The sequence below is a fragment of the Bradyrhizobium sp. G127 genome (genome assembly GCF_021502575.1).
Classification (GTDB): Bacteria; Pseudomonadota; Alphaproteobacteria; order Rhizobiales; family Xanthobacteraceae; genus Afipia.
Genome location: NZ_JAKFGN010000001.1, coordinates 2,276,132 through 2,388,890 on the forward strand (window position 1 = coordinate 2,276,132; position 112,759 = coordinate 2,388,890).

117 protein-coding genes, 1 other RNA gene and 1 pseudogene (1 of these 119 only partly in view) are annotated in these 112,759 nt (G+C 61.1%); 72 read left to right on the top strand and 47 right to left on the bottom strand.

The window, feature by feature from the left end:
- Window positions 1-36: 36 nt before the first annotated feature.
- The 19 genes from LVY71_RS10690 to LVY71_RS10780 all read left to right on the top strand — a co-directional run bounded on the left by LVY71_RS10690 (window position 37) and on the right by LVY71_RS10780 (window position 22,471).
- The gene (locus LVY71_RS10690) at window positions 37-1,812 is read left to right on the top strand and encodes a DUF3363 domain-containing protein (protein WP_235099765.1); all 1,776 of its coding nucleotides are present in this window, start codon (window positions 37-39) and stop codon (window positions 1,810-1,812) included.
- A gap of 496 nt (window positions 1,813-2,308) precedes the next feature.
- The gene (locus tag LVY71_RS10695; RefSeq protein WP_235099766.1) at window positions 2,309-4,285 is read left to right on the top strand and encodes a conjugal transfer protein TraG; all 1,977 of its coding nucleotides are present in this window, start codon (window positions 2,309-2,311) and stop codon (window positions 4,283-4,285) included.
- A 10-nt stretch (window positions 4,286-4,295) separates the two neighbouring features.
- Entirely contained in the window at window positions 4,296-4,709 is a 414-nt protein-coding gene (locus LVY71_RS10700; protein ID WP_006021161.1) for a hypothetical protein, read from the top strand.
- A 1,340-nt stretch (window positions 4,710-6,049) separates the two neighbouring features.
- On the top strand, window positions 6,050-6,778 hold the full coding sequence (flgF, locus tag LVY71_RS10705) for a flagellar basal-body rod protein FlgF (RefSeq protein WP_024920113.1): 729 nt from the start codon (window positions 6,050-6,052) through the stop codon (window positions 6,776-6,778).
- Between the two features lie 196 nt (window positions 6,779-6,974).
- Window positions 6,975-7,379 (top strand): MarR family winged helix-turn-helix transcriptional regulator, encoded by a 405-nt coding sequence (locus LVY71_RS10710; RefSeq protein WP_051472501.1) that lies wholly within the window; start codon window positions 6,975-6,977, stop codon window positions 7,377-7,379.
- Window positions 7,380-8,023: 644 nt separating this feature from the next.
- Window positions 8,024-9,298 carry a divalent metal ion exporter subunit IhpA gene (gene ihpA, locus LVY71_RS10715; protein ID WP_024920111.1) on the top strand — a complete coding sequence of 425 codons (1,275 nt, stop codon included), beginning with the start codon at window positions 8,024-8,026 and terminating at the stop codon, window positions 9,296-9,298.
- Complete coding sequence (gene ihpB, locus LVY71_RS10720; protein WP_024920110.1) at window positions 9,295-10,248, top strand: divalent metal ion exporter adaptor subunit IhpB; 954 nt, start codon at window positions 9,295-9,297, stop codon at window positions 10,246-10,248. Before ihpA ends, ihpB begins: the two co-directional genes overlap by 4 nt.
- 105 nt (window positions 10,249-10,353) lie before the next feature.
- Window positions 10,354-13,545, top strand: coding sequence for an efflux RND transporter permease subunit (locus LVY71_RS10725; protein ID WP_235099767.1), 3,192 nt, complete (start codon window positions 10,354-10,356; stop codon window positions 13,543-13,545).
- 14 nt (window positions 13,546-13,559) lie between these two features.
- Window positions 13,560-13,934 carry a hypothetical protein gene (locus tag LVY71_RS10730; protein WP_024920108.1) on the top strand — a complete coding sequence of 125 codons (375 nt, stop codon included), beginning with the start codon at window positions 13,560-13,562 and terminating at the stop codon, window positions 13,932-13,934.
- Window positions 13,935-13,962: 28 nt separating this feature from the next.
- Window positions 13,963-14,421, top strand: a complete 459-nt coding sequence (locus LVY71_RS10735; RefSeq protein WP_235099768.1) for a hypothetical protein — start codon at window positions 13,963-13,965, stop codon at window positions 14,419-14,421.
- 123 nt (window positions 14,422-14,544) lie between these two features.
- A complete protein-coding gene (locus LVY71_RS10740) occupies window positions 14,545-16,716 on the top strand; it encodes a heavy metal translocating P-type ATPase (RefSeq protein WP_235099769.1) in 2,172 nt (723 codons plus the stop codon).
- Between the two features lie 43 nt (window positions 16,717-16,759).
- Window positions 16,760-17,074, top strand: a complete 315-nt coding sequence (locus tag LVY71_RS10745; protein WP_024920105.1) for a ferritin family protein — start codon at window positions 16,760-16,762, stop codon at window positions 17,072-17,074.
- Window positions 17,075-17,093: 19 nt separating this feature from the next.
- Window positions 17,094-17,378, top strand: coding sequence for a PilZ domain-containing protein (locus LVY71_RS10750; protein ID WP_024920104.1), 285 nt, complete (start codon window positions 17,094-17,096; stop codon window positions 17,376-17,378).
- On the top strand, window positions 17,375-17,866 hold the full coding sequence (locus LVY71_RS10755; RefSeq protein WP_024920103.1) for a hypothetical protein: 492 nt from the start codon (window positions 17,375-17,377) through the stop codon (window positions 17,864-17,866). Before LVY71_RS10750 ends, LVY71_RS10755 begins: the two co-directional genes overlap by 4 nt.
- A complete protein-coding gene (locus LVY71_RS10760; RefSeq protein WP_024920102.1) occupies window positions 17,867-18,724 on the top strand; it encodes a hypothetical protein in 858 nt (285 codons plus the stop codon).
- A gap of 2 nt (window positions 18,725-18,726) precedes the next feature.
- Window positions 18,727-19,626, top strand: a complete 900-nt coding sequence (locus tag LVY71_RS10765; RefSeq protein WP_024920101.1) for a cation diffusion facilitator family transporter — start codon at window positions 18,727-18,729, stop codon at window positions 19,624-19,626.
- Window positions 19,627-19,915: 289 nt separating this feature from the next.
- A complete protein-coding gene (locus LVY71_RS10770; RefSeq protein ID WP_024920100.1) occupies window positions 19,916-20,644 on the top strand; it encodes an autoinducer binding domain-containing protein in 729 nt (242 codons plus the stop codon).
- 176 nt (window positions 20,645-20,820) lie between these two features.
- On the top strand, window positions 20,821-21,459 hold the full coding sequence (locus tag LVY71_RS10775) for an acyl-homoserine-lactone synthase (protein ID WP_024920099.1): 639 nt from the start codon (window positions 20,821-20,823) through the stop codon (window positions 21,457-21,459).
- Between the two features lie 13 nt (window positions 21,460-21,472).
- The gene (locus tag LVY71_RS10780; RefSeq protein WP_235099770.1) at window positions 21,473-22,471 is read left to right on the top strand and encodes a LysR family transcriptional regulator; all 999 of its coding nucleotides are present in this window, start codon (window positions 21,473-21,475) and stop codon (window positions 22,469-22,471) included.
- Here LVY71_RS10780 and LVY71_RS10785 read toward each other — a convergent pair.
- From LVY71_RS10785 to LVY71_RS10855, 15 genes are all read right to left on the bottom strand, one after another.
- Window positions 22,468-22,698 (bottom strand): DUF2274 domain-containing protein, encoded by a 231-nt coding sequence (locus LVY71_RS10785; protein ID WP_024920097.1) that lies wholly within the window; start codon window positions 22,696-22,698, stop codon window positions 22,468-22,470. The genes LVY71_RS10780 and LVY71_RS10785 overlap by 4 nt on opposite strands.
- Before the next feature lie 11 nt (window positions 22,699-22,709).
- The gene (locus tag LVY71_RS10790; protein WP_024920096.1) at window positions 22,710-23,903 is read right to left on the bottom strand and encodes a TraB/TrbI/VirB10 family type IV secretion system protein; all 1,194 of its coding nucleotides are present in this window, start codon (window positions 23,901-23,903) and stop codon (window positions 22,710-22,712) included.
- Window positions 23,897-24,883: a P-type conjugative transfer protein TrbG gene (gene trbG, locus LVY71_RS10795; RefSeq protein ID WP_235099771.1), complete on the bottom strand. Its 987-nt coding sequence runs from the start codon at window positions 24,881-24,883 to the stop codon at window positions 23,897-23,899. The genes LVY71_RS10790 and trbG overlap by 7 nt, the downstream gene beginning before the upstream one ends.
- Window positions 24,883-25,569 carry a conjugal transfer protein TrbF gene (gene trbF / locus LVY71_RS10800; RefSeq protein ID WP_235099772.1) on the bottom strand — a complete coding sequence of 229 codons (687 nt, stop codon included), beginning with the start codon at window positions 25,567-25,569 and terminating at the stop codon, window positions 24,883-24,885. The genes trbG and trbF overlap by 1 nt, the downstream gene beginning before the upstream one ends.
- Complete coding sequence (gene trbL / locus LVY71_RS10805; protein ID WP_024920093.1) at window positions 25,566-26,693, bottom strand: P-type conjugative transfer protein TrbL; 1,128 nt, start codon at window positions 26,691-26,693, stop codon at window positions 25,566-25,568. Before trbL ends, trbF begins: the two co-directional genes overlap by 4 nt.
- 3 nt (window positions 26,694-26,696) lie before the next feature.
- Entirely contained in the window at window positions 26,697-26,933 is a 237-nt protein-coding gene (gene trbK-alt, locus LVY71_RS10810; protein ID WP_235099773.1) for a putative entry exclusion protein TrbK-alt, read from the bottom strand.
- An 8-nt stretch (window positions 26,934-26,941) separates the two neighbouring features.
- Window positions 26,942-27,670 (bottom strand): P-type conjugative transfer protein TrbJ, encoded by a 729-nt coding sequence (gene trbJ, locus LVY71_RS10815; protein ID WP_235099774.1) that lies wholly within the window; start codon window positions 27,668-27,670, stop codon window positions 26,942-26,944.
- The gene (trbE, locus tag LVY71_RS10820; RefSeq protein WP_235099775.1) at window positions 27,667-30,102 is read right to left on the bottom strand and encodes a conjugal transfer protein TrbE; all 2,436 of its coding nucleotides are present in this window, start codon (window positions 30,100-30,102) and stop codon (window positions 27,667-27,669) included. The genes trbJ and trbE overlap by 4 nt, the downstream gene beginning before the upstream one ends.
- 4 nt (window positions 30,103-30,106) lie before the next feature.
- Window positions 30,107-30,379: a VirB3 family type IV secretion system protein gene (locus LVY71_RS10825; protein ID WP_024920089.1), complete on the bottom strand. Its 273-nt coding sequence runs from the start codon at window positions 30,377-30,379 to the stop codon at window positions 30,107-30,109.
- The gene (locus tag LVY71_RS10830) at window positions 30,379-30,702 is read right to left on the bottom strand and encodes a TrbC/VirB2 family type IV secretion system protein (RefSeq protein WP_024920088.1); all 324 of its coding nucleotides are present in this window, start codon (window positions 30,700-30,702) and stop codon (window positions 30,379-30,381) included. The genes LVY71_RS10825 and LVY71_RS10830 overlap by 1 nt, the downstream gene beginning before the upstream one ends.
- On the bottom strand, window positions 30,699-31,688 hold the full coding sequence (gene trbB, locus LVY71_RS10835; RefSeq protein WP_024920087.1) for a P-type conjugative transfer ATPase TrbB: 990 nt from the start codon (window positions 31,686-31,688) through the stop codon (window positions 30,699-30,701). Before trbB ends, LVY71_RS10830 begins: the two co-directional genes overlap by 4 nt.
- Window positions 31,689-31,874: 186 nt before the next feature.
- Window positions 31,875-32,180 (bottom strand): hypothetical protein, encoded by a 306-nt coding sequence (locus LVY71_RS10840; RefSeq protein ID WP_235099776.1) that lies wholly within the window; start codon window positions 32,178-32,180, stop codon window positions 31,875-31,877.
- A 532-nt stretch (window positions 32,181-32,712) separates the two neighbouring features.
- Window positions 32,713-32,973: a TniQ family protein gene (locus tag LVY71_RS10845; RefSeq protein WP_152544149.1), complete on the bottom strand. Its 261-nt coding sequence runs from the start codon at window positions 32,971-32,973 to the stop codon at window positions 32,713-32,715.
- Window positions 32,970-33,272, bottom strand: coding sequence for a hypothetical protein (locus LVY71_RS10850; RefSeq protein WP_152544148.1), 303 nt, complete (start codon window positions 33,270-33,272; stop codon window positions 32,970-32,972). The genes LVY71_RS10845 and LVY71_RS10850 overlap by 4 nt, the downstream gene beginning before the upstream one ends.
- 112 nt (window positions 33,273-33,384) lie before the next feature.
- Window positions 33,385-33,792, bottom strand: coding sequence for a MerR family transcriptional regulator (locus LVY71_RS10855; protein WP_024920083.1), 408 nt, complete (start codon window positions 33,790-33,792; stop codon window positions 33,385-33,387).
- Between the two features lie 68 nt (window positions 33,793-33,860).
- Between LVY71_RS10855 and LVY71_RS10860 the strand changes: the two genes are divergently transcribed.
- From LVY71_RS10860 to LVY71_RS10950, 18 genes are all read left to right on the top strand, one after another.
- On the top strand, window positions 33,861-36,386 hold the full coding sequence (locus LVY71_RS10860) for a heavy metal translocating P-type ATPase (RefSeq protein WP_081758740.1): 2,526 nt from the start codon (window positions 33,861-33,863) through the stop codon (window positions 36,384-36,386).
- A 125-nt stretch (window positions 36,387-36,511) separates the two neighbouring features.
- Window positions 36,512-37,261, top strand: coding sequence for a cytochrome c biogenesis CcdA family protein (locus LVY71_RS10865; protein ID WP_024920081.1), 750 nt, complete (start codon window positions 36,512-36,514; stop codon window positions 37,259-37,261).
- Window positions 37,262-37,286: 25 nt separating this feature from the next.
- A complete protein-coding gene (gene lspA, locus LVY71_RS10870) occupies window positions 37,287-37,772 on the top strand; it encodes a signal peptidase II (protein ID WP_162832199.1) in 486 nt (161 codons plus the stop codon).
- Window positions 37,773-37,817: 45 nt separating this feature from the next.
- The gene (locus LVY71_RS10875) at window positions 37,818-38,804 is read left to right on the top strand and encodes a L,D-transpeptidase family protein (protein WP_235099777.1); all 987 of its coding nucleotides are present in this window, start codon (window positions 37,818-37,820) and stop codon (window positions 38,802-38,804) included.
- A 172-nt stretch (window positions 38,805-38,976) separates the two neighbouring features.
- Window positions 38,977-39,960 carry an arsenic resistance protein gene (locus tag LVY71_RS10880; protein WP_235099778.1) on the top strand — a complete coding sequence of 328 codons (984 nt, stop codon included), beginning with the start codon at window positions 38,977-38,979 and terminating at the stop codon, window positions 39,958-39,960.
- A 211-nt stretch (window positions 39,961-40,171) separates the two neighbouring features.
- Window positions 40,172-40,666 carry a class I SAM-dependent methyltransferase gene (locus tag LVY71_RS10885; RefSeq protein ID WP_235099779.1) on the top strand — a complete coding sequence of 165 codons (495 nt, stop codon included), beginning with the start codon at window positions 40,172-40,174 and terminating at the stop codon, window positions 40,664-40,666.
- Window positions 40,667-40,809: 143 nt separating this feature from the next.
- On the top strand, window positions 40,810-41,052 hold the full coding sequence (locus LVY71_RS22960) for a DUF411 domain-containing protein (RefSeq protein WP_235100086.1): 243 nt from the start codon (window positions 40,810-40,812) through the stop codon (window positions 41,050-41,052).
- Between the two features lie 73 nt (window positions 41,053-41,125).
- Window positions 41,126-41,527, top strand: coding sequence for a hypothetical protein (locus tag LVY71_RS10900; RefSeq protein WP_343299491.1), 402 nt, complete (start codon window positions 41,126-41,128; stop codon window positions 41,525-41,527).
- A 96-nt stretch (window positions 41,528-41,623) separates the two neighbouring features.
- The gene (locus tag LVY71_RS10905) at window positions 41,624-42,028 is read left to right on the top strand and encodes a FixH family protein (protein ID WP_024920075.1); all 405 of its coding nucleotides are present in this window, start codon (window positions 41,624-41,626) and stop codon (window positions 42,026-42,028) included.
- Window positions 42,028-43,443, top strand: coding sequence for an efflux RND transporter periplasmic adaptor subunit (locus tag LVY71_RS10910; protein ID WP_235099780.1), 1,416 nt, complete (start codon window positions 42,028-42,030; stop codon window positions 43,441-43,443). The genes LVY71_RS10905 and LVY71_RS10910 overlap by 1 nt, the downstream gene beginning before the upstream one ends.
- Window positions 43,440-46,637: an efflux RND transporter permease subunit gene (locus LVY71_RS10915; protein ID WP_235099781.1), complete on the top strand. Its 3,198-nt coding sequence runs from the start codon at window positions 43,440-43,442 to the stop codon at window positions 46,635-46,637. Before LVY71_RS10910 ends, LVY71_RS10915 begins: the two co-directional genes overlap by 4 nt.
- An 8-nt stretch (window positions 46,638-46,645) precedes the next feature.
- Entirely contained in the window at window positions 46,646-47,422 is a 777-nt protein-coding gene (locus tag LVY71_RS10920) for a c-type cytochrome (protein WP_235099782.1), read from the top strand.
- Between the two features lie 120 nt (window positions 47,423-47,542).
- Window positions 47,543-48,100: a sigma-70 family RNA polymerase sigma factor gene (locus LVY71_RS10925; RefSeq protein WP_024920071.1), complete on the top strand. Its 558-nt coding sequence runs from the start codon at window positions 47,543-47,545 to the stop codon at window positions 48,098-48,100.
- Window positions 48,097-48,738 carry an NrsF family protein gene (locus LVY71_RS10930; RefSeq protein ID WP_235099783.1) on the top strand — a complete coding sequence of 214 codons (642 nt, stop codon included), beginning with the start codon at window positions 48,097-48,099 and terminating at the stop codon, window positions 48,736-48,738. The genes LVY71_RS10925 and LVY71_RS10930 overlap by 4 nt, the downstream gene beginning before the upstream one ends.
- 781 nt (window positions 48,739-49,519) lie before the next feature.
- Entirely contained in the window at window positions 49,520-49,870 is a 351-nt protein-coding gene (locus tag LVY71_RS10935) for a hypothetical protein (protein ID WP_235099784.1), read from the top strand.
- Between the two features lie 129 nt (window positions 49,871-49,999).
- The gene (locus LVY71_RS10940) at window positions 50,000-50,575 is read left to right on the top strand and encodes a TetR/AcrR family transcriptional regulator (RefSeq protein ID WP_235099785.1); all 576 of its coding nucleotides are present in this window, start codon (window positions 50,000-50,002) and stop codon (window positions 50,573-50,575) included.
- Window positions 50,576-50,579: 4 nt separating this feature from the next.
- A complete protein-coding gene (locus LVY71_RS10945; RefSeq protein ID WP_235099786.1) occupies window positions 50,580-51,548 on the top strand; it encodes an NAD-dependent epimerase/dehydratase family protein in 969 nt (322 codons plus the stop codon).
- 41 nt (window positions 51,549-51,589) lie between these two features.
- Window positions 51,590-51,757 carry a hypothetical protein gene (locus LVY71_RS10950; RefSeq protein ID WP_235099787.1) on the top strand — a complete coding sequence of 56 codons (168 nt, stop codon included), beginning with the start codon at window positions 51,590-51,592 and terminating at the stop codon, window positions 51,755-51,757.
- Window positions 51,758-51,766: 9 nt separating this feature from the next.
- On the opposite strand, the gene LVY71_RS10955 is transcribed toward LVY71_RS10950, so the two are convergent.
- The 4 genes and pseudogenes from LVY71_RS10955 to LVY71_RS10970 form a co-directional block, all read right to left on the bottom strand.
- A complete protein-coding gene (locus LVY71_RS10955) occupies window positions 51,767-52,582 on the bottom strand; it encodes an NAD-dependent epimerase/dehydratase family protein (RefSeq protein WP_235099788.1) in 816 nt (271 codons plus the stop codon).
- On the bottom strand, window positions 52,579-52,959 hold the full coding sequence (locus LVY71_RS10960; protein WP_349629882.1) for a MarR family winged helix-turn-helix transcriptional regulator: 381 nt from the start codon (window positions 52,957-52,959) through the stop codon (window positions 52,579-52,581). Before LVY71_RS10960 ends, LVY71_RS10955 begins: the two co-directional genes overlap by 4 nt.
- 214 nt (window positions 52,960-53,173) lie before the next feature.
- Window positions 53,174-53,602: pseudogene (locus tag LVY71_RS10965) on the bottom strand (DUF2493 domain-containing protein); the annotation flags it as partial.
- 58 nt (window positions 53,603-53,660) lie between these two features.
- The gene (locus LVY71_RS10970) at window positions 53,661-54,632 is read right to left on the bottom strand and encodes an AraC family transcriptional regulator (protein WP_235099789.1); all 972 of its coding nucleotides are present in this window, start codon (window positions 54,630-54,632) and stop codon (window positions 53,661-53,663) included.
- Between the two features lie 89 nt (window positions 54,633-54,721).
- On the opposite strand from LVY71_RS10970, the gene LVY71_RS10975 reads away from it, so the two are divergent.
- Window positions 54,722-55,543 (top strand): SDR family oxidoreductase, encoded by an 822-nt coding sequence (locus LVY71_RS10975; protein ID WP_235099790.1) that lies wholly within the window; start codon window positions 54,722-54,724, stop codon window positions 55,541-55,543.
- Window positions 55,544-55,637: 94 nt separating this feature from the next.
- On the opposite strand, the gene LVY71_RS10980 is transcribed toward LVY71_RS10975, so the two are convergent.
- Window positions 55,638-57,254 carry a GMC family oxidoreductase gene (locus LVY71_RS10980; protein WP_235099791.1) on the bottom strand — a complete coding sequence of 539 codons (1,617 nt, stop codon included), beginning with the start codon at window positions 57,252-57,254 and terminating at the stop codon, window positions 55,638-55,640.
- Between the two features lie 417 nt (window positions 57,255-57,671).
- On the opposite strand from LVY71_RS10980, the gene LVY71_RS10985 reads away from it, so the two are divergent.
- A complete protein-coding gene (locus tag LVY71_RS10985; protein ID WP_235099792.1) occupies window positions 57,672-58,808 on the top strand; it encodes a GAF domain-containing protein in 1,137 nt (378 codons plus the stop codon).
- A 34-nt stretch (window positions 58,809-58,842) separates the two neighbouring features.
- Here LVY71_RS10985 and LVY71_RS10990 read toward each other — a convergent pair whose 3' ends face one another.
- The 3 genes from LVY71_RS10990 to LVY71_RS11000 all read right to left on the bottom strand — a co-directional run bounded on the left by LVY71_RS10990 (window position 58,843) and on the right by LVY71_RS11000 (window position 60,264).
- Window positions 58,843-59,394: a disulfide bond formation protein B gene (locus tag LVY71_RS10990; RefSeq protein ID WP_235099793.1), complete on the bottom strand. Its 552-nt coding sequence runs from the start codon at window positions 59,392-59,394 to the stop codon at window positions 58,843-58,845.
- 8 nt (window positions 59,395-59,402) lie between these two features.
- On the bottom strand, window positions 59,403-59,561 hold the full coding sequence (locus LVY71_RS10995; protein WP_235099794.1) for a DUF5993 family protein: 159 nt from the start codon (window positions 59,559-59,561) through the stop codon (window positions 59,403-59,405).
- Between the two features lie 82 nt (window positions 59,562-59,643).
- A complete protein-coding gene (locus LVY71_RS11000; RefSeq protein WP_235099795.1) occupies window positions 59,644-60,264 on the bottom strand; it encodes a PAS domain-containing protein in 621 nt (206 codons plus the stop codon).
- A gap of 153 nt (window positions 60,265-60,417) precedes the next feature.
- Between LVY71_RS11000 and LVY71_RS11005 the strand changes: the two genes are divergently transcribed.
- Window positions 60,418-60,777: an ArsC family reductase gene (locus LVY71_RS11005; protein WP_235099796.1), complete on the top strand. Its 360-nt coding sequence runs from the start codon at window positions 60,418-60,420 to the stop codon at window positions 60,775-60,777.
- Here the strand turns inward: LVY71_RS11005 and LVY71_RS11010 are convergent.
- Window positions 60,774-61,358 (bottom strand): TetR/AcrR family transcriptional regulator, encoded by a 585-nt coding sequence (locus LVY71_RS11010; RefSeq protein ID WP_235099797.1) that lies wholly within the window; start codon window positions 61,356-61,358, stop codon window positions 60,774-60,776. The two genes, LVY71_RS11005 and LVY71_RS11010, sit on opposite strands and share 4 nt — an antisense overlap.
- An 85-nt stretch (window positions 61,359-61,443) precedes the next feature.
- Between LVY71_RS11010 and LVY71_RS11015 the strand changes: the two genes are divergently transcribed.
- Both LVY71_RS11015 and LVY71_RS11020 read left to right on the top strand, forming a co-directional pair.
- Window positions 61,444-62,247: a crotonase/enoyl-CoA hydratase family protein gene (locus tag LVY71_RS11015; RefSeq protein ID WP_235099798.1), complete on the top strand. Its 804-nt coding sequence runs from the start codon at window positions 61,444-61,446 to the stop codon at window positions 62,245-62,247.
- Between the two features lie 104 nt (window positions 62,248-62,351).
- Window positions 62,352-63,686 carry a dicarboxylate/amino acid:cation symporter gene (locus LVY71_RS11020; RefSeq protein ID WP_235099799.1) on the top strand — a complete coding sequence of 445 codons (1,335 nt, stop codon included), beginning with the start codon at window positions 62,352-62,354 and terminating at the stop codon, window positions 63,684-63,686.
- A gap of 94 nt (window positions 63,687-63,780) precedes the next feature.
- Here LVY71_RS11020 and LVY71_RS11025 read toward each other — a convergent pair whose 3' ends face one another.
- The gene (locus LVY71_RS11025; protein ID WP_235099800.1) at window positions 63,781-64,383 is read right to left on the bottom strand and encodes a PAS domain-containing protein; all 603 of its coding nucleotides are present in this window, start codon (window positions 64,381-64,383) and stop codon (window positions 63,781-63,783) included.
- 327 nt (window positions 64,384-64,710) lie between these two features.
- Between LVY71_RS11025 and LVY71_RS11030 the strand changes: the two genes are divergently transcribed.
- The 8 genes from LVY71_RS11030 to LVY71_RS11065 all read left to right on the top strand — a co-directional run bounded on the left by LVY71_RS11030 (window position 64,711) and on the right by LVY71_RS11065 (window position 72,530).
- Window positions 64,711-65,466: an ABC transporter ATP-binding protein gene (locus LVY71_RS11030; RefSeq protein WP_235099801.1), complete on the top strand. Its 756-nt coding sequence runs from the start codon at window positions 64,711-64,713 to the stop codon at window positions 65,464-65,466.
- Window positions 65,459-66,175, top strand: coding sequence for an ABC transporter ATP-binding protein (locus tag LVY71_RS11035; protein ID WP_235099802.1), 717 nt, complete (start codon window positions 65,459-65,461; stop codon window positions 66,173-66,175). The genes LVY71_RS11030 and LVY71_RS11035 overlap by 8 nt, the downstream gene beginning before the upstream one ends.
- A gap of 60 nt (window positions 66,176-66,235) precedes the next feature.
- Window positions 66,236-67,453 carry an ABC transporter substrate-binding protein gene (locus LVY71_RS11040; RefSeq protein WP_235099803.1) on the top strand — a complete coding sequence of 406 codons (1,218 nt, stop codon included), beginning with the start codon at window positions 66,236-66,238 and terminating at the stop codon, window positions 67,451-67,453.
- Between the two features lie 136 nt (window positions 67,454-67,589).
- On the top strand, window positions 67,590-68,810 hold the full coding sequence (locus tag LVY71_RS11045; protein ID WP_235099804.1) for an ABC transporter substrate-binding protein: 1,221 nt from the start codon (window positions 67,590-67,592) through the stop codon (window positions 68,808-68,810).
- A 79-nt stretch (window positions 68,811-68,889) separates the two neighbouring features.
- The gene (locus LVY71_RS11050; RefSeq protein ID WP_235099805.1) at window positions 68,890-69,753 is read left to right on the top strand and encodes a branched-chain amino acid ABC transporter permease; all 864 of its coding nucleotides are present in this window, start codon (window positions 68,890-68,892) and stop codon (window positions 69,751-69,753) included.
- A gap of 1 nt (window position 69,754) precedes the next feature.
- The gene (locus LVY71_RS11055; RefSeq protein ID WP_235099806.1) at window positions 69,755-70,723 is read left to right on the top strand and encodes a branched-chain amino acid ABC transporter permease; all 969 of its coding nucleotides are present in this window, start codon (window positions 69,755-69,757) and stop codon (window positions 70,721-70,723) included.
- A gap of 136 nt (window positions 70,724-70,859) precedes the next feature.
- On the top strand, window positions 70,860-71,504 hold the full coding sequence (locus LVY71_RS11060; RefSeq protein WP_235099807.1) for a DUF47 domain-containing protein: 645 nt from the start codon (window positions 70,860-70,862) through the stop codon (window positions 71,502-71,504).
- 15 nt (window positions 71,505-71,519) lie between these two features.
- The gene (locus LVY71_RS11065; RefSeq protein ID WP_235099808.1) at window positions 71,520-72,530 is read left to right on the top strand and encodes an inorganic phosphate transporter; all 1,011 of its coding nucleotides are present in this window, start codon (window positions 71,520-71,522) and stop codon (window positions 72,528-72,530) included.
- A gap of 9 nt (window positions 72,531-72,539) precedes the next feature.
- Here the strand turns inward: LVY71_RS11065 and sugE are convergent, their stop codons facing one another.
- Window positions 72,540-72,854, bottom strand: coding sequence for a quaternary ammonium compound efflux SMR transporter SugE (gene sugE / locus LVY71_RS11070; protein WP_235099809.1), 315 nt, complete (start codon window positions 72,852-72,854; stop codon window positions 72,540-72,542).
- Window positions 72,855-73,014: 160 nt separating this feature from the next.
- On the opposite strand from sugE, the gene LVY71_RS11075 reads away from it, so the two are divergent.
- Together LVY71_RS11075 and LVY71_RS11080 are read left to right on the top strand one after the other, a co-directional pair.
- Window positions 73,015-74,634: a peptide chain release factor 3 gene (locus LVY71_RS11075; RefSeq protein ID WP_235099810.1), complete on the top strand. Its 1,620-nt coding sequence runs from the start codon at window positions 73,015-73,017 to the stop codon at window positions 74,632-74,634.
- Between the two features lie 1,103 nt (window positions 74,635-75,737).
- Complete coding sequence (locus LVY71_RS11080; RefSeq protein ID WP_235099811.1) at window positions 75,738-76,013, top strand: hypothetical protein; 276 nt, start codon at window positions 75,738-75,740, stop codon at window positions 76,011-76,013.
- A 24-nt stretch (window positions 76,014-76,037) separates the two neighbouring features.
- On the opposite strand, the gene LVY71_RS11085 is transcribed toward LVY71_RS11080, so the two are convergent.
- Window positions 76,038-76,493 (bottom strand): SRPBCC family protein, encoded by a 456-nt coding sequence (locus LVY71_RS11085; protein WP_235099812.1) that lies wholly within the window; start codon window positions 76,491-76,493, stop codon window positions 76,038-76,040.
- A 172-nt stretch (window positions 76,494-76,665) separates the two neighbouring features.
- Window positions 76,666-77,640, bottom strand: a complete 975-nt coding sequence (locus LVY71_RS11090) for a Bug family tripartite tricarboxylate transporter substrate binding protein (protein ID WP_235099813.1) — start codon at window positions 77,638-77,640, stop codon at window positions 76,666-76,668.
- 176 nt (window positions 77,641-77,816) lie between these two features.
- Between LVY71_RS11090 and LVY71_RS11095 the strand changes: the two genes are divergently transcribed.
- The 3 genes from LVY71_RS11095 (at window position 77,817) to LVY71_RS11105 (ending at window position 79,748) form a co-directional block, all read left to right on the top strand.
- Window positions 77,817-78,401: an NnrU family protein gene (locus LVY71_RS11095; protein WP_235099814.1), complete on the top strand. Its 585-nt coding sequence runs from the start codon at window positions 77,817-77,819 to the stop codon at window positions 78,399-78,401.
- A gap of 3 nt (window positions 78,402-78,404) precedes the next feature.
- Entirely contained in the window at window positions 78,405-79,253 is an 849-nt protein-coding gene (gene panB, locus LVY71_RS11100; protein WP_235099815.1) for a 3-methyl-2-oxobutanoate hydroxymethyltransferase, read from the top strand.
- Window positions 79,254-79,376: 123 nt separating this feature from the next.
- Window positions 79,377-79,748, top strand: a complete 372-nt coding sequence (locus LVY71_RS11105; RefSeq protein ID WP_235099816.1) for a helix-turn-helix transcriptional regulator — start codon at window positions 79,377-79,379, stop codon at window positions 79,746-79,748.
- A gap of 43 nt (window positions 79,749-79,791) precedes the next feature.
- Here LVY71_RS11105 and LVY71_RS11110 read toward each other — a convergent pair whose 3' ends face one another.
- Window positions 79,792-79,998 carry a hypothetical protein gene (locus LVY71_RS11110; protein WP_235099817.1) on the bottom strand — a complete coding sequence of 69 codons (207 nt, stop codon included), beginning with the start codon at window positions 79,996-79,998 and terminating at the stop codon, window positions 79,792-79,794.
- A 229-nt stretch (window positions 79,999-80,227) separates the two neighbouring features.
- Between LVY71_RS11110 and LVY71_RS11115 the strand changes: the two genes are divergently transcribed.
- The 3 genes from LVY71_RS11115 (at window position 80,228) to der (ending at window position 83,016) form a co-directional block, all read left to right on the top strand.
- Window positions 80,228-80,881 carry a tetratricopeptide repeat protein gene (locus LVY71_RS11115; RefSeq protein WP_235099818.1) on the top strand — a complete coding sequence of 218 codons (654 nt, stop codon included), beginning with the start codon at window positions 80,228-80,230 and terminating at the stop codon, window positions 80,879-80,881.
- Window positions 80,882-80,974: 93 nt separating this feature from the next.
- The gene (locus LVY71_RS11120; RefSeq protein ID WP_235099819.1) at window positions 80,975-81,517 is read left to right on the top strand and encodes a hypothetical protein; all 543 of its coding nucleotides are present in this window, start codon (window positions 80,975-80,977) and stop codon (window positions 81,515-81,517) included.
- A 101-nt stretch (window positions 81,518-81,618) separates the two neighbouring features.
- Window positions 81,619-83,016: a ribosome biogenesis GTPase Der gene (gene der / locus LVY71_RS11125; protein WP_235099820.1), complete on the top strand. Its 1,398-nt coding sequence runs from the start codon at window positions 81,619-81,621 to the stop codon at window positions 83,014-83,016.
- Window positions 83,017-83,248: 232 nt separating this feature from the next.
- Here der and LVY71_RS11130 read toward each other — a convergent pair whose 3' ends face one another.
- Together LVY71_RS11130 and LVY71_RS11135 are read right to left on the bottom strand one after the other, a co-directional pair.
- Complete coding sequence (locus LVY71_RS11130; protein WP_235099821.1) at window positions 83,249-83,662, bottom strand: DUF2147 domain-containing protein; 414 nt, start codon at window positions 83,660-83,662, stop codon at window positions 83,249-83,251.
- A 114-nt stretch (window positions 83,663-83,776) separates the two neighbouring features.
- Complete coding sequence (locus LVY71_RS11135) at window positions 83,777-84,517, bottom strand: SDR family NAD(P)-dependent oxidoreductase (protein WP_235099822.1); 741 nt, start codon at window positions 84,515-84,517, stop codon at window positions 83,777-83,779.
- A gap of 203 nt (window positions 84,518-84,720) precedes the next feature.
- On the opposite strand from LVY71_RS11135, the gene LVY71_RS11140 reads away from it, so the two are divergent.
- Both LVY71_RS11140 and LVY71_RS11145 read left to right on the top strand, forming a co-directional pair.
- Window positions 84,721-85,197, top strand: a complete 477-nt coding sequence (locus LVY71_RS11140; RefSeq protein WP_235099823.1) for a GNAT family N-acetyltransferase — start codon at window positions 84,721-84,723, stop codon at window positions 85,195-85,197.
- 13 nt (window positions 85,198-85,210) lie between these two features.
- Window positions 85,211-85,825, top strand: a complete 615-nt coding sequence (locus tag LVY71_RS11145; RefSeq protein ID WP_235099824.1) for a class I SAM-dependent methyltransferase — start codon at window positions 85,211-85,213, stop codon at window positions 85,823-85,825.
- 37 nt (window positions 85,826-85,862) lie between these two features.
- Here the strand turns inward: LVY71_RS11145 and purF are convergent, their stop codons facing one another.
- From purF to LVY71_RS11180, 7 genes are all read right to left on the bottom strand, one after another.
- Window positions 85,863-87,380 carry an amidophosphoribosyltransferase gene (gene purF, locus LVY71_RS11150; RefSeq protein ID WP_249788416.1) on the bottom strand — a complete coding sequence of 506 codons (1,518 nt, stop codon included), beginning with the start codon at window positions 87,378-87,380 and terminating at the stop codon, window positions 85,863-85,865.
- A 44-nt stretch (window positions 87,381-87,424) separates the two neighbouring features.
- Window positions 87,425-88,069 (bottom strand): CvpA family protein, encoded by a 645-nt coding sequence (locus LVY71_RS11155; RefSeq protein WP_235099826.1) that lies wholly within the window; start codon window positions 88,067-88,069, stop codon window positions 87,425-87,427.
- 268 nt (window positions 88,070-88,337) lie between these two features.
- Window positions 88,338-89,780, bottom strand: a complete 1,443-nt coding sequence (gene radA, locus LVY71_RS11160; RefSeq protein WP_235099827.1) for a DNA repair protein RadA — start codon at window positions 89,778-89,780, stop codon at window positions 88,338-88,340.
- A 128-nt stretch (window positions 89,781-89,908) separates the two neighbouring features.
- Window positions 89,909-90,667, bottom strand: a complete 759-nt coding sequence (cnbZ, locus tag LVY71_RS11165; protein ID WP_235099828.1) for a 2-amino-5-chloromuconate deaminase CnbZ — start codon at window positions 90,665-90,667, stop codon at window positions 89,909-89,911.
- 18 nt (window positions 90,668-90,685) lie between these two features.
- Window positions 90,686-91,855 carry an alanine racemase gene (gene alr / locus LVY71_RS11170; protein ID WP_235099829.1) on the bottom strand — a complete coding sequence of 390 codons (1,170 nt, stop codon included), beginning with the start codon at window positions 91,853-91,855 and terminating at the stop codon, window positions 90,686-90,688.
- A gap of 95 nt (window positions 91,856-91,950) precedes the next feature.
- Window positions 91,951-93,450 (bottom strand): replicative DNA helicase, encoded by a 1,500-nt coding sequence (locus LVY71_RS11175; protein ID WP_235099830.1) that lies wholly within the window; start codon window positions 93,448-93,450, stop codon window positions 91,951-91,953.
- 151 nt (window positions 93,451-93,601) lie between these two features.
- Complete coding sequence (locus LVY71_RS11180; protein WP_235099831.1) at window positions 93,602-94,861, bottom strand: cyclopropane fatty acid synthase; 1,260 nt, start codon at window positions 94,859-94,861, stop codon at window positions 93,602-93,604.
- A gap of 290 nt (window positions 94,862-95,151) precedes the next feature.
- Between LVY71_RS11180 and LVY71_RS11185 the strand changes: the two genes are divergently transcribed.
- From LVY71_RS11185 to LVY71_RS11195, 3 genes are all read left to right on the top strand, one after another.
- Entirely contained in the window at window positions 95,152-96,027 is an 876-nt protein-coding gene (locus LVY71_RS11185; protein ID WP_235099832.1) for a hypothetical protein, read from the top strand.
- 96 nt (window positions 96,028-96,123) lie between these two features.
- Window positions 96,124-96,708: a TetR/AcrR family transcriptional regulator gene (locus LVY71_RS11190; protein ID WP_235100089.1), complete on the top strand. Its 585-nt coding sequence runs from the start codon at window positions 96,124-96,126 to the stop codon at window positions 96,706-96,708.
- Complete coding sequence (locus tag LVY71_RS11195) at window positions 96,708-97,172, top strand: PaaI family thioesterase (RefSeq protein ID WP_235099833.1); 465 nt, start codon at window positions 96,708-96,710, stop codon at window positions 97,170-97,172. Before LVY71_RS11190 ends, LVY71_RS11195 begins: the two co-directional genes overlap by 1 nt.
- 127 nt (window positions 97,173-97,299) lie before the next feature.
- Here the strand turns inward: LVY71_RS11195 and rplI are convergent, their stop codons facing one another.
- The 5 genes from rplI to LVY71_RS11220 form a co-directional block, all read right to left on the bottom strand.
- On the bottom strand, window positions 97,300-97,899 hold the full coding sequence (gene rplI / locus LVY71_RS11200) for a 50S ribosomal protein L9 (protein ID WP_235099834.1): 600 nt from the start codon (window positions 97,897-97,899) through the stop codon (window positions 97,300-97,302).
- Between the two features lie 54 nt (window positions 97,900-97,953).
- Window positions 97,954-98,916, bottom strand: a complete 963-nt coding sequence (locus LVY71_RS11205; protein ID WP_235099835.1) for a DUF2232 domain-containing protein — start codon at window positions 98,914-98,916, stop codon at window positions 97,954-97,956.
- 137 nt (window positions 98,917-99,053) lie between these two features.
- Window positions 99,054-99,293: a 30S ribosomal protein S18 gene (rpsR, locus tag LVY71_RS11210; RefSeq protein WP_235099836.1), complete on the bottom strand. Its 240-nt coding sequence runs from the start codon at window positions 99,291-99,293 to the stop codon at window positions 99,054-99,056.
- A gap of 5 nt (window positions 99,294-99,298) precedes the next feature.
- The gene (rpsF, locus tag LVY71_RS11215; protein WP_235099837.1) at window positions 99,299-99,775 is read right to left on the bottom strand and encodes a 30S ribosomal protein S6; all 477 of its coding nucleotides are present in this window, start codon (window positions 99,773-99,775) and stop codon (window positions 99,299-99,301) included.
- Window positions 99,776-100,069: 294 nt separating this feature from the next.
- A complete protein-coding gene (locus LVY71_RS11220; protein ID WP_235099838.1) occupies window positions 100,070-100,264 on the bottom strand; it encodes a hypothetical protein in 195 nt (64 codons plus the stop codon).
- A 358-nt stretch (window positions 100,265-100,622) separates the two neighbouring features.
- On the opposite strand from LVY71_RS11220, the gene fabD reads away from it, so the two are divergent.
- Together fabD and ssrA are read left to right on the top strand one after the other, a co-directional pair.
- Complete coding sequence (gene fabD, locus LVY71_RS11225) at window positions 100,623-101,576, top strand: ACP S-malonyltransferase (RefSeq protein WP_235099839.1); 954 nt, start codon at window positions 100,623-100,625, stop codon at window positions 101,574-101,576.
- 48 nt (window positions 101,577-101,624) lie between these two features.
- Window positions 101,625-101,949, top strand: a transfer-messenger RNA (tmRNA) gene (ssrA, locus tag LVY71_RS11230).
- A gap of 129 nt (window positions 101,950-102,078) precedes the next feature.
- Here ssrA and LVY71_RS11235 read toward each other — a convergent pair.
- Window positions 102,079-102,930, bottom strand: coding sequence for a hypothetical protein (locus tag LVY71_RS11235; protein ID WP_235099840.1), 852 nt, complete (start codon window positions 102,928-102,930; stop codon window positions 102,079-102,081).
- A 204-nt stretch (window positions 102,931-103,134) separates the two neighbouring features.
- On the opposite strand from LVY71_RS11235, the gene LVY71_RS11240 reads away from it, so the two are divergent.
- Entirely contained in the window at window positions 103,135-103,647 is a 513-nt protein-coding gene (locus LVY71_RS11240; RefSeq protein WP_235099841.1) for a YciE/YciF ferroxidase family protein, read from the top strand.
- A gap of 12 nt (window positions 103,648-103,659) precedes the next feature.
- On the top strand, window positions 103,660-103,875 hold the full coding sequence (locus tag LVY71_RS11245) for a hypothetical protein (protein WP_235099842.1): 216 nt from the start codon (window positions 103,660-103,662) through the stop codon (window positions 103,873-103,875).
- A gap of 59 nt (window positions 103,876-103,934) precedes the next feature.
- On the opposite strand, the gene eutC is transcribed toward LVY71_RS11245, so the two are convergent.
- Genes eutC through eat form a run of 3 tightly spaced genes read right to left on the bottom strand, consistent with a single transcriptional unit; the run spans window position 103,935 to window position 107,570 of the window.
- On the bottom strand, window positions 103,935-104,738 hold the full coding sequence (gene eutC, locus LVY71_RS11250; protein ID WP_235099843.1) for an ethanolamine ammonia-lyase subunit EutC: 804 nt from the start codon (window positions 104,736-104,738) through the stop codon (window positions 103,935-103,937).
- The gene (locus tag LVY71_RS11255; protein ID WP_235099844.1) at window positions 104,735-106,129 is read right to left on the bottom strand and encodes an ethanolamine ammonia-lyase subunit EutB; all 1,395 of its coding nucleotides are present in this window, start codon (window positions 106,127-106,129) and stop codon (window positions 104,735-104,737) included. The genes eutC and LVY71_RS11255 overlap by 4 nt, the downstream gene beginning before the upstream one ends.
- A gap of 28 nt (window positions 106,130-106,157) precedes the next feature.
- Entirely contained in the window at window positions 106,158-107,570 is a 1,413-nt protein-coding gene (eat, locus tag LVY71_RS11260) for an ethanolamine permease (RefSeq protein ID WP_235099845.1), read from the bottom strand.
- A 177-nt stretch (window positions 107,571-107,747) separates the two neighbouring features.
- Between eat and fabG the strand changes: the two genes are divergently transcribed.
- The 5 genes from fabG to LVY71_RS11285 all read left to right on the top strand — a co-directional run.
- On the top strand, window positions 107,748-108,485 hold the full coding sequence (fabG, locus tag LVY71_RS11265; protein ID WP_235099846.1) for a 3-oxoacyl-[acyl-carrier-protein] reductase: 738 nt from the start codon (window positions 107,748-107,750) through the stop codon (window positions 108,483-108,485).
- 301 nt (window positions 108,486-108,786) lie between these two features.
- A complete protein-coding gene (locus LVY71_RS11270; protein ID WP_006020277.1) occupies window positions 108,787-109,026 on the top strand; it encodes an acyl carrier protein in 240 nt (79 codons plus the stop codon).
- 124 nt (window positions 109,027-109,150) lie between these two features.
- Window positions 109,151-110,416, top strand: coding sequence for a beta-ketoacyl-ACP synthase II (gene fabF / locus LVY71_RS11275; RefSeq protein ID WP_235099847.1), 1,266 nt, complete (start codon window positions 109,151-109,153; stop codon window positions 110,414-110,416).
- Between the two features lie 190 nt (window positions 110,417-110,606).
- Entirely contained in the window at window positions 110,607-111,953 is a 1,347-nt protein-coding gene (gene mltG, locus LVY71_RS11280) for an endolytic transglycosylase MltG (RefSeq protein ID WP_235099848.1), read from the top strand.
- A gap of 83 nt (window positions 111,954-112,036) precedes the next feature.
- Window positions 112,037-112,759: the 5' portion of a YicC/YloC family endoribonuclease gene (locus LVY71_RS11285; protein ID WP_235099849.1), read on the top strand. It continues 165 nt past the right edge of the window; the window shows 723 of its 888 coding nt (coding positions 1-723); its start codon is at window positions 112,037-112,039; the stop codon falls past the right edge of the window.

Here is a 112,759-nt window from a genome sequence, read left to right on the forward strand (position 1 = left end):
GCCGAGGGGAAGGGGCTTGGCACGCGCCTGCGGCGCGTGATCGTGAAGGCGCGCATCGTCAAGCTCAACGTTGGGAGCAAACGTGCGGACGCGCATCTGCGCTATCTCCAGCGCGACGGCACCACACGTGATGGTGCGCGCGGAACGCTTTACGGGCCGGGCACCGACACCGCGGATGGCCGGGAGTTCCTCGACTGTGGCCGCGACGACCGCCACCAGTTCCGCTTCATCGTTGCGCCCGAGGATAGTGACCGTCTGCAGGATCTGCGCGGCTTCACCCGCGACGTGCTGCGCCAGATGGAGGAAGACCTCGGCACCAAGCTCGACTGGGTCGCGATCGACCATTTCAACACCGGCCATCCGCACAGCCATGTGGTGATCCGCGGCAAGGACGACCTCGGCAAGGACTTGATCATTGCCCAAGACTACATCACCGATGGCCTGCGCATCCGCGCCCAGGAGCGGGTCACCCTCTCGCTTGGCCCGGAGACCGATCTTGAATTGCGTGGAAAGCTAGAGGCCGAGATGACGGCTGAACGCTTCACCCGGCTTGACCGTATCCTGGTCGAGGAGGTGCCGTCACGCCGGCTCGATCTGCGGCCGGACGCAGGCCAGCTCCGCGCCGATCTCGACCAGACGTTGTTCATCGGCCGGCTGGGGAATCTGGAGCGGTACGGGCTGGCGACCGAGAGCGAGCCAGGAGTGTGGTCGTTCTCCGAGAGACTGGAGCCGACGCTGCGCGAACTGGGTGAGCGTGGCGACATCATCAAGGCGATCAATCGCTCGCTTGCGGAGCGTGGCGAGCAGCGCGCGCTCGGCAGCTATGTTCTGCATAGCGCGACCACGCCGGAGCCCATCGTCGGCCAGGTCATCGGCAAGCGGCTCGACGATGAACTCGGCGAGCGCATCGGTCTTGTCATCGACGGCGTCGATGGCCGTGTCCATCATATGGCGCTGGCCGAGGCCTCCAGCAGCGAGGCTCCAGCCATGGGGAGCATCGTCCAGATAAGCGGGACATCCGCCGGCCCGCGCGCCTCCGATCGCAACATCGCGGAGGTGGCCGGCGGCAGCGGCGTGTATCTGCCGAGCGTCCATCGCGCGCTCGCCGAGAGCGGCGCGGTTCGCATCGCCGGTGGTGACTCCGATAGCTATGTTCGCAGTCATGTCCGGCGGCTGGAAGCACTGCGCCGCGCCGGTATCGTCGAACGCATCGACGCCGACCATTGGCGTATCCCTCAAGACTTCGTGTCTCGTGCTGCCGATTATGATGCGCGACGTGGGGCGCAGACCTCGGTGCGCATCCTTGCCACCCTCGATCTGGAACAGCAGATCGCCAGCGCAGGTGCGACCTGGCTCGACCGCGAACTGGCCTCACGCCAGCGCACACCCCTGACCGAAACGGGATTCGGCCAGCAAGTCCGGCAAGCGATGGAGCAACGGAAGGGCGCGTTGGTCGAACAGGGTCATGCCTGGCGCGCGCCGGACGGCGGCATCCGCGCGCCGCGCGATCTCGTCGCCCGTCTCGAACAACAGGAGATATCTCGCGTCGGACCGCAAATGGCGGCCGCCCGTGGCCGCACCTTCCAACAGGCCGGCGTTGACGAACGTGTGAGCGGAACGTTGGTCGGCGCCACCAATCTTGCCAGCGGGCGCTTTGCCATGATCGAAAACGGTGATGGCGGCCTTGGTTTCAGCCTAGTGCCGTGGCAGTCCGTTTTGGATCAACGCATCGGCCAGCACATCACCGGCATCGTTCGTGATGGCGGCAGCATTGACTGGAGCTTTGGACGGAAGCGATCCCTCGGACTGTGATTGCCGAATATGGCGTCGCATCGAAGGAAAGCCGCATGGCGCCATTCAGGCGGCCTCGTGACCCGGCCTTTAGGATGCCGACACCGCCACGCGGTCCGCCGTTCCTAGCGTCGGAGTAGGGTCGTATTGAATTCGGTTATTGTTGGCCGTCCTGAAAGCGGCCCAATTCCTTTAGGTTACCGAACGGCGACTGTGCGAGAAAGGGCATCGATGCGATCGCTGTTTTCCTTGGCCGCTCTTATGAACCGAGCTTACGGTTGTTGAAAGCGGTAGAGAAAATAGCAGATCCTGCTGACGCCAGGAAATCATTGCAACTGCTGAACTGGCCTCTCTGAAAGCGGCTTGCGTTTCCCAGCCATCCTCAATCTCAAAGTAGCCGACCGTCAGTCTTTGCACGCTGTGTTCGCCGATATTGCGATCAGCGACCAAAGCGGCTTGTTTCGAACCAGGTAGATCGCTTCTCTGACGGCAATAGCCTGCCATTAGGGGTGACGTCGTGCCCGCAACCAAGATTCTTTGGGGTCAGATACTCGTTGTCGGCATAATCGTACTCACAACGACATGGAGTGCGACGCAGTGGACCGCTTGGCGTCTCGCCTATCAGATGCAGCTCGGCGCGCCCTGGACCCATATCGGCAGCTTGCCGCTGTACCCGCCGCCGGCGTTCTTTTGGTGGTGGTTCTCTTATGATGCCTACGCACCCGGTACCTTCGTCGAAGGTGCGTTGATCGCTGCTTCGGGAGGCTTCGTCTCAGTCGCGGTCGCCATTGCCATGTCGGTGTGGCGTGCCCGTGAGGCGCAGGAAGCGAAGACCTATGGTTCGGCCCGCTGGGCCACAACCAAAGAGATAGGCACCGCGGGCCTGTTGAGTCCCGATGGCGTTGTGCTCGGCAAGATCGATCGTCAATATCTGCGTCACGACGGACCGGAGCACGTGCTGTGTTTCGCGCCGACACGTAGCGGGAAGGGTGTCGGTCTGGTTGTCCCGACTTTGTTGACATGGTCTGGCAGTTGCATTGTCCACGATATCAAGGGGGAGAATTGGCAATTAACCGCCGGATGGCGCGCCAGCTTTGGCCGCGTGCTGTTGTTCGATCCCACCAATCCGGCTTCGTCTGCCTACAATCCGCTGCTCGAGGTGCGCCGCGGCGATAGCGAGGTACGCGATGTGCAGAACATCGCCGACATCCTGGTGGATCCAGAAGGGGCGCTTGAGCGGCGCAACCATTGGGAAAAGACCAGCCACGCTCTGCTGGTCGGAGCCATTCTCCATGTTCTGTATGCGGAGGCGGATAAGACGCTCGCCGGCGTCGCCAACTTTCTGTCGGACCCCAAGCGAACCATCGAAGCGACGCTTCGTGCCATGATGACGACGTTGCATCTGGCCGATCGTTCGCATCCCGTGGTCGCATCGGCGGCGCGAGAGCTCCTTAATAAGAGTGAGAATGAACGATCCGGTGTGCTCTCGACCGCGATGTCATTCCTCGGCCTCTATCGCGACCCGGTGGTTGCAAAGGTGACGGCGCGATGCGACTGGCGCATTGGAGACCTCGTCGAGGGAGCGACGCCGGCGACACTCTATCTGGTGGTCCCACCATCGGATATTTCGCGAACCAAGCCGCTCATTCGTCTTGTTCTCAACCAGATCGGCCGGCGTCTCACAGAAGATCTCCAAGCTAAGGCAAAACGCCGGCGACTGTTGCTCATGCTCGATGAATTTCCGGCGCTCGGACGGCTGGATTTCTTCGAGTCGGCATTGGCCTTCATGGCAGGCTACGGCCTCAAGAGCTTTCTGATTGCGCAATCACTCAACCAGATTGAGAAGGCCTACGGCCAGAATAATTCAATTCTCGACAATTGCCATGTTCGTGTCGCGTTCGCAACCAATGATGAGCGGACCGCCAAACGGGTCTCGGATGCACTGGGTGTCGCGACTGAACTCCGCGCCATGAAAAATTATGCCGGTCATCGCCTGTCGCCATGGCTCGGCCACCTGATGGTGTCGCGTCAGGAGACAGCGCGTCCGCTTCTGACCGCCGGTGAGGTGATGCAATTGCCGCCCTCCGACGAAGTCGTGCTGGTTTCAGGGACGTCGCCGATCCGTGCGAAGAAGGTCCGCTATTTCGAGGATCGCCGTCTCACCGATCGTGTTCGGCCGCCCCCTTGTGTGGGGGCAAGCACGCGAGCACAAGAGAATGGGGATGACTGGATGGCGCTGCCAATTCCCCCATCTGTACCACAGGAGGAGAGGTTGCAACGCGCCAACGATAATGCCAACGGCGGAATCCGTCGTGAGCCCGCGTTATCAAAACACGAAGCGATTGTGCCGGAAGGGATGGACCCAACGCCAACGGTTGCCATTGTCGACGATCAATCGAGCGAGGCTGGCATTCGGTCTGCCACCATCCGTCACAGGATGCGCAGCGTTGCACGGCAGGTCGCTATGGACCCGGACGATGGGATCACGCTGTGAGGCGATGGCGATGAAAGTCCGAACGAGTATGCATTTGTCGCCGGAAGCCTTGCGACTATTGATCGATCATTCGGATCGCAAGGGTATCTCCCGGTCGTCCATCGCCGATGCGGCGATCACGAGTTTCCTGTCCCCGGACGGCGCCGATCGGGCCGAAGCTGCGTTGTCGCGCCGGCTTGACCGTCTGTCGCGGCAGGTGCAGCGCCTGGAGCGTGACACTGCGATTGGAACCGAGACGCTGGGACTCTTCATCCGTCTCTGGTTGACGGCGACGCCGTCCTTGCCCGCCGATGTGAATGGCGGCGCAGACGCGAAGGGACGCGAGCGGTTCCAGACGTTCGTCGAGGCACTGGCGGAGCGTCTCAACAAGGGACAGACGCTGCTGCGGGAGATACCCGATGACGTCAAGTTCGATCGAAGTTAGTGGAGGACACTGAAGAGGAAAAGCCAGTCTAGCCAGCCTGTCTCAAATTTGACATGGCCGGTGGGGCAGAGTTCTCCGCCGACCATTCGGCGGAGCGTTGCCTTGGACGACGACATCCAGACTTCATCAGTTTCCCGCCGAGAAATCGCCACGCCGGAGGCTTTGACCTTATACCGATCCAAGTACTAGTCTTGGTAGGGGTATGTCATGAGCGGCTTGCGGGATCGCGTCAGGGCGCGAAAAAGGAGCTAAGCCGCGCCGACAGTTCGGTGGAAGGAGCCAGGTTCTGCTCATGCACCCAATCCGGGGACAGAGTGCGCAACACGTCGTCCCGTACCTGTGTGCGTTCTTCCGGCTCTAAGCTAACATTCCAATCGGACCACTCCATGGGGGCCAGTCAAACACGGTTGGGAATGCTTTCAAGATATATCGACAGCAGTCGAACTGTATCGACGTTCGGCAGAGGAGGGAGATTTCGCGGGCAGTATCGTTATGGCCAGTTGCTGATCGACCGCGGTTTACTCGATGAGGCCGTTCCATTGCTTGCGGTAGACAACACGCCAATTCAAATGTGCAGTGATATCGCGGTCGCGTTGCTGGAGCACCCCGAACCCCGGCTTCGGGAGTTAGACGCCCGCGCACAAGCGGACCTTCGGTACAAAATGACCGTTCCATAGGCATATCGCGCAAGATGTCGGCACAGGATATGGAGAACGCAGGCATTCCACGTAGTGCAACCCACACAATGTGAATGGCGATTTGTCGCAGTACGACACAATGAGCATGCGGTACACATTTTGTGTCCGGAGAATCAAATTGGCGATCAACTATCGACCAGCGTCCAGCTTGAATATAGGAAGTTTGCGCTCTTTCGGGGCGGTTTTTCTGTTGGTTGTTTATCTGGTCGGCGGCGCCTTACATGGGGCGTGCGGAATGGCGTTTCTCGGAGCAGACCCCGGCGTTTCGTGCCAGACATCGGATAAATCGCATAACTCCGAATCCGCAGTGCTAAGTCATCACTGCCACAGTTGTTTTGCCGGCGTCATACCAGTTCCCTGCGCAAGTGCGATTGGCGAGACCATGGGATACGGGCTGAAGTGGACAGCCATTTCAATCGACGGGCTTTCGCCGACCCTCAATACTCCACCCCCAAAGTCGCTCGCCTGAACGTGTTTCGCCGAACGCTGATGCGTTCCTGAAATCGTTTCGAGCTGACTGTCACTTTCCGATAACGATCGCGCTGGCGTCGGTTGAGCAATCAACTTCGCGCCACCGCGAGAGCGTACCGCTTGCGGCTGCGTGGAAAGGCGCAGGGAGCTCTCTCGTCCGAGAGGCAACCCATGAGCGACAAGTCCATTATCGGTCTTTCGCGGTTGGTAACATTGCGTCAGCAGGTCGATACGGTGGCCCGCAACATCGCTAACCAGTCCACCACAGGCTACAAGAGCGAAGGTCTGCGCTTCCGGGAGTATCTGACGGAAGCGAAGGAAGAAGACGTCCGATCGTCACCGTTGCGGTCGCTCGTCGCCGCCACGGTGTTCACGGATTTCTCAGCTGGGCCGCTTCAGGCGACCGGCAATTCCACCGACGTTGCGATGATCGGAGACGGGTTCTTCGTCGTCGCGGTGCCTGGTGGTGAGAGATATACGCGGAATGGTGCCTTCACGCTCGACGCGAAAGGCCAACTGGTCACGCTCAGCGGTCAACCGGTGATGACTTCGACCGGCTCAATCAGGGTCTCGCAGCAGGACGGGCCGGTCACGATCGGTCCCGACGGTTCAATCTCTACCGGCAAGGGATCCATCGGGCGTTTACGCATTGTCCGGTTTGCGGACCAGCGGCAGCTCTCCGCGGAGAGTGGCGGACTGTTTTCTGCTGCAGCTTCGCCGACGGACGTCGCGGCAACCGAAGTGCGGCTCGCCTCTGGAGTACTTGAGGGATCCAACGTCAGGACCGTGCATGAGATGAGCAAGCTGGTGGCGGCAACGCGCGCTTACGATCAGGTCGCTAACGCCATCCTCCGCGAGAGTGACCCAAACGAACTCAAGCGGCTGGCTGGTGAGGAATGAAATGATAGATAGAACAGACAAACCTGCCGACCACGCGAGGACGGAAGCATCCCCGCGTTCAGACCGAGGGCATTCCGTGAAGAGAGCGGGGCGCGCACTCAACGTTCCGTCGAGATCTCGTCGCAAGGATACATCTGAAGGTGACGACGTCACTCATCGCTTGGTTTGGCATATATCGGCGATTAGCGTTTATACAATGCGGATCGCGGAGCTTCTAGGAAAACGGATTGGTGTCAGCGGTCCGCAGTGGATGATCTTGATGGCGATCGAAGAACTGAGTGATGGGAGCGGATTGTCCGTCAAAGCCGTGGCGGCACTTCTTCACGTCGACTCATCTTTTGTTTCGGTTCAGTCGAAGATGCTGGAACAACGCGATCTCATTCAACGGAGTCGTTGTATGGAGGATCGAAGAATTATGCTTCTTTCGCTGACGGATAAAGCGATCAGACGTCTGAAGCCTCTCATTCCGACCCGCGCGCGGCTTCAAGAATCCATTCGCGGCGACCTCGATGGTCCCGCACTTCTGCAACTGTCAAACATACTTTCAGCGCTACGAGACCGGATGCGCAAGGAAACGGCGTTAGTTGCTACTGGTGAATGATAATGCAGCTTGGGATTGAGTGTAGTCAGCGCCAAATCAATTCAACCTCGGCAGGAAGTTGGGAACTTTCTGCCGAAAAACACTCGTGGAAAACGCGAGGCGAGGGCGGGATCGCCACCTGTTCGTTCGTGGCAAACATGCGGCAAGAGTGTAATATTGTTGCGGGTCGACATGCATTCGTCATGCATGCTATGTAAACCCATACAGGAACTGGATTTCTGATTTGTCACCTCGTCTGATCATCAACCGGACTTCCTACCTGCGTACCCCGCGCAGGATTGCGGTCGTGTTGCTGATGCTGACGTACGTGTTTGGCTGCTTGCAGCACGGTCTGACGGACGTCAGCCCATTCAGTTCGCCGGCGAACGCGGTAGTGGCTTCATCGGTGGATACAAACGACGGTCACTCTGATGAGGGGACCGCGGCGGGGCACCACTGTCATGGGTGCTTCCCGGTATCGATATCCGCGCCACCCGAGATGTCGGCCACGGTTGAGCCTCGGATCTCCTCCTTGGCATATCCGCAGGTCTGCCGTCGGGATCGCGTCCCGGAACTTGATACTCCGCCCCCCAAATTCCTGACCTGAATGCATTCGCCAGGCGCGTGAGCGCCTTTTCTCGGCCGCTCTTCAGGTTCCTATTTTCATGTCGATCAGAAGTGTCGCCACGCGAATTGCGTGTGCGTCGGCACTGCTTGTCAGCCCTTGGCTCACAGGTGTGTCGTACTCCCAGACATTGTCGCTCCAGACGGCGCTACAACGCGCTCTGGCTGCAAATCCCCGCCTGACGGCGGCCGAACGCGATGTGGGCATTGCATCCGGCCAACGGATACAGGCCGGTGCGTTGATCAATCCGGAAGTGTCCTATGAACAGGACAACTCCCTTGGCTCCGGTGCATACCGCGGCACTCGCTCTGCCGAAAGCACGTTGCAGATCAGTCAATTGTTTGAACTGTTCGGCAAGCGGGAGGCACGCATGGCCGTTGGTCAGGCGGGTGTTGATACAGCCGAAATTCAGCGCAAGGCCATTCGCCTGGAGGTGCTTTCGGAAACGGCCGTTGCCTACCTCAGCGTGCTTGGAGCGCAGCGCAGGATTCAGATTCTCGACGAGCAGGTCGCTCAGATCGACAGGATAACTCCTCTCCTGCAGCGCCGGGTTGAGGCTGGTGCATCCTCGCAGGCAGAAACGGGTCGAGCAGAGGTCGCATCCTCTTTGGTCAAGGCCGATCGCGAACGTGTGAGATCACTCCTTGCAAGCGCACGACGCGAACTGGCTGTGTTGATGGGTGATACAGCTCCGAAGTTCTCGGCCGTCTCTGGGCGGCTTGATGCGACGGGACGCCCACCATCGTTCGGCGCCGTCGTCGCGGCGATCGACGCCAATCCCCAACTGGTGCGATGGACCGCGGTTTATGCGCAGCGTAATGCCGAGCTCCTGCAGGCGCGGCTGCGACCATACCCGGACCTGCGTGTGGGCGCAGGATGGCGGCATTACAACGAGACTGCAGACAACGCTGTACGGTTGAGCATCTCGGCTGCAATTCCTGTGTTCGATCAGAACCAGGGTAACATTCTCTCGGCTCAGGAGAGCCTGGCGAAGACTCGCGCCGAGCGCGAGGCGAACCGCAACGCGCTAATCGTGATCGCAGGACGAGCTTACGACTCTCTTCAGGGCGCATTACGCGAACTCGCCATTCTGCGTGAAACGGCGATTCCGAAGTCGCGTCAGGCATCAGATGCGATCCTCGAAGGTTATGGGCAGGGGCGTTTTTCCCTTCTTGAAGTCCTCGATGCGCAGGCTTCCGTCGCGCAAGCGCGCCTGCGTGAGCAGGAAGCGCAACAGAATTTCCACATCGCCGTCGCCACCATCGAAGGTTTGGTCGGCAATCCATTTGCACTGGCGCGGGAGAGCGCAAGATGAAGATTTCCAGAACCATGCTCATTATTGGCGCGCTAATCGCTGTCGGAGCTGGCGTTTATGCTTTCGCTCCGTCCAAATCTGCGGCGCCGGCCACGAAAGAAGCGGCCGCTGGAAAAGAGGAAGGACACGGCGCTGAAGGTGTCGAAATGAGCGACGCGAAGGTCGCTGCCGCAGGCATCGAAGTCGTTGCAGCTTCCAAAGGTACATTGCGCGACGCTCTTCAGTTGAATGGCATCCTGCAACCCAATCAAGAAGCCCTCGTGCAAGTCACGCCCCGCTTTCCGGGCGTGGTACGTGAAATTAAGAAGCGGATCGGAGACCAGGTCGAGAAAGGCGAACTGCTCGCCAAGATCGAAAGCAACCAGAGCCTGACCGTCTACGAAATGCGGGCGCCGATCGCCGGCACGGTGATTGACCGGCAGATTTCGCTCGGCGAGTACGCGTCGGAGCAGAAACCTGCCTTCACGGTTGCCGACATCTCGACCGTCTGGGTGGATCTGTCGGTCTATCGACGTGATCTTCCAAGGGTAAAGCTCGGCGACACGGTCCTTATTGACATCGGAGACGGCGGAAAGCCGATCGAAGCCAAGCTTTCCTACATCTCGCCCATCGGCAGTAGCGACACGCAGAGCGCGCTCGCACGGGCGGTCGTATCGAACGACGACCTTCGGCTGAGAGCCGGCCTGTTCGTTTCCGCCCAGTTGATCTTGACCGCCAAGGAGGTCCCCGTCGTCGTGAAGTCCGAAGCGTTACAGACCGTTGAGAATCGCAATGTCGTCTTCGTGAGAAACGGAAACAAGTTCGAAGTGCGGGACGTGGAACTGGGCTCCCGAGATCCAGAGCAGGTCGAAGTCGTCTTCGGTCTTCTGGAAGGCGACAAGTACGCCGCGAAGAACAGCTTCGTTGTCAAAGCCGAGCTGGCGAAAGGCTCCGCATCTCATGAGCATTGATAATCCCACGCGCTCATCCATGCGCCGTGACGACCATCATACACGCTACGCGTCAGCTTCGTGGTTCGGCGTCACGTTCCCCAATCTGCACTTTGGAGACGTCCGATGATCGACGCCATCCTTTTGTTCTCGGTACGCCAGCGATGGCTGGTGATGATCGGCGTGCTGCTGATGGCCGGGCTTGGCGTGTGGAATTTTATGCGTCTGCCAATCGATGCCGTTCCGGACATCACGAACGTCCAGGTCCAGATTAACACGAACGCGCCGGGATACTCACCGCTCGAAGTCGAGCAGCGGATCACCTTTCCGATCGAGACCGCCATGGGCGGACTTCCGAACTTGGTGAACACGCGGTCGTTATCACGCTACGGACTCAGTCAGGTCACGGTCGTCTTCAAGGACGGAACTGACATCTATTTCGCGAGGCAACTCGTCAACGAGCGGGTTCAGCGGGTGAAGGATGTCCTTCCGACCGGCATCGAGACCGCTATGGGCCCCGTGTCGACCGGCCTTGGGGAAATCTATCTGTTCACGGTGGAAGCCAAGGCCGGAGCGAAGAAAACGGACGGACAAGCTTACAGTCCGACCGATCTGCGCACGATTCAGGACTGGATCATCAAGCCGCAACTTCGGAATGTCTCGGGCGTCATCGAGGTCAACACGATTGGCGGCTTCGAGAAGCAATTCCACGTGCTTCCGAATCCCGCGCAGTTGATGGCTTACAAGCTTAGTTTTCGCGAAGTCATGGCCGCGCTCGCGGCCAACAACGCCAACGTCGGCGCGGGGTATATCGAGCGCAACGGCGAACAGTATCTCGTCCGCACGCCGGGTCAGGTCGCGAACATCGATGAGATCAAGCAAATTGTTATCGGATCCCGCAATGGAGTGCCGGTTCGCATCTCCGATGTCGCCGACGTGAGGGAGGGCAAAGATCTACGGACTGGTGCGGCCACGCTCGACGGAAATGAGATCGTATTGGGTACCGCGATGCTCCTGATCGGCGAGAACAGTCGATCCGTTGCGCAGCGCGTTGCCGCCAAGCTCGATCAAATCGGTAACTCCCTTCCGGACGGTGTCGTGGCCCGCGCGATCTATGACCGGACACATCTGGTCGATGCAACGATCGCAACCGTCGAAAAGAACCTCGTCGAAGGCGCGTTGCTGGTCATCGTGATCCTGTTCCTTATTCTCGGAAACTTTAAGGCCGCGATCGCAACTGCCTTCGTAATCCCACTTTCGATGTTGTTCACGATCACTGGGATGTTCCAGAACAAGGTCAGCGCCAATCTTATGAGTCTTGGCGCTATCGATTTCGGCATCATCATCGACGGGGCCGTGATCATCGTGGAGAACTGCTTGCGGCTGCTGGCTCATGAACAGCAACGGAAAGGGCGTATCCTCACACGGGAAGAGCGTTTCGACACGATCCTTGCCGGATCTCGCGAAGTCATCCGGCCGAGCCTCTTTGGCACGTTGATCATCGCGGTGGTCTATCTGCCGGTCCTGACCCTAACGGGCGTCGAAGGCAAGATGTTTACGCCGATGGCGCTGACAGTGCTTCTCGCGCTCCTCGGAGCCAGCATTTTGTCGATGACGTTCGTTCCTGCCGCCGTCGCGCTGATGGTGACCGGGCGAGTATCGGAGAAAGAGAACTGGTTCATGCGCGGTGCGCGACACGTTTACGTGCCGCTTCTTGAGAAATCGATCACGTATCGCAAATCTGTCGCCGTCTTTGCCGCGGTTCTGGTTGTTGTAAGCGGCTTTGCCGCGTCGCGGATGGGCGGCGAATTCATTCCGAGTTTGGACGAGGGAGATATCGCGGTCCAGGCCTTGCGTGTTCCGGGGACCAGCCTGACGCAATCATTGGAGATGCAGAAACTGCTCGAGAAGCGGCTTTTGAAGATCCCGGAGGTCAAAGAGACCTTCGCCCGAACCGGCACCGCGGAGGTCGCGACCGACCCGATGCCGCCATCGATCTCCGACGGCTACGTTATGCTGAAGCCGCGGGACCAGTGGCCGGATCCAAAGAAGCCCAAATCCGAAGTCGTCAAGGAGGTCGAGAAAGCCGCCGAGGAGATCGCGGGAAGCAGCTACGAAATCTCGCAGCCCATTCAGCTTCGCTTCAACGAATTGATTTCGGGGGTGCGAAGCGACGTCGGCGTCAAGATATTCGGGGACGATCTGGACGTGCTGGCGCAGGTCGCTGGGCAGGTTCAGTCCGTTCTCCAGACTGTGCAGGGCGCTGCCGACGTAAAGACCGAGCAGGTCTCGGGTCTTCCGGTTCTGACCGTCAAGCTCGATCGTCAGGCGCTTGCCCGATACGGAATCAGCGTCGCCGACGTCCAGAATCTTGTCGAGATCGCGGTCGGAGGCAAAACCGCAGGTCTCGTCTTTGAGGGCGATCGTCGCTTCGATCTGGTTGTGCGTCTTCCAGAAAATCTCCGGTCGAATGTGGAGGCGATCAAGGCGCTTCCGATTCCGTTGCCGCCGCTCGAGAACCAAGCGAAGGCGATGCCGGCGCTATGGGGTAACTCGCCGCTAGCCCAGATACGATATGCCCCGCTCTCTGAGCTTGCTGTAATCGACCTTGCACCGGGCCCCAACCAAATTAGCCGTGAGGATGGAAAGCGCCGCATCGTCGTCTCAGCAAACGTGCGTGGACGGGACCTCGGATCGTTCGTCGCCGATGCGCAGCGCCAGATCGCGGAAAAGGTCAAACTTCCCGCAGGCTACTGGATCGGCTGGGGCGGACAGTTCGAACAACTCGTCTCTGCGACCCAGCGGCTAACGATTGTCGTTCCCATCGCGCTGATGCTGATCTTCATACTGCTGTTCGTCAGCCTCGGGTCTGCACCGGATGCATTGCTCGTTTTCAGTGGCGTCCCTCTCGCGCTGACCGGAGGGATATTCGCACTGATCTTACGCGACATTCCGCTCTCGATCAGTGCGGGCATCGGTTTCATCGCGCTGTCGGGTGTCGCTGTGCTCAATGGTCTGGTGATCATCACGTTCATCGAGCGGTTGCGCCATGAAGGCAAGAAGATCGTCGAGGCGGTCGAGGAGGGCGCGCTTACGCGGTTGAGGCCAGTGTTGATGACCGCATTGGTCGCTTCGTTGGGATTCGTCCCGATGGCAATCGCGACCGGGGCCGGCGCAGAGGTTCAGCGACCGCTGGCGACCGTTGTTATCGGCGGCATCATTTCTTCGACTCTTCTTACCCTTCTGGTTCTTCCCGCACTCTACGTCCTGTTTAGGCGCGAAACCCCGGTGTCTGACGACGCCATAACTCAACACTGAAAAGGAGACACCTCATGAGAGCTATTCTGATTCTGACTGCGATGTTGTTGTCGGCGGTTCCCGCGGCGGCTCAACATGCTCACGGCTCGAAAGGCCCAAACGGGGGGATGATGGAGGATGTAGCGGGCGTGCATGCCGAGCTCATCACTTCCGGAAACACCATCACGTTCAACATCGTCGATGAGGCCAGCAAGCCGGTTACCACGAACGGTTTTACGGGTTCGGCCCTCGTTGCAAGCGGTGCCGAGAAGGAAACGATCACTCTATCGCCCGCGGGAGATAGCGCATTGAAGGGAGAAGCCAAGAAGGCGATCCCCGCCAATGCGTCCGTGACGCTGATGTTGAAGACGAAAGCGGGAAAATCGGGCCAGGCAAAGTTTGCGAAATAGACCAGTGCGAGCAGCAACGGACAATTCCATGACGATAAAGTCGAGCTTGCGGCATACCGGCTTTACTGATGCGTCAGAATCCGCGAGGCGTTTATCTCGCCGGCGCGTCCGTCATCTGTCAATCCAGATGACCGTTGGGATGCTGCTTCTGGCGGTCGCTGGTTCGTGGTCCGGAGCCGAGGCGCAGTCGACCAAAGGCAAGGTCGTCGGCCTGGGCGCAGCCACGTGCCAGCGGTTCAAAGATGACGTGAAGTCCAACGCCATACTCCGTCGCGATTACATGGCTTGGGCGCAAGGCTTTATGAGTGGAATGCTGGCGAGCCAGCCGGGCGGGGCTGACCAACAGATCAATCTCAACCCGGTCACGTACGACCTCGTCAGTCAGTTGCATTTTCTCGAGGATCACTGCTCTCAGAATTCGGCGCTCCGCTTTTCCGACGCCGTCGCGGCGCTCTTCCAACGGCTACTCAAGGAAAGCAAGACATGACTGGCCAAAACACCGGAATTCCGGCCAGACCTTGGACGACGACCCTTCGATCACATTCTTCGGGGGCCGATGTAGCGGCACCAAGCTCATGAATCTTCCGATTTTCGGTAACAGGAGTCGCCGATGACCCAAGAAACGCTGGTGACAACGCGGATGCGGGTCGAGGGAATGGACTGCGCTTCCTGTGCGATCAAGATCGAGAACGCGCTGAAGCGCGTTGCCGGTGTTACGGAAGTCAATGTTTCCGCGTCCAGAGGAACTGTCATTGTAAAACATGACCTTCCGGACACGGAAACATTGCGCGTTCGGATAGTGGCTCTGGGCTACAAGGTTATTGGCACCGAGCACGTGTTTGCAAAGGTGGACCCAACTGTAGGGCAATCAACGGACGTGCATCAGGACGGTCACTCCCACGATCATGGTCCAATCGATGGGTCTTGGTGGCGGACGAGCAAAGGACTTCTCACGATTGCGTCCGGATCGGCTTTAGCCGCGGCATTCCTGCTGGGGAAAGCATTTCCGGCAACGGAACGTTGGGCGTTTCTGATAGCCATGCTGGTCGGGCTGATCCCGATCGGAAGACGAGCTATCTCTGCGGCGTTCACGGGCACGCCATTTTCAATCGAGATGTTGATGACGATCGCGGCCATCGGCGCGGTCTTTATAGGCGCAACGGAGGAGGCGGCCGCAGTCGTCTTCCTGTTCCTGATCGGAGAACTGTTGGAGGGCGTTGCTGCGAGTCGTGCGCGCGCCAGCATCCAAAATCTGACTGAACTCATTCCAAAGACCGCGAGGCTCGAAGAGAACGGCCAAGTTCGCGAAGTTCAGGCCGATACGCTTACGGTAGGCGCGATGATCCAGGTCCGCCCCGGCGATCGCATCCCGGCGGACGGCATCATCGTATCCGGAGAGAGTTCGATCGACGAAGCGCCGGTCTCCGGGGAAAGCATGCCTATCCGAAAGGGGCCACAGCAAAGTCTGTTCGCCGGGACGATCAACGGTGATGGGCTACTCAGTGTTCGGGTCACCGCTGCAGCCGCTGACAACACGATCGCACGGGTTGTTCGGCTGGTCGAGGAAGCTCAGGAATCGAAAGCACCGACTGAGCGATTCATCGATCGTTTCTCCCGCTACTACACGCCGGGCGTAGTCGTCGTTGCAACGTTAATCGCGACCGTCCCGCCGTTGCTCATGGGCGGTTTATGGAATGAGTGGATATACAAAGGACTGGCTATCCTCCTGATCGGCTGTCCCTGTGCTCTGGTGATTTCGACACCGGCTGCCATTGCCGCCAGCCTGTCTGCCGGTGCGCGGCGTGGGCTTCTGCTGAAGGGTGGCGCCGTGCTGGAGCAGATCGGCAAGATCACGATGGCCTGTTTTGACAAGACGGGCACGCTCACGGCCGGAAAACCGCAAGTCACCGATATCGTTTCGTTCGGTACCACAGAAGCCGATGTGCTGCGGGTCGCCGCGGCACTCGAGTCAGGATCCAGTCACCCGTTGGCGACGGCTATCCTGGCGAAAGCCTCGGAGCAGAAGTTATCGTTACCGCCGGCTTCGGATTCACAGGCCATCGGCGGAAAGGGCGTCCGTGCGACGGTCGATGGCAAACAGATCTTTCTGGGTTCGCCTCAGGCAGCCGACGATATCACGGCACTGAGCGACGAGCAAAACAGTCGCATTGTGGCGCTAAACGATGAAGGCAAGACGGTATCAGTCGTGCTGATCGACAAGATGCCTGCAGGCGCGATCGCGATGCGCGACGAACCGCGTCCGGACGCGGCGAGAGGCCTGAAGCTTCTGGCGGATATCGGCATTCGGACCTTGATGTTGACCGGCGACAATCGACGCACGGCGGCGGCGATCGGCAAACAACTTGGAATCGAGGTGCAGGCTGAACTGCTTCCCCAAGACAAGCAACGAATCGTCGGCGAGCTTCAGAAGGAGGGCTTCTCTGTTGCCAAGGTTGGCGACGGTATCAACGATGCACCGGCGCTCGCTGCTGCGGACGTCGGGATTGCGATGGGTGGCGGTACCGATGTCGCGCTGGAAACCGCCGACGCAGCGGTGCTTCACGGCCGCGTCGCGGACGTGGCCGCTATGGTTGATCTGTCGAAGCGGACGATGCTGAATATCAAGCAGAACATCACAGTTGCGCTCGGTCTCAAGGCCGTTTTCCTCGTGACCACGGTCGTCGGTGTGACGGGGTTGTGGCCGGCCATTCTCGCGGACACCGGTGCGACCGTCGTGGTGACATTGAATGCATTGCGCCTGCTGAAGCCACCCGCGATCTGACACGACGTCGAGGCAACATTTGTTTGAACAGAAGGATATCAACATGGGTTTCGACCAGTATCACGAACCGCCGGAAGAACTCTCGCAGGAAATTCGCACCTTCGCGCGGATGATCACTTCTCTGATCGAGGAGGCGGAGGCCATCAGCTGGTACGAACAGAGAATGTCTGTCGAAAAAGACAAAAGCGCCAAGGCGATCATGGCGAACGCGCAGAAGGAAGAATTCAAGCACTTCGGCATGAATCTGGAGTTTCTCTTACGCAAGAAGGTAGCCTGGCGGACCGAACTGCAGGGCATCCTTTTCACGAAGGGCGATATCGTGAAGCGCGGGGAGGCTGCCGAGAAGAAAGTCGATTGATCTGACATGGAGAAAAGTCATGGAGGAGAAAAGGTCGGGCCCGCGGACAAGGGTGCTGAAAGCCGGCACGATTGCTTTCGGCGGCGCCGTCATCGACTGCACCGTCCGAAACATGAGTACTTCCGGAGCGTTGCTCGAGGTCGCGAGTCCTCTCGGCATTCCACTTCGTTTCGTTCTCGTCATCCCTTCGGATCACATTTCTCGATCGTGCCGGCGGATCTGGGTGTCCGAACGGCGCATCGGGGTTCTCTTCGATCGCACGGACGAAGGCACGCCAGTGCAGACAAAAGGAAACGTCTCTTGAAAAGACGGTCGGCAATCCCGGTCGCGGCGTTTTTGCTGATGTCCCTGCAGGCCAGCGGGCAGTCGTCGGCGCGCAGCGGCATGGCCACGGAAAGACCGTGGGCATCCGAGCACATCGAGGGACTCCCAGTCGACATTAGACGGCGAATAGTTGCGCTTGAGCGCGTGTGCGGCAATGCGGCGGCCGCCGCCCATTACTTCGCGGTTTCAATCGAGGCAGGAGGCCGGCGCTTTGTGTCGCTGCATTTCGAGGAATTCGCCTGCGGGAACCGGGCAGCCGTCTGCAACGGTAACGGCTGTCTCCATGAAATCTACGCGGAGTCGCGTGGCCGCTATCGGATCGTGTTTAGCAGGAAGGCTTTGGATGTGAGGATGACGAACGCCGGAGGAATTGCCGGCTTAGAGGTCTCGCAGTTGGATACTAGTGAAACATATCGGTGGAACGGTCGTGGCTTCACGCCGGTTCGAACCGAAAGAAATGGACCATAGATGGCGTCTTCAATTATCCAGCACCTCCATCTCGGAGGCGCGAGCCTTAGCTATCGTAAGAAATTTCGGCTGTTCTTTACGGTTGTGGCCGTCGTCCTGGTGCTCGGATGCGTCAAGATCGGGGTGCACTATTTCGGATTGGAATTTCTCGAGCTGAACGCGCTGCTGACCAGTGGGATCGGCGGCGCCATCTTCATCATCGGTTTCCTTCTCTCCAGCATCCTCGCCGATTACAAGGAAGCTGAGCGCATACCCGCCGACATTCGCACCTCGATCGAGGCGATCGACGGCGATCTCGAATCGTTTGCTGTGGTTAACAAGGATTTCGATCTGCGCGGATGTCGGCAGATCCTGTTGGCGACGATTGACAAATTGCGAGCGGGTCTAAGCCATGCGCGCAATCACAAGGACATACCACCTGTCTTGGAAGAGGTTGCAAAGCTGACGCCGATTTTCGGGCGCCTCGAAGGGATGGGCATGGCGGCAAATTTCGTCGTCCGCCTGCGGACGACGCAGGATGTATTGCGCAGGTCGATGTTGCGCATCTATCAGATACAGCGGGTCGAGTTCGTACCGTCCGTTCACGTGCTGGTACAGACGCTGGTGTTCTCCATCGTGATCATGATGCTCTTCCTAAAGACGGAGGGGGACCCGGCATCCGCAATGATGTTCGGCTTCATCTCCTACATGTTTATCTACGCGTTGTACCTCGTCCGTCTTCTGGAGCAGCCCTTCGCAAGGGGGCATGGATCTCTGGACGACGTCAGTTTCTTTCTGTTCGACGAACTCGAAGAAAGGCTGCGAAAGTCGCTCGGCGGGGGCGCCGCCACGCAGCATAACAAACACGCGGAGGTCTAGCGATGCACGGCGGAGGTTCGACGGGAACTGCAGCGGCAAAACACGCAAATCGACTGCGTTGGGCACTGGCGCTGACCGGCACCTACATGATTGCAGAGGTGGTCGGTGCCTTGGTTACCGGCAGCTTGGCGCTGCTCGCGGACGCGGCGCACATGTTGACCGATGTCGGCGGCCTTGCGCTGGCGTTGCTCGCGATCCGTTTCGCGGCGCGTGAGGCCACTCCACAATTGACCTACGGTTATTTGCGAACGGAGGTGTTGTCAGCGCTTACCAACGCCGTAGTTTTGTTATTGCTGACAGTCTACATCTTGTACGAGGCGTATCAGCGCTTTCTAGCGCCGCCAGAAATTCTGAGCGGCCCGATGCTCATTGTCGCGGCGATCGGCCTCGTTGTGAACTTGATCAGTATGCGGTTGCTGGCCGGCGGGTCAGCCGAAAGCTTGAACGTCAAGGGCGCCTATCTGGAGGTGCTGGGCGACATGCTGGGATCCGTCGGCGTTATTGTCGCGGCCCTGATCATCATGTGGACGGGCTGGCGATTGGCTGATCCGATTATGGGTGCCGGCATTGGCCTGTTCATCGTGCCAAGGACATGGACCCTCCTAAAACAAGTGACGCATATCCTGATGGAGGGCACGCCGCCGAATATCGATTTGGCATTGCTGGAACGGAAGCTCATGGACATCCCCGGTGTGACCGCTGTTCAAGATCTGCACGTCTGGACTGTGACGTCCGGGTTTGACGCAATGAGCTGCCATCTCGTCGTCGCTGACATCTCGAAGGCCAGAGACGCACTGCAGAACGCCCGCCGCGTGATGAAGGATAATTTCGGTATCGACCACGTCACAATCCAAGTCGAGGACGATGTCTTGAGGGCGGAGGAGGCCGTGCTGCATGTTTGATGTCGAATACCGGCTCGCCACGCCTGGCGCTGTACCGCTTGCAGAAGTTCTATCCCTACGCCGCAGAACTTTTGGACACCTTGCATTATCCTCGTTACGCCAAATGAATGGCCTCAATGTTAGTCCAACCGCAGCTGAGTCACGTTCGTCCGATATTCGTGTCGGCGTAATCAACACGCCGGCGGTTCAGCAGCAGTACGGTCGCAATTTCGGCGTGTCGGTCATTCCATATCGCCCGGCGCTTCCGGTATTCACCTCCCCATTGGGTCCACGCCGATAGACGGTCCCGATGAAATCCGTCGAGCACATCTTTCAGGAATTCATCGACGCCATTCATACGGCGGAAAATGAAGGTGATTTCGAACGCATAGCGATACGCGTGGCACAGCGGCTCGGATTTCGGTGGTTTGCATATTTGCGGATAACCGATAATGAGCCGATCCTTATCTCTTCTTACCCGAAATCCTGGACCAACCGGTATTTTGCGTCGCGCTACCAGCAGCTGGACCCGGTCGTGCGCCGCGCCGCGCTCGAACATGACCTGTTCACCTGGAGCGGAGAGGCCGCAAAACCCCTGGGCACGCGGGCGCAGCGTGACTTTTTCGACGAAGCGACCACGTTTGGGATCCGGTCCGGCCTCACTGTCCCGATCCGCGGTGGCTTCGGACGTGTCGCGGCGTTCACGCTCGCCAGCGACGATCTTTCGAGAATGCCAGACTCGCTCATTGGTGAATCTAAGGAGATATTCCAGCTTCTGGGTCTCTATTTTCATAGTCATCTCACCGCGAAGCTGCAGCTCCGAGTACCCGTAATGACTCCGACCGTGACATTGACCCAGCGAGAGCGGCAATGCCTGATGTGGGCCTCGCGCGGCAAAACCGCCGCCGACATCGCCGTCCTCGCTGAAATCACGCCGCGCACCGCGAGCTTCCACCTGGACAATGCGCGCCGCAAACTCGGCGCGGTGTCCATCGCCCAATGCGTCGCCGAGGCCTTGCGCCAGGGTCTGTTGATCTAATTCCTGATTTCCGTCCGTTCCGCCGCGTTGTGTCCTAGCGATGGGCCACTTGCGCGCGTCCATGCAATGCATCACCAGCTCGAATTGAATGCGCAACATCACCCTGTTGAATCTTACAGGCGACGTACGTCGCGAAGATTTGCTTTTGTTACTGCTCCGCCAACCCGGAGGTCACAATGTATGCTATCGCGCTCACCAATCGGATGTTCGGTCAGCACCTTGATCTGCTCAACGCCATGTACCGGCTACGCCGTCGCGTCTTCAAAGAACGCCTGGATTGGACCGTTTCAGTCTCGGGGGACGTCGAATTGGATGTCTACGACATATTGAGTCCAACCTACCTGTTGGTCATGACGGGTGCCGGAAAGGTGGCAGGCAGCGTCCGGCTGCTTCCGACTACCGGGGCGAACATGTTGGCCGATACGTTCGCTATTCTGCTTGGCGGCGAACAGCCGCCATGCAGCGAACGAATTCTCGAGAGCTCGCGTTTCTGCGTCGACACCGAACTCGTGTTCGCGCTCAACGAGAACGGGTTGAACCGAGTAACTTTCATGCTGTTCGCGGCGATGATCGAGGCCGGGCAGGCTGCAGGCGCCGAGAAGATCGTCACGGTCACCGACACCCGTATGGAGCGCGTCCTGCGCCGCGCCGGGTGGCCACTTGCGCGCATCGCGGAGCCGCAACGGCTCGGGGAGACCATGGCGCTAGCAGGATACCTCGACGGATCGGATAAATCGCTGGCCGTAATGTATCGCCAGGCCGGCATCGCGGGCCCTGTCCTCGTCGAGCCAATGGCTGTGCGCGCGGTGGCATAGTTATCCCGACCTGTTGGACGCGACCGTTGTTCGGGCGAATGACGCCCGACAAATCCATCCACCTTCGTTAGGGCGTGTGGCCATGATCAGAAGCATCAAGATGGTGACTCTGCTGCAGACCTTGATCGCGGCCGAGCAGGGCAGCTTTCACAAAGCTGGCACGCTGCTCGGCATTCCCGCATCCACGGTCAGCCGCCGCGTCAGGAGTCTAGAGGCCCAGCTCGGCGTCAAGTTGTTCGACCGCCATCGCCATGGCATTCGTCCGACCGCCGCCAGCAACGCGTTTTTCAAACCGATCCGTCGCATCCTAGACGAACTCAACACGGTGCTGATCAATGCCAAAACCATCGCGCGCGGCAAGACTGGCGCGTTGAACATCGGCCTCTACGTTTCGCCGTCCTCAGGCCATCTGCGCATGGCGATCCGCGAGTACAAGCAGGCCTTCCCAAGTGTCGACGTGCAATATGTGGAAGGCGAACGCAGCCAGTTGATGGAGCGGCTCAACGCGGGTTCGATTGATGTCGCCATCGTCGCCGGTCATTTCCGCAGCGGCATGCACGACGTCGTCCCGCTATGGTCCGAGAAGATCCTGGTCGCGATGGTAGCAACCCATCCGCTCGCGGAGAAGGCCACGTTGACGTGGGACGATCTGCGCAAGGAACATATTCTGCTCGGCCGCGATCCCGGTCCCGAACTCAGGGACCATTTGTTGTCCAGGCTCAACGCATCCGGCGATCTGCCGGCCATTCGTCATTCCCATATCGGTCGAGATTTCGTGCTGAGCCTCCTCGATATCGAATCCGACATCACCCTGCTCTACGAGGCTGACACCGGAGCGCGGCACCCGGGCGTGATCTATCGTGAGATGGCCGATCACGATGGGCCGAGCCTGGTACCTTACTTCGCGTGTTGGATCACCAGCAACGACAATCCGGCGCTTCAGCACTTTCTGGATCTGCTCCGTCAGCACAAGGGTCCGCAGCATCAACCGCGCCGCGCGCGCGCCGGCTAATCCTGCTGCACGGGCTTCGCTCTGCGCGCCTTCAGGAACACGCGGTCGGTTGCCATGAAGCGCGCCAGCATCGGGGCGACGAGCTTGATCGGATCGGTCTGCTGGCCTGTCTCGCGCGTGAGAACTTCCGCATAGGCAAGGAGATCGCGGTGCACGGAGCCCGGCAATTCGGTCGTGATCTTCACAGGTTTGTCGTCGGGAAGGAGACCGAGCTTGAGCCTTGCCATGGAGTCATCCATCACGTCTTGTAAGGCGCGAGCACGAGATCGCGGTTGACAATCACGCGTACCGGGAAGCCCGGCCTGATCGTTAGCGTCGGCTGCACGTTGAGTTGGCGACGCACCAGGGTCTGGCCGCTCTGGTTGATGGTGTCCTGGCTGCCGCGGCGCAACGCGCGAACCAATGAGTTGTCACCGCTGAGCACGAGTTCGCTGCCGATCCCAAGCAGCGTCGAGATCGCCGCCGCTCGCAGAAGATTGCCCCAGTGATAGTCGACGCCATCCTCGAGGCCGGCATAGCCCTGGCTGTCGGCGCCGGACTGGCGCTCCAGCACAATCGACTTGCCGTTCGGCATGATGATCCGGCTCCACACTAGCAGCACACGCGATTGGCCGAACGAAATCTGGCTATCGTATTGCCCGATCAGGCGTGCGCCCTGCGGGACCAGCAGGAATTTCCCGGTCGGGCTGTCGTACACATTCTCGGTGACCTGCGCGGTGATTTCACCGGGCAGGTCGGAACGGATGCCGGTGATCAGCGCCGCCGGAATCACAGCGCCGGCTTGAACAATGTAGCGCGACGCTGGCTTCTCGATCCGGTCCGGACTGACGGTACGCTTGTCGGCGGCAGCATTGACGAAGGCGAGCTTGCGGTCCTGCATGTTCTGCAACGAGTCCGGATCGAGTGGCGGCTTGCCGTCGGCCACTGTCGCATTGGCCGTGGACGTTGCGGGAGACGCGGCGCTGCTTGACGCGGTCTGCCGCACGGAGGTCGAGGCGAAGACGCGGCTGACGCGGGCCGCTTCGTTCTCCTGCACGATCCGCTGTTCGCCGGCATCGAGCCCCGCGGTCGAAGCGCCTTGCGCGGCGAGGATCGGCCGCCCGAGATCGCCGGGAAGGGGCGGGCCGAGTTGCGGTACCGTGCGCGGCGGCGGCACCGTTTCGCGAGGCAGCCCGGCATAATCCTTCGGCAACGTCTGAAGTCCGTCCGCCGTAGTCTTGTGGTCGGTGCTGTAAAGCTCGGTGCCGTTGTCCTGGCGCACCGAGCGCGATTGCAGCGCCCAGATCATCGCGCCGAGCACGGCGATGCCGACGATACCGCCGAGCCCGGCCAGCACCTTGCGCGACAGCCTGGTCACGCGCGGGCGCTCAGGCCGCAGCCGCAATTGCGCCGTGAGCGCGTCGTCGGGATGGGGACGGGGATCGCTCACCATAGTTTCCATCCGTCGGTGCGCACGATCCGGACCTTCTGCTGATTGTCGCCGCCGAGACGAAGTTCGGCCGCGGCGAACAGTCGATCGACGATGTAGTAGTTCTGGCGGGCGCGGTAGTTGACGAGTTCGGCACCGCCGTCGCTGCCGATCACGAACAGCGGCGGCATCTCGCCTTGCGTAATTCCGTGCGAGAACTCGATGTAGACCTTCGACCCGTCATCGAACACCTGGGTTGGTCGCCACGGCGGCGTGTCGCCTTCAATGCTGTAACGGAAACGTAATTTGCCGAGATCGAGGCCGCTGTCGATCGGTGCCGCCGCATCGGCAGCCACATTCTGCCGGCGCAGCGCGATCAACTGGTCTTGCGGATATTGCCACGACACCGAGGCCATGTAGGTCTTCTCGGTGGAGCGCAGCTCCATCAGGTAAGTCCGCCGGTCGGTGTTGATGATGAGATTGGTGGTCAGATCCGCCCGCGTCGGTTTGGCCAGGATGTGGATGCGTTTGGTCGGACCCGCACCGCTTTCGGTGTCGCCGATCACCCAGCGCACCGTATCGCCGGCGGCGACCGGGCCGGAGCCGACCAGTTGTTCGCCCTCTTGTAACGCGATGTCTGTCACTTGGCCCGGCGCCGTATAGACTTGATAGAGCGCGCCATCGACAAAGGGATAGACCTGCACGGCGTTGAGATAGCCATGCCGCGTCGGCTGCACGCGCGCGGCGTCATTGGCCTTGGCGACCCGTTCCTTGGGATCCTTCGGTTCAGGTTTGGTGGTGGTTTTGCCGGGCAGTGGCTTGAGCTGGCCGGGAAGGGGAAGGATCTTGGGGAGTTCAACCACCTCGACGGGCTTCGGCGGTTCGGCCTGCAGCACCACCGGTTCCAGATCGTCGTAACCAATCTGTGGCGGCTTCCAGTTGTTGGCGCACCCGGCCACCGGGATGGCGCATAGTATAATGTGCAGCAGGGATCTGGATTGCATCAGCCGAGCTCCTTCGACCAGTTGAGGGCGTGAATGAAGACCCCGAGCGGATTACGGCGCAGCTTCTCTGCATCGCGCGGGGTCTCGATGACGATGGTGAGAATGGCGGTCCAGCGTTCGATCGCAGCGAGGCTGCCGTTCTCGTAGCGGCGCTCGACCCACGCGATCCGGAACGAATCCCGCGAGGCGCGGATCACGCTGGAGACATCGACCGCGATCTGGATCTTGCCGACTTTGGTGAAGGGATCGTTGGTGCGGGCATAATCATTGAGCGCGATCGCGCCGCGGTCGGTGACGAAGTCGTAGGCTGTCAGCCAATTCTGCCGAACGATGATCGGATCGACCGGGATCGACCGCACCTGCTCGATGAATCTCGCCAGATGCCAGGCGACCTGGCCGTCGGTCGGTTTATAGTCGGCGATCGCTGGCGCCACGGCTTGGGCCTGGCCGAGCTGGTCGACCTGCACCACCCACGGCACCACGGTGCCGCGCATGGCGTGCCAGACGAGTCCTCCGGCTAATCCCGCGGCGAGCGCCAGATTGCCGAATGCGATCAGCCGCCAGTTGCGCGCCTGCACCCGCGCCGAGCCGATGCGCTCGTCCCAAACTTGAGCGGCTTTTTGATACGGCGTCTCGGGCGCTGGCGTCTTGCCGTAGCGGACGCTGGGTCTGCGGAATGGATTCATGCGCGGTCATCCTGATTGAGAGGAACGGAATTCGAGCCGCCGTGATCGCCGGAGCGGACCGCGTGGGCGGCAGTGGATGCGCCGCTTTTCATGCTCTGGACCCGGTGCAGGCGTTGCGCCCAGGTGGGGGTGCCGGCGCTCGGTGAGGACGATGATGATGACGAAGACGACGGCGACATCCCGGCGAGCGAACCAACGCCGCGTGCGCCGGCACCCATCGCGCTGCCGGCGATGCTGGCGCCGGCGCGGGCTCCCATAGCTCCCGCTACACCCAGTCCGCCAGCCGCGAGCGCCGTGCCGACCGCGGCTCCGGCGCCGAGTTGCGGCGCGCCTGACACGAGGCCCGCCGCGACCGAAGGCGCGAAGATGCCGAGCCCGAACAGCGACAACGCTGCCAGCATGATCGCGAGCGCGTCCTCGATGGTCGGCTGATCGCCGCCGAAGCCTTGCGTGAATTCGCTGAAGAGCGAGGTGCCGATACCGACGATGACGGCGAGCACCAGGATCTTCACGCCGGAGGCGACGACATTGCCGAGTACTTTTTCGGCAAGGAACGACGTCTTGTTGAACAGCGCGAACGGAATCAGCACGAAGCCGGCGAGCGTCGTCAGCTTGAACTCGATCAGCGTGATGAAGAGCTGCACCGCCAGGATGAAGAAGGCGGCGACGACGATGACCCAGGCGACCAGCAGCACGAAGATCTGCACGAAGTTCGTGAAGAACGAGACGTAGCCCATCAGTCCGCTGGCCGCCTCGAGCAATGGCTTGCCGGCATCGACACCGACCTGGGCGAGTTTGCCGGGCCGCAGGAAGTCGGCCGACGACAGCGCCGAACCGGCAGCCTTGAGCCCCAACTGGGAGAAGCTCTCGAACACCACCCGGCACAGGCTGTTGAAGTTGCCGATGATGAAGGCGAAGAAGCCGATATAGAGTGTCTTCTTGATCAACCGCGCGATGACGTCGTCATCCGCGGACATCGCCCAGAACAGGCCGGCCAGCGTAATGTCGATCCCGATCAGCGTTGTGCTGAGGAACTGGACATCGCCGCCGACCAAGCCGAAGCCGGAATCGATGTAGCGGGTGAACACGTCGAGGAAGCGATCGATGACACCGGTGTTGTTCATGGCTCACTTCCCTACGGGTGGCGGCAGGATGCGCTGGCGCGCTTCCGCCCAGGCGCTTTGGCAATCGGCATCGTCGGCAGCAGCTTTTGGCCCCAGCGCGCTGCAGCGCAGCAGGCGGGCATCGAGCGGATCGCTCGCCGGCGGCGGAGCCTCGTCGCGGGCTTGCCGCAATGGGATCGTGCAGCCGGTCGCGGCGAGCGCGAGTAACGAGAGGACTGCGGTGCGAACGAGGGTGATCATGCGTGGCCTCAATGGAACATCTGGACGGATTGCGGCTGATAGCCTCGGCCGCTCGTCAAGAATCTGCGCACCTGCTCGCGGGCCTGGTCTTCACCGGCGGTCTGCCGCGCCTGCTCGATCGACTGCGCGCGGCCTTGCGCGGCGACGAGCGCGGTCAGATCGGCCATCTGCCGGGCCTGCACCGCGAGCAATTGATTGCCGGCTTGGCTGACCTGCAGCACGCCGACCGCCGATTGGCTGGCGCCGATCAAGGTGTCGGTATGTGATTGCGTGGCGAGGAGGTTGTTGACGGCGGTCGCGCCGACGCTCATCGAATGCTGGAACGCCGAGACTGAGGTCTGCCAGCGATCACGCGCGCCATTGATCAACTGATGATCGCTCTGCGACGCACTGAAGCCCTGGTACTTCTGGAACGTCTGCTCGATCGCCTGGACGTCATAGGCGATCTTGTCGACCTGCTTGAGCAGGTTCTGGGTTTGCGTGAAGGTGCGGTCGATGTCGTTGAGCAGTGACGTGGGTAGGCTGGTGAGATGCCGGGCCTGATTGAGCAGCATCTGAGTCTGGTTCTGCAACGCCGTGAGCTGGTTATCGATCTGCTTCAGCGTATTCGCCGCCGTCATCAGGTTCTGGCTGTAGTTCGACGGATCGAACACAGCGATCTGCGCCGGGCAGGGAACGGCCGCGAGGAGGGAGGCCGAGATTGTAATGACGACTGCAAGCGAGCGGATACGAGTCATGGCGATGGCTCCGTGATGAAGGTGGGAAGAAGGTCGGCCGCCCAGTCATTGCCCTTGCGGCGCAGCCACGCGGCGGCGAACCCGTCGCGGCCGTGCTCGGCAACGAGTTCGGCGATGGTGACCTGGTCGGTCTTGGACGACGCGGCGGTGAAGGCGAGCGCGGCATCGCCGAGGCCGAGCTCGAACAGGCGGTTGCCGCGGCGGGACTGGCAGTAGTAATCGCGCTTCGGTGTCGCCCGGCTGATGATCTCGATCTGGCGGTCGTTCAGCCCGAACCGGTGATAGACCGTCATGATCTGCGGTTCGATCGCCCGCTCGTTCGGCAGGAACAGCCGGGTGGGACAGCTCTCGACGATGGCGGCCGCAATCGCGCTGCCCTCGATGTCGGCGAGGGATTGCGTGGCGAACACCACCGAGGCGTTCTTCTTGCGCAAGGTCTTGAGCCATTCGCGCAATTGCTGCGCGAAGCCGATGTCGTCGAGCGCGAGCCAACCCTCGTCGATAATCAGGAGCGTCGGTGAGCCGTCGAGCCGGCCTTCAATGCGATGGAACAGATAGGAGAGCGCGGCGGAGGCCGCGGCGCTGCCGATCAGGCCCTCGGTCTCGAACGCTTGCACCGGCGCATCGCCGAGGCGTTCGGCCTCGGCATCGAGCAAGCGGCCGAATGGCCCGCCTAGACAATAAGGCCGTAGAGCCTGCTTCAGGGCGGTCGATTGAAGAAGAACAGAGAGTCCTGTCAACGTCCGCTCGCCGGCTGGCGCGGAGGCCAGCGACGTTAGCGCGGTCCACAGATGCTCCTTGGCTTCCGGCGTGACGGTGATGCCTTCGCGGGCGAGGATCGACGCGATCCATTCCGCCGCCCAGCCGCGCTCGGCCGCATCGTCGATCGCAGCCAGCGGCTGCAACGTAACGGAGGTCGCGCTGTCGTCGGACAAAGCGCCGCCGAGATCGTGCCAGTCGCCGCCCATGGCGATCGCCGCGGCGCGTATGCTACCACCGAAATCGAACGCGAAAATCTGGCTGTGCTCGTAGCGGCGAAACTGCAGCGCCATCAGCGCCAGCAGCACGGACTTGCCGGCGCCGGTCGGACCGACGATCAGGGTGTGGCCGACATCGCCGACATGGACAGAGAACCGGAACGGGGTCGCGCCTTCGGTCTTGGCGAAGAACAGCGGGGGGGCACCGAGGTGCTCGTCCCGTTCCGGCCCCGCCCATACCGCGGAGAGCGGAATCATATGGGCGAGATTGAGGGTGGAGACCGGCGGCTGTCGGACATTGGCGTAGACATGGCCGGGCAGGGAGCCGAGCCAGGCCTCTATCGCATTCACCGTCTCGACGATGCAGTTGAAGTCGCGGCCCTGAATGACCTTCTCGACCAGCCGCAGCTTCTCGTCGGCGGTGCGCGGATCGGCATCCCACACCGTGATGGTCGCGGTGACATAGGCCTGGCCGATCATGTCGCTGCCGAGCTCTTGCAAAGCGGCGTCGGCATCGGCGGCCTTGTTGGCCGCGTCGGTATCCAGCAGCGTCGAGGCCTCGTTGGTCATCACCTCCTTCAGGATGGCCGCGACACTCTTCCGCTTGGCGAACCATTGCCGGCGGATCTTGGTGAGCAGCTTGGTGGCATCGGTCTTGTCGAGCATGATCGCCCGCGTCGACCAACGATACGGAAACGCGAGTTGGTTCAACTCATCCAGAACGCCGGGGAAGGTCGCGGTCGGAAATCCGATCACGCTGAGCGTTCGCAGATGTTGCGATCCCAATCGCGGCTCAAGTCCGCCCGCCATCGGCTCATCGACCAGCAACGCGTCGAGCTGCATCGGGATCTCGGGCACCCGCACGCGATGGCGTTTGGTCGAGATACAGGCGTGCAGGTAAGTCAGCGTCTCGCTATCATCGAGCCACGCGGCGTCGGGGACAAAACCTTCGATCAGTTGCAGCACGCGCCCGGTGCGATCGATGAATCCGCGCAGCACCTCGTGGCCATCGACACCGCCGCGCTCGCGCCCTTCATAGAGCCAGGCTTCGGCGCGCGCGGCGTCTTCCGCCGGCGGCAGCCAGCACAGCGTCAAATAATAAGCGCTCTCGAAATGCGCCTCCTGCTCTTCGAACTGCGCGCGGCGCTCGGCATCGACCAACGCCGACACCGGATCGGGAAAGCGGCTGTCCGGATAGCGGTTGGCGGCGTTGCGCTGCGCCTCGACGAAGATCGCCCAGCCCGAGCCCAATCGTCGCAACGCGTTGTTGAGACGCGCCGTGGTGCCGACGAGTTCTGAAGGTGTCGCGGAATCCAGATCTGGTCCGCGAAACCGGGCGGTGCGCTGGAAGCTGCCGTCCTTGTTGAGGACGACGCCGGGCGCGATCAGTGCAGCCCAGGGTAGGAAGTCCGCGAGGAGAGCAGGACGCTTGCGATATTCGGCGAGGTTCATCATCGCGTTACCCTCCGAAATGCGCGGGATAGCGCAGGTGACGCCGCACGACATCGACGAATTGCGCGTCGCGCTTCGCGGCCCACACCGCGGCCGCGTGTCCGATCGCCCACAGCAGGAGACCTGGAATCCACAGCCGCAGGCCGAGGCCGATCGCTGCCGCGAGCGTGCCGTTGGCGATGGCGACCGTGCGCGGCGCGCCGCCGAGCAGGATCGGGTCGCTCAAGGACCGATGCACGGGCGCGTAAAAGCCGGGAACGGGTTCGACGGGCTCAGTCATCAGATCACCGCACCGCCGCCGAACGAGAAGAACGACAGGAAGAAACTCGACGCCGCGAACGCGATCGACAACCCGAACACGATCTGGATCAGCCGCCGGAAACCGCCCGAGGTGTCGCCGAAGGCGAGCGTGAGTCCGGTCGTCACGATGATGATGACCGCGATGATCTTGGAGACCGGCCCCTCGACCGATTGCAGGATCTGATTGAGCGGTTGCTCCCACGGCATGTTGGCGCCGGCCGCGTGTGCGGGAAGCGTGGTCAAGGCGAACAAGATCGCCGTGATGGGCAGACGGCTTGGCGGACGAACGCGATGAACGATCATGATGAGATACTTTCGGGGATGGTTTCGGGGTTGCTGGAGACGAGGACGTAGTCGCCACCCGGCGCGAGCTCGCGGACCGCGGCCAACTCGGCGACGCGGCGTTGGGAGCCGCGGCCTTCGAGGACGACGATGAGATTGATCGTCTCCGCGATCAGCGCGCGCGGCACGGTGACGACTGCTTCCTGGATGAGCTGTTCGAGGCGGCGCAACGCACCGATGGCCGAACCGGCGTGGATGGTGCCGATACCGCCGGGATGGCCGGTGCCCCAGGCTTTGAGAAGCTCCAGCGCCTCGGCGCCGCGCACTTCGCCAACGGGGATTCGGTCTGGCCGCAGCCGCAATGACGAGCGCACCAGGTCGGACAGCGAGGCGACGCCGTCCTTGGTGCGTAGCGCCACCAAGTTCGGCGCCGCGCATTGCAGTTCGCGCGTATCCTCGATCAGCACCACGCGGTCGGAGGTCTTGGCGACCTCGGCCAGCAGCGCGTTGACCAGTGTGGTCTTGCCGGTTGAGGTGCCGCCGGCCACCAACACGTTTCGGCGCTTTTGAACGGCGAGGCGCAGCAGATCGGCTTGTCGCGATTGCATGATGCCAGCGGCGACATAATCGTCGAGCGTGAACACCGCGACCGCCGGCTTGCGGATTGCGAATGTGGGGGCGGCGACGACAGGCGGGATCAAACCTTCGAAGCGCTCACCGGTTTCCGGCAGTTCGGCGGAGACCCGTGGCGAACCCGGATGCACTTCGGTGCCGACGTGATGCGCGACCAGGCGTACGATGCGCTCGCCATCGGCCGGCGACAGCCGTTCGCCGGTGTCTTCCAGTCCACCCTTGAGCCGATCGATCCAAAGCCGGCCGTCGGGGTTGAGCATCACCTCGACGACGGATGAATCCTGCAGGAAGGTGGCGATGGCCGGGCCGAGCGCCGTGCGCAACATGCGTGCACCGCGAGACGCGGTTTCATCGAAGCGTGCGGTCCCAGCCATCGCGTCCCCCAAGCCGTTCGGTCGCGTATGCACCGAACGTCGGGGACAAGTAGAAAAGGCATGAACGCCCACTCCGCAACAAGCCAATGCTGGTGGGCGAAGGATGGCGTAGACAAACTTGCGATCGGCGGAATCGACACGTCGCTGATTGGCCGGCGGTAAGATGAACTGGCCGCTGTGAAGGTGCTAGGCGGCGCGTGTGCCAGCCGAAGAACGGACCGACATCAACGGCACGACGCGGGGCGAAGCGGCCGGTACGAGGGAGGGGGAGGATATGGTTTTCGCGGAGACGCCCCGACCTTGTTCGTCGCATTCCCGGGCATAGGCCAACACCGTCTCCGCGTCACGTCCGAGCAACATGCTGGCGATGCGTCGCGCCCGCGCGGCGCGGGCCTGCCAAAGCGACGGATCGGACGACTGAGTTTCGGCCATGGCGCGACTCATCAATGGCTGCGACATCAAAATGATGGCGAGAGAAAATTCGAAGTACAATCCTTGTCATTCTCGCGATTTTGAGTCCTTGGGCCGATTCGGGTTTGACGCTGACGCGACGGGGAGTATGTCCGGCGTCTAATCGAACTGTTTGGTCATACGGCCCGAGCAGATAACGGGATACATCTGCTCTTCCTGCGCCACTGGCAAAGCAGCGCTTCGCAGAACCGCTGCGGCGCGGTAAGTAAAAAAGATACTCCTATTGCGATCACCAAAATGCTTCCCGCTACACCCGAAGAGAAACAGGACATCATCGACTACCTGCGTTCGCAGGCTCCCGACCTCACGGTCGAGTTTCTGCAGAAGGTCTATGTCGAGAACGTCTTGAGCCATCAACACGCGGGAAGCGCTGCTAGCGTCCACAGGCGCTGCGCAAATTGTGTTGCCTAGGTCGGGAAACGCCACGGAAAAGCCCAAGCAAGCGGATTTCAAGGCACGGGTCGAGCATGTGTGTTCGGTCAGCCTCGCAGGCCAGACGCACGAGCAACGGCGTCACCTCTTCAAGACATCGCTCGATGAAGCATGGCGTTTTTCAAATTGGCTGACCCATATGGCGAAAAATCCTATCGTGCCGGACGAAGGCCTGTTCCTGGAGGGACGTCTGATAGGCACCGCTCAGGTCGGCGATCTTGGCGATCGCGCGCCTGTCGCCCCAAATGATCTGCACGAAAGCGAGGCCCCAGTCGCCGCAGAATTCATCCGCGGTCAGGCCGTTCTCGGCAGCTAGGCGTGAGGTGAAGCTGGTCGGCGTCTCGCTTGGGCCAAGCGGGATGGTGAGCGGCAGCCGGGTCAAAATTTCGCCCGCTTTCGGGTGCGCTTCTTTTTCTTGTGCCTCAGGGCGAGAATTCGCTGAAGGGAGACACGAAAACCCCGATAGCGGCGGGCGCGATAATCACATTGACCATCAAAACCGCCGAGGGAAAATCGGGACAGGTAAAATTCAAAAAGTAGGAAAATCAATTGCGGGGCGAACTCCCTGACGGATTGGATGCCATTCAACGAACAAGATCGTGCGATCACATCGGTTATGCGATCCAAACCCGTTGCCCGCCACGCCGGCCGGGCGTTGGCTCGGTCTGCGGCCCCTGTCATTTCTTTTGCTTTGTTCGCAGCCGATGCAGGGCGGGAGCTGCGAGCAGTCAGAAGCCGCCTGCAGTGCAAGTCGGTCCGAGCGCAGCCTTGGTAGGTGCCGTGTCTTCTTCTCTTACAGGGCCGGAGCCAACGCATCGATGATGCGGCAATCAGCAATCGTTCCACAACTGCATTGGTTGATCACGCTATCCAACTCGGCCCGGAGGGCCTTTAGGTCCGATATCTTGCGGTCTACTTGTCTAAGATGTTCTCGAGCGATTGCGTCTACAGATTCACAAGATCGCTGCTTTTCGTCGGAAAGGTCGAGCAAGTTGCGCACTTGGTCCAATGTGAAGCCCAGTTCTCTTGCGCGGCGTATAAAGCTTAGTCTGGCCAGATGCTCCGGAGCGTAAGACCGGTAATTGCCTGTGGTGCGACTGGGTGCCGGAAGAAGGCCAATGTTCTCATAGTACCGTATCGTCTCGACCTTGGTGGTGGTTGCCTTGGAGAGGTCGCCGATTTTTAGGACTTGCACGGACATGCGCCATTGACCCTCTAGTTGCTACAGGGTCTATATGAGTAGTCACGTCGAAAAAGTCGAGGTGACAAGTGACAGTTTTTTCCGTGCCGAGCCGGGTGACCCAGCCGCTTTCCTTCCGCGTCGTAGGCCTCGATTGTCAAAACGAGATCCGTCAACTGAAGAGCGCGGTTGGTCCGCTTGTGGGTGGTGAAGACAACCTCTCCTTCGACACCAAGGCCGGTCGGATGGACGTTGCGCCAGGTGTTTCCCCAGGGATTAATGCCATTTTAGTTGCGGTCGCCACCACAGGTATGGTCGCGGAATTGTTAAGCGACCAAAAGACACCATTGAGCGTATCGGCGACGGACACCGTTTGTGTGGGCTGCGCTGGCGACGTTGCTTTCACCGCTCCCGTACCTGCCGCAGTCCCAGACGGAGTGGTGTTCAAGATCCATGGTATGGATTGCGGGGACGAAGTCGCGGCTCTCAAGCGCGAAGTCGGATCGTTGGTCGGCGAGGACAGGCTTGTATTCGATCTCATCAACGGCCGGATGTCCGTGAGCGGCAATCCCGATGCAGCCATGTTGGCAAGCATCGAGAAGGCTGTTGCGCGGACTGGCATGCGTGCGGAACAGTGGACCGAAGGCCCGAAGACTGAAGGTGCTCTTGCCGAAGACCGAAGGCGACGCACCCAATCACTCCTGACGGCAGCCAGCGGAATCCTGACTGCACTTGGCTTTGCCATTCATGCTTCGTCCGCGGGAAGCGTGCTTGCCGCGCTCAGTGAAACTCCTGGGGTGTTCGCACCTGCGCCAATCGCCGCCATCCTGGCGTATGCGCTGGCTGTCGTCTGTGCGATCAGATATGTCGCGCCGAAGGCTCTACTTTCCGCGCGACGTCTGCGGCCTGACATGAATTTGCTGATGGTCATTGCCGTCGCGGGTGCTGTTGCGATTCACCAATGGTTCGAGGCGGCCACCGTCTCATTCTTTTTCGCGCTTGCCCTGGCGCTGGAGGCGTGGAGCCTTGGGCGCGCGCGTCGGGCCGTAGCAGCGCTGATGGAACTGGCTCCAGCCGTTGCGCGCGTGAAGTTTGGAGGCGGAACGGAGAAGGAAATTCCTGTCGCGGCGGTGTCAATCGGTGCTCACATCGTTGTACGGCCTGGCGATAAAATTCCGCTCGACGGAATCGTCCTGACCGGTGCAAGCGAAGTGAACCAAGCTCCCATCACCGGCGAAAGCGTCCCCGTCTCGATATCGGAAGGTTCTGTGGTCTACGCCGGAACGATCAATGGCGAAGGTGCGCTGGAAATCGAAACCACAAAGGGCGCGCAAGACACCACGCTCGCCCGCATCATCAAAATGGTGGGCTCCGCGCAAAGCCGCCGCGCGCCTTCCGAGCAATGGGTCGAACGCTTTGCCCGAATCTATACGCCGAGCGTCATGGGGCTTGCTGTGGCGGTGCTCGTCATTCCGCCGCTTATATTCGGCGGAGCATGGGACGTATGGTTTTATCGCGCCCTGGTTCTTCTAGTCATCGCGTGCCCTTGCGCACTCGTCATCTCCACTCCGGTGAGCATCGTGGCGGCTCTGGCTGGCGCCGCGAAACAAGGCGTGCTGGTGAAAGGCGGCGTGCATCTCGAGACACCGTCGAAGCTCAAGGCAATCGCCATGGACAAAACCGGCACGCTGACGCAAGGACGCCCCAAGGTCGTCGAACTCGTCACCTTCAACAATCACAGCGAGGGCGAACTGCTGAAGTTGGCTACTGCCCTTGAAGCTCGCAGTGAGCATCCTTTGGCGAACGCGATACTTGAAAAGGCGGCCGAAGCCGGAATAGCGGCAGCCCCTGCCAGTGGGGTCCAGGCAGTGCGCGGCAAAGGAGTTGTCGGTCGCATCGGCGAGCAACATGCTTGGTTGGGATCTTGTCGCTTTATCGAAGAACACGATGGGCTTTCGAATTCGACCGAGGCGCTTCAAGCAGCCGATGCTCTTGCAAGTGCTGGACGTACTGTTATCGGCGTTGGCGATGACCGCGAGATCTGGGGCCTGATTGCCGTCGCCGATGCGGTGAGACCGGAGGCCAAGCGTATTGTGGCCGACCTACACGCGGCAGGTATCGAGCGCGTCGTGATGCTGACTGGCGATAATAGGGCCACTGCTGAAATGATCGCGCGGGAAACTGGCGTCGATGAGGTGCACGCGGAGCTCTTGCCCGAACAGAAGGTCGAATCTGTTGAAAGGTTGGTCGCGCGGTACGGTCATGTCGGGATGATTGGAGATGGCGTAAATGATGCTCCCGCGATGGCACGCGCGAACGTTGGCATCGCCATGGGAGCAATCGGCTCTGATGCTGCCATCGAGACTGCGGATATCGCTCTCATGCAGGACGATTTATCGCGCCTGCCTTGGCTCATTCGTCATTCCAAGGCGACTCTGGCCATCGTCCGGCAGAACATCGGCTTCTCGCTTGCTGTCAAATTGCTTTTTACAGGTCTGACGATCGTCGGATGGGCATCGCTATGGGGAGCCATCGCAGCCGATGTCGGGGCTTCGCTGCTCGTCGTGCTGAACGGGCTCCGACTATTAAATCGCGACCAGTCAGCTCAGACGTAAATCCATCGACGACTGGCCGTGGTTCGACTGCCTCTGACGCCAGAGGCGAAACTGGGCGCACTCACTGAAATAAGCTGGCGGATGAAAGTTCTTGGGTTGATGAGCTATTTCTTGGGCATACACCGATGACGCTTGACCTTTCCGTCGTCGGCATTGTCACGGCGTTCGCGGCCGGAGCGGTCTCGTTCCTATCGCCGTGTGTCCTTCCCCTGGTGCCGGCATACATCTCATATGTTGCAGGTCAAAGCCTCCCACCGGCGGACGGCGATCAATCGGTCCCGGCTCGGATGCAGCTTCGCGTACTGTTTTTGAGTGTATGCTTTGTCCTCGGATTTACGACGATCTTTGTGGCACTTGGTGCCGGCGCCAACGCCTTGAGCTTGGTGCTCGCAGTTTACCGATACGAAATCAATATACTTAGCGGTCTACTGGTAATCCTGTTTGGTATCTTTACGACAGGCCTCTGGCGTCCTGCTTGGATCGAGCGCGACACGCGCGTGCAAATCGCACGGCCGGGCACAGGACCGGTCTCTGCCTATCTCCTCGGTACTGCATTTGCGTTTGGATGGACGCCCTGCATTGGTCCGGTCCTTGGCGCAATCCTTGCAGTCGCGGCTTCGTCTTCCTCCGGCGCGAGCGGTGTGGCGCTGCTTGCCATTTACTCTCTCGGCCTTGGGTTGCCGTTCGTTCTGGCGGCGCTTTTTTCCAGCAGATTTGTCGGACGCTTGGGAAAATTTGGACGCGCCGGTCGCATTTTGCAGTTGATTGCCGGATTCGTGATGATCGCTATGGGGGTTGCAATGATTACCGGTCATCTCACTGACGTTGCGATCTGGTTCTTCGAAACGTTTCCGATGCTGGGTCAAATCGGCTGAGCAGGCGCGCAGGTGGAGTGTGATAATGCGAGCAACACTGGCGGTGGCTGCAACATGGTACATCATAGACCAAGCCAGCAAATGGTGGATACTCAATCATCTCATGAATCCGCCGGCGACGATCAGCCTTACGCCGTTTTTTAACATAGTGCTGGGCTGGAATACCGGAGTTAGCTTTGGGCTGTTTGGAGGCCTTGGTGTTCCGGCGTGGATTTTCGTGGCATTCGCGATCGCGATGTCCGCAGCCCTTTTGGTCTGGTTGGGTCGCGCTAACGTCCCATTCGTGCGCGTTGCCATCGGCTTGATCGTCGGTGGAGCGCTCGGGAATGCCACGGACCGCCTACGGCGCGGTGCCGTACCTGATTTTTTGGATTTTCATCTCGGGAATTGGCACTGGCCGGCCTTCAACATGGCCGACGTCGGGGTCGTCTGCGGAACATCTCTGCTGATGTTGCATTTCGTCACACAACCGGGCAGCGCCAACACGGCAAGCACACAAGAAGAACGCTGATGTTTGTAAGCACGGCTTGCACTCTATAACGCTTCGGAGTTCGAATTGTCGAAGATCATCGCCACACTTATGGTTTCAGTCATTCTCCTGGGATGTTCGACGCCTCAATTTGACGCTGCTAAGCATCTGCGGCCGATACCCACAGTCTTATTGTCAGACATGCAGGCCAAGGGAATGACCTCGTCAGCCCCGATCTTGGTGCGCATCTTCAAACAGGAAAATGAACTTGAAGTGTGGAAACGCGAGAGCAGCGGCCGTTACGCTTTGCTGAAGACGTACGGCATTTGTCGATGGTCCGGCCAGTTAGGTCCGAAAAATCGGGAAGGAGACCGTCAGGCCCCTGAGGGATTCTATCTCGTTACGCCTAAGCAAATGAACCCTCGCTCGGAGCTCTTTCTTTCATTCGATCTGGGATTTCCGAACGAGGTCGATCGGGCGCACGGTCGATCTGGACGTCATTTGATGGTGCATGGTGAATGCACTTCGAGCGGATGCTACGCGATGACGAATGACGGGATGGCTGAAATATATGCGCTTGCGCGGGAGGCGTTCGCCGGCGGCCAAAAGGCCATCCAAGTTCAAGCATTACCGTTTCGCATGACAGCTGAGAATCTGGCCAAATACCGTGCCGATCCAAATTTTGCGTTTTGGAAGAATCTGAAGGAAGGTTCGGATCATTTCGAGGTTGTGCGTCACGAGCCTAGAGTTGACGCGTGCGGCGGGAACTACGTTTTCAATGCGAGCGCGCCTCGGGGCCCGCTTCGCGCCTCTCGGCCCTGCCCGGAATTGGTGTATGAACCAGAAACAGCGGCACTTGTTGAGGAAAAGCAACGCAACGACACCCAACAGGTAGCTCAGCTCGTGCGCGCCGGCACTGGTGCATTCAAACGCGTTTACCTCGATGGAGACATGCACAAAAGTTATCGGCGCTTATTGGACGCGGCACCCTCATCATATGCGAGCTTCAACGTCGCCGAGGTCAGTCGGCTGGAGGCGTTAAAGGGAGAGCCGCTAGAAATGCCAATCCAATAACTGCATTGCTTTGCAAGCGCTGAGATGGATTAGGGAGGTCGAGCACGGTCACCTGCCGGCAGGACGTTAAGCAGCTTGAAAATTCAAGCCGTTGAAGGGTGGCTGAAAGTCGGCCGCTGACCATAGGAAGCTCCGATTCCGCTCATAATCGGGCCAAGACGAGAGAGAGAGAATGGACAGTCAGAGTATCAGGGCTATTCTGGAGAACCGGCAAATCGGTATTTATTTTGGTACCGTCGTGGTGGCAGGCATAAGCGCCTTGCTTCTCCCTGGCACGACTACTCTTGAGGCCGGTGTCAATCCTGCGCTTGCACTGATGCTGTTCGTGACCTTTCTACAGGTACCGCTTGCAGACCTCAGGCAACATTTCGCTCGGCTCGATTTCCTCGCAGCTCTGCTCATCGCGAACTTCATCGCCGTTCCGCTTCTCGTGGCGGCGCTTGTTCAACTCCTCCCTGCTGGCTCTATGGAGAGACTTGGTGTGCTCTTGGTGCTGCTCACTCCTTGCATCGATTACGTCGTGACGTTTTCACATCTGGGCCGAGCCGATGCCCGTTTGTTGCTGGCGACGACACCAGCCCTGCTTATTTTGCAAATGCTGCTGCTACCGATTTATCTTGGTCTGTTGCTTGGGGAAGATGCCGCCGGTCTCGTGCAGTTCGGGCCTTTCGTCCATGCATTCGTGTGGTTGATTGCTGTTCCTCTCGTTCTTGCTGCCGTCGTGCAGTTATGGGCTGCGAGCAGCAACGCCATTACTCGGATGTCAACGGTGTTGGGGATGCTGGCGGTGCCGGCGACAGCGCTTGTCCTGCTCGTGGTCACCGCCGCCGTGGTGCCGCGGCTTGGGTCGGCAATGAATGCTGTGTTGCACGTGCTTCCAATTTATGTAGCGTTCGCGGTTTCCGCGCCCTTGATCGGTTGGAGCATTGGGCGACTGTTCCGTCTCGATGCGCCGGCCGGCCGATCAGTTACCTTCAGTGCTGGGACGCGGAATTCGCTCGTGGTGCTGCCGCTTGCATTTGCAATACCCGGCGCAGTCCCGGTATTGCCTGCCGTCATTGTAGCGCAGACGCTTGTCGAGCTGGTCAGCGAACTACTCTATGTTCGCTTCATCGGGAAACTCGGTCCGGCCCCGTCATTGTCCGACGCGGCCTAACCTGAACAGATGCGAACGGACCCTGGCCAACACAGACACTCGCGTACGCGGTCATACTGACATGCCTATAACTCGCCCTTCATCACACATGAGTTCGGTGCGCGTTCGATTGCTCACGTTCGTATGTAAATGGGGCTACCGGTTAACTATTCGGGCGCGAACCTGGTGTGAGCCGCTGATACAGGAATCCGCGCTACGTTCAGGCGAGCGAGTGCTGGAGGTGAGCGCGGAGGGTTGCAGCTTGTGCGAGGTGCTTGCACGGCAGTATCCCGCCGTACATTTTTCTGCCGTACAGCCTGCGGGATCAAACAAGAGCGTTCGCGGCCCCTTAAGCAATCTCGAGCTTTTGCACGGGGATCAGTACTGCATCGATTGCCGTGCTGCATCATTCGACAAGGTGATCTTATCGCTCGCGCTGCATCCTTTACGGCAGAGTGATAAGGTTGCCCTCCTCAAGGAGATGAGGCGAGTATTGCGGCACGGCGGTACACTGCACATTGCCGACTTCGACCAGCCGCTGCACCGGCGAGAGATCCACGCACTTCGCGGCACCGGCTACTTGTTCGGCTCTGAGACCGCGAAGCCCCATCTCGACGGCAGTTGGTTGAATTTAATCAAGCAGACAGGGTTTGATGGTGTACGTCGCGTGAATACCGTTTCCGAGATAGTCGGCCGCATCGCCATAATCCGCGCACGCCGCAGCTGAACGGGGCGGAGGGGTCGGTGATCGTGGTCATTAGACCCAATTGCGGTTGCTGTTCAGGCTGGGTGCGCCATCTCAAGGATGCTAACTTCGCGGTTAAGGTCGAGGAAACGACAAGCCTTCACGGCGTCCGGAGTCGTCTCGGCGTGCCGTCTGACTTGGCCGCTTGTCATACCGCTGAAGTGGGCGGATATGTCCTCGAGGGACATGTCCCTGCAGCCGCTGTACGACAACTGTTAGAGAAGCGGCCCATGCCGTCGGGTTGGCGGTCCCCGGTAGGATCACCCGGGATGGAAGGCGGCGTGCCAGATAAATATGAGGTCGTTCTTTTCGGCGCTTCCGGCCGTCAAATGGTTATGCGTTTCATCGGTGGGGATATCGCCGGTTAAGGCGGTTCTCATAACCATGTCGTAGGTAACGATCGCGCGATCGTTACCCTCATTGTGGTGGCGAATTTGTAATGTGATCCGTCTTCCCAAGTCCACGATCCTATGTGATGTTAAGGTCATGGATTTTTGCCGATTCATCAGCCGTTTGCTGGCGGTCTTTGCGATCGTTGGGCTCGTTGCATCGCCGCTGGCCACGCCAGCGGCGGCAAAACTGCTGCCGGCGGGCGAGATGAACGATATGTCGATGATGTCCGCCGACATGCCTTGCTGTCCGGATACGCAGAAGAGCAACGATTGCCGGGATTGTCCGCTTCGCGCGATGTGCACACTGACCGTTGCTCAGGCTGAACCTCCTATGGCGACCGAAATTTTGGCACCTCCGCCAACTCGCCGCCCGTTCTCAGCTTTCAACGATATGATCGCCGATAGCCTCGACGGTTCTCCCCCCGACCATCCTCCTCGAATCCTGATCTAATCGGCGCTTTGGCGCCGGTTCGCTGCCGTTCGGCCTTCAGGCTGAGCGGGTAAAATGCATGCCGCTTGCGGTAGACCAGGACATTGAGGATTGAAAATGAAGACGTTCAACTACACGCGCGCCGTTCGGGCCGCGCTCATCGGTATTGCGATGACCGGATCGGTCACCGCCGCACGCGCCGACATCAAAGACTATGAGTTCCAGCTCGTCGATCAGACCGTCAAGGCTGGCCCGGACAAAATCGTTACGGTTCGGCTCGTCAACAAGACCACCGGCAAGCCGGTGCCTGATGCGGTGATCTTCGCAACGCGTCTCGACATGGCGCCCGATGGCATGCAGGAAATGGCGACCAAGATCGTGCCCGCTCCGGGCGCGGAGCCGGGCAGTTACAAGTTCAAGGCGACGTTTGGGATGGCGGGCCGATGGCAGCTTTCTCTCGGTGCAAAGGTCCAGGGCGAAACCGGCACTGTCGAAAGCAAACTCGTCATTACGGCGCAGTGATGAGACCGGTCAGCCTGGCTATTGCCGCCACCGCCGCGTTGATCGCGGCGGTGGGTGGCGGATTCATCGCGGGTCGCAGTCAACATCAGCCAGCCGAAGGGGCAGACCGGGCGGTTCTGGCACCCGCAGCGGCGCAAATGAATAGCGCAACGATCTACTACAAGGATCCTGACGGCAGACCGTTTTACTCACTAACGCCAAAGAAGGCGCCAAACGGAGGTGACTACACGGTCGTACCTGCGAGCGCCGATGTCAGTTTCGACGAAACGCCAGTGACCGAGAGCGCATCCGCGACAACCACAGAACGCAAGATCAGATACTACCGCAATCCGATGGGACTGCCGGATACGTCGCCGACGCCGAAAAAAGATTCGATGGGGATGGATTACATTCCGGTCTATGAGGGCGAGGACAGTGACGACGGATCGGTGAAGCTTTCGCCAGGGAAGATCCAGCGTACCGGCGTCAGCTCCGAACCCGCCACATCGCGCGTCATTCGAACCCTCATTCGCGCGCCAGGCACGATCCAACTCGACGAGCGCCGCATCTCCGTCATTTCGATGCGGGCCGAAAGTTGGGTCCAGAAAGTTGCAAACGTCACCACCGGCAGCAAGGTCAGCAAAGGCCAGCCGCTGATGGAAATCTACAGTCCATCCGTGGCCTCGGCGGCCGCCGAATACATCGCCACCATCACATCGAAAGGGACGAGCGGGGTGGCCGTGTATGGTCGCGGCTCGCGACAACGGCTGATGAACCTCGACGTTCCCGACGCGGCAATTGCCGCCATGGAGAAGAGCGGCACCGTTCCGATCACCATCGACTGGTCGGCTCCGCGCGACGGCATTGTGCTCGAACGTAACGCCATTGAAGGCATGCGCGCGCAGCCCGGGGATGTGTTGTTCCGGGTTGCGGATACGTCCGTGGTTTGGGCGATGATCGACGTCGCGGAACGCAGTCTCGGCACGATTTCGGTTGGACAGCCGGTAACCGTAAGGGCGCGCAGCTTTCCTGGCCGCGAATTCGCCGGGAAGATCAGTGTCATCTATCCGCAAGTGAATCGGGAAACACGAACCGCCCGGGTGCGGATCGAATTGTCCAATCCGGATGGCGCTCTGCTTCCCGACATGTATGTCGATGCGAATATCGATATTGGCAGCTCGCAGCCTGTGCTTACCGTACCTGAAAGTGCCGTTCTCGATACTGGCAATCGTCAGGCGGTATTCGTCGAGAAAGGACAAGGGCGCTTCGAGCCGCGCGAGGTGAAACTCGGCCATCGCGGCGACGGCTATGTCGAAATCCGACAGGGCCTCACGGAGGGTGATCCTGTCGTCGTCTCGGCCAACTTCCTGATCGATGCGGAAAGCAATCTGAAGGCCGCCCTTAAAGGGTTTTCGGACGCGGGAGGCCAGCAATGATCGCCCGCGTTATCAGTTGGTCGGCTCGCAACCTGCTGTTGGTCCTGTTCGGCACCGGCTTCGCCGCCGCCGCCGGCATCTACGCACTGGTCCATCTGCCGCTCGATGCGATTCCGGATCTCTCCGACACCCAGGTGATTGTCTACACCGAATATCCGGGCCAGGCGCCGCAAGTGATCGAAGACCAAGTCACTTATCCGCTGACGACCGCGATGCTGACCGTGCCCCGATCCAAAGTCGTGCGCGGCTTCTCGTTCTTCGGGGTGTCATTCGTCTACGTCATTTTCGAAGATGGCACCGACATTTATTGGGCCCGCTCGCGGGTACTTGAATTCCTCAACGGCGCGGCCTCGCGGTTGCCCGCCGGTGTAAGCCCGACGATCGGTCCCGACGCCACGGGCGTGGGATGGGTCTATCAATACGCGGTGGTGTCGAAGGAGCTCAACCTCGCCGATACGCGGACCATCCAGGACTGGAATCTGAAATTCGCGCTCGCGAAGGCCGAAGGTGTCGCTGAAGTCGCGAGTGTCGGTGGCTTCGTCAAGCAGTACAACGTCATCCTCGATCCGCAACGCATGCGCGATCTCGGCATCACCATGCAGAAGATGCGCGACGCGATCCGCGCCAGTAACGCGGATGTCGGCGGCCGCACCGTCGAACTCTCCGAGTTCGAATACGTCATTCGTGGCAAAGGCTATCTGAAGGGAATCAACGACCTCGGCAACATCGTGCTGAAGACAAACAACGGCACGCCGGTTCTGCTGCGGGACGTGGCTCGCGTCGAACTTGGACCGGATGAACGGCGCGGGATTGCGGAACTTAACGGCGAGGGCGAAGTCGCCAGCGGCATTGTGCTGCAACGGTTCGGCGTCAATGCGCTTGATGTGATCGAGAATGTGAAGAAGCGCTTCAAGGAGATCGCGAGCAGCCTGCCGAAATCGGTCGAGATCGTTCCGGTCTATGACCGCTCCAACCTGATCAATGCGGCCATCGCCACGCTCAAGCATACGTTGCTGGAGGAAAGCATCGTCGTTGCGTTCGTCTGCATCGTGTTCTTGCTGCATGTCCGCAGTGCGCTGGTCGCCATCCTGATGCTGCCGGTCGGCGTGCTGATGGCGTTCGGTGCGATGAAGCTGCTTGGAATAGGGTCAAACATCATGAGCCTCGGTGGTATCGCGATTGCGATCGGTGCCATGGTCGACGCGGCGATCGTCATGATCGAGAATGCGCACAAGCACCTGGAGCGAGCTGAACCCGGGCGGTCAAGAGTCGACATACTGATAAACGCGGCGTCCGAGGTCGGGCCGGCGCTGTTCTTTAGCCTGCTCATCATCACCGTGTCGTTCATGCCGATCTTCACGCTGGAATCGCAGGAAGGCCGGATGTTCAGCCCGTTGGCATTCACCAAGACGTTTGCGATGGCCGCTGCTGCGTTGCTGTCGGTGACATTGGTTCCGGCGCTGATGATCATTTTCGTGCGCGGCAAGATCGTTCCGGAGCACAAGAATCCGATCAACCGCTTCCTGATCTGGATCTATCGGCCGGTGATCAAGGCCGTGATGCGTGCCAAGGCACTGGTGATCCTCATCGCGCTGGCAATTGTTGTGGTGACGGTGTGGCCGGCGCGTCAGCTCGGCACCGAGTTCATGCCTAACCTCAACGAAGGCACGCTGCTCTACATGCCCACCACGCTGCCGGGAATTTCGGTGACCAAAGCGGGCGAACTGTTGCAGATGCAGGACAGGATCATCCGGTCGTTTCCGGAGGTGGCGTCGGTCTACGGCAAGGCCGGCCGTGCAGCAACCGCGACCGATCCGGCCCCGTCCGAGATGTTCGAGACTATCGTCAATCTGAAACCCAAGGAGCAATGGCGGCCGGGCGTGACGATTGATGGCCTGATCGCAGAGATGGACAAGTCCCTGCAGTTCCCCGGCGTCTCGAACGCCTGGACCATGCCGATCAAGGCACGCATCGACATGTTGTCGACCGGTATCCGGACGCCGATCGGCGTCAAGGTGATCGGGACCGATCTGGTCGTGATCGACAAACTGGCGAAACAGATCGAGCAGGTTTTAAAAGCTGTGCCCGGAACGTCGTCGGCCTATGCCGAGCGGGGCATCGGCGGATATTATCTCGACGTGACACCGGACCGTGAGGCGTTGGCGCGCTATGGCATCATGGTCCAGGATGTTCAGGACGTAATTGCGACCGCACTCGGCGGCCAGACGGTAACCACAACAGTAGAAGGCCGTCAGCGCTACAGCGTCAACATGCGCTACCCCCGGGACTTGCGCGAGAATCCACAGGCCATCGCCAACGACGTTCTGGTTCCGATGCCGGCCGGAGGTGCAGTGCCGCTTGGGGAGGTCGCCAAGATCGAACCGGCGCGAGGGCCGACATCGATCCGCACCGAGAACGGACAGTTGGCCACCTATATCTACGTCGACATCCGCGACCGCGATCTTGGCGGCTATGTTGCCGACGCGCAGCAGGCGGTGCAGGCCAGCATTCAGTTCCCGGCGGGATATTATGTGGTCTGGAGCGGCCAGTACGAGTATCTCGAACGCGCGACAGCTCGCCTGAAGATCGTGGTGCCGGTGACGCTACTGATCATCTTTTTGCTACTGTACCTCAACTTCCGTTCCATCACCGAGACCATGATCGTGATGCTGTCGCTGCCGTTCGCGCTGGTCGGCGGCATCTGGCTGATGTGGGCGCTGGGCTTCAACCTGTCGGTAGCCGTCGCGGTCGGTTTCATCGCGCTGGCCGGGGTCGCCGCAGAGACTGGCGTGGTGATGCTGATCTACCTCAATCAGGCCCTTGCCGAGATCAAGGCGCAGCGTGACGCCGAAAAGCGAACACTGACCCGTCACGACCTCTACGACGCCATCATGGAGGGCGCCGTGGAGCGGGTGCGACCGAAGATGATGACGGTGGTCGCTATCATGGCGGGGCTGCTGCCGATCATGTGGAGCACTGGCACTGGCTCTGAGATCATGCAGCGCATCGCCGTGCCGATGATCGGCGGCATGATCTCGTCAACGTTGCTGACGCTGATCGTGATCCCCGCGATCTATGGGTTGATCAAGGGCTTCCGTTTGCCGGCGAATAATCGCGGAAACGGTCATCCGCCGTCGTGGGCCATCGAGCCGATCAAGGAAGACTCGCGACTTGTTTCGGAACCCGCCGAGTGAGCTGAATCATGATGGTCTTATCGGCAGCGGCGTTCATCAAGTATCTCCGCTCTGGCAATAAGGAAGGGTCAGCCATGGACAGGTCCATCATGACGGTGCTTGCGACAATCGTATTCTTGCCGCCTGCATTTGCACAGCAGGGCGATGCAGCTCGAGGCCAGCGCGATTTCCAGGTCTGCGCGCCATGCCACTCGCTGGAATCTGATCGAAACATGACGGGACCAAGTCTCGCCGATCTGTGGAACCGAAAAGCTGGTACGCTGCCGAGCTTCAGCCGGTACTCACAGGCCCTGAAGTCGTCGGGAATTACCTGGGACGACACCACGCTCAACGAGTGGCTTCGGGATCCGCAACACCTCATTCCTGGCAACACGATGCCGTTCCCCGGCGTAAAGGACGCGGGACGGCGCGGCGATCTTTTGGCGTTTCTCAAGGAGGCGACCCAGCCCGGTCACGCTCCGCCATCGGTCGTGCAACGCGGCAATCAAATGGGCGGGATGATGGGCATGATGGGTGGCGGCGCGGTGCCAAATCTCAAAAAGCTTGAGCCTGATGAACGGGTCCAGACGATCACGCATTGCCGGGATACCTACCGGGTGACGACCGCAGACGGGAAAACGCGGGATTTCTGGGAGCGAAATCTGAGGTTCAAGACTGACGTAGGTGAAGATGGGCCACAGAAAGGTGCTCCGGCGATCGTATCGGCAGGCATGATGGGAGACCGGGCCGACGTGATCTTCGCAGTACCCGAAGAGATCAGCGGAGCCATCTCATCGCATTGTTGATCGGCGCCAAGCCCATCAACCCACGACGGTGGGAAACTGGGTCAACGATTTTTCGATCCAGGGCGCTGTCGACTGTAACCAAACCGGCTGGATCAGCGAACTCATAGAGATAATGCAAGTATGACGACCCACGAAATCGAACTCAAGACACTGATGCTTGCCAGCCTGGATGGCGACGCGGCCTCGCATCGCGCGCTGCTCGAGCGATTGAGCCGCCGTCTGCGCGCGTACTACAAGGGCAAGCTTGTGAGAATTGGGAGGGGCGCAGCAGAGGCGGAAGATTTGGTCCAAGAGGCGGTATTGGCGATCCATTTCAAGCGGCATACCTATGATCCCGCCGAGCCTTTGACGCCCTGGGTGCACGCCATTGCACGCTACAAGCTGATCGATTTCTTACGTCGGACTCGCGCATCACTTGCCGATGTACCTATCGACGAGGCCGATACCATAATGGCGCACGATGACAATCTCAGCGCCGAAAGTAGTCTCGACCTTAAGCGGCTGATGCAACGGTTGCCGGAAAAAATGCGATGTTCCATCGAGGCGGTGAAACTGGACGGACGGAGTATCGCTGAAGCTGCAGACCGGTGCGGTATCTCGGAATCGGCCGTAAAAGTGAACATTCACCGTGGGCTCAAGGCGCTGGCTGCCTTGATTGCCCGGGAAGTCAGAACATGAAGACAGATGATTTGGTTGAGATGCTGAGTACGAACGTTGAGCCGGTTGACCGTCGGCTGGTCGGTCGAACGGTTTGCATCGCCGTTGCTGCTGCTTCAGTGTTGGCGTTTGCGTTCATGCTGATCGGGCTGGGTATCCGGCCAGATCTGATGACGGTCCGCGCCTTCACGTTCTTGTTGCTGAAGCTCGCGTTCACGGTTGGGGTCGTAGGCGTGGCATCGGTCTATCTTACAAAGCTGGCACGCCCCGGAGGGGAGCGCCGAACCTCGTCTTTTTTGGTTACTATGCCGTTCGCCGCGATTGTGCTGCTTGCAGCAATCAGCCTTGGGTTCGCGCCCAGATCGCACTGGGACAAGATGATCGTGGGAGATGAGTGGCTTGAGTGTCTTCTCTCCATTCCGGTCATCGCGATCGTGCCCTTCGCCACTGCCATCTGGGCCCTGCGAAAATCTGCCCCAACGGACCTCGTTCGCACGGGAGCTTTCGCCGGTCTCATTTCTGGCGGTGTGAGTGCGATGGCTTATTCCCTTCATTGCGCCGACGATTCATTGCCGTTTGTTGCAGTCTGGTACGGAGGCACGATTGCGCTGTGCACCTTCGCAGGCGCAATATTCGGACCGCGGTTGTTGCGGTGGTAGCGGATCGTGCAGGTTGTTTTCACGTCAGCGTGAGGTTGTAACCGGCCGGTGATTTGCTTCGAACTCATTTGTAGAAGCGCACGTGACGCGCTTCTCAATGACAAGGAGCCGGACCATGTTAAAGAAAAGCTTTCTCACGATTTCGCTCATGCTGCCGCTTGTAGCGATATCAGCCGCAGCCCACGCAGGCTCGACAATCAGCGATAAGAGCTATTGGCCGAATGAGGCCAGGCGGACTGTATATACATATGGTGTAACCGCCCCGCAAAACGACCCGAGTTCTGCGTTCGCGTCCTCAGTAATGGCGCCGCGTTTTCAGGTTTCGCCGAGGGGCAGTACAGGCGGAAGCGGCCCGCGCTATCACGGCGGTCCGAAATTCCAGTGACGTCTAAACGAGTAGAATGCTTCGCGTCGTTGTCGCGCAGCATTGAATATTCTGGACGTAAGCAATGGGTTGCGGATGAGGCGGATCACCGCAACCCTCTCACCGCGAAGGGGGCAATAGATTCCCAAATGAATGAGAAATTAGGTAGCTATGTGATTTCGCATTCTAAAGCAGCGAGTCAAACTGGTCTGGAGGCCGTCATAAAGGAGGTGGTCTCAATATCCATGGACTGCAGTGACTTGTCTTCACGAGTCGAGGGAGGTTCAAGTTAGACCCCCGGGTAGGGTGCGATTGCTCCGTAGAATAGTTAGCTTCCCAGCGACGTTCGCGCAGGGGACATGTGATTGTTTGCTGACGCTATCCAGCGACATCTATCGGTACGCAGAATCTGCGAGCGTGATCACGTTCGAACACTTCTCGTCGAAGTATCTATCCTCGAAAGACAGCGATAGACGGATTTTGCGAAGCCCAAAAATGCGCGTGCAACTTCAACAGCGAAGAAAATCTGACGGTATGGGGGACGGTATTGAAGAATCAAGGCAGCGAAAACATTCGCTGTTTCAATATTTTGAAAGGGCGATTGATGAGAGAGTGGGAGTGACGGATACGAACGGTGGCAAGAGCGTAGTTTCGGCGGTGGTTTTGGCCTTCGCTCAGTGCCGTTTTCGTTCGTCTTTCATTCCCATTGTTGGCCCTCTCGATTTCTGTCTCGCAGGCGGCGAGCCACGCGCGACGGGTGCTGGTTAGAGCTGGGTCGGAATGGGCGCGTTCGCGAAAGACCTCGTCGCCGCTTAGCGGCAGAGGAAAAGCTGCCCTCCGTCAAATGAGTATAGCGATGCTATAGACATGTTTATATAGCGGTGCTATACTCCGAAAATGGATACGAAGACGGCACTGGTGGCGGCGGCCTTGACGCTGATCGAGCGGGAGGGCGAGACGCATTTCTCGACGCGGGCGGTCTGCGACATCGCGAAGGTGACAGCGCCCACACTCTATCATCATTTCCAGAGCGCCGACGGTCTGCTGAGCGCGGCGATCACCGAAGCGTTCGAGCAGTTCTTGTCATCGAAGAGGTCGGCCATCCAGTCGCCCGACCCGGTTGCGGCGCTGATTGAAGGCTGGGACAACTATGTTGCATTCGCTGCGGCGCGCCCGCGCCTTTACGCGGCGATGATGGCGCGTTTCCTTTCCGGCGCCGATCTGCCTGCGGCCCGTGAGGGACAGGCGATGCTGCGCCACCGCGTCGCGCAGATCGAGGCCGCCGGCCGATTGGCGATCGCGTCCGAGGCGGCTGTTCAAGTCGTCTGGGCCTCTGTGAATTCGGCCGCGATGTTGTTCCTGGGCGCCACGCTCCAGCCGGGGGTCGGGATGGGAACACCAGATCCCGCCACCGTCGCCGGCCTGCGCGACGCCGCCATGCGGGCAATCTGCACCTCAGTTTTACCGGAGTAGATGTATGAAAATCCTTGTGACCGGCGGGTCCGGCTTTCTCGGCTCGCGTCTTATTCCCAATCTCGTAGCGGAAGGCCATGACGTCTTCGCCATGGCCCGCTCGTCCGCGGCCGACGGCAAGCTGCGCGCGCTCGGAGCGAAGCCCGTTCGCGGCGACATGAACAATCTCGGCGGCATGGTGATGCCGCCGGTCAACGCGGTGATCCATCTGGCCGCCCACTTTCACTTCGCCGGTCCGCGCGCGCCTTACTTCCATGTCAACGTGGATGGCACCAAAGCTCTGCTCGAGGCCGCACAGGCGGCAGGCGTTTCATCCTTCATCTATCTGACGGCCGCCGCCGTTATCATGGACGATCGCGGCTCGCCGATCCGCAACGCCGATGAGCGTGCGCCGACCTTTCCGGATAGTTTCTCGCCCTACATCGCCAGCAAGGCGACGAGCGAGGCTGGCGTTCTTGCGACCAGCCGGCCTGGTTTCCGCACCATCGCCATTCGGCCGCCGGGCATCTGGGGGCCGGGCGACGCCTTCAGCCGTAACATCCCGCACGCGATCAGGTCGGGCCAGTTCGCCTTCATCGCGCGCGGCGAATATCCCTATTCCACCTGCCATGTCGACAATGTCGCCGAAGCGCTGATCTGCGCTCTCGATCGGGGCGAAGGCGGCAAGGCCTACTTCGTTCGCGATCCCGACAACACGACCTTCCGCGCCTTCATCGACGGACTGGCAAAGCTGCAGGGGCTTTCGATCGACAAGCTACGTTCGGTTCCCTATGGCGCGGCCTTCTTCATGGGGCGCATGATGGAATTCGGCGCAAGACTCAGGCGCTCGGATCAGGATCCCGCGCTGACCCGAACCATGGTGCGCATGATCGGCCGCGAGTTCACGATCGACGATAGCGCTGCGCGGCGTGATCTGGGTTATGTAGGCAAGGTCTCGCGTCTGGAGGGGCTGGCCTCTTACGGTGCGGGTTAGCCGCAGATGAGGCTTCGAAGAACGCAGGAGATACGTACAGCATGGGCGATCGCCACGCCGACGTCGATCGGGATGCCGACGCGTCAGGTAACAGCGTGCAGCCAACTATCGCCGTTGGCAGCAAGTCCAGCATTCCGCAAAGCTGGCAGCGTTCAGAACAAGGAGCCTGGTCAGAAATTGCGGTTATGCCGGCGGGGAAATTATCCTGAGGCATCCCTTCAGAGTATCCCTTGCTGGGCAGCTTGATAAACAGTCCTCACCGCTGCTTGAAATCCAAGGCTGCGAGACAGTGAGACGTCGATATGAAGATACCAAGGGTTCTGCATTGGTTCGGATGACGGGTCCATAGTTTCACCGACAAGCCTGACCAGTTCGTAGATCGTGGTGGGCGCTTCGTCAGAAATGTTCACGATGCGACCGTCGAACGCCCCGGCCAGCGCCAGCTTCATCGCGGTCGCAATGTCGCGATGATGTATTGTGCTCATTCGGTTGGCGGGATGAAATCCGACGGCAGCTAAGTGCTTTGGCAGCGCCTCCAGATGGCCATCCCCGTCGCCGTAGACGAACGGGAACCGAAGGATTGACCAGTTCAGGCCGCTTTCGCGCAGCGCTTTCTCCGCGGCGACCTTGCTGGCCGGATAGGCCTGCTCCGGTTCGACGGCATCGGTCTCGCGCCCGGGATAGGGGGTATTCCTGCTGTAGACGTTGCTCGTGCTCGCCATGATGAAGCGTGCCTGGGGGGCGTGGGCCTGGGCCGCAGCAAGGAGGTTGCGTGTTCCCTCCAGGTTACTCTTCCAGATCAGGTCGGTGTCCTGGGTGCGAAACACCGCCGCCAGATGGACGATCGCCGAAACTCCATCGACAGCGTGCGCCAACGAAGCCGGATCGAAGAGTTCGCCTTCCACACTCTTCACCCCAGCAGGGGCGTCCTTGCCGGGACGAACCAGAGCGCGACAGTCCACCCCAGCTTCTACGAAGCGCGGCAGCAGGCGTTCACCAACCAATCCGGTCGCGCCGGTCATCAGGATTGTCATGGTCGTGTTCCTTTCAGTCGTTGATTGAGCCGCTCGGTCGCCGCTTTGAGCACGCGTGCGGTGGTCTCAAGGTCGGCTTCGGAGAAGCCAGCGAACGCCGTGTCATGGATGAAGCCCAGGTCGGGCAACTCGCCCCACAGCGTCTTTCCCGCCTGTGTCAGGCGCAGCAGCTTTTGGCGCTGATCGACGGCATCGGGAATCTGTTCGACGAGACGCTTCCGAACGAGCGTTCCAATGATGATGCTCAACGTCGCGCGTTCGATCTCGAGCAATCGCACCAGGTCGCGCTGCATCGTCGGGCCGAGATGGGTCAGTTGATGGAGAACATACCACTGCGTCGCACCGAGACCGTGAGGCCGGAGGGCATCCTCCATCATCGCGCGTCCTGCGAAATAACACCGCTTCGCCCAAGCCCCGACTGAGGCGTCGCGGGGCTGATTTATTTTGTTAGCCATCTGACAATTATGTTAGCCTGCAAACATAATGTCAATGGTGTCCGTGTGGGCCGGCAGACGGTGGATGGTCTGATCTGCTCATCCAACAGCAATGAGATCAAATCACCGCGTTGATGATTCCGATCGAAGGCAGCGCTCACGCGCCGCCGAACTTCCAGACTGGGATGCCTGGCTTCTTGGCCTTGTCGGGGAGGTTGTCGTTGATGCCGGCGCCGGGGAGGTGCATCACCCCTTCAGCAGAACCTCCAGCATCTCCTCGTTGCGCTTGAAGGGCGCTGCTCGGCCGTGCTTCGTCCAGTCCGGTGCGAAGCCGATCTGCGGCACGTTGCGGTTCGTCGCCCAAAGGGATGCGATCTTTTCCGCGCCTTTCGGCGCCTTGCCGTGCATCAGCCCATGTCCGGGTGCTTTTCGTGCACCTGATCGAGCTTGGACCAGATCAGCCGGGGGGCGTTGAAGTCGAGCCCGCCGGTGACAAGGTCTTCGGACCAGGCGGAAGAAGGATCGTCTGCTCGGCCCGTCGTTTCGCTGCCAGGAAGTCGCGGCTGTCGATCATCGCCGCGGGCATCACTGCACTTTCGGTCATTTCTCTCGCGCTGACCGTCGTCTTCCGTACCCGCATTCACCTAACTTGGGTTTAGAATGATCGAGTGGGAGTGATTTCCCGCTCCTTCGGCAAGCAGCACGTCGCGTTGATCTAGTTTTGCCGTGCGGGCAAATGCACCCGGTGAGCAACCGATGCGTCGGCGAAACGCGGTGCTGAAGGCGCTGGCGGACTCGTAACCGATTTCGTCGGCAAGACGTTCAAGCGACTTTCCCCCGCGGCTGAGTGCATCCTGCGCTAGCGTCATTCGCCACCGCGAGAGATATTCCATCGGAGCGCAGCCGAGCGTGTCGGAAAAACGGGCGGCAAAGGCCGACCGTGACATGCCGGCACGCTTCGCAAGTTCGGCCACCGTCCATCCGGCGCGAACGTCGGCGTGCATCGCGCGCAGGACGCCAGCGATGGCCCGGTCCCGCATTCCCGTGAGCAAGCCGGGTGGCAAAGAGGTCTCGTTGATGCCGGGCCAGCGCAGACACTCCACCAGCATGACTTCGAGAAGTCTTTCCAGAACCATGTCCCGGCCCGGCCTGTCGGCGGCGCATTCCTCCATGACGAGATCGATAATGCGGGCGAGGCGTCCGGTATCGTTTTCAGCCGAGCGAATGTGGATCATCCGGGGCAGCAGCGCGAGCAGGAGCGAAGCGTTCGCGCGCTCGATCCGGAACGTTCCGCCCAGCATCTGAAGATCGGGTTCGCCGTCCGGATCGCCATGCCGAACCGCCGTGGCGGACGGCTCGACCGGGACGCATGCGGCTCGCGGTTCGCTGGACAGTGTAAAGGCCGGTGTCGATGGCAGAAGGACAAAGTCTCCGCGATCGAGACGGACCGGATCTGCCTTGTCGACCGCGAGCCAGCATTGTCCGGCGAGGACGATGGCAAATCCCGGCAGTTCGTAAGCCGCGTAGCGCACCCCCCATTTGCCTCGCGCCGTAATCGGCTTTGAGAGCGCGGCATGCGGGCGGAGCAGGGTGATGACGTCGCTGAAAGGGTCCATCTTGGACGATCTGTAATGATAATAGGATTTTTTATTATATATCATCTTGCGCGAATGTCTATTCTGAGGACAGAAAAATGGAGCAGCGAATGACCAAAACAGTCCTCATCACCGGCACATCGTCGGGATACGGCAAGGCGACGGCCGAATTCTTTCTTGATCGCGGATGGAACGTTGTCGCCACCATGCGGCGTCCGGAACCGGACGTGTTCGCAACGTTGTCGGATCGTCTGAAGATACTTCCGCTCGATGTCACCGATGCCGACAGCATCAGCCAGGCCATTGCCGATGGTGTCGCTGCGTTCGGCGCTATCGATGCGCTGGTGAACAATGCGGGGATCGGTCTGGCGTCGGCTGTCGAAGCCACTCCGGACAGCACAGTGCGCGAAATGTTCGAAACGAATACGTTCGGCGTGTTCGCCACCTGCCGCGCCGTCATACCTCAGATGCGCAAACAGGCTCACGGCGTCATTATCAACGTGACGTCGAGCACGACCATCGGAGTGATGCCGCTCGTTGCGATCTACGCCGCGAGCAAATGCGCTGTCGAAGGTTTCACCGAGTCTCTCTCGTATGAGCTGGCCGGATTCAATATCAAGGCCAGGCTGGTGGAGCCGGGTTACGCGCCGACCACGAATTTCACGGCGAACGGCGGTCCGCGCATGCAAGGTTTGATCCCGGCGGACTATGGCGCATTCGCTCAATCCTGTTTCGCGAAGATGGCCAGCTATCCGACGCCTTATTGCACCGAGGCGGAAGTCGCGGAGGCGACTTTCTCGGCAGCGACAGACGAGGGCGGGACGATCCGCTATCCGGCGGGCGCCGACACGAAACTCCTCGCGGCATTGCGCTGGACGACGTCGGAAGATCACTATCTGGGGAAGATGCGCGAGATGTTCGGGCCGGGCTGACCGGATATTCGGTTAGCGCGCGGCGGCAGAGGAGGGAAGTGTCGTATCGCTTTGCCTCCTCTGCTGACCTTTGCCTGCGAGTTCGTCGTGTCGCTCAGATATCGTGCTCCTCGCGGAGTGCCCGGGCGGCTTTCTCGCCGATAATGACACACGGCGCCATCGTGTTTCCGGTGGTGATCCGCGGCATCACCGAGCCATCGGCGATGCGAAGCCTGTCGACGCCGTAGACCTTGAGCTTGCTGTCCACCACGGACCTCGCATCGAGCCCCATCTTCGCCGAGCAGGTCTGATGCCAGTAAGTCACCGCGGCATCGCGCACGAAGCGTTCCATCTCTGCCGCGCAGAGATTACCCGGCATCGACTCGCGTGCGACCAGCGGCGCGAAGGCGCGGGTGTTGCCCAGCGTGCGGCAGACATCCACACAAGCGATCGCCGCTTTCACGTCGTCGGGATGCGATAGCATGTTGAGTTCGAGCTGTGGCGTCGCAAGCGGATCGGCGCTTCGCAGGCTGACCTTGCCTCGGCTCTTCGGCAGGGCGAGGCCGGCGAACATCGTCCAGCCATGTGCCGGCGCTCCCCGGCTTGCGGTCTCGGCGCTCGGCACCGGAAACTCGACCTGACAGAACAGCAGGTCTGGACTCTTGAGAGCGGAATCGGATTTCCAGTAGAGCGTCGCCTCGCTGCCGCTGTTCCTCGGCGCGACCGGTTCGCGATACTCCCAGATGCATCCGAACGACACGTGATCCTGCAGGTTCTGTCCGACACCGGGCAGATGCTGCACCATGGGAACGTCGAGCGATCGAAGCTCGTACTCGTCGCCGATCCCGGAGCGCATCAGCACAGCCGGCGTCTGGATCGCGCCCAGCGAGAGTACAACCTCTGTTGCTGCATGGAATCGCAGCATCTGGCCGTCGCGGATCACCTCGACACCGACGGCTCTTCCGCGTTCGACGAGGACGCGGGTTACCTGCGTGCCTGTCAGCAAAGTGAGATTGGGCCGGTCGAGAAACGGATACGTGTAGGCGCGAAAGATGGAGTGGCGTTTGCCGTTGCGGATGAGGACATCCGTGAAGGCGCAGCCGCCTTCACCTTCCATCATCTCCCCGTTCGGGCTGTGGAAGGTCGGAATGCCGATCTCTTTCGCCGCACCGAGCAGCGCGACCGCGGCCGGTCCGGGATCGGGCGACGGCTGTACGAAGACAGGGCCTCCGGTGCCCCGGTGGCGCGGATCGGAAACGCCTTGCCAGTTTTCAATGTCCCGGAAGATCTCGGAGACCGCGTCATAGCCCCAGGAGTCATCGCCGGTTTCCTCGGCGAAGAAGTCCCAGTCGCTGCGGTGGCCGCGCGCCCACACCATGACGTTGATGCTTGAGCCGCCGCCGAGAACCTTGCCCATCGACATCGGAAGCGCTCGGCCGTTCAGATGAGGATTGGGCTCCGCAACGAAACTCCAGTCCGTTGCGCTGCCGAGATTGGCGGGCCATGCCCCGGGTTCCATGACAGTGGGCACCTCATCGCTGCCGCCTGCCTCGATCAGCAGCACCCGGACCGACGGATTTTCAGCTAGACGGCGCGCAACCACCGAGCCGGCGCTGCCCGCTCCGCAAACGATAAAGTCGAAGCTGTTGCGGAGATTCTCGAATTGCCGGCGTTGATTGTCGGCAACCCGGTCCGCGAATTCCGGAAGGTCGGACGGGAGAATGTCAGTCATGGGAATGCTCCAGATCAGTTGGCAGGGCTTGGGATGTGTCCGGACAGGCGCCGGTGGGAAAGGGAGACAGCAGCCGGCGGGAAGGCGCAGGCGTGCCTTACGAATCGTGTCGCTCTCGCGGGCGGGGGGTCTTGGTGGAACTGTTCCTCTCGGACCTGGCCGACGGAACCGATGGAGATCGAGAGCTTGGGCCGAGCAATGGGCGGTTCCTCCGAATGGCAAGATGCGAACGGCCGGGTCGCAGCCCCCAGACGGCCCGACAGCACGCTATCAAATATATCATATTCATCATATCCATCAAATTTATCAAAATAGACTTCTTGCCCCTTGTCAATGGGGGGCAGGAAGGCAAGATTGTGGCGTATGGAAGCGGGACAGGCGGTGAGCCCCCTGAACCCGGGGGCAGAAACGGAACGCATGGACAAAGAAATTCTGACAACAGCGGAGGCTGCCAAGATCCTCGGCGTTTCGGTGCGAACGGCGCAGCTTCTGATCGAGGGCGGCTCTATCCCGTCATGGAAGACTCCGGGGGGGCATCGCCGGGTCTACCGCCGCGACGTTCTCGCGGTGATCTCGGGCACGAGCCAGGTGCCGGTCTTTGCCTCCGCGCGCGTCATCCTCATCGCGCGCGCCGAACGCATCGCCGACTATGAAAGCGTTCTGGCCGGGGTGAATTCCTGCTCCGTCGACAGCTACACCGATCCCTTTGCGGCGCTGCTTGCGATCGGCTCCAGGTTGCCGGCTGCAGTCGTGATCGAGGCCGAACAATCGGCGGCCACCCGATTGGGTCTGGTGGAGAGCCTGCGGTCCGATCCGGCGCTTGGACGCACGCAAGTCATGATTGTCGGTTACCCGGCAGACGCGCGTCCGAGCGTCGTGGGCGATCTGGACTCACCGATGACACAGTTCATCGACGGACTGTCCGCGCTCCCCGAGGCGATCGAGGCCGCCCTTCGCGGTGTCGAGAAGACAGTGTATTTCGAGACCCCGCCGTCCTTTCCCATTCCCGGCAATGAGGGTCAGCGGCTTCTTGCTCTCGAACGCTCGGGCCTTGTGGATACACCGCCGGAGGATGCGTTTGATCGCCTGACATGGCTGGCCGCGCGCAGCCTCGATGCGCCGATCGCGCTGCTCACAATGCTCACCCCGACCCGGCAATGGTTCAAGTCGCATCACGGGCTCGATATGGTCGATACTCCGCGGAGCTGGGCGTTCTGCAACTACACGATTTTGCAGAAGGGTATCTTTCTCAGCGAGGATCTCGCGGCCGACAAGCGGTTCGCGGACAATCCGGCTGTGGCCGGCGAACTCGGATTTCGGTTCTACGCCGGATCGCCGGTCGTTGATCCGGATGGCTTTACGTTAGGTTCGCTCTGCGTGATCGACACCCGGCCGCGCACGCTTGACGACACCCAGAAGCAGATCCTCGGGAATCTCGCGGCGCTGGCCTCGGACGAAATCAAGCTGCGCGCCACGGACCGGCAATTGCGCTGGGCTCTCGATCATTCAACTGCGAAAATGGAGCGGCGCAGCGCAAGTATCGATCAGGGATGATCAATCGATCCAAAGATCAAAGGCGAGATCGCCGTCACCGCCTGAGCATTTCGTAAACAACCGGATTGTCGGCGCAGGCGCCGAAGCCGCATTCCAGCAGCGCCGACACAGCATTGAGCGCCGTCAGGCCGATCACAAGCCAGATCGCAACGCGCGCGAAGGTGCTGACCGAAACGTGTGACGGGCCGTCATTGTTCTCGAACTGGCTGTCGAACAGCAGGACGGCGGCAAGCATCCCGATGGCCGCGACAAATCCCAGCAACGCCCACGTATAATAATGATAACCGAGGATCGCCGAACCGTATCCGGCATCTCCCGGCATGATGTGCAGCAGGATCTGTCGCGTCGATACCATCGCGCCAATGAGGGCAGCCAGCAGCGACAGCGCGTAATGGCTCGGGCGAGGTCCGAAGCGGATGTTCAGGATCGGTCCGATGGCGAGGGCCGCGAACATGATGCGCTGGAGCAGGCACAGCGGGCAGGGAAGTTCCTTCAATATGAATTGAGCGGCGAATGCTGCAGCCAGCACGGCGGCAACCGCATAGAGGCTGAGCGCATTGAGGATGACGGCGCGGGCAGGGGTCATGACGCGCCTCAGAACGACAGTTTGAGTGTATCGGTCGCGTGATGCAGATAGGTCGCGACGCACGCGACAAGCACGGCGGCTGTCAGCGCTAGGGCAAGTGATCGCGATCCGCGCCATGCAACGAGCATGACGATTGTGATGGCGATAAACAGCGCGGTGAATTCCATGTTGGCCCCGTTCGAATGCCCGTCTGCACCTTACGATGGATTCGCCGATCCGCTATCGCATCATTGGCTGGCGGCGGCTTCGTCAGCCTTCGATCACTTCATCGGCTCTGGATGCGCGGGCCGGGCGGCTGCGCGCAAGCGCGGGATCGATATGCGCCCGGACCTGCGCGATCGGGGCGTCGGTATCGATGCCCATCAGGTTTCTGACCTTGAAGTTGCCTTCGGCGCTGATCGCGACATAGGAGCCAACGATACCGTCGATCCGCTGCTCATTGGCGAACGGAAGCAGCAGCCGTTCGTAGGAGACTTCCTTCCCGTCGGCATCTCTTACCAGAGAGATCGAATAAGTCGGAAGCCGCGATTTGAGGCAGGCGCGATAGAACGGCTCGACGACGCGATAGCGTTGCGGCCCGATCGCGTCGTCGAGAAAGCGCGTCGCTTCCAGATCGCGCGCCGGATAGTCGTTGCCGTAAACCTGCGTCAGCCGCGCGCCCTCATGGGTGATCAGGAACCGCGCTGTTTCACCGTCGCCGATGACGTCGAAGGCCATCATGTTGATGAGTTCATCCGCCACGCGGCTCGGACGATAGTCGCGCAGTCGCGGCAGTGTTTGTCCGGGCTGCAGCGCATGGATCCAGGAATTCAGCAGGTCAAGCTGCCTGACCGACCGGATGGCGCAAGGGGCGACGTTTTCAAATGTCATGGCTGAAATGGTGACCGAATCGGTGCCGCATGGTTGCATCGGTCATTGGTCCGGACAAGCTGGAACCGGTAGCTGAGTTGGGGCTGACGCATCTTCAATGCCACCGTGTTGTCCTGTAAAACGGCGCAGACCACAGCGGCGGGGAATTTCGTTTTGGCCATCACCATTTACGGCATCAAGAACTGCGACACGATGAAGAAGGCCCGCGCGTGGCTGGACAAGCACGGCGTCGAGTACAACTTTCACGATTACAAGGCCGTGGGCGTCGAGAAGGAGCGGCTGGCGCACTGGAGCAAGACGGTGGGCTGGGAGACGCTGCTCAATCGTGCCGGCACCACGTTCCGGAAATTGCCGGACGCCGACAAAGACAACATCACCGAGAAGAAGGCGCTGGCGCTGATGCTCGCGCAGCCGTCGATGATCAAGCGCCCGGTTCTGGAGATCGGCGGCAAGCTGCTGGTCGGCTTCAAGCCGGAAATCTACGAGACGTCGGTGAAACCCCGACGGGGTTAGCGCCGCTTTCCAATTCGCGCTTTCACAAGGCCTGCGGCTGCCCGGCCGGCCGCTTCGATATAGGCCGGATCGCGATGGATGAGCGTGGTTGAAAACGCTCCATCCAGCAGAATGACGATCTGGCGCGCCAGATCGCCCGCATTTCCGATTCCGCCATCCGACATCACCCCGGCCAGCCAGGATTCGACGTTCGACTTGTGTCGCGCGCCGATCTTCATGGCGGGATGTCCCGGCAGGCCCGCGAGTTCGGCGGCAGTCCGCAGGAAGCCGCAGCCTTTCCATTTCGGATGCCGCGCGGATTTCGCGAGATTGGTGAAGATGCCTTCGATCTTCGCCGGCAGCGAACCCTTGGTGTCCTGAAACCAGCGCGCGAACGTCTTGAGGTTCGGCTGGTCGCGCGCGTCGAGATAGGCGGCGATCAGATCGTCCTTGCTCTTGAAATGATAGTAGAGCGTCCGTTTGGTCACCCTGGCTTTTTCGGCCACGGCGTCCACGCTGACGCTGCGGATTCCCTCGCCGTAGTACAGCTTTGCGGCGGCTTCGATGATACGGGTGCGGGTAGGTCGGGCATCTCTCGGCATGTGACGTATGTATACCGTATAGTGTGTATACACAAACCGTTTCCGGGGGCACCGTCAGGCATCGCTGCATCAACCGGAAAATTCAATGGCCGACAATATTCTTTTCAACGCACGGGACGGGATCGCAACGCTGACGCTCAACCGGCCGGAGAAACTTAATGCACTCAGCTACGCGCTGATTGACGAGATGATGCTGGCGCTTGCCCGGGTGGAATCCGATCCTGCGCTTCGTGTGGTGATATTGACCGGGAGCGGGGAGCGCGCATTTTCGGCGGGCGCGGACATCAGCGAGTTCTCGCGCACCGTGCGAGACGGGCCGGATGCCGCGATCCGCGAGTTTGTCAGGCGCGGCCAGACCCTGACGGCGCGGCTGGAAGCGTTCGGGAAGCCGGTCATCGCGGCCATTAACGGCCTCGCTTATGGCGGCGGATGCGAGATCACGGAGGCCGTACATCTGGCTGTCGCCAGCGACCGCGCGATATTCGCGAAGCCTGAAATCAACCTCGGTATGCCGCCGACGTTTGGCGGGACGCAACGCTTGCCGCGCCTCGCGGGACGCAAGCGAGCGCTTCAATTGCTCCTGACGGGCGATCCCTTTTCACCCGCACAGGCACTCGACATGGGGCTGATCAACCAGATTGTTCCTCATGGCGAACTTCTGGCCGCCGCGGAAGATATGGCTCGGCGGATTATGCGACATTCGCCGCTGGCCGCAGCAAGCATCCTGACGGTCGTGACGCGCGGTCTCAATATGAGCATCGCGGAAGGCCTGCAGGTCGAAAGCGAGCAGTTCGCGCGGGTTGCCCCGACGCACGATCTTCGTGAGGGGCTTGCGGCCTGGATGGACCGCCGTCATCCGCGATACAATGGTTCCTGGGCCGCGCTTTAGAAGCGCCTGTTATAATATTCTTCTTGAGGGCTGCGACATTCTGGCGCAGGGTTCGCGGGCGGGTCATTTCCACCGTTCGACGCTCCCCGCACAGGATTCTTCCCATGACTGTCACTGCCGTTCCGTCAGCACCGATTGCAACACGGTCCCGCTGGTACGGGATTCTTTATATTCAGGTGCTGATAGCCATCGCAGTGGGCATCCTGATTGGCCATTTGTATCCGGGCACGGGCAAGGCGCTGAAGCCGCTTGGTGATGGGTTCATCGCGCTGATCAAGATGATGATCGCGCCCGTCATCTTTTGCACGGTCGTGCATGGCATTTCCTCGATGGGCGATCTCAAGCGGGTCGGGCGGGTGGGTCTCAAGGCGCTGCTGTATTTCGAGGTGGTGTCGACGATCGCGCTGCTCGTCGGCCTTGTGGTCGGCGAAATCATCCAGCCCGGCAGCGGATTCAACATCGATCCCGCGACGCTGGATTCCAAGGCGGTTTCTACCTATGTCGCCAGGGCGCACGAGGACGGCATCGTCGCGCATCTGATGGCGATCATTCCCAACAGCTTCATTGGCGCGCTGGCGAACGGCGATCTTCTGCAGGTGCTGCTGGTCTCGATCTTGTCGGGCTTCGCCATCGCTTTCATGGGCAAGGCGGGAGAACCGATTGCCCACGGCATCGATATGGCCGCGAAAGTGTTCTTCGGCGTGATCCGCATTATTGTGCGCGCCGCGCCGATCGGCGCATTCGGCGCAATGGCTTTCACCGTCGGCGCGTATGGCCTCGGTTCGCTATGGAATCTGGCTGCGCTGATCGGCACCTTCTATCTGACGAGCGTCCTGTTCGTGCTGCTTGTTCTCGGCGCGATCGCGCGCTTCTCGGGATTCTCGATTCTGCGCTTCATCGCCTACATCAAGGATGAACTGCTGATCGTGCTCGGCACCAGTTCGTCCGAGACGGTGCTGCCGCAGATGATCCAGAAGATGGAGCGGCTCGGCGCGTCGCGTGGCGTGGTCGGTCTTGTGATCCCGACCGGCTACAGCTTCAATCTCGACGGCACGAATATCTATATGACGCTTGCGACGCTGTTTCTGGCGCAGGCCACCAACACGCATCTGACGATCTGGCAGGAACTCGGCATCCTTGGCGTTGCGATCATCACGTCGAAAGGCGCATCGGGCGTGACCGGTGCGGGCTTCATCACGCTGGCGGCGACGCTTGCCATCGTGCCGGATATTCCGATCGCGTCGCTGGCCATTCTGGTCGGCATCGACAAGTTCATGAGCGAGTGCCGTGCGTTGACCAACCTGATCGGCAACGGCGTCGCCACCGTGGTCATCAGCCGGTGGGAAGGCGAGCTCGACAGGGACAAACTGCACGAGGCGATGGCGCATCCCATCGAACTCGGCGAGGAGATGGAGCGAATGCCCGCGGCGGCGGAGTGATTATGGAAGCAGGGGAAGGACAGTCCGGTCGCCTGCGCTGAATCGGCCTAACGCCGCCTTGAGGCCTCGGCCATTTCCGGTGCACGACGGGATTCTAGACGAATTCGATCGTATCGCCGGGCGCGATGCGGCCGGGGCTTTTGTGGAAAAGATCGCGGTCGATCACCGAGCGCAGGACGTAGATCGGCAGAACATCGTTGGCGCGCATGAGATTCCTGATCTCGAAACCGCCGTCATCGCTGATGGTTTTCAGTGAGGCGACGATGCGGTTGACGCCCGCGCCGTCGGAGAACGGCATCAGCAGCCGCTCGTAATCGACCTTGCGGTTGTAAAGATCGCTGACCTTCGAGATCGTGAAGATCGGCAGCCGCTGCCGGATGCATTCGTGATAGATGGGGATCACAAGGGGTTCGAGCTTGGCGCCGAGATATTCGTCGAGATAGCGGCCCCGGCCGGTGCTGCCATAGGCGCTGGACATCCGGGTGCCGTGGCTGTCGATGATCAGCCGCGGCTTCTCGCCCGTTCCGTCGATGGTGTAGTAGACGAGATCGTCGGCCTCTTCGGCGAGGCGCTCCGGACGATAGTCATCGATTTTCGGCAGGCGTCCGTGCTTGGCATAGAGCCGCAGCCAGCAGTTCAGAAGTTCACGCTGCTTGATGGATTTCACAATGGCTGGATTGGCGCTGATGAAGTCCATGGCCGATGTTCCAAATAAACTTTGCTGAAAAATCCTTGCCAGCATTCTCACGCCTTCGCCCGAAATTTTCTATGAAGGAGTAACCCTGCGGGATATTAGGCTTAACAGAGCCTTTCCGGGGCTGCCAAAAGGTGCCCGACAAGGGCCTAGGTGCCGGTGGGGACTATTCTTTTGCACATTTCGCATTATACGCTGGGCAGCATTGCAGCTTGCGCAACGCTAACAATTCGCTGCATATTCCCGGCCGACCTGCCGGTCTTCAAGAAGGCAGCCAAAAGACGGCCACACGCGGAACTCGTTGCGTGAAGGCTGACAGGGGGAATTTGCTTGTCGGATGAGTTTATTCTTGAAACCCACGGATTGACCAAGGAATTCGCGGGCTTCGTGGCCGTGAGTGACGTCAATCTGAGGGTGCGTCGCGGAAGCATTCATGCGCTGATCGGTCCGAACGGGGCCGGCAAGACGACATGTTTCAACCTGTTGACCAAGTTCCTGAAGCCGTCGCGCGGCCAGATCCTTTATAAGGGGCAGGACATCACGGCGATGGCGCCGGCCGACGTGGCCCGGCTGGGCCTGGTCCGGTCATTCCAGATTTCGGCGGTGTTCCCGCACCTGACGGCGCTCGAGAATGTGCGCGTCGCCTTGCAGCGCCAGCACGGCAGCTCGTTCGACTTTTGGCGGTCGAAGTCGGTGCTCGATCAGTACAACGGCCGCGCGCGCGAACTGCTCGACGATGTCGGATTGAGCGACTTCGCCAATACGCCTGCGGTGGAGATGCCGTATGGCCGCAAGCGGGCGCTGGAGATCGCGACCACGCTGGCGCTTGATCCTGAAATGATGCTGCTGGATGAACCGATGGCCGGCATGGGCCACGAGGACATCGACAAGGTGGCCGCGCTGATCAAGCGCATCTCGCAGAAATATACGATCCTGATGGTCGAGCATAATCTCAACGTCGTCGCCAACCTGTCGGACACCATTACGGTCCTGACGCGCGGCAAGGTGCTCGCGGAAGGCGATTACGCCACCCTCACCAAGGATCCGCGGGTGAAGGAAGCCTATCTGGGAGCCGGCCATGAGTAACGTTTCCGGCTCGCCGGTTCTCACCGTCAAGAATCTCGAAGCGTGGTACGGCGAGTCCCACATCCTGCACGGCATGAACTTCGAGGTTCGTCCCGGCGAGGTTGTGACACTGCTCGGTCGCAACGGCGCGGGCAAGACGTCGACGCTCAAGTCGGTGATGGGCCTGATCGGCAAGCGCACCGGTTCGGTGGCGTTTGAGGGCGCCGAACTGATCAAGCTGCAGGCGGAAAAGATCGCGCGGCTCGGTGTGGCGTTCTGCCCGGAAGAGCGCGGCATTTTCGCCAGCCTCGACGTGAAAGAGAATTTGTTGCTGCCGCCGGTGATCCGCAGCGGCGGCATGACGCTCGACCAGATCTTCGAGTTGTTTCCGAATCTGAAGGAGCGCCTTTCCAGCCAAGGCACCAAGCTGTCCGGCGGCGAACAGCAGATGCTGGCGATCGCGCGCATCCTGCGCACCGGCGCGCGGTTCCTGATGCTGGATGAGCCGACCGAAGGTCTCGCGCCGGTCATCATTCAGCAGATCGGCAAGATGATCGCGCGGCTAAAGCAGGAAGGCTTCACCATCCTGCTGGTGGAGCAGAACTTCCGCTTTGCCTCGACCGTCGCTGACCGCTTCTACATCGTCGAGCACGGCAAGATCATCGACACGTTCGCGAACTCGGAACTTCAGGCCAACATGGACAAACTGCATACGTATCTGGGTGTCTAGGCTGCGAGCGATAAAATCCAAGAAACGCTCGGGATAATCGACAAAGGGAGAGAAGAAACCATGAAGAAGACCATTGCCGCTCTGACGATGAGCACTGCGCTCGCATTCGCTGCTTCAGCGGCGTCGGCGCAGGAGAAGGTGGCCCGCATCGGTGTGCTGAACGACCAGTCCGGCCTCTATGCCGACGTGACCGGCCCGGGCTCGGTGGTGGCCGCGCAAATGGCCATCGAGGATTCCGGCCTCGTTGCGAAGGGCTGGAAGCTCGACGTTCTGGTCGGCGATCATCTTCACAAGCCGGACGTCGGCGTCGGCATTGCCCGGCAATGGTTCGACCGCGACAAGGTCGACGTCATCGTCGACGTTCCCACGTCGTCCGTTGGTCTCGCGGTCAACAATCTCGTCAAGGAAAAGAACGGCGTCTATCTGAACTCCGGTTCGGGTACGTCGGACCTGAGCAACGCGCAGTGTTCGCCGAACACCATCCACTGGGCCTACGACACCTATCAATTGGCCAATGGCACCGGCTCCGCCATGGTCAAGAGCGGCGGCGACACATGGTTCTTTCTGTCCGCTGACTACGCGTTTGGAACTGCGCTGGAGCGCGACACCACCAACGCGGTGACGGCGAAGGGCGGCAAGATTGTCGGAAGCGTCAGGCATCCGCTCAACACGTCCGACTTCTCATCCTTCCTGCTTCAGGCCCAGGCCTCAAAGGCCAAGGTCATCGGTCTTGCCAATGCCGGTGGCGATACCATCAATGCCATCAAGCAGGCCTCGGAGTTCGGTATCGTCAAGGGCGGCCAGAAGCTCGCCGGATTGCTGATGTTCATTACGGATGTTCACGCGCTGGGACTTCCGGTGGCGAACGGGCTGAACTTTACCGAAACGTTCTACTGGGATCTGAACGACAACACCCGCGGGTTCTCCAAGCGATTCCAAGAGCGGATGAAGAACAAGGCCATGCCGACGACGGTTCAGGCCGGTGTCTATTCATCGCTGCTGCATTACTTCAAGGTTCTCGACGCGATGGGCGGCAATTCCCGTGACGGCGCCGCGATCATCGCGAAGATGAAGGAAACACCGACCGATGACATCATCTTCGGCAAGGGAACGATTCAGCCCAACGGCCGCAAGCTGCATCCCGCTTATCTGTTCGAAGTGAAGAAGCCTGAGGAATCGAAAGGTCCGTGGGATTACTACAAGCTGGTTGCGACAATTCCGGCAGATCAGGCGTTCACGCCGCTCGACAAGAGCGCGTGTGCGCTATTGAAGAAGTAACGCATCCATCCGGCGGCTTCGTGCCGCCGGATGCCTCGAGGGATAATCGTCTTCCGTTCTGCGCAAAAAAAAGATCTCGGCATCCAAGCTGCGACAGCAATATTTCGGGAATGCAACAAGGTCCTTTGGAGGGGTCATGAAAAGCAAACTATCAGCACTGATGTTGGGTACCGCGCTGGTGTTCGGCGCGGGAAGCGGCGCATTCGCGCAGGACAAAACTGTCAAAATCGGCAACCTGACTGACATGTCGGGTCTTTATGCCGACGTCGGCGGCGCAGGCTCGACGCTTGCGGCTCAGATGGCGGTGGAGGACTCCGGGCTCGCAGCGAAGGGATGGAAGATCGACGTTGTCTCGGCTGACCACCAGAACAAGCCCGACGTCGGGACGACGACGGCCCGGCAATGGGTGGATATCGAGAAGGTCGATGTGATTGTTGACGTGCTGAACTCGGGCGTTGCGCTTGCGGTCAAGAACGTCGTGACGGAAAAGAACATCATCATGATCAATTCCGGGGCCGCGTCCTCGGATCTGACCAACGCCCAGTGCTCTCCCAACGTCGTGCACTGGGTGTACGACACCTATATGCTGGCCAACAGCACCGGCACCGCGCTTGTAAAGGCCGGCGGCGACAGCTGGTTTTTCCTTACTGCCGACTACGCGTTCGGCGCGGCGCTTGAGCGCGATACCACGACCGCGGTGACAAAGGCGGGCGGCAAGATTCTCGGAAGCGTCAAGCATCCGTTGAACTCGTCGGACTTCTCGTCGTTCCTGCTACAGGCCCAGGCCTCGAAAGCGAAGATCGTGGGCTTGGCCAACGCCGGCGGCGACACAACAAACTCGATCAAGCAGGCGGCCGAGTTTGGAATCGTCAGCGGGGGCCAGAGATTGGCCGGGCTTCTGATGTTTATCAGCGACGTCCACTCCCTCGGATTGAACGTGGCGCAGGGGCTGAACTTCACGGAGACGTTCTACTGGGATCTGAATGACCAGACCCGCGCGTTCTCCAAGCGCTTCTCGGACCGTTCGAAGAACAAGGCGCCACCGACGATGGTCCACGCCGGCGTCTACGCGGGCCTGATCCACTACTTCAAGGCGCTGGAGGCGCTCGGCGGCAATCCACATGATGGCGCCAAGGTTGTCGCCAAGATGAAAGAGATCAAGACCGACGATCCGCTGTTCGGCAAGGGCGAGATTCAGCCGAACGGCCGCAAGATTCATCCGGCCTATCTCTTCGAGGTGAAGAAGCCGTCGGAGTCGAAAGGACCTTACGACTACTACAAGCTGGTCGGTACGACGCCGGGCGAGCAGGCCTTCCGGCCGCTGTCGGAAAGCGTTTGCCCGCTGGTGAAGAAATAATCACGATCGCCCGGCGGCTTCCGGCCGCCGGGCATTCCTTCCATAGACGGTTTTAACTGCGCGCGAGAGAATCGATACGATGCAAGCCCTATACGCCCAGCTCCTGGTGGGATTGATCAACGGATCGTTCTACGCGCTGCTCAGTCTCGGGCTTGCCGTGATTTTCGGCATGCTCAACATCATCAATTTCGCGCACGGCGCGCTGTATATGATGGGCGCGTTCGTCGCGTATTTCCTGCTGAACCTGTTCGGCATCAATTACTGGTGGGCGCTGATCCTGTCGCCCGTGATTGTCGGCGGCTTCGGAATTATTCTCGAGCGCACGATGCTACAATGGCTGACAGGGCTCGATCACCTTTACGGCCTGTTGCTCACCTTCGGTCTGGCGCTCATCATCCAGGGTGTATTCCAGAACTATTTCGGCTCGTCCGGCTTACCCTATGCCATTCCCGATATTCTCAAGGGCGGCGTCAATCTCGGCTTCATGTATCTGCCTATCTATCGCGGCTGGGTCGTGATCTTCTCGCTCGTGGTCTGCATCGCGACCTGGTACACGATCGAGCGCACGCGGCTTGGCGCGTACCTGCGCGCGGCGACGGAAAATCCGACGCTTGTGCGCGCTTTCGGCATCAATGTTCCGCGCATGATCACGCTGACCTATGGCCTCGGCGTCGGTCTTGCGGCGCTGGCCGGCGTGCTGTCGGCGCCGATCAACCAGGTGCGTCCGCTGATGGGCGCCGATCTCATCATCGTGGTGTTTGCTGTGGTAGTGATCGGCGGCATGGGTTCGATCATGGGTTCGATCATCACCGGCTTCGCGCTCGGCGTGATCGAGGGACTGACCAAGTATTTTTACCCAGAGGCCTCAAACACCGTGGTTTTCGTATTGATGGTGCTGGTGCTGCTGGTGAAGCCGACGGGATTGACGGGACGGGCGAATTAACATGACAACGATCACTGACAACGCTGTTCCCGCAACGGGCCGCTCCACCACCGACGAGATGGTTGCCTTCATCATTATGGCGGCGTTGCTCGCTGCCGTGCCGTTGACGGGGCTGTATCCTTACTTCGTGATGCAGGCGCTGTGTTTCGCGCTATTCGCTTGCGCCTTTAATCTCCTGATTGGCTACAGCGGCCTGTTGTCGTTCGGCCATGCCATGTTCCTCGGCACGGCGGGCTATGTGACCGCCCATGCGCTGAAGGTCTGGGGTGTCTCTCCGGAGATCGGCATTATTCTGGGGGTCGTCGGTGCCTGCGCGCTGAGCGTGCTGACGGGGCTGATCGCGATCCGCCGGCAGGGCATCTACTTCGCGATGATCACGCTGGCGCTGTCGCAGCTCTTGTTTTTCATCTATCTGCAAACGCCGTTCACCCACGGCGAGGACGGCATCCAGGGCATCCCGCAGGGGATGATGTTCGGTTTTCTTGATCTGTCCAACACGACGACGCTTTATTACGTCGTGCTGGCGATCTTCCTGCTCGCCTTCCTGCTGATCTATCGTGCGATCAACTCGCCGTTCGGCGAAGTGCTGAAATCGATCCGCGAGAACGAGCAGCGTGCGATCTCGCTCGGCTACAAGACTGACCAGTACAAGTTCCTGGCCTTTGTGCTGTCGGGCAGTCTGGCGGGTCTGGCCGGCGCGGTGAAGGTCTTCGTGGCGCAGAATGCCTCGCTGACCGACGTGCACTGGACCATGTCCGGCGAAGTCGTGCTGATGACGCTGGTCGGCGGCCTCGGCACCGTGTTCGGTCCCGTGGTCGGCGCCTTCGTGATCATCGCCATGCAGCAGTATCTGGCGGGATTCGGCCAGTGGGTCACCGTGATTCAGGGCGCCATTTTCGTGATCTGCGTGCTCACCTTCCGGCGCGGGGTCATCGGTGAAATCGCCCACTTCTTCAAGCGATCGCTGTAACCTTCGGGTTTTACGGGCTTTCTTTCCCGGATAAACCGGTGGATGACCGGCCGTTCGCGGCTGGTCAGACGCCTGTTGGTCTGGGAAACGGTTTATGACAGACAGGTGACAAATTCTGTCATGCCGGAGAACGATTATGCTTGGCTGGTTTCGCAAAGTGCTGCCCCGGGAGGAGCGGTTTTTCGACCTGTTCGCCCGGCATTCCCAATCGGTGGTGCATGGCGCGGAAGCGCTGGAGGGGATGCTCAAGGGCGGCGAAGAAACCCCGGTCTACTGCCAGCGCATCAACCAGTTCGAGAACGATGCCGATCAGGTTACGCGAGAAGTCCTCACCGCGGTCCGGCGTACCTTCATCACGCCGTTTGACCGCGGCGACATCAAGAACCTCATCACCTCGATGGATGATGCCATCGACCAGATGCAGCAAACGGCCAAGGCGGTCATGCTGTTCGAGGTCCGCAGCTTCGAGCCGCCGATGCGTGAGATCGGCAGCATCCTCGTGCAATGCGCCAATCTGGTCGGCCGCGCGGTACCGCTGATGCAGTCGATGGGTGAGAATGTCACGACGCTGACGGCGCTGACCGAGGAGATCACCCGGCTTGAGGGCCGCGTCGACGACCTCGACGACATCGGCATGAAAGAACTCTTCCTCAAGCATCGCGAAGGCAACACGATGGATTTCATCGTGGGTGCTGAAATCTATAAACATCTGGAAAAAGTCGCCGACCGTTTCGACGACGTGGCGAACGAGATCAACAGCATCGTGATCGAACAGGTCTAGGGTCAGGATTGCACCGTGGATGCTTCGCTCGCTTTCCCAATCCTGGTCGGATTGATCGCCGTCGCGCTGCTGTTCGATTTTCTCAACGGATTGCACGACGCCGCCAATTCCATCGCCACGATCGTGTCGACCCGCGTGCTGCGGCCGCAATACGCTGTGGCGTGGGCAGCGTTCTTCAACTTTATCGCCTTCGCAGTGTTCGGCCTTCATGTCGCGCAGACGATCGGCACAGGCATCATCCATCCCGAAGTTATCGATGCGCAGGTGATTTTTGCTGCACTGATCGGCGCGATCGTCTGGAACCTGGTGACCTGGGCGCTGGGCTTGCCGTCCAGCAGTTCGCACGCGCTGATCGGCGGATTGCTTGGGGCGGGAATCGCCAAGGCGGGGCTTTCCGTCGCGGCATGGAGCGGCCTGTCGAAAACGCTGCTCGCCATCGTGCTGTCGCCGCTGGTGGGTTTTTTGCTGGCGCTGGCCCTGACAGCGATTGTGTCGTGGGCATCCGTGCGCTCGACGCCGTTCGCGGTCGATCGCGCATTCCGCATTTTGCAGTTTGCATCGGCCTCGCTTTATTCGCTGGGGCACGGCGGCAACGACGCGCAGAAGACGATGGGCATCATCGCCGTGCTGCTCTATTCGCAGGGTTATCTGGGAGGTGAATTCAGCGTGCCATTCTGGGTGGTGCTGTCATGTCAGGCGGCGATGGCGCTCGGCACCCTGATGGGCGGCTGGCGTATTGTGCGCACCATGGGCCTGCGCATTACCAAGCTCACGCCGATGCAGGGCTTCTGCGCCGAAACGGGTGGGGCGGCGACACTGTTCATGGCAACATGGCTCGGCGTGCCGGTGTCCACCACGCACACCATCACCGGCGCGATCGTTGGCGTCGGCGCGGCCCGCCGGGTTTCGGCGGTGCGCTGGAATGTGGCCGGCTCCATCGTGTGGGCGTGGATTTTCACGATCCCCGCAGCCGCGCTGGTTGCCGCGGCGACCTATTTTGCCGTGACGCTGGCGGGATGGCGCTAGCCCCGAAAGCTAGGCCACGACCTTGAGGCCGATGATCCCGGCGACGATCAGTCCGATACAGGCGAGCCGCAAGGCCGTTGCCGGTTCGCCCAGCAGCCAGATGCCGAGCAGGGCGGTTCCCACCGTGCCGATGCCAGTCCATACCGCATAGGCTGTCCCGACCGGAAGCGTCTTCAGGGAGAGCCCGAGCAATACGACGCTGCCGAACATGCTGATGAGGGTCAGAACCGACGGCGTTAGCCGCGTGAATCCGTCGGTATATTTGAGGCCGATAGCCCAGCCGATTTCCATCAAGCCCGCAATGAACAGTATGGTCCATGCCATAGCTGACAACCTCCGATGCGGGGTCGTCCCCGCGGATATGTGGGTGAATCGAGGCCGTCCTCGCCGTGCAAATATGCTTCAGCCTCCTGAAAGATGCAAGTGCATGGAGTTTTGAATCTCCCTTGATCCTGCCGCGTTTCCCTGCCACACGCTCGCCATCATGTCCGACACCGCCATCGCCGCTGACTCGTCTCAGATCACGCCGCTTGCCGAAGAAGTGGCGCGCCGGCGCACGTTCGCGATTATCTCGCATCCTGACGCCGGCAAGACCACGCTGACCGAGAAGCTGCTGCTGTTCGGCGGCGCGATCAATCTCGCGGGGCAGGTGAAGGCCAAAGGCGAGCGGCGTAACACGCGCTCGGACTGGATGAAGATCGAACGCGAACGCGGCATTTCCGTCGTCACCTCGGTGATGACCTTCGAGTTTCAGAATCTGGTGTTCAACCTGCTCGACACGCCGGGCCACGAAGACTTCTCGGAAGACACCTACCGCACGCTGACCGCGGTCGATTCCGCCGTCATGGTCATCGATGCTGCGAAAGGCATCGAAGCGCGAACGCTGAAGTTGATCGAGGTGTGCCGTCTGCGTGACATCCCGATTATCACTTTCGTCAACAAGATGGACCGCGAGAGCCGCGACGTGTTCGATCTGCTGGATGAGATCGAGAAGACGCTGGCGCTCGATACCACGCCGATCAACTGGCCGGTCGGTCGCGGTCGCGATTTCATGGGCACCTATGACATCGAAACCGGGGGCATTCGCCTGCTGGAGGGCGGAGGCGCCAAGACCGGGGCTGCGGAGAAAATCGAGATCTCCGATTTGGCCGGCCGCAACGCCAATCTCGATGCGGGCGAGATCGCCGACGAACTTGAACTGGTGAAGGAAGCCTCGAAGCCGTTCGACCTGCAGTCGTTCCGCGAGGGCCATCTGACGCCGGTCTATTTCGGCAGCGCGCTGCGCAATTTCGGCGTCGGCGATCTGCTGGAGGGTCTGGGCCGTTTCGCGCCGTCGCCGCGCGCGCAGGAGGCTGACAAGCGCAAGGTCGAAGCCGACGATCCAAAGATGAGCGCGTTCGTCTTCAAGATCCAGGCCAACATGGACCCCAACCACCGCGACCGCATCGCGTTCGCGCGGCTGTGTTCGGGCAAGCTGACGCGTGGCATGAAGGTCAAGCTGGTACGTACCGGCAAGAACATGAGCCTCACGTCGCCGCAGTTCTTCTTCGCGCAGGATCGCGCCATCGCCGACGAAGCCTATGCCGGCGACGTGGTCGGCATTCCCAACCACGGCACGCTGCGGATCGGCGACACGCTGACCGAGGGCGAGGATATCAATTTCGTCGGCGTGCCCAGCTTCGCGCCGGAAATCCTGCGCCGTGTGCGCCTCACCGACGCGATGAAGGCCAAGAAGCTGAAGGAGGCCTTGCAGCAGATGTCGGAGGAGGGCGTCGTGCAGGTGTTCCGCCCGCGCGACGGCGCGCCTGCGCTGGTCGGCGTGGTCGGTTCGCTGCAGCTTGACGTGCTCAAGGCGCGGCTCGATGCGGAGTATTCCCTGCCGGTGGATTTCGAGATCAGCGAATTCCAGCTCGCCCGCTGGATATCGTCGGAGGATCGCAAGAAGCTCGAGGCATTCATCTCCGCCAATGGCTCCGGCGTGGCCGACGACGTCGATGGCGATCCGGTGTTTCTGGCCAAGAACCAGTTCTATCTCGACTACACCCGCGAGCGCGCGGAAGGCATCGTGTTCTCGAGCATCAAGGATGTGAAGAAGAGGGCGTAAGAGCGCGAGCGTTTGCGTCAATTGCTCCACGTCGTCCCCGCGCAGGCGGGGCCGGCGAGACCGGACCCGTTGGCGGGGACAACATCGTGCATACAACTCGCCCAACCATAGTTCGTCATGGCCGGGCTTGACCCGGCCATCCATCTTTTTGAGAAATGCTTTTTGCGAAGATGATGGATTACGGGGTCAAGCCCGGTGATGACGATCGCGGGTGTTGAAGCGTCCCGCACCATTCCGAATTCCCGATTCAATTATCAAACAGCCACGTCCATTCACGCATACGCATTCGTTCCCGCGCGTCGCGCGAGTTGCGTTTTTTAGTTTCACCCCTCGAAAACACGAGGGGGATGGAGCGCCGTAAGGCGCAAATCTGGTGTTTCGCTGCCGGCATCCGTTTGCGAGACGAATGGTTGTCCGGAAGCGCGTCGCCTCACGGCGCTCCATTGCGGCGATTTTGGGCGAGGGGACCGCACTTCCGGGTCAGGACGGGCGCGGCGCGCCTTGATCCGGCGGGATTTCCCCGCCTTCATCCTGTCCTCGTCCAGCCGCGAACGGCAGAGCCACGTAGTTGGCCCGGACGGTGACCCCAGCCTCCCGGACGTGGTGTTTGCGAAACACACGCGCAGGCGCCGCATCCTGCTCCGCTTAACGAACGCCCTCGAGAAGCGCCCCTCACGAACAGGACGCTTCGAACTTAAGAGAGGTTTGAAGGGCGGGGATTCGTATCCCCATCACAAAATGTTTCGGCTCGTCGTCATTCCGGGGCGCGAGCGCCTTCGCGAGCGAGCCCGAATGACGCGTATTGCGGATGTCCCAGGTGCGACGCAGCGTGCAGCGCTGTCTCGCAGAACCGGGACCGTCACGGATCGGAACGCGCAACAGCCCCGGCTCGGCAGCGCACCACTGGCGCGATGCGCTGCGTCCGGGCACGGACCAGTGCGCTGGTGTTAATCCCGGATTGCGTCGCGCTCATCCGGGCTACGCTTGCTTTTCCACGTCATCCCCCGCGAAACGGGAACAACATCGAAGCTGACAATCTCGCGTTTGAACCTGCATACTCCGGCATGCAACCAATATTGCAGGCTGGCGAACGGGACAGGGGCATGAGCGATCAAAGACAGACGACATCTCAACAGCGGGATACGCCTGAACAGCGGCAACGCGTTGCGTCACTTCTGTTTAAGCTCTCGCCACTGATGTTCATTCTTTGCTACGTGCTCGCGGCCGTACAGGGCGCGCAATGGCAACATTCGCTGCTGATTGCGGTAGTGGGCACGGCCATGTGTCTTGGCTGGGCTGGGCTTTACAAACTGCGCGGATCGAAATCGACCGGCGATCTCGTCTGGGTCAACATCCTCCTGCGGTTTTTCTCGCGCTAAATCAGAGCCGCGGAAAAAATCTCTTCAGCGCCGGCGCGCTTCGACATTCCTCTTGATATTTGCCAACCCCACCGCAGCTTCCGCGTCCATCGCCGCGATCTGCTCATCCGTTGGCAGCTTCTTGCGGGCCGGATTGCGCAGGGTCCGGGTGAACGTGGTGTGGCCGTCCTTTTCCTCGCAGGTGTACTGCACCACGATCGGGCCGATGAAGTCGGTCTCGGCCTGCACGATCCAGAGCTTCGGGCTAATGCACGAGCGCACGATCCAGTTCAGCGACACTTCACCGGAGCGGATGTGCCATTTCTCGTGAAACAGTTCGCCGGTGTCGAGCGGGCGGTTTTCACTATCAATATGGTGTGACGCCGCCAGCCATTCCGGCCAGGATTGCGGATTGGTCACGTAATCGAACACGGCCCTGGCGGGTGCGTCGATGACGATATCGTGGCTGCGCTCGAAGGCGACGGTGACAGGAGCGTTCATGGCGTTCTTCCTTCCCGGCTTTTCTTGTTTGGGCTGTGACGTCACGTCGCCTTCAGGTTGTCATTGCCGGGCTTGACCCGGCAATCCATCTTCACGATGCATTTTCCAAGGAGATGGATACGCGGGTCAAGCCCGCGTATGACGTTCAAAGGTTGCGGTGAATTCGAGCCTGTCAGTTGATCCTGATGTCGCCGCGCTTGATGACATCGGACCACAGCCGGATCTCGGCGTCCATCCGCGCGCGCAGAGCTGCGGGTGTCGACGGCGTCGGCTCGATCATCTGGGTTTCGAGCCGCTCGCGCACGCTTGGTTTGGCAAGGATGTCGTTCACCTCGTCATTGATCTGCGCGATGATCGCCGGCGGCGTCCCGGCGGGCGCGATCAGCGCATTCCATGCGTCGGATTCGACGTCGATGCCGCTTTCCTTCAGCGTCGGCACGTTCGGCAGGAAGCGCGAGCGCTGCGCGGTCGCAACCGCAAGGATTTTCACCTGACCGCCCGCGAGTTGCGGTGTCACCGCAATTGCGGGAAGGCATGCGGCCTGCACGTCGCCGCGGATCAAGCCGGTGACCGCCTGCGGCGAGCCGCTATAGGGAATATGCACCATGCTGGCGCCCGCGCGCTGCGCGATAGCCTCCATGGTCAGATGTGACAATGAACCTGCGCCGATCGAACCGAAGGCGAGTTTCGCGCCATCGCGCTTCAGCGCGGCGATGAATTCGGCGACGGTATTGATGTTCAGGCTCGCGGGCACCGCCAGCACGCTCGGCAGCGAGGTCAGCATGGTGACCGGGGCAATGTCCTTTGCCGGATCGTAGGGCAGTTTGGAGAACAGCAGTGTGTTGATGGCGAGCGGGCCGCCGAGGCTGATGCCGAGGGTTGCACCATCGGGCGCGGCCTTGGCGACGGCGTCGGTCCCGATATTGCCGCCCGCGCCGGGCTTGTTTTCGATAATGAAACTTGCGCCGGGATGGCGTGCCTGCAGCTCGTCGGCAACGATCCGGCCCACTAGGTCCGGCGTCGAACCTGGCGCATAAGGAACCACGATTTTCACGATTTTCGGCGGCCATGGCGGCTCGGCCGCGTGGGCATTCGAGGTGGATGCTGCGAGAGCCAGCGCGAGCGCGGCGATTGCAAGAGATTTCATGAGGCCGGGAGGAACTTCGAGCAGGGTTGCGATGCGGAACCGGCATTGCGCGCGGGGTCATAAAAATGATACCGGGGCACTGCGCAGCCGGACCCTATCAGGATCTGGCGCGCGGTGGAAACGCTTCGGAAAACGGCTGCAAGCCGTGGCCCGCCAACCGCGGGGAGAGTGGGCAGATGGGCTTGTTGATCCTGATTGCCGGATTGGCGCTGTTTATTGGCGTCCATGTTCTGACGACGCTGCGCGACAAGCGCGCCGCCGTGATCGCGCGGCTCGGCGAGAACGGCTACAAGATTGTCTACGCGCTGATTTCATTCGCCGGCCTCGCGCTGATTGTGTGGGGCTTCAGCGTCTATCGCGCGACGGGCTGGATCAACGTCTGGTATCCGCCGGTCGCCATGCGGCACATTGCGCTAGCCTTGATGCTGCCCGCGGTCATCCTGGTGGTGGCGTCCTATATTCGCGGCAACATTTATCTGAAGCTGAAACACCCGATGCTGACCGGCGTAAAGCTGTGGGCGTTGCTGCATCTGCTGGCGAATGGCGATCTCGGTTCGATCATTCTGTTCGGTGCGTTTCTCGCATGGGCTGTCTATGACCGGATTTCGCTTAAGCGCCGCGCCGACCCCGGCGCGCCGCCGATCCCGGTCGGCGGGATTGCCAATGATGTGATCGCGGTCGCGGTTGGCGTCGTGGTCTATGCCGCGCTGGCGTTCGCATTCCATCCTCTCGTGATCGGCGTACCTGTGATTGGAGTTTAAGTCATGTCCGTGCAGACAGCGGTGAAGCGCAAGACTGCGCCCGATATTCTCAAGCGCAAGGGCGGCGATCCGATCGTGATGCTGACGTCGTATCACGCGCATACCGCGGCGCTGGTCGATCGCTATTGCGATGTCATCCTCGTGGGCGACTCTCTCGGCAACGTGATGCACGGCTTCGAGACGACCGTGCCGGTGACGCTCGACATGATGATCCTGCAGGGTCACGCGGTGATGCGCGGCTCGAAGGAAGCTCTCGTTGTCGTGGATATGCCGTTCGGCTCCTACGAGGCCTCGAAGGAACAGGCGTTTCATTCCGCCGCCCGCATTCTCAAAGAGACTCATTGCGGCGCGGTGAAGCTGGAGGGCGGCGTGCGCATGGCGGAGACCATCGAGTTCCTCACCACGCGCGGCATTCCGGTGATGGCGCATATCGGTCTTACGCCGCAGTCGATCAACACGCTCGGCAGCTTCAAGTCGCAGGGCAAGGATGAGGCATTGAAGCTGGCGGAGGGCGGCAATGGCGGCGGTCCGATTCAGGACGACGCGATTGCGATCGCTCAGGCCGGCGCATTCTCGGTGGTTGTCGAGGCCGTGGCCGAGCCGCTGGCCAAGCGCATCACCGAAATCATCCCGATCCCGACCATCGGCATCGGCGCGAGCAATGCCTGCGACGGGCAGGTGCTGGTGCTGGAAGACATGCTTGGGCTGTCGCCGTGGGTGCCGAAGTTCGTCAAGCGCTACGGCAATCTCGGACCGGGCATCGAGGCGGCGATCCAAGACTATGCCCGGGAAGTCCGCTCGCGCGCGTTTCCGGGTCCCGAGCACGTTTACGGCATCAAGCCGAAGGCCTGACGCCGATCCAGGACGTTTGAACCTGTTGCGTCGATCCAGCGACCCACCCTTGGGGCGGACTTCGCCCCGTCCCGGGACAGGTGCTGGATGGAAGATTATTATTTCGACACTCGCAGATCGCGGATGGACGCCATCAAGGCTTACATCCTGGCGAAGATCGATGATCCCAATCTGTGTCTTGCCGACATCGCGGCGCATCAGGATATTTCGTCGAGCTATGTCAGGAAACTGTTCGCGGCCCAGGGCGCGAAGTTTTCGACCTACGTTCTGGAAATCCGCCTTGAGAAAGTGTCGCGGATGCTGACCGATCCCGACCTGCGTCTTCACTCAATCAGTGCCGTTGCCCTGATGTGCGGCTTTAACGACGTCTCATATTTTAATCGCGCGTTCCGCAAACGGTATGGCTGCACGCCGTCCGATCTCCGGTCCGGGCGTCATCAGCCTCACTCCGAGGCGGAGCGATATGGGACAACGGAAACGTCGGGCCAGCCGTAAAGGTGTTCTACGCGCGGTCATGCCGGCTCAAACGGGGAGCCAGTTACTGAGAGCGGCTGAGTTGCTCTTCGGTCACGATCCGCTCAACATTATCGGTCTTGCTTCTGATGCGGTATCGCAGCCGTCCGTCGGCCTCGATCGGCATGCGGCCGATGATCGTGTAGACATTCGACCGGATCTTTTCGGCCCGGCCTTGCGGTCCCTGACTCTGGTGATGAACGTCTTCGTTTATCGAAAAGTTGTGGGCCATGGGGAATCTCCGATCTGTGGCCTTGTAGCCACTGGGCCGGGGGTAAGCAACGAAGGTCTTTAGCCGGGAAAAACAGCGCCGGATCAGCGTTAACGGTCTGATCCGGCTGGTTTTGCCTTGTCGTTGCCATACCGGTACTGTATCGCCGCCGTCACGTTGGGGAGCCGCGCCGGGCGCGGCCGATGGCGTTTTCGCAGATCTTTCAAAGCATGCCGGGCGGGACAATTAAGTGTCTGAAATATTTAATGAAATAGACGAAGACCTGCGGCGCGAACAGCTCAAGAAGCTGTGGGACCGTTATTCGATCTTTGTCGTGGCTGCGGCGATTCTAATCGTCGCCGCCGTCGGAGGCTGGCGCGGCTATATGTACCTCGAGGCTAAGAAGGCCGCCGAGGCCGGATCGGCCTTTGAGGCTGCCGTCACGCTGTCGGAACAGGGCAAGAGTGTCGAGGCTGAGGCCGCTTTCGCCAAGATCGCTGCCGATGGATCGAAGGGTTACCGCGGGCTGGCGCGGCTGCGCGCCGCTGCGGAGGCGGCGACCCGTGATCCGCAGGCCGCCGGTAAGCTTTACGACGCCATTGCCGCCGATCCTGCGATGTCCGGCTCGGAGCAGGATCTCGCGCGGATTCGCGCAGGCGGCCTGCTGATGGAAACCGAGCCCTACGCCGCGATGCGTCAGCGCCTTGAGCCCGCGACCGGCGAGGACCGCACCTACCGGCATACCGCGCGCGAACTTCTCGCGCTGTCGGCGTGGCGCGCAAACGATATAACCGCCACCCGCCAGTGGCTGGACATGATCGGCAACGATGCGCGCACGCCTGCGAGCATGCGCAGCCGTGCCGAGGCGATGCAGGCTTTGCTGCCGCCGGCTGCGAAAAGTTAAGATCGTTGGGGCACAATCTTTCCGGAAAAGCGCTGCGCTTCGGATGTCGTTCAAATCCAGGCCGGCCAGAGCCAAAGTCCAAGTGAGATATTGATGCGCCGCTCGCAACGCCTGATTGCCGCCACCGTTCTTGCGTCGATTTCGATCGCGCTCGCGGGCTGTTCCAGCGGCAATTTCGATCCGACCGACCTGATGGACTGGTTCGACACAAAAAAGAAGCTGCCGGGCGAGCGCAAGCCGGTTTTCCCCGAGGGCGTGCCCGGCGTCGAGCAGGGCGTGCCGAAGGATCTCTACAAGGGGGCGCAGCAGCAACAGCAGGATCAGCCGCCGGTGGCCGATGTCGCGCCGCCGCCAGAACCGAAATCCCGGCGATCGGCCGCGAAATCCGACGCCCGCGCCAGCGCGCCGCGTGACGCCGAGCCATTCCCGACGCCGGTGGACGATCCCAACGCCGCGCCGCCGAAGATGAAGAAGCCGAAGCGTACGCGCATTACTGCGCCGCCGCCCGATGCCGAACCTGCCCAACAGGCACCGGCGCAGGCGCAGCCCCGCCAGGCCGTACCGCCGCCTGCGCAGCAGCAGTCGGCTCCATCCGCGTTTCCGGCTCCGCTGCCGAGCGGGGGCTTTGCCCGCTGATCGATTTCAACAACGAGCGCGGTCCGGGCCGCGCCGTTTCACCTGTCACCTTGACCGGCATCGGATTGACTCCGGGTCCGTAAAGGGCGAACGGATCACAGATGTCTTTCACGATTGCCATCATCGGCCGGCCCAACGTCGGCAAGTCGACGCTGTTCAACCGCCTGGTTGGACAGAAGCTCGCGCTTGTCGACGATCAGCCGGGCGTGACACGCGACCGGCGCGAAGGCGCGGGCCGTCTCGGCGATCTTGAGTTTACGCTCATCGACACAGCGGGTCTCGACAAGGGCGAACGTGGTTCGCTGACGGCGCGGATGCAGGAGCAGACCGAGGTCGCGATCGCTTCCGCCGATGCGCTGATGTTCCTGATCGACGCGCGCGCCGGGTTGACGCCGAACGACCGCGCCTTCGCGGATTTCGCGCGTCGCGCCAACAAGCCAGTGGTGCTTGTCGCCAACAAGAGCGAGGGCAAGGCGGGCGAGGCCGGCGCGATGGAATCCTATGCGCTCGGCCTCGGCGATCCGATTCCGATTTCCGCCGAACACGGCGAAGGCCTCAGCGATCTTTATGACGCGCTGCGCGTGCTGATGCCGGAGCCTGCCGAGACGGAAGATGACGACGAAGAGTCGGATGAATTCGAGAACGTCGACGGTGACGACGCGAGCCTCTCGACACGCCCGATCCGTGTCGCGGTGCTCGGCCGCCCCAATGCTGGCAAGTCGACGCTGATCAATCGCCTGCTCGGCGAGGAGCGCCTGCTTACCAGCCCGGAAGCCGGAACGACGCGCGACTCCATCGCGGTCGATGTGACATGGAAGGGCCGCGAGTTTCGCGTGTTTGACACCGCGGGCTTGCGGCGGCGTTCACGTATTGAGGACAAGCTGGAGAAGCTGTCCGTGTCAGATGCGCTGCGCGCAGTGCGTTTCGCGGAAGTCGTCGTGCTGATGATGGATGCGCAAAACAAGTTCGAGGAGCAGGATCTGCGGCTCGCCGATCTGATCGAGCGCGAAGGCCGCGCCATCGTGATCGCCGTCAACAAGTGGGACCTGATGGATCGCGCGCCGAGCCAGATCGCGAAGCTGCGCGAAGACGCCGACCATCTGCTGCCGCAGGTCAAGGGCATGCCGGTGGTGGCTGTATCCGGCATGATGGGCGAGGGCATCGACCGGCTGATGAGCGCCATCGAGGACGCTTACGCGGTCTGGAACAGGCGCGCCTCGACGGCTTCGCTCAACCGCTGGTTCGAGCAGGCGGTCGAGAACAATCCGCCTCCGGCGGTGTCGGGGCGCAGACTCAAGCTCAACTACATCACCCAGACCAAGGCGCGCCCGCCGAGCTTCGTGGTGTTTTGCTCCCGCGCCGATGCTGTGCCGGAATCCTATCTGCGCTATCTGGTCAACAGCCTGCGTGGCTTTTTTGAGCTGCCCGGCACGCCGATCCGCATCACGCTGCGCGAGAAGGCCAATCCGTTCGCGCACAAGCGCAGGCGTCCGTCATAAGACGCTCGTTCCTTTAACCAGATTGCGAGTTTGGGCGCTGCGCGGCGATCCGCGCCTTGCGCTGGCGCGAATATTGCTCTTGTTAGAAGACCGTCCATTTACTCCAGTTTTTGGACGGTCGCCCCTTAGGCTGGGGGCTGGCCGCCAGTTTTCTCCGGTAGACTGGCGGCTTTTTCATCAGCGGCATCGCGGTGCGCCGCGGGCGGGTTGTCCGCTCTGCGAACGAAAGCAATCAATTCACCCGTGTCCAGCTTGTGGACTTGCAGATCATTCCGCCCATGGCGCATCCCGCCGTTGTGAGTGAATGACCTGAGAGCGACATTTTGCCTGCGTAGGTCTGCCCGTCTTCCGGATTGAAGGCCGAGCCCTTCCACGAATCCGTACCGTCCGGTTTCATGTCGAAGAAGATGCGCTGGCCGACCTTGGCTTTGGTATCGGTGCCGGGCTTGATCCAGGTAAGAGTCCCGCATAATGCGCCGCCACCGCAAGGCGCGATCCTGACATGCGACGCGCCGCTTTCGCGCAGCCAGGTGCCCGCAGCGTCACCCGAAAATGCGGGTGAGCTTGCGAGGGCGAGAACCGCAAACGCGAGGCTTGCAAACGCCAAGCCTGCAAACGGAACGCGCAGAATAGTTCTGGATGTCATGATCTTTTTCCTCCGGCATATGCCGGCCTCTTCGGGCCAGCTTGGCGCAAAATTGAATAGCGCGCGCCGGAGAGTGTCAATCGGATGAGAGGTCACATCGGATCGAACAGGCGACTACGCAGGCGTGCGGAAGCTCATCAGCGTTTTCGATGGATAGTCGAAACACTTTCCGCTCTCGGTGAAGGAGGGCGCGCACATCGGCACGATGAATTCCGCGACTTGTTCGGGCGTATCGAGAATCATCGGATCTTCGCCCGGCATCACGGTGGCGCGCATGCGGGTGCGGATCGGTCCGGGGCTGAACAGATTGGCGCGGATATTTGTGGTGGCGGTCTCGTTGGCCCAGACCCGCACCAACGCATCGAGCGCCGCCTTCGACGCAGCGTAAGGTCCCATATAGGCAATGGCCTTGTGGGCCGCGCCAGATGTGATGAACACCGCGCGTCCGGCGTCGGACTTTTGCAGCAGCGGCTCCATGCAGCGGATCAGCTGGAAGTTTGCGGTGGCATTCACCGCCATCACCTTGTCCCAGTATTTCGGATCGGTATGACCGAGCGGTGATGAGGTTCCGGATACGCCGGCGTTGCCGACGAGAATGTCGAGCTTGCCGTGGCGTTCATGCAGCGCCGCGCCCAGCCGGGCGATGCCGTCCATGTCTGTCATATCGAGCGGCACGAGAGTCGCGGTCCCGCCGTCGGTGCGAATGGCGTCGTCGAGTTCTTCGAGGCCGCCCTGTGTCCGCGCCACGGCAACGATATGCGCACCGGCCCGCGCCAGCGCGCGCGCCGTGGCGTAGCCGATGCCGCGCGATGCGCCGGTGACGAGAGCGATGCGGGAGGAGAGGGGTTGGGTCATTGCGGCGCTGTCTCTGGATTGGCCCGCCCGAGTCATCGCCGTTAAAACAACAGCAGAGCCTCATCCATGAAACGGGCATTCACGTGTTCCGACAGGGGTATTACAGACATGAATGGCCGGGACAAGCCCGGCCATGACAGGGCTATTTATGCTAGACGGCCGCCATGACCCGGTATGATCCCTCCGCCCGCCAGTGGCGTCCCATGACAGCGGACGACCTTCAGGCAACCTGCGCGCTCTCCGCCACCATTCATCAGGCCTATCCGGAAGACGACGCAGTCTTTGCTGAGCGATTGAGACTTTATCCGGCGGGCTGCCATGTATATGCGGCGGCTGAAAGCGTCGCAGCCTATGTGCTTAGCCATCCGTGGCGGGAGTTCGACGCGCCACCGCTCAATTCCCTGCTCGGTGAACTGCCTGCGCCGCCGTCAACGTATTACATCCACGATCTCGCGCTGGCGCCGTATGCGCGCGGCACCGGTGCCGCCGCGTCGATCGTCAGGAAGCTTGCAGATCGGGCCCGCGAGGCGGGGCTGCACACCATGTCCCTGGTGGCGGTGAATGGATCGGCCGGGTTCTGGCGGCGTCAGGGCTTTGAGCAGACGCAAGTCCCGGCGCTGGCAGAAAAGCTGCGCAGTTATCGCGACGAGGGCGTGCGGTTCATGGTGCGAATGTTGTGACAGGGAGCAATCAATGTCCTGGCATTCTTCTTCCAAAAATATCGGAGCCTTGTACGAACGCCATGCGGCGGCCTTCGACGAGGATCGAGGCAAGCGGCTTGTCGAACGCGCGTGGATGGAGCGCTTCAGGGCCGCGATGCCCAAGAGCGCGACCGTGCTCGATCTCGGATGCGGATCGGGCGAGCCGGTCGCGCGCTTCCTGATTGAGGCGGGGCATCGCGTTACAGGCGTGGATTCATCGCCGACGCTGATCGATCTGTGCCGGTCGCGCTTTCCCGCGTACGAATGGATCGTCGCTGATATGCGCGATCTCCGCCTTGATCGCCGCTTCGGCGGGATCATCGCCTGGAACAGCTTCTTTCATCTGACGCCGGACGATCAGTGCGCGATGTGGGGCGTCTTTCGCGCCCATGCCGAACCCGGAGCGGCGCTGATGTTTACGAGCGGACCCGCGGCCGGCGAGGCGATTGGCGAGTATCAGGGAGAGGCATTGTATCATGCCAGCCTTGATCCCGCGGACTATGAGAAACTCGCCAGGGCGCACGGCTTCGATGTCGTGAGCTATGTACCCGAAGATCAGGACTGCGGCGGCCTGACGGTCTGGCTTATGCAAAAGCGGTCCAACTGAAGCCGGACGCAGGCAGCATTACCGAAACGCCGAAGATTCAGCTCGCCTCGGCCAGCAGCGACAATTGCCGCGGCTGCGGTTCGACCTGGGTCTGGTCGGTGAGGTGGGTCGGATAAGCGCCGGTGAAGCAATGATCCGAGAACTTCGGATTGGCCGGGTCGCGGCCCGGATAACCCATGGCGCGATACATGCCGTCGATCGACAGGAATGCCAGCGAATCCGCGCCGATGATGTCGCGCATTTCTTCCAGCGTATGGGTCGCGGCAAGCAGGCCGCCCCGGTCCGGCAGGTCGATGCCGTAATAGTCGGGATTGATGATCGGCGGCGAGGCAAGGCGGAAATGGACTTCCCTGGCGCCGGCGTCGCGCATCATGCGGACGATCTTCTTCGACGTGGTGCCGCGCACCAGCGAGTCGTCGATCAGGATGATGCGCTTGCCTTCGATGGCCGCGCGGTTGGGCGCGTGCTTCATGCGCACGCCGAGTTCGCGCACGCTTTGGGTCGGCTGGATGAAGGTACGGCCGACATAGTGGTTGCGGATGATGCCGAGTTCGAACGGCACGCCGGAATACTGGCTGTAGCCGACCGCGGCAGGAACGCCGGAATCCGGCACCGGCACGATGACATCCACATCGACGTGGCTTTCACGCGCGAGCTGCGCGCCGAAATTCTTGCGGACTTCGTAGACCGAGCGGCCGCCGACGACCGAGTCCGGCCGGGCGAAATAGATGTATTCGAAGATGCACGGGCGGGGCGGCATCGGCGGGAACGGCTTGTGGATTTCCTGGCCGTGTTCGTCGAACACGATCACTTCGCCGGGTTCGATGTCGCGAATATATTTCGCGCCGATGATGTCGAGCGCGCAGGTTTCCGACGCGAGGATCGGACAGCCGTCGAGTTCGCCGAGCACCAGCGGGCGGATGCCGAGCGGATCGCGCGCGCCGACCAGCTTCTTGTTGGTGAGCGACACCAGCGCGTAGGCGCCTTCGATGGCGCGCAAGGCTTCGATGTAGCGCTCGATGAAACGGCCGCGCTTGGACTGCGCCACCAGATGCAGGATCACCTCGGTATCGGTGGTGGATTGCATCACCGTGCCGTGGCGGACAAGTTCGCGCCGTAGCGTCAGGCCGTTGGTGAGGTTGCCGTTGTGAGCGACGGCGAAGCCGCCGGCGTTAAGTTCGGCGAACAGCGGCTGCACGTTGCGCAGGATAGTGCCGCCGGTGGTGGAGTAACGGACGTGGCCGACGGCCATGTTGCCCGGGAGGCGCGAAATAACTTCAGCGCGGGAGAAGGTGTCGCCGACGAGACCGAGACGCCGTTCGGAGTGGAAGCGACCGTTGTCGTAGGTGACGATGCCGGCGGCTTCCTGGCCGCGATGCTGAAGGGCATGAAGGCCCAGCGCCGTGATGGCCGCGGCGTCGGGGTGGCCGAAGATGCCGAACACGCCGCATTCCTCGCGGAGCGTGTCGCCGTTGAGGTCTTTATCGAGATCCCAGTCGAGGTCGGTATCGGGATTTTGGGGCGGGTTGCTCGCATCGCCAGAGGGGTTTTTCATATGGTCCACCGCGCCCTTCGTATGAGGCAGAACTGGCACTGAGCCTAGCGTCCTGCGGCTTTGCCTTCGATCAACTGCTTCAGCCCGTCACGAGCCGATTTTCCATACCCGCCATCGTTCCCCACCGTTGCCGTCGTGCGCGGTTCGGGAGCAGCATCGGTCTGCTCCTCGTCGCCCTTTTTCTTGAACCTCTTCAAGATGGTGTTCTCGGGGTCGTCCGGCAAGAGCGACATCAGCCAATCGCCGGTTCCCTGCAACATCACTCGCGACTTGGCATTACGAACCCATTCGGGCTGTTGTTTGTCCGGCACCAGCCAGGCGAAGAAAAGGAATGCGACCACCATGATGAGCAGGCCGCGGGCGAGGCCGAACAGGAAACCAAGGGTGCGGTCGAGCGCGCCGATGCGTGAATCCAGGATCATGTCCGAGATGCGCACGGTGATGATCGAGACCACGATCAGCGTGAGAATGAACACCCCGGCCACCACGGCGATGGCCGCGACGGTGTCGTTGTTGAAGTAGGTTTTCGCGGTCGGCAGCAGCTTCTGATAGGCATAGAGCGTGGTCAGCGCGGCCGCGCCCCACGCTGCGATCGACAGGATTTCGCGCATGAAGCCGCGGATCATCGCCAGCAGGCCCGACAACAGCATCACAGCAAGGACGATAATGTCGAGAAGCGTGATCGGCATCGGCTGGTCAGGTCCGCTTTCAGTTTCAAGAGCCGCCACAAGAACCGCGAATCGGGTCGTCTTGCGCCCGGTTAGCTGACGGCCATATGGCACGTCCCGCAAGGGCCGGGAACCCGCAACCCCCAGCATCACACCGTCAAAACCGGATCGCTCCCGTTGATCGTCCGATTCAGTTAACGGACGGTATCGGCGGGCTGGCTGACAGGTTTCGAGGTCACGGCCGGGCGCGGATTATATAGCGCCCGGTCATGCGAGCGTCACCTCGCCTTTAGTCATCATCCGGTCTGAATCCGGCTTCCGCAGTGGTTTTTGCGGCAGCTGTGGCTTTGCGGCCCTTCGCGGCGATGTCCGCGACCAGCGAGGTGAGCGAACCGACGCTGGCGAGGGACAGCCCCGCATCGCTGCCAGCATCACCCCTTGCATTCTCGGGCAGCACCGCGCGGCCGAAGCCGAGCTTGGCCGCTTCCTTGAGCCGCGCCGAGGTCTGGGCCACCGGACGCACCGCGCCCGACAGCGAGATTTCGCCGAAATAGACCGCATCGACCGGCAGCGGCGCATTGACCAGCGATGACACCAAGGCAGCGGCGGCGGCAAGATCGGCCGCCGGCTCGTTGATGCGCAATCCGCCGGCGACGTTGAAATAGACGTCGTAGCCCGACAGCTTGACCCCGCAATGCGCTTCCAGCACCGCCAGCACCATCGACAGGCGGCTGGAATCCCAGCCCACCACGGCACGCCGCGGCGTGCCGAGCGTGGTCGGCGCGACCAGCGCCTGCAATTCCACCAGCACGGGCCGTGTGCCCTCGATGCCGGCGAAAACGGCGGTGCCGGGACTGCCGAGATCGCGCTCCGACAGGAACAGTTCGGACGGATTGGAGACCTCGCGCAGGCCGAGGCCGGTCATCTCGAACACGCCGATCTCGTCGGTGGGGCCGAAGCGGTTTTTCACCGCCCGCAGGATGCGGAACTGCTGCGAGCCTTCACCTTCGAACGAGAGCACGGCATCGACCATGTGCTCGACCACGCGCGGGCCGGCGATCTGGCCGTCCTTGGTGACATGGCCGACAAGGATCAGCGCCGCACCGGATTTCTTGGCGAAGCGGATGAGCGCCTGCGCCGAGGCCCGAACCTGCGTCACCGTGCCGGGAGCCGATTCCACCGTGTCGGTCCACATGGTCTGGATCGAGTCGATGACCACGAGGCGAGGCGGCTGGCCTTCCGACAGCGTGGCGATGATGTCCTCGACCGAGGTCTCCGACGCAAGCTGCACAGCGGCATCGGCGAGGCCGAGACGTTCGGCGCGCAGCCGCACTTGGCCAACGGCTTCTTCGCCGGAAATATAGACCGCGCGATGACCGGCGCGGGCGAGCAGGCTGGTGGCCTGAGTGAGCAAGGTTGATTTGCCGATGCCAGGATCGCCCGCCATCAGCAGCACCGAGCCGCGCACGAAGCCGCCTCCGGTCACCCGATCGAGTTCGGCCATGCCGGACGGCAGGCGCGGGGGCTCCGGGCTGGCACCGGTCAATGTCTGGAGCGCGAACAGGCGGCCCTTGCGCTTGGCGCGCAGGTTGGCGGGCACCGAGATAGCGCCGGTCGGGTCTTCTTCAGACAGCGTGTTCCACTCGCTGCAGGACTCGCACTTGCCCTGCCACTTGTTATAGGCCGCGCCGCAATTCTGGCAGACGAAGGAGAGAGCTGCGGGGCGGGCCATCAAGAAGGTCCTGAGAAAAAGTGGTCTGAGAATGTTCTTCTTTTGTTCGCTATCTTGCGCCAAAAGTCAATCCAGAATTCGCACGTCGCTTGTCATCGAAGCTTTTCGTCAGAAGCTCGCCTGCAAACTCAGCGCCCCGCAATCACGAGCTCCGCCCGCACGCTGCGGACATCCACCTCGAACTCCATGCCGATGACCGGCGGCCACGCCGGATACCAGGCCAGGCCGATCTGACTGATGCTGGATTCGGCGAATACGGTGTCGAGCAGGGGGCGGACGTCATGGACGGTGTAGATTTGCGCTGCGGTCACGCGCGCCCAGTCGCAACCGAGTGCGGCGACACGCTCGCGCATCGCGTCCATCACAAAGCGTGCTTTGACCTCGAGCCCCTTCAATGACACGTCGCGACCGCCGACAATGCGCTCCGCAGGCGGCGCGCCATCGCGGATTTCCGGTTTTCCCGAGATCAGAAAATCGCCCGACGCGCCGGATTCCGGAACGGTGTAGGTGAAGGCGAAGAACATCGCCTCATTGGGGATTTCGGTGATCGGTGCGAGGTTGCTGCGCGCCAGCGGATTGATCTCGCCGGCCTTGCATCCCCAGTCATGCAGTGTCTTCAGATATTCGCCGTTGAATTTCTGGAACTGCTCACCGGTCATGGCGGCTGGCGAGCGCAACTCGCATGCAGCAAGGGCCGTCACCGGCCTGCCCTCATGCCCGAGATGCCGTTTGATGAAGGCAAAGCCGTCGGCCATCGGAATCGGATGAAGAAAGCGTACCCTGCGCAACCCGAAGCCCGGCATCGCGGCAACGCCGGCGGAAAACGGTCCGCCGGGGGAGACGATGAATCTGTAATCGCCCGGTTTGAACTCCATCACGTCAGGCATTGCCGATCCTTTCGTGGTTCAGTCGCCGCCCTTGTAGACGCGCGCATAGCGCTTGCCGAGGCTGGTCAGCACCTCATAGCCGATGGTGCCGAAATGATGCGCGAGCTCGTCCACCGTGATGCCTTCGCCGATCAGCGTCACCATGCCGCCGCGCCGGATCGCACCGGGCGGAACGTCGGTGACATCGATCGCCATCAGGTCCATCGAGATGCGTCCAGCAATCGGGCAGCGCTGCCCTGCCACCATCACCTCGGCGCTGCGCACATTGTCGATGCCGCCCGCCGCGCGAAAGTATCCATCGGCGTAACCGGCGGTAACGATGGCAAGCCGCGTCGGATGCCGCGCGGTCCATGTGGCTCCGTAGCCGACCGTTTCGCCTTTCTCGATGGCGCGCGTTTGCGCCACGCGCACCCTGAGATCGACCACCGGCAGCATCGGTGTGTCGGCTTCCGGCGTCGGGTTGACGCCGTAGAGCGCAGCACCCGGCCGCACCAGATCGAAATGGAATTGCGATCCAAGAAAGATGCCGGACGAATTGGCCAATGAGGCGGGGACGCCGGAAAACAGCGATGCGATTTCGCGGAAGGCCGCGACCTGGCGCCCGTTAATCGGGTCGCCGAGCACTTCGGCGCTGACGAGATGACTCATCACCAGCGAGAAGCCGTGATTGCCGTTCTTGATGCGCGGCTCCAGCGCCTGCGCATCCGCGATGCGGAAGCCGAGGCGGTTCATGCCGGTGTCGATATGAATCGCAGCAGGGCCTTCCCAGCCGCTGGTGGTGCGGAACGCATCCCATTCGGCGAGTTCGGTGGCATCGCCGATCACTGGGCGGCAATCGAACTTCGCATAAAGATCGCCCGAGCCCGGAAAGAATCCGTCGAGTACATAGATAGCCGATGTCGGCGTGACCTCGCGCACCGCGCGCGCCTCGTCGAGCGTCGCGACGAAGAATGTCCTGCATCCGGCTTTGGCCAGCGCGCGGCTGACCTGCGTGATCCCGCAACCATAGGCATCCGCCTTCACCACGGCGGCGCAGTCGGCAGGGATGGCCTGGCTGTTGAGCTTGCGCCAGTTGGCGACGATGGCGTCGAGATCGATCGTCAGCACGCCGGTCACGCCTGCAGGTGCTGTAGCGGCGGGCTTGTTTGCAGCGGCGTCGATGGATTTGGTGTCGGAAACGAGAGTCATTGGCCCAACAAAATACGAAGCGTGTGATTCAGCAAAGCTGAACCAGACTCTAGCACACTCTTTACGGAGCAATTGTGGACTAAAGTTAGAATCGCCTAGCCAAACCGTTCGGGCAACTGGCCGTCATGGGAGAGGTCGCCGAACCGCGTGACGTTGGCGTCGAATTGCAGATTGATCGTGCCGGTGGGGCCGTGACGCTGTTTGCCGATAATCACTTCGGCCTTGCCGTGGACCAGCGACATGTCGAACTGCCACTTCTCGTGCTCGGGCGTGCCGATGCGCGGCTCCTTGCTCTGCAGGTAGTATTCCTCGCGATACACGAACAGCACCACGTCGGCGTCCTGCTCGATCGATCCCGATTCACGCAGGTCCGACAGTTGCGGACGCTTGTCGTCGCGGCTTTCGACCTGACGCGACAACTGCGACAGCGCGATGATGGGAACGTTCAATTCCTTCGCCAGCGCTTTCAGGCCGGTGGTGATTTCGGTGATTTCCTGCACGCGGTTGTCGGAACGGCGGCCCGATCCCGACAGCAGCTGGATGTAGTCGATGATGAGCAGGTCGAGACCCTTTTGCCGCTTCAGCCGCCGCGCGCGCGCGGTCAGTTGCGAGATCGACAGGCCGCCGCCGTCGTCGACATAGAACGGCAGGTTCTGCATCTCGATCGAGTGGTCGCGGATCTTGTCGAAATCCTGCTCGCTGATGCCGCCGCGGCGGATCGAACTCGATGAGATTCCAGTGCGCTCGGACAGAATACGCGTGGCGAGCTGCTCCGCCGACATTTCGAGCGAGAAGAAGCCCACGATGCCGCCGTTGACCGATTTCATCTGGCCGTCGGCTTGCAATTCGCCGCGCCAGGACCGCGCGACGTTGTAAGCGATGTTGGTCGCCAGCGCCGTTTTGCCCATGGCAGGGCGTCCGGCGAGGATGATGAGGTCGGACGATTGCAAGCCACCCATCTTGATGTCCATGTCGCGCAGGCCCGAGGCCAGTCCCGACAAATTGCCATCGCGGCTGTAAGCCGCCGCGGCCATGTCGACCGCGATGGTCAGCGCCTGCGAGAATTTCTGGAAGCCGCCGTCATAGCGGCCGGACTCGGCCAGGTCGTAGAGCTTCTTTTCCGCGTCCTCGATCTGCGCGCGCGGCGCGAAATCCACCGGCGCGTCGAAGGCGACGTTGACCATGTCTTCGCCGAGGCGAATGAGATCGCGCCGGATCGAAAGATCGTAGATCGTCCGTCCATAGTCCTGCGCATTGATGATGGTGGTCGCTTCGGCAGCGAGACGCGCGAGATATTGCGCCACCGTCATGCCGCCCAGGTCGGTGTCAGCCGGAAGAAAGGTCTTCAACGTCACCGGGGTCGCGACCTTGCCGGCGCGGATGATGCTTGCCGCGGTCTCGAAGATCAGCTGATGGATCGGCTCGAAGAAATGCTTCGGCTCGAGGAAATCCGAGACGCGATAAAAGGCGTCGTTGTTGACCAGAATGGCGCCGAGAAGTCCCTGTTCGGCCTCGATATTGTGAGGCGCAGTCCGGTAGGCCGGCGTGCCGGCTTCCGGCGCGAGCTTGATAATGTTCGAATCAGTAATGGCCATAGCGACGGAGTATGCTTCCAATTCGGCGAATGCGGGGCGCGTATCTGGCACCGCCACAGGGCCGCGCGAAAGCACGTTGTCAGCTTATACACACGCCGCCCACAGATGTGTGGACGCGGCGGTATGCAAAGGCGATGGAGCTTGACCGTGACTATTCGCCCGCCAGCCGCAGCAAGGGGCGTTTCGCCGCCTCAACCCCGCGCAACCGCTGTTCTTCCAGGGCGATGTAATCGCGCGTGAGCGGAACCGCGTCCTGCTTTTTGGTGAGCTGGATCTGGAACACCATGACGTTCTGCTTGCGGAACGACATTTCAGACGACGCTAGATAAAATTCCCACATCCGGACAAAGCGCTCGTCGTAGAGTTTGGCTGCCTCCTCGCGCCGGGCAAGGAAGCGTTCGCGCCAGGCCTTTAGTGTTTCGGCGTAATGCAGCCGCAGAATCTCGATGTCGGCCACAAGGAGGCCCGCGCGCTCGATCGCGGGCAGGACTTCCGACAGCGCGGGAATATAGCCGCCTGGGAAAATATACTTCGCGATCCACGGGTTGGTGATGCCAGGTCCTTCCGGGCGGCCGATGGAATGCAGCATCATCACGCCGTCGCTGGTGAGCAGTTCCGCGCAGCGTTTGAAGTAGGTGTCGTAGTAGTCGACGCCGACATGCTCGAACATGCCGACCGAGACGATGCGGTCGAACGGGCCGGGCGTCGCGCGATAGTCCTGCAAACGGAATTCAGCGCGGTCGGTCAGGTTCAATTCGTCGGCGCGGGCATTGGCGACGCCAAGCTGTTCCTCGGACAGGGTCACGCCGGTGACCTTTGCGCCGGTCATCTCTGCGAGATAGAGGCCGAGGCCGCCCCAGCCTGAGCCGATATCCAGCACGCGCTGATCCGGCTTGACCAGCAGCTTGGCGGCGAGGTGGCGTTTCTTGGCAAGCTGAGCGTCGTCGAGCGTGGAATCGGGCGTTTCGAAATAGGCGCAGCTATATTGCATGTCGGCGTCGAGGAAGAGGCGATAGAGCCGTCCGTCGAGGTCGTAATGGCTGGCGACGTTGCGCTTGGAGCGGGCCGGGGGATTGAATTGCTGCCAGTGGCGGATCAGGTAGCGCAGCCACCACCGGACCTTGGACCAGCGCGGCACCATATCCGGCTGGCCGAGCGCGACATCAAGCAGATCGGCGATGGAGCCCTTTTCCATCACGAAATCGCCGTCGGTATAGATTTCCCCGAGCGCCAGTTCCGGGTCGAGCAGAAGGTGCCGTTCGGCCTCGGCGGTCAGGAATTTGACCGAAACGGGCTGGCCCGTTCCGTCGCCGCAGGTGAAGGTGCTTCCCGACGACGTCGTAAAAGTTATCGTGCCGCGCCGGATGAACTGGCTCAGGCAAAATCGCAGCAGACGATCCATCGAACGCATGTCCAACGATCCATGTGGTCCCTAGCATTCTGAATGTTGGGCATTTTCGGTTCCGGTTTCAATCGCAATTTGCCGTATACGCCGCCCGCGTAAACCTGATCTGCGTTTTCGCCCGGTGAGCTTCGGGCGGAGGCCTGAAAAGTGAGCATCCTGCTCTCGCGACAGGCTCACGAACATGCCAAAATCTCGGTGCTTCCATTCGCGTCATAATCCGCTAAAGGTGACCGCGAGGCCGAGGGCAGGGCGGCGTGAGTCCCGCCCTTGACCGGCTAGATATCTGGAGACCTTGGATGTTGAGCCGAGCGCTCATTTTGGCGGCGGTGGCTTTTGCTTTGGGCTGGTTCGGGGTGGTCCCGGCAGACGCGCAGAATCTTGAAGCCGGCAAGCCTCCCTCCCAGATTTTCTCCAGCACCTGCTCGCTGTGCCACAAGAGCGCGCGCGGGTTGCTGAAAAGCGTGTCGCCGGGGTCGCTGCCTGGCTTCCTGCGCCAGCACTACACCACCAGCACCGACATGGCTGCCGCTATGAGCGCTTATGTGCTCTCCAGCGGTGCCGCCAATGCGCCGGTCGCCGGGGGAAATCTGACCAGGCAGGGTCAAGAGGCGAAAAGCGGGGGCGCGCCATCGGAGCCAGCGGCGGAGCGTGGCCGCAGGCCATCGCGTGAAGTTGCCCGGCCCGACGCGGACGGAATACAGGGCGGCACGCCGCCCGGTGCGGGTGCGCCTGACGGCGCATTGGCTGCCCGTCAGAAGGCGGCCGCCGAGCGCAGGGCGGCCCGGCTTGCCGCCAAGGGTAAGGCAGGGCTGCCGCCGAAGGACGAGGCCCGGCACGAGACACCAAAGGACGCGGCCGCTACGACCGAGGCGTCCAAATCCGATTCACCGAAGGCCGATTCGCCAAAGACCGAGACCGCCCGAACCGAATCCCCGAAGGCCGACGGCACGCGCCCGGATCCGGTGCCCGCCGTTACGCCGGCACCAAAGGAAGGGGAGAGCCGGCCCAAGGAAGCCGAGAAGCCGGCTGATGTCGCGGTCGCGTTGCCGAAGGCAGAGATTCCCTCTGGCCCGCTGACCATCGACATGGGACCTCCGCCGGCACCGAAGGCTGCCTTCGCTGGACCTCCCCCGACGCCGGCCGGAAAGCCGGAACCGCCCATCTCTCACTGAGGCCCTCGCGACGGGGCGGTCATTCTCCGCCGCCAAAGACTGTCTTGACTAGAGTATTACTCTAGAGCAATGATCTAGACATCGGGGGATGTGGCGATGGCGGACGTGCGGACTGGTTTGCTGACGGCGGCGCTGGAAGTGTTCGACCGGGACGGCTTCGAGAAAGCCACGGTCGCCACGATCCGCGAACGGGCGGGCGCGTCCAACGGCAGCTTCTTCCACTTCTTCAACTCCAAGCGCGAACTCGCAGGCACGCTGTTTCTCCACGTGCTGCGGCGCTACCACCTCGCGATGCTCGCCGCGATCGATACGCCGCTGGATGCAGACGAGGGCATCGCGCGATTGATCCGCACGCATCTGGAATGGGTGGTCAACAACCGGAGCGAGGCGAATTTTCTGTTTGAGATATCCCGCAGCGAGTGGGCTCAGGATGTGCGTGATGCGCGACATGCCCAGAACTCCACGCTGATGGAGGGCATCGAAGCCTGGCGGGCCCCGTTGGTCGCCAGCGGTGAGTTGCGTCCGATGACGGCCGCTATGTTTTCCAGCCAGATCATCGGACCCGCACAGTTCTTTTGCCGCGCGTGGCTGTCGGGCCGTGACCCGATTGATCCGCGAGAGCAGGCGGATGTGCTGATCGCATGCGCCGTTCGCGCATTGACGACAAGCGGAGGCCGCTAATGCTTCAAGAGATCGATGCAGAATTCGCCTCGATTGCAGCCCATATTCGCAGCAATGTCATGCGTCAGGGGTTCATGGTTCATGTTGGCGCAGAAGTGACAGATCTAACGCGCGGCGGTTGTGTGCTGTCGGTCGATCGTCGTTCGGAACTGTTGCAGCAGAACGGCTTCTTTCACGGTGGTGTCACCGCGTTCCTGATCGACAACGCGACGACGATTGCTGCTGCGACAGTAAAGGGGCAGGCGGTGCTGACCGCTGAATACAAGCTCAACCTGCTCGCGCCAGCGACTGGCGACCGGCTGATCTGCCGTGCGCGTGTTGTGAAACCGGGCCGGCAATTGTCGGTGGTGACGGCTGACGTATTCTGCGTGATCGACGGCGTAGAGAAACATACCGCTACCGCGCTGGCGTCGATTGCGATGATCGATCAGGCTATCGCGCCGAGAGTCACCAACGCGGCCTGAAAGCCCAGACGCCAGGGCTGTCGCCACGGCAACAGCTAAGGCCGGCATGCGCCAGACAAACAAAAGCCCGGTCTCATTGAGACCGGGCTTGCTTTTATTCGAAGTCTGATCGGCTGGCGCCGAACTCTTACTTCTCTTCGGTGGCAGCCGGCTGCTCCGCATCGTCCTGCTGGGCTTCCGGATCGAAGAATTCGCCGGCAGCGGCGATGGCTTCGGCAGCCGCATCGCGATCTTCCTGACGGCTGTTGACGTCTTCGCCGCGGTTGATGCGCTCGGCTTCCGCCTCGGAGCGCGCCACCGTTGTCGTCACATGGACTTCGACTTCCGGATGCACCGCGACGGTGATCTTGTGCTGGCCGATGGTCTTGATAGGGGCGTCGAGAAGCACCTGCTGGCGGTTGAGCGCAACGCCGTCCTTCTCCAGCGCCGCCATGATGTCACGCACCGACACTGAACCGTAAAGCTGACCAGTTTCCGACGCCTGACGGATGACGATGACGTTGCGGCCGTCGATCTTCTCGGCGACCTTGGTCGCTTCGCCCTTGGCCTGGATGTTCTTGGCCTCGAGCTCGGCCTTCATGCCATCGTACTTCTCGCGGTTGTCCTTGGTCGCGCGCAGCGCCTTGTTGCGCTTGAGCAGGAAGTTGCGGGCGAACCCGTCCTTCACTTTGACCACATCGCCCATCTGGCCGAGCTTGGCCACGCGTTCCAGCAGAATGACTTCCATTTGAATTCTCCGTTCGTCTGTCGTTTGAGTTGAAGTTTGGGTTTGAGGTGAATGTCAGGTCGTCGGCATGGGCGGTGGCCCGCGCCGGGTCCAGTAGGCTTGTCGAATTCCGAACACTGCATCGGCGAGACCGAGGCTGATCATGCCGAGCAGCGGCCAGCCGATGAACAGCGTCGCGGCATAGGCCGCGCCGAGCACGAAGGCCCGGCCGGAGAAGGCCTGCGTCACCGTATGAAGCACCGCGAAACCGGTGACGGCGTAGGCCATCAGCAGCGCGCTGCTCACGATCTGGGCCACCATCGCCAGCAGTCCGCCAACGAAGCAAAGCACGACGGCGACCAGCAGCGCGATCAGAATCATTCCGGGCAACGTTGTGGTGCGCAGATCGGGCCACGGCCGTTTCATCAGTCCGGACGTGGTGGTGATTTTCGCGGCGAGCCACAGGTTGAGCGTCAGCGTCATCATCGCGATGATGGTGGCCGCACCCGGCGCGATCGCAACCAGCGCATCGACCACGCGGTCGGCTTCGCCCGAAGGCGCTCCGCGCGTGCCCATGATGCGGAGCAGGCCGCGGCGCAGCGCCCCGGTGATCGTATCGGCGTCGGTGCCGAGCGTTAGCAGCGCGCTGATCGTGGTGATGCTGGCGAAGAGCGCCGTCCAGGCCAGAATGCGTCCGGTCGGATACCAATCGAGCGCCGGCGAAAGATTGGCGAGCTGCGGGTCGCTCGAGACCGGGCGCGCCAGAAGCGTGAGGTGTCCGAGCCACCAGGCCGGCAGTGCGACCGTCAGCGCGAAAGCTGCCGTGTAGGGAAAGCCGAAGATGAAGCCGAGACCCAGCGCCGCGATGACGCCGCCAATCAGCGCGGTGGCCGATCCCCAGCCCAGCGCCGCAACCATCAGGGGCAGCGGAGCGAGGTAAAACAGCACAAGCGACATCAGCGCGCCCGAAATGATCGAGGCGAACATCGTCGCCGACGCGAGGCCGGCCGCCAGTGCTATGAGGATGCCCGTCATCATCAGCTGTCCCGCTCCTTTCGAGCGGTTAGAGGTTCTGTGAACCCCAACCATCCACCGTGGGACGACCCCGCAGTGTTATGAAAATAAAACGTCGAGAGAATTGCGAGCGCGCGATGTTCGCGCGCTCGCAATGATTTTTAGCGGATCACGTAAGGCAGCAGACCGAGGAACCGCGAGCGCTTGATGGCGCGGGCGAGTTCACGCTGCTTCAGCGCGGACACGGCAGTGATGCGGCTCGGCACGATCTTGCCGCGCTCGGACACGTAACGCATCAGCAGCTTGGAATCCTTGTAGTCAATCTTCGGCGCGTTCGGACCCGTGAACGGGCACGTCTTGCGGCGGCGGAAAAACGGACGGCGTGCACCTGCTTCAGCCATGGTTCTTACTCCTCAACTGCTGCGGTTGCATCTTCGTCACGCGGACGGCGCGGACCACGGTCCCCACGGAAACCACCGCCATCGCGGTCGCCGCCACGGAAGCCGCCGCCTTCACGATCGCCGCGGAAACCGCCGCCACCGCGCTCGTCGCGGTCGCGCTCGGACTTGCGCATCATCGCGGAGGGACCTTCCTCAAGTTCGTCGACGCGAACGGTGATGTAACGGATGATGTCTTCGCTGATGCGTTCCTGCCGCTCGATCTCGGCGACCACCGCTGCGGGGCCGTCGATATTCAGCAGCATGAAATGCGCCTTGCGGTTCTTGTTCATGCGGTAGGTGAGGGAGCGCACGCCCCAGTTCTCGGTCTTGGTGACCTTGCCGCCGAGACCTTCGATCACGCCGGTAATCTGCGTGGTGAATTCCTCGACCTGCTGGGCGCTCGCATCCTGACGCGCGAGAAATACATGCTCGTAAAGAGGCATGGGAGTCCTTTCCAATGTTAGCGCGGTTCCTGGCGGCAAGCCCTTCGAGACCCTTCGGAAAGGACTCGATATTGCTCAGAAGGCGGAAGCACGGGACGACGGACCGACTGGCCCTGTCACATCAAAATCGCCAGAGGTGATATTGCTGAGACCGTCCGTTCAGCTCCCGGCCGGGATCCACGGATGGCGCGGTTATAAGGATTCCAGCTCTGTTTGCAAGGCAAAACAGGGCTGATTTGGGCGTGGAATAGCCGTTTGCTGAAGCTTTCAGCCCTGCGGCAGCGGTATGGGGACCTATTTGATGTCGGACGGCCTCGGCGCTCCGGCATTGTCGGCGGGTCCCGCGATCGGAATGACCCTTCCGACGTCCATTTGCTGGCTCGAATAGACCAAGGCTCCGCCCAGAATGATCACCCCGATGGCCGCTCCCCAAAGGAACTTGTTGTAAGCACGCCTGCCACCAACCTGGTCATCCATATTCTCGTTCATGTTCAGCGCCGCTCCGATGTCGGATGTGGCCTTGCGAGGCCCGTTGTTCCAGGGGGGGCCTTGTCCGTAGCGGCGACCACCGTTGGGTTAGTGTCAAATGCTGTCACCAGTGCTGCGCCGAACACCGAAAGGAGAACGGCAGCGAAGATCAAGACCGGCGCTAGCGCCAGGGTTTCAGGTTTGCGCGGGGTTTCCATTTGAGCCCTCCATGAGAGCGCGCCCCGTAACCAACGCGCGCCGCCTCGCCGGGTTCCGCTGGCAGGCAGCCACACAACGTCGTTTCCGCCGTTACCGCGGCGCGACTTGACACCCGCGGCCCTGCCGGTGTCTTACGGCCCATCATTTTTGGGGACTTTCCATGACAGCAGCATTCACTTTTCCGGGACAAGGCTCCCAGACCGTCGGCATGGGCAAGGCACTCGCCGATGCATTTCCGGCGGCCAGGGCTGTGTTCGACGAGGTCGATGCGGCGCTCGGCGAGAAGCTAACGGCGATCATCTGGGACGGTCCTGCGGAAACGCTGCAACTTACAGAGAACGCGCAGCCGGCGCTGATGGCGGTGTCGCTGGCGACGCTGCGCGTGCTGGAAGCCGAAGCAGGTGTCGACATCGCGCGCGATGCGGCGTTTGTCGCCGGTCATTCGCTCGGTGAGTATTCCGCGTTGGCGGCGGCGGGCAGTTTCTCGATTCATGACACGGCGAAGCTGCTGCGCACGCGTGGTCTCGCCATGCAGAAGGCCGTGCCGGTCGGCGTCGGCGCGATGGCTGCGCTGCTCGGTCTCGATTACGAGGCCGCGGTTGCGGTGGCCGAGGAAGCCGCCCAAGGACAGGTTTGTCAGGCCGCCAACGATAACGGCGGCGGACAGGTGGTGGTGTCCGGCGACAAGGCGGCCGTCGAACGCGCAACCGAAATCGCCAAGGCCAAGGGTGCCAAGCGTGCCATGCTTCTTCCCGTATCCGCGCCGTTCCACTGCCGCCTGATGCAGCCCGCCGCCGACGCGATGGCGCAAGCGCTCGGTGGCGTCACTATCAACAGGCCGAAAGCGCCGCTGGTCTCCAACGTGCTGGCGTCCGCGATCACCGACCCGGATGAAATCCGCAAGCGGCTGGTGGAGCAGGTGACGGGCACTGTGCGCTGGCGTGAAAGCGTCGCGTACATGGCCTCAAACGGCGTGACGCATTTCCTCGAGATCGGGGCGGGCAAGGTCCTCAGCGGTCTCGTCAAGCGGATCGCCGACGGTGCGGTCGGTGTCGCTGTCGGAGGTCCGGGCGACATCGAAGCCGCCAAAGCTGCGCTTGCCGCAGCAAGATAAGTTCCGGATGCTGTGGCGGCTTTTCGCCGCCAACACGGGCTCGTTTTGCACCTTACAAAGCGGGAAATCTCGCTTATATTGGTGATGTCGCAAGACGATGGCGCTGAATCTCAGGGCGGACTACGGGCAGACCCGGGGGGCAGTACCCCGGCGCCTCCACCAGAAGCGGTTAGAGCTTTAAAGGCTCATAACCGTTTCTGATGGGGGCGAAATAGGTTCGATGGCCGTGAAGAAGCTTTGAAGTGTGCTCGGCATGATACCGCCGTTATCGGGTCAAAACCTAAATGCAAACGATAACGTTCGCATGAATGAAGTGCGCCTCGCGGCGTAACCATTCGGGGTAGGTCCACCTAGCAACAGAACGGCCATGGCCGCGTCACCCTCGGGTGGCGCGGCTTTTATTTTGGCGCGTGTTCCGACGATCGTCACTAGCGGAGCAAGATGATCAGCAGAATGAGCGGCAGCGGGATTCCAAGCAGCCATAACAGAATCGGCATGAGCGTTACTCCTTCCTGAAGGGGACGGTGCCCCAGTTGCGATCACGGAATGCTCCGGCCTCGGCGGCTGCGATGCTCGCCGAAAACGCGCCGACGAGCAGGGAGGCGGCCATCCAGAACGCGAGCTGTGCTGCGGCCTTGCGCGCCTTGTCCAGATCGGTCTTGGCCTGCGTGAGCACTTCGTTGACGCGCTTCTCCGCGTCTGCCTGGCTAAGGCCAGTGCGGCGTGCCACCACCTGAGCGACATAAATGCGATCGGCAGGCTTCAGGTCGCGTTCGGTTTGAAAGCTCGACGTGAGCAGCCGTGTCAGTTCTGAATGGGTCTCGGTGCCGTCGCCTGCGGGTCCTGTTGCAGCCGCCGGATCAGGGCGCAGCAACTGGTCGACATAACCGCTCATGGCTCCGGAGGATTGGCTGGCCGCAGCACTGGCCCCCTGTGAAAGACCGCCGGCGGTGCTGCCGATGATGGTGGTCGCCGCAGAGGCTAGCAACAGTGCGCCAATCACCGATGCCAGTGCCCAGGCGAGAAACCCTTGCGCGGTATCGCGGAAGTAAACCTCGTTGCTGTGAAGCCCGTACCATTGGGTGCGCAGTCGCCCCGCGATATGACCGCCTACGGCGGAAGAAATCATCGCGACAACGACCAGATAAAGTCCGGTTCCGATCTTGAAGGTTGTGGCTGAGACGCCGGAGTCGCTCCAGGGGGAGACGACGCTGAATCCCATCCCGGTCCCGAACCACAAGAGCACCAGGGTCAATGCAAGAGCGGCGAGTGCGCCTGCTGTGATTGCCGCCCAGGACACGCCAGACGCCGGAAGTTCGGTAACGGATGTTCGCAGATCGATTGTTTTTTCCATGGTCGTGCTCCCGGCATTTTTGAGGTGCACACCAAGCGCGCAGCGCAGCCAGAGTTCCGGAAATATTTTCTTCGGATCGAACGCCGCTGAGATGTTTGAGTAAGCGTCTCACTCTGCTCCTCTCCGGACTGCAATCGAATTCACTTGCGAGAGGAACAATCCTGCGGCCGTGACGTTCTCGCCGGACAACAAAAGGAGAGCGCTATGGGTATTTTTACAAAAGACATCAAGACGTTTGATGACCTCCTGCTGCATGGATTGCAGGATATCTTCTACGCCGAGCAGCAGATCACCAAGGCGTTGCCGAAGATGATCGACAAGGCGACGAACGCCGATTTGAAGACGGGTCTCAAGAACCATCTTGCGGAAACCAACAGCCAGATCGACCGCCTGAACAAAGTGTTCGCGAAGCTCGGTCAGGAGCCGAAGGGGACGACCTGTCCGGCGATCGACGGCATCATCAAAGAAGCCGACGAAACGGCGGGCGAGATCGAAGACAAGGCCGTGCTGGATGCGGCTATCGTCGCCAACTGTCAGGCCGTCGAGCATTATGAGATCGCTCGTTACGGCACCTTGATCGCGTGGGCGGAGTCGTTGGGGCACGACGAGATCGTGCGCTTTCTCACAACCAACCTGAATGAGGAAAAGGCGGCCAACACCAAGCTGAACACCGTCGCACTTCGCAAGGGCGTGAATACCAAGGCAACCGCGGCTTGAAGGAGGCTCAAGATGGCAAAGTTCGATCCGGCTCCTGTCGACATCCATGCCGCCGATCCAGAGCATGCGCTCAAAGCCGACAGGGAGACGCATGCGAGGCTGGAAAGCGGGCTAATGGATACGTTCCCGGCGTCGGATCCTGTCTCCGAAGTTCAGCCTTCGCCTTCGATCCACGACGGTGATGGAAACGGATCGCTGTGGGACAAGGTTGTCGCGCTGTTTCGCTAGTGCGCCACATCGCGTCATCGCTTCTCACTTAACGCGTCGCCTGATCGGGCGGCGCGTTTCTAACCGTTTGTGACGGCCGGTTGCGTTTTTCCTGTCAGCAGGACCAGATCGCTCTCGTCCTTCAGGTCCACGCCGGTCAATCCGCGTTGCAGCGCCTGGCGCACCAGCCACGCCAGCTTGAACGCGGCGGCTGCGTAGCTCAGCCCTTCCGGCCGCACATTGGAGATGCAGTTGCGGTCGGCATCGTTGCGCCCCTTGAACGGCGCATGGGTGATGTAGATGCCCAGGCTGTCCGGCGAGCTGAGTCCGGGACGCTCGCCGATCAGCATGATCGAGAGCTTCGCGTTCAGCAGACCGGCGACTTCATCCGCGAGCGCCACCCGCGCCTGCGTGGCGATGATCACGGGCGAGCCTGTGAGTTCTTCCCTCATGAGGGGCTTGAGAGCGGCGAGCAATGGTGCGGCATGGCGATCGACCGCGAGCGACGACAAGCCGTCGCCGATGACGATGCAGATCCCCCCGGCCGCGACATCCAGCACGCGCAGCTTCGCAGCTTCGTGCGGGTCGAGCACGCGGCCCAAATCGGGCCGCCGCAGATAGGTGATGCGATCCGGCGCATGGCTGTGGGTATGCGCGACGTTCCATCCTTGTTCACGCAAGCCGGATTCCAGCTTCGGCACGTCGAGCGCCGCATGAATCGCGTCACGCGCCATCGCATGGGCCCAGCCGAAGCGCAGCACCTCGTCGGTCGGCATGCCGGCGCCCGCGCGGCCGAGCGCAAGCCGCGCCGGCGTCACTCTGCGCCACTCGGCCCAGGGACTTTCTGTTACGGAAGCGCTCTCTGTGACGTTCTTGTCCGTCATGCAACCAGCGACTTGAGCTGGCCCATGCCGCCGAGCAGTGCATTGGGCGAGGGTGGACGCAACCGTCCGTCGGCGTCGGTGATCTGCATGCGTTGCAGCCACGCCTCGAATTCCGGTGCGCGTTTCAGGCCCAGCGTCTCGCGCAGGAAGAGGGCATCGTGAAACGACGTGCTCTGATAGTTGAGCATCACGTCGTCCGCGCCGGGAATGCCCATGATGAAGCTAATGCCGGCGGTGCCGAGCAGCACCAGCAGCGTATCCATGTCGTCCTGATCGGCTTCGGCATGATTGGTGTAGCAAATATCGCAGCCGAGTGGCAGGCCGAGCAGCTTGCCGCAGAAATGATCTTCCAGACCGGCGCGGATGATCTGCTTGCCGTCGTAGAGATATTCGGGACCGATGAAGCCGACCACGGTATTGACGAGCAACGGCTTGTAGCGTCGCGCCAGCGCATAGGCCCGCGCCTCGCAGGTCTGCTGATCGACTCCGAAGTTGGCGTCGGCGGAAAGTGCGCTGCCTTGTCCGGTTTCGAAATACATCACGTTGTCGCCGACGGTGCCCCGCTTTAACGACAGTGCCGCGTCGCGCGCCTCGTCGAGGATTTCCGGTGTGACGCCGAAGGAGCGGTTGGTCTTCTCGGTCCCGCCGATCGACTGAAACACGAGATCGACCGGCGCGCCGACCTCGGCGAGTTTCACGGTGTTGGTAACGTGAGTCAGCACGCAACTCTGGGTCGGAATCGCGAAGTGCTGGATCACTTCATCCAGCATGTGCAAGAGATCGCGGAGCACAGGCATGCTGTCGGATGCGGGATTGAGTCCGATCACCGCGTCGCCGGAGCCCATCAGCAAGCCGTCCAGCGTCGATGCCGCCACGCCTCGCAGGTCGTCGGTGGGATGGTTGGGTTGCAACCGCACCGACAGATGGCCCTCAAGCCCGATGGTATCGCGAAAGCGGGTAATGACACGGACCTTGCGCGCGACTGCGATCAAATCCTGATTGCGCATGATCTTGGAGACGGCCGCGACCATTTCCGGGGTGAGGCCACGCGCCAGGGCCGCCAGCGCTTCGGTGGTGGCTTGTTCGGACAGTAGCCAGTTACGGAAGTCCCCGACGGTCATGTGCGACACCGGCGCGAACGCCTTCGCATCGTGGCTGTCGATGATGAGGCGGGTGATGTTGTCGTCTTCGTAAGGTATCAGCGCCTCGGTGAGGAACTGCTTGAGCGGGGTTTCCGCAAGGACATGACGCGCCGCCATCCGTTCCTGCGCGGTGGCAGCGCCGATGCCTGCAAGATAATCGCCCGAACGCGCAGGGCTGGCATAAGCCATCACCTGCTTCAGGTTATCGAAGGCGAACAGTTGCTGGTCGATGGCGGTACGATAGCGCAACGGTTTCCACCTCGTATAGTGACAAGCCTTATTCCGCCGGCACAGAGTTCGCCGTGACGGACAGCATCTCGTCGGGCGCTGCCGAGTCGCGCTGGCCGGCCGTCAGTCTGAAGTAGGCATAGGCCAGCCCCATCAGCACGAGGAACAGCAGCGTCAGCATAGCATTGAACCACACCATCGCGAACAGGCAAACCAGTCCAAGTCCGAATGCGATGGCCGGGAACGCGGGATAGAACGGCGCGCGATAGGTGCGGACCAGGTTGGGTTCACTCTGTCGCAGTTTGAACAACGCGGCCATCGAGATCAGGTACATGATGATCGCCCCGAACACCGACATGGTCACGATGTTGGCGGTGAGCGTCTGTCCGCCGAACTGCACCCATTCGTCGCTGAAGATCGCGATGAGGCCGACCGCGCCGCCCGCCAGCAGGGCGCGGTGCGGGGTGTTGAAGCGCGGGCTGAGCGCGGCGAATGTTTTGGGGAGATAGCCGGCGCGCGCCAGAGCGAAGATCTGGCGTGAATAGCCCATGATGATGCCGTGGAACGAGGCGATCAGCCCGAACAGGCCGATCCACACCAGCATGTGCAGCCAGCCGCTGTTTTCTCCGACGACGACTTTCATTGCCTGCGGCAAGGGATCGTTGATGTTGGCGAGCTTGCTCCAGTCGCCGACACCGCCGGCAAAGATCATGACGCCGAAGGCCAGCAGCACCAGCGTGAGAATGCCTGCCACGTAAGCGATCGGAATTGTCTTCTGCGGCTCCTTGGCTTCTTCGGCGGCCATCGCAGCGCCCTCGATGGCGAGGAAGAACCAGATCGCGAACGGAATCGATGCAAAGATGCCGGAAATCGCGGCACCGTTGAACGTGTTGCCGCCGGCCCAGCCGTTGGCGACAAAATTTGCCATCGACCATCCGGGTGCAACCACGCCCATGAAAACCAGTAGTTCAGCGATTGCCAGCACCGTAACGAACAGTTCGAAGGCAGCGGCGATGCCGACGCCGATCCAGTTCAGCGCGATGAAGATGACATAGGCGCTCAGCGCGAACCATTTCGGGTTGATGCCCGGAAATTGCACATTGAGATAAGCGCCGATGGCGAGAGAAATCGCAGGCGGCGCGAAAACGAACTCAACCAAAGTGGCAAAGCCGGCAATGAACCCACCGGTCGGTCCAAAGGCGCGCCGCGCATAGGCGAACGGACCGCCGGCATGGGGAATGGCGGTCGACAGTTCGGTGAAGCTGAAGATGAAAGTGGTGTACATAGTGGCGACCAGCACGGTGGCGACCAGAAAACCCAGCGTGCCAGCTGTATTCCAGCCGTAGCTCCAGCCGAAATATTCTCCGGAGATCACAAGCCCCACGGCGATGCCCCAGAGCTGAAACGGGCCAAGCACTTTCTGCAGGCCGGCGGAATGTGACGGGACTTGGGTCGGTGCCATCGGTGTGTCCTCCGTTGCGATGCAGGGAAATATGCAAGGGAGGTGCCATGAGACCGCGGAAGCGCGGTCAAAGAGGGCCGTTTTGTGACAAGAGTTTAGGCAGAAGTCATTGACGAGCGGCGTTTTCTTGCGGCAAACGGTGCACCAATTGACTTGGGACAATTCCAAGGGGGCGACATGTTTGATTTGACTGGCAGGACCGCACTCGTCACCGGCGCGACCGGAGGCATCGGTGGCGCGATCGCGCGCGCGCTGCATACGCAAGGTGCGACTGTTGCGATCTCCGGCACGCGGCGTGAAGCGCTCGACACACTGGCCGGCGAACTGAAAGACCGCGTGCATGTGCTGCCGTGCAATCTGTCCGACATGGCCGAAGTCGAAGCGCTGGTTCCCGCCGCCGAAAAGGCAATGGGTCAGCTCGACATTCTCGTCGCCAACGCCGGCATCACCCGCGACAATCTTTTCGTGCAATTGCGCGATGAGGATTTTGACGACGTCATCCGGGTCAACCTGACGGCGACCTTCCGTCTTGCGCGCGCAGCGACCAAATTGATGATGCGCAAGCGGTTCGGACGAATCATCGCGATTACCTCGGTGGTCGGCGTCACCGGCAACGCGGGGCAGGGCAACTATGCCGCCTCGAAGGCCGGACTGATCGGAATGATGAAATCGGTGGCGGCGGAATACGCCCGCCGCAATGTGACAGCCAATTGCATCGCACCCGGCTTCATCGCAACGCCGATGACCGACGTTCTGAATGAAAAGCAGCGCGAGGGGGTTCTCGCCAAGGTGCCGGCCGGGCGGCTCGGAACACCCGACGACATCGCCGCGGCAGCCGTTTACCTCGCCTCCAACGAGGCGGCCTACGTGACCGGCCAGACCATCCATGTCAACGGCGGCATGGCCATGATTTGAGCCTGATTCCGCAGGTTTTTTGTCAAGCGGGAAGGCTGCTGGACGGAGGCCGGGGCCGTGTGGTCAACTCCCGGGAAGTATGGTAACCGAACGGCAATCGGTTGGGGAAAACGCCATTGCAGGATCGCCAAACCCCGTATATTGCCGTTGCGGCGCTAGCCGCCGTTTTCGGCAATCTCGCTCCACTGGCGGGAGTGTGGGAACGCGTGGTACGGACGGCACGAATTCGCAATTTTTCGCACCGCGAGGGGCTCGTATCGTTTTGCGGTCGAGTTTAATGGAACAAGCACGAGGTTAAACGATGAGTGAGATTGGCGAGCGAGTTAAGAAGATTGTGGTCGAGCACCTTGGTGTTGAACCCGAGAAGGTGGTCGATGCTGCAAGTTTCATCGACGATCTCGGCGCCGACAGCCTCGATACGGTCGAACTCGTGATGGCGTTCGAAGAAGAATTCGGTTGCGAAATTCCCGACGACGCTGCGGAAACCATCCTCACTGTGGGCGACGCCACAAAGTTCCTCGAAAAGAACGCAAAGAGCTGACGCCAACGCGCAGCCACGACGACACGCGGCGGGTTGTGATTGAACGGCCCGCCGTCTTGCTGTTTTAGTGGTATGGCCTGTTAGCGGGCTGCGGGGCGTCGCCGATCAAGCCGGAGATGGAAGTATGAGGCGGGTTGTCGTCACGGGCCTAGGCATGGTTTCGCCGCTCGCCAATGGCGTTGAGCCGACCTGGAAACGCATCCTCAACGGCGACAGCGGCGCCAGCCGTATCGAGAAATTCGAGGTTTCTGACCTCACCTGCCAGATCGCCTGCATGGTTCCGCGTGGTGACGGTGCCGATGGCACCTTCAATCCTGACCAGTGGATGGAGCCGAAGGAACAGCGCAAGGTCGACGATTTCATCATCTTCGCGATGGCTGCCGCGACCCAGGCGCTCGATGACGCCAACTGGCATCCGAGTACCGAGGAAGAACGCTGCGCCACCGGCACCATGATCGGTTCGGGAATCGGCGGCGTCGAAGGCATCGGCGAAGCCGCCGTGATCCTGAAGGAGCGGGGACCGCGCAAGCTGTCGCCGTTCTTCATTCCAGGCCGCCTTATCAATCTCGCGTCCGGCTACGTCTCGATCAAACACGGTCTCAAGGGGCCGAACCACGCGGTCGTCACCGCCTGCTCGACCGGCGCGCACGCCATCGGTGATGCCAGCCGCCTGATCGCCTTCGGCGACGCCGACGTGATGGTGGCCGGCGGGGCCGAGTCGGCCGTCAACCGTCTGGCCATGGGCGGCTTCTGCGCGCTGCGCGCGATGGCCACCAAGTTCAACGACAATCCCACCATCGCGTCGCGGCCCTACGATAAGGATCGCGATGGTTTCGTGATGGGCGAAGGCGCGGGCATCGTGGTGCTCGAGGAATACGAGCACGCGAAAAAGCGCGGCGCAAAGATTTACGCTGAGGTCGTAGGCTACGGCCTGACCGGCGACGCCTATCACATCACCGCGCCCGCCGAAGACGGCGACGGCGCGTTCCGCTGCATGGGCATGGCGATGAAGCGCGCCGGCATGACGGCATCAGACATCGACTACATCAATGCCCACGGCACCTCGACGCCGCTCGGGGACGAGATCGAACTCGGCGCAGCCCAGCGCCTGCTCGGCAATGCCGCCTCCAAGGTGTCGATGTCCTCGACCAAATCCTCGACCGGGCATCTGCTCGGCGCGGCCGGCGCGATCGAGGCCATCTTCAGTATCCTGGCGATTCGGGATAACGTCGCGCCGCCGACGATCAATCTCGATAATCCATCCGTCGAGACCGCGATTGATCTTGTGCCGAAAAAGGCGAGGCCGCGCGAAATTAACGTTGCTCTCTCGAACTCGTTCGGTTTCGGCGGGACCAATGCATCGCTAATCCTCCGTCGCTTGGCGAACTAGACTGTTTCCAATGATTGCCCTTGCTGTTTTGCGCGCAGTCCGTGCGGCAAGGATATAAGGATCGATACGGGCGAGGCGAAAGAAACTGTTTTCAAGGTTTTGCCGTATTCGGACATAATTTGTCTCACGGGCCCACGTATAATACTGAAACAACGACACTAATCGGCCGGCAGGATTTTAGGTTGCTTCGATGAGCCAAAGACCACCCATTGCGCCCCGAAGTCCGCGCGCGGCGCTCGAGCCCGAGCAGGTGCCGCAGCCGCCGAAACATTCGCAGCGCGCCCGCAATACATTCGTCGTCGTCGGCAATGCCATCATGACGTTCCTGATCGTCGCGATGCTGCTGGTGGGCGGTGTGTTTTTCTACGGCAAGAAGACCATCGAGACCAAAGGTCCGCTCGCCGAGGACAAGGTCGTCAATATTCCGCCGCGTGCCGGCATGACCGACATCGGTGACATTCTTCAACGCAACGGCGTGATTACGGCCGACCGCTGGACCTTTATCGGCAGCGTTCTCGCACTCAATGCGCGGTCCGGCCTCAAGTCCGGCGAATATCTGTTCCAGAAGAACGCCAGCCTGCGTGACGTCATCAACACCATCGTTGAAGGCAAGGTGGTGCAGCATTCCATCACAATTCCCGAAGGGCTCACATCGGAGCAGATCGTCGCCCGGATTCAGGACAACGATATTTTCGCGGGCTCACTGAAGGAACAGCCGCGCGAGGGCACGTTGCTGCCTGACACCTATAACTTTCCCCGCGGTACGCCGCGCGATCAGGTGATCCAGCGGATGCAGCAGGCGCAGAAGCGCGTGCTCGCCGACGTCTGGGCACGGCGCAATCCCGACATTCCGGTCCGCTCCCCCGAGCAGCTCGTGACGCTCGCTTCCATCGTCGAAAAGGAAACCGGCAAGGCGGACGAACGCAGCCGCGTCGCCGCAGTGTTCACCAATCGCCTGCGCCAGCGCATCAAGCTGCAATCCGATCCGACCATCATCTATGGTCTCGTCGGCGGCAAGGGCACGCTCGGCCGGCCAATCAAGCGCAGCGAGATCCAGCAGCCGTCGCCATACAATACATACGTGATCGACGGGCTGCCGCCGGGACCGATCGCCAACCCCGGACGCGCCTCGCTGGAGGCCACCGCCAATCCCGCGCGCACCCGTGACCTGTTCTTCGTCGCCGACGGCACCGGCGGTCATACTTTCACGGAAACCTACGACCAGCATCAGAAGGGCGTTGCGAAGCTGCGCGCGATGGAGCGCCAGCAGCAGAACGACACGGTTGAAGCCGACGACCAGCCGGTCGCGGCGACACCGGCTGCGCCCGCTGCAACGGCGCCGGCCGCCACCGCTCCCGCCAAACCGGCGGCGGCGCCTAAGGCTGCTCCGAAGGGCACCGCGCCACGGGCATCAGCGCCGGCGAGCATCATCGCGACCGAGCCTGCGGCCGATGGCGCCGCGCGCAAACGGACCGCCAGACGCACTCCCGCCGCGGCCCCAGCCGAAGCCGAGCCTGAAGAAGAGAAGACGCAGTAGCTTTCGGCGATCTCTTGCGCGCTCTCCCGATTTCGGGGACAAGCTGAGCGTCGTTCCCCGAGGTTGATGGAGATCCTTTCGCGATGGCGCTGTCGAGCATGACCGGCTTTGCGCGAAGCCACGGCACCAGCGGACCCTATGCGTTCGAATGGGAATTGAAATCCGTCAACGCCAAGGGCTTCGACTTCCGCATGCGGCTGCCGCCGGGATGGGATGACATCGAAGCACCCACGCGCAAGCGTGCGACCGAGTTGCTCTCCCGCGGCACCGTCTATGCCAACCTGTCCGTCAAACGAACCGGCGCGGGGTCCATCGTTCGCATCAACGACGAGGTCTTGTCGTCGATCCTGAAAGTTGCCGCCGAAATCTCTGCCCGGACCGATGCCGTCGCGCCCAGCGTGGACGGTTTGCTCGGAATCAAGGGCGTGATCGAGGTTGTCGAGCCGGAGAGCGATGAGGCTGAATTGCAGGCCGCCCGCGCCGCCGTCTCGGCCGCCTTCGAAGAGGCACTGCAAAGCCTGATCGATATGCGCAAACGTGAGGGTGTTGCGCTCGGCCAGATTCTTGCGCAGCGCATGGACGAGATCGAGCGTCTCGCCAGGCGCGCCGAAGCCGCTCCCGGCCGTAAGCCGGAAGCGATCAAGGCGCGGCTCGCTGAGCAGATTGCAGAATTGCTCGATACCTCCGACCGTTTCGATCCGGATCGCCTCAGCCAGGAAGCGATCATGATCGCGGCCAAGGCAGACATTCGCGAAGAACTCGATCGCATCGCCTCGCATGTGGCGCAAGCGCGTGAACTGCTCGGC

Coding starts and splice junctions, on each gene's coding strand:
- ihpB (WP_024920110.1), top strand. CDS start 9,295: ATGAAGATTTCCAGAACCATGCTCATTATTGGCGCGCTAATCGCTGTC.
- cnbZ (WP_235099828.1), bottom strand. CDS start 90,667: ATGCCTGACGTGATGGAGTTCAAACCGGGCGATTACAGATTCATCGTC.
- LVY71_RS11220 (WP_235099838.1), bottom strand. CDS start 100,264: ATGAACGAGAATATGGATGACCAGGTTGGTGGCAGGCGTGCTTACAAC.
- LVY71_RS11105 (WP_235099816.1), top strand. CDS start 79,377: ATGGACGCCATCAAGGCTTACATCCTGGCGAAGATCGATGATCCCAAT.
- LVY71_RS11055 (WP_235099806.1), top strand. CDS start 69,755: ATGACAACGATCACTGACAACGCTGTTCCCGCAACGGGCCGCTCCACC.
- LVY71_RS10725 (WP_235099767.1), top strand. CDS start 10,354: ATGATCGACGCCATCCTTTTGTTCTCGGTACGCCAGCGATGGCTGGTG.
- trbG (WP_235099771.1), bottom strand. CDS start 24,883: ATGCAATCCAGATCCCTGCTGCACATTATACTATGCGCCATCCCGGTG.
- fabD (WP_235099839.1), top strand. CDS start 100,623: ATGACAGCAGCATTCACTTTTCCGGGACAAGGCTCCCAGACCGTCGGC.
- LVY71_RS11205 (WP_235099835.1), bottom strand. CDS start 98,916: ATGATGACGGGCATCCTCATAGCACTGGCGGCCGGCCTCGCGTCGGCG.
- LVY71_RS10910 (WP_235099780.1), top strand. CDS start 42,028: ATGAGACCGGTCAGCCTGGCTATTGCCGCCACCGCCGCGTTGATCGCG.
- LVY71_RS10990 (WP_235099793.1), bottom strand. CDS start 59,394: ATGACCCCTGCCCGCGCCGTCATCCTCAATGCGCTCAGCCTCTATGCG.
- LVY71_RS11095 (WP_235099814.1), top strand. CDS start 77,817: ATGGGCTTGTTGATCCTGATTGCCGGATTGGCGCTGTTTATTGGCGTC.
- trbK-alt (WP_235099773.1), bottom strand. CDS start 26,933: ATGATCACCCTCGTTCGCACCGCAGTCCTCTCGTTACTCGCGCTCGCC.
- LVY71_RS10765 (WP_024920101.1), top strand. CDS start 18,727: ATGCACGGCGGAGGTTCGACGGGAACTGCAGCGGCAAAACACGCAAAT.
- LVY71_RS10980 (WP_235099791.1), bottom strand. CDS start 57,254: ATGACTGACATTCTCCCGTCCGACCTTCCGGAATTCGCGGACCGGGTT.
- LVY71_RS10915 (WP_235099781.1), top strand. CDS start 43,440: ATGATCGCCCGCGTTATCAGTTGGTCGGCTCGCAACCTGCTGTTGGTC.
- panB (WP_235099815.1), top strand. CDS start 78,405: ATGTCCGTGCAGACAGCGGTGAAGCGCAAGACTGCGCCCGATATTCTC.
- trbE (WP_235099775.1), bottom strand. CDS start 30,102: ATGATGAACCTCGCCGAATATCGCAAGCGTCCTGCTCTCCTCGCGGAC.
- LVY71_RS10750 (WP_024920104.1), top strand. CDS start 17,094: ATGGAGGAGAAAAGGTCGGGCCCGCGGACAAGGGTGCTGAAAGCCGGC.
- LVY71_RS11195 (WP_235099833.1), top strand. CDS start 96,708: ATGCTTCAAGAGATCGATGCAGAATTCGCCTCGATTGCAGCCCATATT.
- LVY71_RS11270 (WP_006020277.1), top strand. CDS start 108,787: ATGAGTGAGATTGGCGAGCGAGTTAAGAAGATTGTGGTCGAGCACCTT.
- LVY71_RS11060 (WP_235099807.1), top strand. CDS start 70,860: ATGCTTGGCTGGTTTCGCAAAGTGCTGCCCCGGGAGGAGCGGTTTTTC.
- LVY71_RS11015 (WP_235099798.1), top strand. CDS start 61,444: ATGGCCGACAATATTCTTTTCAACGCACGGGACGGGATCGCAACGCTG.
- LVY71_RS11235 (WP_235099840.1), bottom strand. CDS start 102,930: ATGGAAAAAACAATCGATCTGCGAACATCCGTTACCGAACTTCCGGCG.
- LVY71_RS10710 (WP_051472501.1), top strand. CDS start 6,975: ATGCGGATCGCGGAGCTTCTAGGAAAACGGATTGGTGTCAGCGGTCCG.
- flgF (WP_024920113.1), top strand. CDS start 6,050: ATGAGCGACAAGTCCATTATCGGTCTTTCGCGGTTGGTAACATTGCGT.
- LVY71_RS10850 (WP_152544148.1), bottom strand. CDS start 33,272: ATGACAGGGGCCGCAGACCGAGCCAACGCCCGGCCGGCGTGGCGGGCA.
- LVY71_RS10975 (WP_235099790.1), top strand. CDS start 54,722: ATGACCAAAACAGTCCTCATCACCGGCACATCGTCGGGATACGGCAAG.
- LVY71_RS10995 (WP_235099794.1), bottom strand. CDS start 59,561: ATGGAATTCACCGCGCTGTTTATCGCCATCACAATCGTCATGCTCGTT.
- LVY71_RS11080 (WP_235099811.1), top strand. CDS start 75,738: ATGAGCGATCAAAGACAGACGACATCTCAACAGCGGGATACGCCTGAA.
- radA (WP_235099827.1), bottom strand. CDS start 89,780: ATGGCCCGCCCCGCAGCTCTCTCCTTCGTCTGCCAGAATTGCGGCGCG.
- LVY71_RS11155 (WP_235099826.1), bottom strand. CDS start 88,069: ATGCCGATCACGCTTCTCGACATTATCGTCCTTGCTGTGATGCTGTTG.
- LVY71_RS10905 (WP_024920075.1), top strand. CDS start 41,624: ATGAAGACGTTCAACTACACGCGCGCCGTTCGGGCCGCGCTCATCGGT.
- LVY71_RS11130 (WP_235099821.1), bottom strand. CDS start 83,662: ATGACATCCAGAACTATTCTGCGCGTTCCGTTTGCAGGCTTGGCGTTT.
- LVY71_RS10740 (WP_235099769.1), top strand. CDS start 14,545: ATGACCCAAGAAACGCTGGTGACAACGCGGATGCGGGTCGAGGGAATG.
- LVY71_RS11240 (WP_235099841.1), top strand. CDS start 103,135: ATGGGTATTTTTACAAAAGACATCAAGACGTTTGATGACCTCCTGCTG.
- LVY71_RS11180 (WP_235099831.1), bottom strand. CDS start 94,861: ATGCGTTCGATGGATCGTCTGCTGCGATTTTGCCTGAGCCAGTTCATC.
- fabG (WP_235099846.1), top strand. CDS start 107,748: ATGTTTGATTTGACTGGCAGGACCGCACTCGTCACCGGCGCGACCGGA.
- LVY71_RS10985 (WP_235099792.1), top strand. CDS start 57,672: ATGGACAAAGAAATTCTGACAACAGCGGAGGCTGCCAAGATCCTCGGC.
- rpsR (WP_235099836.1), bottom strand. CDS start 99,293: ATGGCTGAAGCAGGTGCACGCCGTCCGTTTTTCCGCCGCCGCAAGACG.
- mltG (WP_235099848.1), top strand. CDS start 110,607: ATGAGCCAAAGACCACCCATTGCGCCCCGAAGTCCGCGCGCGGCGCTC.
- LVY71_RS10855 (WP_024920083.1), bottom strand. CDS start 33,792: ATGTCCGTGCAAGTCCTAAAAATCGGCGACCTCTCCAAGGCAACCACC.
- ihpA (WP_024920111.1), top strand. CDS start 8,024: ATGTCGATCAGAAGTGTCGCCACGCGAATTGCGTGTGCGTCGGCACTG.
- LVY71_RS10770 (WP_024920100.1), top strand. CDS start 19,916: ATGAAATCCGTCGAGCACATCTTTCAGGAATTCATCGACGCCATTCAT.
- rplI (WP_235099834.1), bottom strand. CDS start 97,899: ATGGAAGTCATTCTGCTGGAACGCGTGGCCAAGCTCGGCCAGATGGGC.
- LVY71_RS10930 (WP_235099783.1), top strand. CDS start 48,097: ATGAAGACAGATGATTTGGTTGAGATGCTGAGTACGAACGTTGAGCCG.
- alr (WP_235099829.1), bottom strand. CDS start 91,855: ATGACTCTCGTTTCCGACACCAAATCCATCGACGCCGCTGCAAACAAG.
- LVY71_RS10830 (WP_024920088.1), bottom strand. CDS start 30,702: ATGATCGTTCATCGCGTTCGTCCGCCAAGCCGTCTGCCCATCACGGCG.
- LVY71_RS11245 (WP_235099842.1), top strand. CDS start 103,660: ATGGCAAAGTTCGATCCGGCTCCTGTCGACATCCATGCCGCCGATCCA.
- LVY71_RS10760 (WP_024920102.1), top strand. CDS start 17,867: ATGGCGTCTTCAATTATCCAGCACCTCCATCTCGGAGGCGCGAGCCTT.
- LVY71_RS11025 (WP_235099800.1), bottom strand. CDS start 64,383: ATGGACTTCATCAGCGCCAATCCAGCCATTGTGAAATCCATCAAGCAG.
- LVY71_RS10735 (WP_235099768.1), top strand. CDS start 13,963: ATGACGATAAAGTCGAGCTTGCGGCATACCGGCTTTACTGATGCGTCA.
- der (WP_235099820.1), top strand. CDS start 81,619: ATGTCTTTCACGATTGCCATCATCGGCCGGCCCAACGTCGGCAAGTCG.
- eutC (WP_235099843.1), bottom strand. CDS start 104,738: ATGACGGACAAGAACGTCACAGAGAGCGCTTCCGTAACAGAAAGTCCC.
- LVY71_RS10925 (WP_024920071.1), top strand. CDS start 47,543: ATGACGACCCACGAAATCGAACTCAAGACACTGATGCTTGCCAGCCTG.
- LVY71_RS11035 (WP_235099802.1), top strand. CDS start 65,459: ATGAGTAACGTTTCCGGCTCGCCGGTTCTCACCGTCAAGAATCTCGAA.
- purF (WP_249788416.1), bottom strand. CDS start 87,380: ATGAAAAACCCCTCTGGCGATGCGAGCAACCCGCCCCAAAATCCCGAT.
- LVY71_RS10790 (WP_024920096.1), bottom strand. CDS start 23,903: ATGGTGAGCGATCCCCGTCCCCATCCCGACGACGCGCTCACGGCGCAA.
- trbL (WP_024920093.1), bottom strand. CDS start 26,693: ATGAACAACACCGGTGTCATCGATCGCTTCCTCGACGTGTTCACCCGC.
- LVY71_RS11145 (WP_235099824.1), top strand. CDS start 85,211: ATGTCCTGGCATTCTTCTTCCAAAAATATCGGAGCCTTGTACGAACGC.
- sugE (WP_235099809.1), bottom strand. CDS start 72,854: ATGGCATGGACCATACTGTTCATTGCGGGCTTGATGGAAATCGGCTGG.
- LVY71_RS11085 (WP_235099812.1), bottom strand. CDS start 76,493: ATGAACGCTCCTGTCACCGTCGCCTTCGAGCGCAGCCACGATATCGTC.
- LVY71_RS11020 (WP_235099799.1), top strand. CDS start 62,352: ATGACTGTCACTGCCGTTCCGTCAGCACCGATTGCAACACGGTCCCGC.
- trbF (WP_235099772.1), bottom strand. CDS start 25,569: ATGAATCCATTCCGCAGACCCAGCGTCCGCTACGGCAAGACGCCAGCG.
- LVY71_RS10700 (WP_006021161.1), top strand. CDS start 4,296: ATGAAAGTCCGAACGAGTATGCATTTGTCGCCGGAAGCCTTGCGACTA.
- LVY71_RS10880 (WP_235099778.1), top strand. CDS start 38,977: ATGGACAGTCAGAGTATCAGGGCTATTCTGGAGAACCGGCAAATCGGT.
- fabF (WP_235099847.1), top strand. CDS start 109,151: ATGAGGCGGGTTGTCGTCACGGGCCTAGGCATGGTTTCGCCGCTCGCC.
- LVY71_RS11010 (WP_235099797.1), bottom strand. CDS start 61,358: ATGCCGAGAGATGCCCGACCTACCCGCACCCGTATCATCGAAGCCGCC.
- LVY71_RS10960 (WP_349629882.1), bottom strand. CDS start 52,959: ATGATGGAGGATGCCCTCCGGCCTCACGGTCTCGGTGCGACGCAGTGG.
- LVY71_RS11040 (WP_235099803.1), top strand. CDS start 66,236: ATGAAGAAGACCATTGCCGCTCTGACGATGAGCACTGCGCTCGCATTC.
- LVY71_RS11175 (WP_235099830.1), bottom strand. CDS start 93,450: ATGGCCATTACTGATTCGAACATTATCAAGCTCGCGCCGGAAGCCGGC.
- LVY71_RS11185 (WP_235099832.1), top strand. CDS start 95,152: ATGTTGAGCCGAGCGCTCATTTTGGCGGCGGTGGCTTTTGCTTTGGGC.
- LVY71_RS10970 (WP_235099789.1), bottom strand. CDS start 54,632: ATGGACCCTTTCAGCGACGTCATCACCCTGCTCCGCCCGCATGCCGCG.
- LVY71_RS10785 (WP_024920097.1), bottom strand. CDS start 22,698: ATGGCAAGGCTCAAGCTCGGTCTCCTTCCCGACGACAAACCTGTGAAG.
- LVY71_RS11140 (WP_235099823.1), top strand. CDS start 84,721: ATGACAGCGGACGACCTTCAGGCAACCTGCGCGCTCTCCGCCACCATT.
- LVY71_RS11120 (WP_235099819.1), top strand. CDS start 80,975: ATGCGCCGCTCGCAACGCCTGATTGCCGCCACCGTTCTTGCGTCGATT.
- LVY71_RS10950 (WP_235099787.1), top strand. CDS start 51,590: ATGGGCGATCGCCACGCCGACGTCGATCGGGATGCCGACGCGTCAGGT.
- LVY71_RS11090 (WP_235099813.1), bottom strand. CDS start 77,640: ATGAAATCTCTTGCAATCGCCGCGCTCGCGCTGGCTCTCGCAGCATCC.
- LVY71_RS10940 (WP_235099785.1), top strand. CDS start 50,000: ATGGATACGAAGACGGCACTGGTGGCGGCGGCCTTGACGCTGATCGAG.
- eat (WP_235099845.1), bottom strand. CDS start 107,570: ATGGCACCGACCCAAGTCCCGTCACATTCCGCCGGCCTGCAGAAAGTG.
- LVY71_RS11050 (WP_235099805.1), top strand. CDS start 68,890: ATGCAAGCCCTATACGCCCAGCTCCTGGTGGGATTGATCAACGGATCG.
- LVY71_RS10745 (WP_024920105.1), top strand. CDS start 16,760: ATGGGTTTCGACCAGTATCACGAACCGCCGGAAGAACTCTCGCAGGAA.
- LVY71_RS10825 (WP_024920089.1), bottom strand. CDS start 30,379: ATGACTGAGCCCGTCGAACCCGTTCCCGGCTTTTACGCGCCCGTGCAT.
- LVY71_RS11000 (WP_235099795.1), bottom strand. CDS start 60,264: ATGACATTTGAAAACGTCGCCCCTTGCGCCATCCGGTCGGTCAGGCAG.
- LVY71_RS10920 (WP_235099782.1), top strand. CDS start 46,646: ATGATGGTCTTATCGGCAGCGGCGTTCATCAAGTATCTCCGCTCTGGC.
- LVY71_RS11110 (WP_235099817.1), bottom strand. CDS start 79,998: ATGGCCCACAACTTTTCGATAAACGAAGACGTTCATCACCAGAGTCAG.
- LVY71_RS10730 (WP_024920108.1), top strand. CDS start 13,560: ATGAGAGCTATTCTGATTCTGACTGCGATGTTGTTGTCGGCGGTTCCC.
- lspA (WP_162832199.1), top strand. CDS start 37,287: ATGCGAGCAACACTGGCGGTGGCTGCAACATGGTACATCATAGACCAA.
- LVY71_RS11190 (WP_235100089.1), top strand. CDS start 96,124: ATGGCGGACGTGCGGACTGGTTTGCTGACGGCGGCGCTGGAAGTGTTC.
- LVY71_RS11045 (WP_235099804.1), top strand. CDS start 67,590: ATGAAAAGCAAACTATCAGCACTGATGTTGGGTACCGCGCTGGTGTTC.
- LVY71_RS11135 (WP_235099822.1), bottom strand. CDS start 84,517: ATGACCCAACCCCTCTCCTCCCGCATCGCTCTCGTCACCGGCGCATCG.
- LVY71_RS10865 (WP_024920081.1), top strand. CDS start 36,512: ATGACGCTTGACCTTTCCGTCGTCGGCATTGTCACGGCGTTCGCGGCC.
- LVY71_RS10955 (WP_235099788.1), bottom strand. CDS start 52,582: ATGACAATCCTGATGACCGGCGCGACCGGATTGGTTGGTGAACGCCTG.
- rpsF (WP_235099837.1), bottom strand. CDS start 99,775: ATGCCTCTTTACGAGCATGTATTTCTCGCGCGTCAGGATGCGAGCGCC.
- LVY71_RS10945 (WP_235099786.1), top strand. CDS start 50,580: ATGAAAATCCTTGTGACCGGCGGGTCCGGCTTTCTCGGCTCGCGTCTT.
- trbB (WP_024920087.1), bottom strand. CDS start 31,688: ATGGCTGGGACCGCACGCTTCGATGAAACCGCGTCTCGCGGTGCACGC.
- LVY71_RS11075 (WP_235099810.1), top strand. CDS start 73,015: ATGTCCGACACCGCCATCGCCGCTGACTCGTCTCAGATCACGCCGCTT.
- trbJ (WP_235099774.1), bottom strand. CDS start 27,670: ATGACTCGTATCCGCTCGCTTGCAGTCGTCATTACAATCTCGGCCTCC.
- LVY71_RS10775 (WP_024920099.1), top strand. CDS start 20,821: ATGTATGCTATCGCGCTCACCAATCGGATGTTCGGTCAGCACCTTGAT.